The organism is Methanobrevibacter woesei, from assembly GCF_003111605.1.
GTDB classification, from domain to species: Archaea; Methanobacteriota; Methanobacteria; order Methanobacteriales; family Methanobacteriaceae; genus Methanocatella; species Methanocatella woesei.
Genome location: NZ_MZGU01000004.1, coordinates 1 through 115,343, shown reverse-complemented (window position 1 = coordinate 115,343; position 115,343 = coordinate 1). Strand labels below are relative to the sequence as shown.

Annotated in this window: 115 protein-coding genes, 13 tRNA genes and 1 other RNA gene (1 of these 129 running past the window's edge); 44 read left to right on the top strand and 85 right to left on the bottom strand. The window is 30.7% G+C overall.

Translation table 11 applies throughout. The annotated features are described in order from the left end of the window. The 11 genes from MBBWO_RS03035 to MBBWO_RS02985 all read right to left on the bottom strand — a co-directional run. Positions 1 to 157 carry the 5' portion of an EhbH gene (locus MBBWO_RS03035; protein ID WP_116669409.1) on the bottom strand. Its footprint begins 122 nt before the window's first position, so the window shows 157 of its 279 coding nt (coding positions 1-157); it begins with the start codon at positions 155 to 157; its stop codon lies off the left edge, out of view. Beyond that, complete coding sequence (locus MBBWO_RS03030; RefSeq protein ID WP_116669408.1) at positions 150 to 485, bottom strand: hydrogenase; 336 nt, start codon at positions 483 to 485, stop codon at positions 150 to 152. The genes MBBWO_RS03035 and MBBWO_RS03030 overlap by 8 nt, the downstream gene beginning before the upstream one ends. Further along, entirely contained in the window at positions 486 to 1,940 is a 1,455-nt protein-coding gene (ehbF, locus tag MBBWO_RS03025; RefSeq protein ID WP_116669407.1) for an energy conserving hydrogenase EhbF, read from the bottom strand. Beyond that, positions 1,937 to 2,320: a cation:proton antiporter subunit C gene (locus tag MBBWO_RS03020; protein ID WP_116669406.1), complete on the bottom strand. Its 384-nt coding sequence runs from the start codon at positions 2,318 to 2,320 to the stop codon at positions 1,937 to 1,939. Before MBBWO_RS03020 ends, ehbF begins: the two co-directional genes overlap by 4 nt. After that, on the bottom strand, positions 2,321 to 2,557 hold the full coding sequence (locus MBBWO_RS03015) for a DUF4040 domain-containing protein (RefSeq protein ID WP_394340360.1): 237 nt from the start codon (positions 2,555 to 2,557) through the stop codon (positions 2,321 to 2,323). It lies immediately after the preceding gene. Between the two features lies 1 nt (position 2,558). Beyond that, complete coding sequence (locus MBBWO_RS03010) at positions 2,559 to 2,996, bottom strand: cation:proton antiporter (protein ID WP_116669405.1); 438 nt, start codon at positions 2,994 to 2,996, stop codon at positions 2,559 to 2,561. Beyond that, entirely contained in the window at positions 2,996 to 3,259 is a 264-nt protein-coding gene (locus MBBWO_RS03005) for a monovalent cation/H+ antiporter complex subunit F (protein ID WP_116669404.1), read from the bottom strand. Before MBBWO_RS03005 ends, MBBWO_RS03010 begins: the two co-directional genes overlap by 1 nt. 51 nt (positions 3,260 to 3,310) lie before the next feature. Continuing rightward, a complete protein-coding gene (locus tag MBBWO_RS03000; RefSeq protein WP_116669403.1) occupies positions 3,311 to 3,625 on the bottom strand; it encodes a monovalent cation/H+ antiporter subunit E in 315 nt (104 codons plus the stop codon). Positions 3,626 to 3,785: 160 nt separating this feature from the next. Continuing rightward, a complete protein-coding gene (locus tag MBBWO_RS02995) occupies positions 3,786 to 4,103 on the bottom strand; it encodes a DMT family transporter (RefSeq protein WP_116669402.1) in 318 nt (105 codons plus the stop codon). A gap of 43 nt (positions 4,104 to 4,146) precedes the next feature. After that, on the bottom strand, positions 4,147 to 4,854 hold the full coding sequence (locus MBBWO_RS02990; protein ID WP_116669401.1) for a metal-dependent hydrolase: 708 nt from the start codon (positions 4,852 to 4,854) through the stop codon (positions 4,147 to 4,149). A 71-nt stretch (positions 4,855 to 4,925) separates the two neighbouring features. Beyond that, positions 4,926 to 5,666 (bottom strand): succinylglutamate desuccinylase/aspartoacylase domain-containing protein, encoded by a 741-nt coding sequence (locus MBBWO_RS02985; RefSeq protein WP_116669400.1) that lies wholly within the window; start codon positions 5,664 to 5,666, stop codon positions 4,926 to 4,928. A gap of 84 nt (positions 5,667 to 5,750) precedes the next feature. Between MBBWO_RS02985 and MBBWO_RS02980 the strand changes: the two genes are divergently transcribed. The 3 genes from MBBWO_RS02980 to MBBWO_RS02970 all read left to right on the top strand — a co-directional run bounded on the left by MBBWO_RS02980 (position 5,751) and on the right by MBBWO_RS02970 (position 9,967). Beyond that, positions 5,751 to 7,691, top strand: coding sequence for an IGHMBP2 family helicase (locus MBBWO_RS02980; protein WP_116669399.1), 1,941 nt, complete (start codon positions 5,751 to 5,753; stop codon positions 7,689 to 7,691). A gap of 284 nt (positions 7,692 to 7,975) precedes the next feature. Continuing rightward, on the top strand, positions 7,976 to 9,145 hold the full coding sequence (locus MBBWO_RS02975) for an argininosuccinate synthase (protein WP_116669398.1): 1,170 nt from the start codon (positions 7,976 to 7,978) through the stop codon (positions 9,143 to 9,145). A 105-nt stretch (positions 9,146 to 9,250) separates the two neighbouring features. Further along, on the top strand, positions 9,251 to 9,967 hold the full coding sequence (locus MBBWO_RS02970) for an NAD-dependent protein deacylase (RefSeq protein WP_116669397.1): 717 nt from the start codon (positions 9,251 to 9,253) through the stop codon (positions 9,965 to 9,967). On the opposite strand, the gene sfsA is transcribed toward MBBWO_RS02970, so the two are convergent. Then, complete coding sequence (gene sfsA, locus MBBWO_RS02965; protein WP_116669396.1) at positions 9,956 to 10,675, bottom strand: DNA/RNA nuclease SfsA; 720 nt, start codon at positions 10,673 to 10,675, stop codon at positions 9,956 to 9,958. The genes MBBWO_RS02970 and sfsA overlap by 12 nt on opposite strands. A gap of 1 nt (position 10,676) precedes the next feature. Further along, positions 10,677 to 12,248 (bottom strand): NAD(P)H-hydrate dehydratase, encoded by a 1,572-nt coding sequence (locus tag MBBWO_RS02960; protein ID WP_116669395.1) that lies wholly within the window; start codon positions 12,246 to 12,248, stop codon positions 10,677 to 10,679. A 77-nt stretch (positions 12,249 to 12,325) separates the two neighbouring features. Between MBBWO_RS02960 and MBBWO_RS02955 the strand changes: the two genes are divergently transcribed. After that, positions 12,326 to 13,459: an NAD-binding protein gene (locus MBBWO_RS02955; RefSeq protein WP_341476361.1), complete on the top strand. Its 1,134-nt coding sequence runs from the start codon at positions 12,326 to 12,328 to the stop codon at positions 13,457 to 13,459. A 32-nt stretch (positions 13,460 to 13,491) separates the two neighbouring features. On the opposite strand, the gene fhcD is transcribed toward MBBWO_RS02955, so the two are convergent. Continuing rightward, positions 13,492 to 14,385: a formylmethanofuran--tetrahydromethanopterin N-formyltransferase gene (gene fhcD / locus MBBWO_RS02950; RefSeq protein ID WP_116669393.1), complete on the bottom strand. Its 894-nt coding sequence runs from the start codon at positions 14,383 to 14,385 to the stop codon at positions 13,492 to 13,494. A gap of 69 nt (positions 14,386 to 14,454) precedes the next feature. Next, positions 14,455 to 15,549, bottom strand: coding sequence for a UPF0104 family protein (locus MBBWO_RS02945; protein ID WP_116669392.1), 1,095 nt, complete (start codon positions 15,547 to 15,549; stop codon positions 14,455 to 14,457). Positions 15,550 to 15,685: 136 nt separating this feature from the next. On the opposite strand from MBBWO_RS02945, the gene MBBWO_RS02940 reads away from it, so the two are divergent. Continuing rightward, positions 15,686 to 17,059, top strand: a complete 1,374-nt coding sequence (locus tag MBBWO_RS02940) for a TrkH family potassium uptake protein (RefSeq protein WP_243408459.1) — start codon at positions 15,686 to 15,688, stop codon at positions 17,057 to 17,059. Positions 17,060 to 17,131: 72 nt separating this feature from the next. After that, on the top strand, positions 17,132 to 17,785 hold the full coding sequence (locus tag MBBWO_RS02935) for a potassium channel family protein (RefSeq protein WP_116669390.1): 654 nt from the start codon (positions 17,132 to 17,134) through the stop codon (positions 17,783 to 17,785). A 6-nt stretch (positions 17,786 to 17,791) separates the two neighbouring features. Here the strand turns inward: MBBWO_RS02935 and MBBWO_RS02930 are convergent, their stop codons facing one another. The 10 genes from MBBWO_RS02930 to MBBWO_RS02890 form a co-directional block, all read right to left on the bottom strand. Then, positions 17,792 to 18,406 carry an MBL fold metallo-hydrolase gene (locus tag MBBWO_RS02930; protein WP_116669389.1) on the bottom strand — a complete coding sequence of 205 codons (615 nt, stop codon included), beginning with the start codon at positions 18,404 to 18,406 and terminating at the stop codon, positions 17,792 to 17,794. A 133-nt stretch (positions 18,407 to 18,539) separates the two neighbouring features. Beyond that, positions 18,540 to 18,686 (bottom strand) — tRNA-Trp (locus MBBWO_RS08100). Between the two features lie 18 nt (positions 18,687 to 18,704). Continuing rightward, positions 18,705 to 18,776 (bottom strand) — tRNA-Cys (locus MBBWO_RS02925). A gap of 55 nt (positions 18,777 to 18,831) precedes the next feature. Beyond that, positions 18,832 to 19,239, bottom strand: coding sequence for a Holliday junction resolvase Hjc (gene hjc / locus MBBWO_RS02920; RefSeq protein ID WP_116669388.1), 408 nt, complete (start codon positions 19,237 to 19,239; stop codon positions 18,832 to 18,834). 103 nt (positions 19,240 to 19,342) lie between these two features. Beyond that, positions 19,343 to 19,417: transfer RNA gene (locus MBBWO_RS02915), tRNA-Glu, on the bottom strand. Between the two features lie 33 nt (positions 19,418 to 19,450). Continuing rightward, positions 19,451 to 19,526 (bottom strand) — tRNA-His (locus MBBWO_RS02910). Positions 19,527 to 19,552: 26 nt separating this feature from the next. Next, positions 19,553 to 19,635 (bottom strand) — tRNA-Leu (locus MBBWO_RS02905). Between the two features lie 56 nt (positions 19,636 to 19,691). Then, positions 19,692 to 19,766: transfer RNA gene (locus MBBWO_RS02900), tRNA-Glu, on the bottom strand. 24 nt (positions 19,767 to 19,790) lie between these two features. Next, a tRNA-Ile gene (locus MBBWO_RS02895) sits at positions 19,791 to 19,864 on the bottom strand. A 5-nt stretch (positions 19,865 to 19,869) separates the two neighbouring features. Continuing rightward, a tRNA-Asn gene (locus MBBWO_RS02890) sits at positions 19,870 to 19,942 on the bottom strand. A gap of 231 nt (positions 19,943 to 20,173) precedes the next feature. Between MBBWO_RS02890 and MBBWO_RS02885 the strand changes: the two genes are divergently transcribed. Beyond that, positions 20,174 to 21,163, top strand: coding sequence for a radical SAM protein (locus tag MBBWO_RS02885; RefSeq protein ID WP_116669387.1), 990 nt, complete (start codon positions 20,174 to 20,176; stop codon positions 21,161 to 21,163). 4 nt (positions 21,164 to 21,167) lie between these two features. On the opposite strand, the gene MBBWO_RS02880 is transcribed toward MBBWO_RS02885, so the two are convergent. Beyond that, positions 21,168 to 21,512 (bottom strand): hypothetical protein, encoded by a 345-nt coding sequence (locus tag MBBWO_RS02880; RefSeq protein WP_116669386.1) that lies wholly within the window; start codon positions 21,510 to 21,512, stop codon positions 21,168 to 21,170. Positions 21,513 to 21,628: 116 nt separating this feature from the next. On the opposite strand from MBBWO_RS02880, the gene gatB reads away from it, so the two are divergent. Genes gatB through hisE form a run of 3 tightly spaced genes read left to right on the top strand, consistent with a single transcriptional unit; the run spans position 21,629 to position 24,101 of the window. Then, entirely contained in the window at positions 21,629 to 22,981 is a 1,353-nt protein-coding gene (gene gatB / locus MBBWO_RS02875; RefSeq protein ID WP_116669385.1) for an Asp-tRNA(Asn)/Glu-tRNA(Gln) amidotransferase subunit GatB, read from the top strand. Positions 22,982 to 22,996: 15 nt separating this feature from the next. Then, positions 22,997 to 23,809: a CBS domain-containing ParB/RepB/Spo0J family partition protein gene (locus MBBWO_RS02870; protein ID WP_116669384.1), complete on the top strand. Its 813-nt coding sequence runs from the start codon at positions 22,997 to 22,999 to the stop codon at positions 23,807 to 23,809. A 1-nt stretch (position 23,810) separates the two neighbouring features. Then, the gene (hisE, locus tag MBBWO_RS02865) at positions 23,811 to 24,101 is read left to right on the top strand and encodes a phosphoribosyl-ATP diphosphatase (RefSeq protein ID WP_116669383.1); all 291 of its coding nucleotides are present in this window, start codon (positions 23,811 to 23,813) and stop codon (positions 24,099 to 24,101) included. Here hisE and MBBWO_RS02860 read toward each other — a convergent pair whose 3' ends face one another. Next, a complete protein-coding gene (locus tag MBBWO_RS02860; protein ID WP_116669382.1) occupies positions 24,102 to 24,674 on the bottom strand; it encodes a GNAT family N-acetyltransferase in 573 nt (190 codons plus the stop codon). Then, complete coding sequence (larB, locus tag MBBWO_RS02855; protein WP_116669381.1) at positions 24,671 to 25,462, bottom strand: nickel pincer cofactor biosynthesis protein LarB; 792 nt, start codon at positions 25,460 to 25,462, stop codon at positions 24,671 to 24,673. Before larB ends, MBBWO_RS02860 begins: the two co-directional genes overlap by 4 nt. Positions 25,463 to 25,521: 59 nt before the next feature. Here larB and hypF point away from each other — a divergent pair, with 59 nt between their 5' ends. Further along, the gene (gene hypF, locus MBBWO_RS02850) at positions 25,522 to 27,810 is read left to right on the top strand and encodes a carbamoyltransferase HypF (protein WP_116669380.1); all 2,289 of its coding nucleotides are present in this window, start codon (positions 25,522 to 25,524) and stop codon (positions 27,808 to 27,810) included. A gap of 10 nt (positions 27,811 to 27,820) precedes the next feature. Here hypF and MBBWO_RS02845 read toward each other — a convergent pair whose 3' ends face one another. Next, entirely contained in the window at positions 27,821 to 28,408 is a 588-nt protein-coding gene (locus MBBWO_RS02845) for an ArsR/SmtB family transcription factor (RefSeq protein ID WP_116669379.1), read from the bottom strand. Between the two features lie 520 nt (positions 28,409 to 28,928). Here MBBWO_RS02845 and grpE point away from each other — a divergent pair. The 3 genes from grpE (at position 28,929) to dnaJ (ending at position 32,708) form a co-directional block, all read left to right on the top strand. After that, positions 28,929 to 29,477, top strand: a complete 549-nt coding sequence (grpE, locus tag MBBWO_RS02840) for a nucleotide exchange factor GrpE (RefSeq protein WP_116669378.1) — start codon at positions 28,929 to 28,931, stop codon at positions 29,475 to 29,477. A 45-nt stretch (positions 29,478 to 29,522) separates the two neighbouring features. Continuing rightward, positions 29,523 to 31,409 carry a molecular chaperone DnaK gene (gene dnaK / locus MBBWO_RS02835; protein WP_116669377.1) on the top strand — a complete coding sequence of 629 codons (1,887 nt, stop codon included), beginning with the start codon at positions 29,523 to 29,525 and terminating at the stop codon, positions 31,407 to 31,409. 147 nt (positions 31,410 to 31,556) lie between these two features. Further along, entirely contained in the window at positions 31,557 to 32,708 is a 1,152-nt protein-coding gene (dnaJ, locus tag MBBWO_RS02830) for a molecular chaperone DnaJ (protein ID WP_116669376.1), read from the top strand. Positions 32,709 to 32,938: 230 nt separating this feature from the next. Here dnaJ and rnpB read toward each other — a convergent pair. From rnpB to MBBWO_RS02810, 4 genes are all read right to left on the bottom strand, one after another. Beyond that, positions 32,939 to 33,224, bottom strand: an RNA gene (gene rnpB / locus MBBWO_RS02825) — RNase P RNA component. 16 nt (positions 33,225 to 33,240) lie between these two features. Then, positions 33,241 to 33,315 (bottom strand) — tRNA-Met (locus tag MBBWO_RS02820). Positions 33,316 to 33,454: 139 nt separating this feature from the next. Further along, on the bottom strand, positions 33,455 to 33,979 hold the full coding sequence (locus tag MBBWO_RS02815) for a hypothetical protein (RefSeq protein ID WP_116669375.1): 525 nt from the start codon (positions 33,977 to 33,979) through the stop codon (positions 33,455 to 33,457). A gap of 9 nt (positions 33,980 to 33,988) precedes the next feature. Next, entirely contained in the window at positions 33,989 to 34,402 is a 414-nt protein-coding gene (locus tag MBBWO_RS02810; protein WP_116669374.1) for a hypothetical protein, read from the bottom strand. 108 nt (positions 34,403 to 34,510) lie between these two features. Between MBBWO_RS02810 and map the strand changes: the two genes are divergently transcribed. Next, positions 34,511 to 35,431: a type II methionyl aminopeptidase gene (gene map / locus MBBWO_RS02805; protein WP_116669373.1), complete on the top strand. Its 921-nt coding sequence runs from the start codon at positions 34,511 to 34,513 to the stop codon at positions 35,429 to 35,431. 40 nt (positions 35,432 to 35,471) lie between these two features. On the opposite strand, the gene frhB is transcribed toward map, so the two are convergent. Genes frhB through frhA form a run of 4 tightly spaced genes read right to left on the bottom strand, consistent with a single transcriptional unit; the run spans position 35,472 to position 38,878 of the window. Next, complete coding sequence (frhB, locus tag MBBWO_RS02800) at positions 35,472 to 36,323, bottom strand: coenzyme F420 hydrogenase subunit beta (RefSeq protein WP_116669372.1); 852 nt, start codon at positions 36,321 to 36,323, stop codon at positions 35,472 to 35,474. A gap of 11 nt (positions 36,324 to 36,334) precedes the next feature. Continuing rightward, the gene (frhG, locus tag MBBWO_RS02795) at positions 36,335 to 37,168 is read right to left on the bottom strand and encodes a coenzyme F420 hydrogenase subunit gamma (protein ID WP_116669371.1); all 834 of its coding nucleotides are present in this window, start codon (positions 37,166 to 37,168) and stop codon (positions 36,335 to 36,337) included. Next, positions 37,168 to 37,641 carry a coenzyme F420-reducing hydrogenase, FrhD protein gene (gene frhD, locus MBBWO_RS02790; protein ID WP_116669370.1) on the bottom strand — a complete coding sequence of 158 codons (474 nt, stop codon included), beginning with the start codon at positions 37,639 to 37,641 and terminating at the stop codon, positions 37,168 to 37,170. The genes frhG and frhD overlap by 1 nt, the downstream gene beginning before the upstream one ends. Positions 37,642 to 37,660: 19 nt before the next feature. Then, positions 37,661 to 38,878 (bottom strand): coenzyme F420 hydrogenase subunit alpha, encoded by a 1,218-nt coding sequence (gene frhA, locus MBBWO_RS02785; RefSeq protein WP_116669369.1) that lies wholly within the window; start codon positions 38,876 to 38,878, stop codon positions 37,661 to 37,663. Positions 38,879 to 39,092: 214 nt separating this feature from the next. Between frhA and MBBWO_RS02780 the strand changes: the two genes are divergently transcribed. The 5 genes from MBBWO_RS02780 (at position 39,093) to MBBWO_RS02760 (ending at position 42,354) form a co-directional block, all read left to right on the top strand. Further along, entirely contained in the window at positions 39,093 to 39,653 is a 561-nt protein-coding gene (locus MBBWO_RS02780) for an endoglucanase (protein ID WP_116669368.1), read from the top strand. A gap of 103 nt (positions 39,654 to 39,756) precedes the next feature. Further along, positions 39,757 to 39,830: transfer RNA gene (locus MBBWO_RS02775), tRNA-Arg, on the top strand. 59 nt (positions 39,831 to 39,889) lie between these two features. Beyond that, a tRNA-Arg gene (locus tag MBBWO_RS02770) sits at positions 39,890 to 39,963 on the top strand. Positions 39,964 to 40,058: 95 nt separating this feature from the next. Beyond that, entirely contained in the window at positions 40,059 to 40,409 is a 351-nt protein-coding gene (locus MBBWO_RS02765) for an ArsR/SmtB family transcription factor (RefSeq protein WP_116669367.1), read from the top strand. After that, complete coding sequence (locus tag MBBWO_RS02760) at positions 40,399 to 42,354, top strand: heavy metal translocating P-type ATPase (protein WP_116669366.1); 1,956 nt, start codon at positions 40,399 to 40,401, stop codon at positions 42,352 to 42,354. Before MBBWO_RS02765 ends, MBBWO_RS02760 begins: the two co-directional genes overlap by 11 nt. A gap of 17 nt (positions 42,355 to 42,371) precedes the next feature. Here MBBWO_RS02760 and MBBWO_RS02755 read toward each other — a convergent pair whose 3' ends face one another. The 10 genes from MBBWO_RS02755 to MBBWO_RS02710 form a co-directional block, all read right to left on the bottom strand. Then, positions 42,372 to 43,559 (bottom strand): TIGR00375 family protein, encoded by a 1,188-nt coding sequence (locus tag MBBWO_RS02755; protein WP_116669365.1) that lies wholly within the window; start codon positions 43,557 to 43,559, stop codon positions 42,372 to 42,374. Between the two features lie 66 nt (positions 43,560 to 43,625). Then, the gene (locus MBBWO_RS02750) at positions 43,626 to 44,399 is read right to left on the bottom strand and encodes a proteasome assembly chaperone family protein (protein WP_116669364.1); all 774 of its coding nucleotides are present in this window, start codon (positions 44,397 to 44,399) and stop codon (positions 43,626 to 43,628) included. Between the two features lie 16 nt (positions 44,400 to 44,415). Beyond that, the gene (locus MBBWO_RS02745; protein WP_116669363.1) at positions 44,416 to 44,583 is read right to left on the bottom strand and encodes an RNA-protein complex protein Nop10; all 168 of its coding nucleotides are present in this window, start codon (positions 44,581 to 44,583) and stop codon (positions 44,416 to 44,418) included. Positions 44,584 to 44,608: 25 nt separating this feature from the next. Beyond that, on the bottom strand, positions 44,609 to 45,403 hold the full coding sequence (locus MBBWO_RS02740) for a translation initiation factor IF-2 subunit alpha (RefSeq protein WP_116669362.1): 795 nt from the start codon (positions 45,401 to 45,403) through the stop codon (positions 44,609 to 44,611). A gap of 63 nt (positions 45,404 to 45,466) precedes the next feature. After that, positions 45,467 to 45,646, bottom strand: a complete 180-nt coding sequence (locus MBBWO_RS02735) for a 30S ribosomal protein S27e (protein ID WP_116669361.1) — start codon at positions 45,644 to 45,646, stop codon at positions 45,467 to 45,469. Between the two features lie 10 nt (positions 45,647 to 45,656). Next, the gene (locus MBBWO_RS02730) at positions 45,657 to 45,935 is read right to left on the bottom strand and encodes a 50S ribosomal protein L44e (RefSeq protein ID WP_116669360.1); all 279 of its coding nucleotides are present in this window, start codon (positions 45,933 to 45,935) and stop codon (positions 45,657 to 45,659) included. A gap of 250 nt (positions 45,936 to 46,185) precedes the next feature. Further along, entirely contained in the window at positions 46,186 to 47,067 is an 882-nt protein-coding gene (locus MBBWO_RS02725; protein WP_116669359.1) for a DNA replication complex subunit Gins51, read from the bottom strand. A gap of 57 nt (positions 47,068 to 47,124) precedes the next feature. Then, positions 47,125 to 47,859, bottom strand: coding sequence for a proliferating cell nuclear antigen (pcna) (pcn, locus tag MBBWO_RS02720; protein WP_116669358.1), 735 nt, complete (start codon positions 47,857 to 47,859; stop codon positions 47,125 to 47,127). A 118-nt stretch (positions 47,860 to 47,977) separates the two neighbouring features. After that, positions 47,978 to 48,403, bottom strand: coding sequence for a DUF2178 domain-containing protein (locus tag MBBWO_RS02715; protein WP_165807918.1), 426 nt, complete (start codon positions 48,401 to 48,403; stop codon positions 47,978 to 47,980). Next, positions 48,396 to 48,602 carry a helix-turn-helix transcriptional regulator gene (locus MBBWO_RS02710; RefSeq protein ID WP_116669356.1) on the bottom strand — a complete coding sequence of 69 codons (207 nt, stop codon included), beginning with the start codon at positions 48,600 to 48,602 and terminating at the stop codon, positions 48,396 to 48,398. The genes MBBWO_RS02715 and MBBWO_RS02710 overlap by 8 nt, the downstream gene beginning before the upstream one ends. A 143-nt stretch (positions 48,603 to 48,745) precedes the next feature. Here MBBWO_RS02710 and MBBWO_RS02705 point away from each other — a divergent pair, with 143 nt between their 5' ends. Together MBBWO_RS02705 and MBBWO_RS02700 are read left to right on the top strand one after the other, a co-directional pair. Next, on the top strand, positions 48,746 to 49,189 hold the full coding sequence (locus tag MBBWO_RS02705; RefSeq protein WP_116669355.1) for a hypothetical protein: 444 nt from the start codon (positions 48,746 to 48,748) through the stop codon (positions 49,187 to 49,189). Further along, positions 49,176 to 49,664, top strand: a complete 489-nt coding sequence (locus tag MBBWO_RS02700) for an HD domain-containing protein (RefSeq protein WP_165807917.1) — start codon at positions 49,176 to 49,178, stop codon at positions 49,662 to 49,664. Before MBBWO_RS02705 ends, MBBWO_RS02700 begins: the two co-directional genes overlap by 14 nt. Positions 49,665 to 49,676: 12 nt before the next feature. Here MBBWO_RS02700 and MBBWO_RS02695 read toward each other — a convergent pair whose 3' ends face one another. The 3 genes from MBBWO_RS02695 to MBBWO_RS02685 all read right to left on the bottom strand — a co-directional run bounded on the left by MBBWO_RS02695 (position 49,677) and on the right by MBBWO_RS02685 (position 52,900). Then, the gene (locus MBBWO_RS02695) at positions 49,677 to 51,731 is read right to left on the bottom strand and encodes a Coenzyme F420 hydrogenase/dehydrogenase, beta subunit C-terminal domain (protein WP_116669354.1); all 2,055 of its coding nucleotides are present in this window, start codon (positions 51,729 to 51,731) and stop codon (positions 49,677 to 49,679) included. Positions 51,732 to 51,970: 239 nt separating this feature from the next. Next, positions 51,971 to 52,696: a DUF4013 domain-containing protein gene (locus tag MBBWO_RS02690; protein ID WP_116669353.1), complete on the bottom strand. Its 726-nt coding sequence runs from the start codon at positions 52,694 to 52,696 to the stop codon at positions 51,971 to 51,973. After that, positions 52,697 to 52,900, bottom strand: coding sequence for a helix-turn-helix transcriptional regulator (locus tag MBBWO_RS02685; protein ID WP_116669352.1), 204 nt, complete (start codon positions 52,898 to 52,900; stop codon positions 52,697 to 52,699). It lies immediately after the preceding gene. A gap of 178 nt (positions 52,901 to 53,078) precedes the next feature. Between MBBWO_RS02685 and purB the strand changes: the two genes are divergently transcribed. Together purB and MBBWO_RS02675 are read left to right on the top strand one after the other, a co-directional pair. Continuing rightward, on the top strand, positions 53,079 to 54,434 hold the full coding sequence (purB, locus tag MBBWO_RS02680; RefSeq protein ID WP_116669351.1) for an adenylosuccinate lyase: 1,356 nt from the start codon (positions 53,079 to 53,081) through the stop codon (positions 54,432 to 54,434). A gap of 12 nt (positions 54,435 to 54,446) precedes the next feature. Next, positions 54,447 to 55,298, top strand: coding sequence for a hypothetical protein (locus tag MBBWO_RS02675; protein ID WP_116669350.1), 852 nt, complete (start codon positions 54,447 to 54,449; stop codon positions 55,296 to 55,298). 13 nt (positions 55,299 to 55,311) lie between these two features. Here MBBWO_RS02675 and MBBWO_RS02670 read toward each other — a convergent pair whose 3' ends face one another. The 10 genes from MBBWO_RS02670 to MBBWO_RS02625 form a co-directional block, all read right to left on the bottom strand. After that, a complete protein-coding gene (locus MBBWO_RS02670) occupies positions 55,312 to 57,765 on the bottom strand; it encodes a heavy metal translocating P-type ATPase (RefSeq protein ID WP_116669349.1) in 2,454 nt (817 codons plus the stop codon). A gap of 162 nt (positions 57,766 to 57,927) precedes the next feature. Continuing rightward, entirely contained in the window at positions 57,928 to 59,148 is a 1,221-nt protein-coding gene (locus MBBWO_RS02665) for a metal-dependent hydrolase family protein (protein WP_116669348.1), read from the bottom strand. A gap of 9 nt (positions 59,149 to 59,157) precedes the next feature. Then, the gene (locus MBBWO_RS02660; RefSeq protein ID WP_116669347.1) at positions 59,158 to 59,547 is read right to left on the bottom strand and encodes a DUF126 domain-containing protein; all 390 of its coding nucleotides are present in this window, start codon (positions 59,545 to 59,547) and stop codon (positions 59,158 to 59,160) included. Beyond that, positions 59,548 to 60,810 (bottom strand): tRNA pseudouridine(13) synthase TruD, encoded by a 1,263-nt coding sequence (gene truD / locus MBBWO_RS02655; RefSeq protein ID WP_116669346.1) that lies wholly within the window; start codon positions 60,808 to 60,810, stop codon positions 59,548 to 59,550. 34 nt (positions 60,811 to 60,844) lie between these two features. Next, positions 60,845 to 60,918, bottom strand: a tRNA-Arg gene (locus tag MBBWO_RS02650). Positions 60,919 to 61,009: 91 nt separating this feature from the next. After that, entirely contained in the window at positions 61,010 to 61,450 is a 441-nt protein-coding gene (locus tag MBBWO_RS02645) for a hypothetical protein (RefSeq protein ID WP_116669345.1), read from the bottom strand. A 51-nt stretch (positions 61,451 to 61,501) separates the two neighbouring features. Beyond that, positions 61,502 to 62,866, bottom strand: a complete 1,365-nt coding sequence (locus tag MBBWO_RS02640; RefSeq protein ID WP_116669344.1) for an AIR synthase-related protein — start codon at positions 62,864 to 62,866, stop codon at positions 61,502 to 61,504. Beyond that, positions 62,866 to 63,468, bottom strand: coding sequence for an imidazole glycerol phosphate synthase subunit HisH (gene hisH / locus MBBWO_RS02635; RefSeq protein WP_116669343.1), 603 nt, complete (start codon positions 63,466 to 63,468; stop codon positions 62,866 to 62,868). The genes MBBWO_RS02640 and hisH overlap by 1 nt, the downstream gene beginning before the upstream one ends. A 9-nt stretch (positions 63,469 to 63,477) precedes the next feature. Next, positions 63,478 to 64,557, bottom strand: coding sequence for a Ni-sirohydrochlorin a,c-diamide reductive cyclase catalytic subunit (gene cfbD, locus MBBWO_RS02630; RefSeq protein ID WP_116669342.1), 1,080 nt, complete (start codon positions 64,555 to 64,557; stop codon positions 63,478 to 63,480). A 4-nt stretch (positions 64,558 to 64,561) separates the two neighbouring features. Then, positions 64,562 to 65,749 carry a redox-regulated ATPase YchF gene (locus MBBWO_RS02625; RefSeq protein WP_116669341.1) on the bottom strand — a complete coding sequence of 396 codons (1,188 nt, stop codon included), beginning with the start codon at positions 65,747 to 65,749 and terminating at the stop codon, positions 64,562 to 64,564. A gap of 365 nt (positions 65,750 to 66,114) precedes the next feature. On the opposite strand from MBBWO_RS02625, the gene MBBWO_RS02620 reads away from it, so the two are divergent. The 6 genes from MBBWO_RS02620 (at position 66,115) to MBBWO_RS02595 (ending at position 73,903) form a co-directional block, all read left to right on the top strand. Further along, a complete protein-coding gene (locus MBBWO_RS02620; protein WP_116670016.1) occupies positions 66,115 to 66,921 on the top strand; it encodes a metallophosphoesterase in 807 nt (268 codons plus the stop codon). 6 nt (positions 66,922 to 66,927) lie between these two features. Then, positions 66,928 to 69,099, top strand: coding sequence for a phage holin family protein (locus tag MBBWO_RS02615; RefSeq protein ID WP_116669340.1), 2,172 nt, complete (start codon positions 66,928 to 66,930; stop codon positions 69,097 to 69,099). Next, entirely contained in the window at positions 69,092 to 69,727 is a 636-nt protein-coding gene (locus MBBWO_RS02610; protein WP_116669339.1) for a cobalt-precorrin-7 (C(5))-methyltransferase, read from the top strand. Before MBBWO_RS02615 ends, MBBWO_RS02610 begins: the two co-directional genes overlap by 8 nt. Before the next feature lie 187 nt (positions 69,728 to 69,914). Then, complete coding sequence (locus MBBWO_RS02605) at positions 69,915 to 73,346, top strand: MSCRAMM family protein (protein WP_116669338.1); 3,432 nt, start codon at positions 69,915 to 69,917, stop codon at positions 73,344 to 73,346. 45 nt (positions 73,347 to 73,391) lie between these two features. After that, on the top strand, positions 73,392 to 73,640 hold the full coding sequence (locus MBBWO_RS02600) for a hypothetical protein (protein ID WP_116669337.1): 249 nt from the start codon (positions 73,392 to 73,394) through the stop codon (positions 73,638 to 73,640). A 5-nt stretch (positions 73,641 to 73,645) separates the two neighbouring features. Beyond that, positions 73,646 to 73,903 (top strand): hypothetical protein, encoded by a 258-nt coding sequence (locus tag MBBWO_RS02595; protein ID WP_116669336.1) that lies wholly within the window; start codon positions 73,646 to 73,648, stop codon positions 73,901 to 73,903. A gap of 25 nt (positions 73,904 to 73,928) precedes the next feature. Here the strand turns inward: MBBWO_RS02595 and MBBWO_RS02590 are convergent, their stop codons facing one another. Next, positions 73,929 to 74,939 carry an ArsA family ATPase gene (locus tag MBBWO_RS02590; RefSeq protein WP_394340359.1) on the bottom strand — a complete coding sequence of 337 codons (1,011 nt, stop codon included), beginning with the start codon at positions 74,937 to 74,939 and terminating at the stop codon, positions 73,929 to 73,931. Between the two features lie 162 nt (positions 74,940 to 75,101). On the opposite strand from MBBWO_RS02590, the gene MBBWO_RS02585 reads away from it, so the two are divergent. Together MBBWO_RS02585 and leuS are read left to right on the top strand one after the other, a co-directional pair. Continuing rightward, positions 75,102 to 75,896, top strand: a complete 795-nt coding sequence (locus MBBWO_RS02585; protein WP_116669334.1) for an NAD+ synthase — start codon at positions 75,102 to 75,104, stop codon at positions 75,894 to 75,896. Between the two features lie 17 nt (positions 75,897 to 75,913). Beyond that, entirely contained in the window at positions 75,914 to 78,769 is a 2,856-nt protein-coding gene (gene leuS / locus MBBWO_RS02580; RefSeq protein WP_116669333.1) for a leucine--tRNA ligase, read from the top strand. Between the two features lie 64 nt (positions 78,770 to 78,833). Here the strand turns inward: leuS and MBBWO_RS02575 are convergent, their stop codons facing one another. Both MBBWO_RS02575 and MBBWO_RS02570 read right to left on the bottom strand, forming a co-directional pair. Continuing rightward, the gene (locus MBBWO_RS02575) at positions 78,834 to 79,559 is read right to left on the bottom strand and encodes a tRNA (adenine-N1)-methyltransferase (protein ID WP_116669332.1); all 726 of its coding nucleotides are present in this window, start codon (positions 79,557 to 79,559) and stop codon (positions 78,834 to 78,836) included. A 15-nt stretch (positions 79,560 to 79,574) separates the two neighbouring features. Beyond that, positions 79,575 to 80,540 (bottom strand): zinc metalloprotease HtpX, encoded by a 966-nt coding sequence (locus MBBWO_RS02570; protein WP_116669331.1) that lies wholly within the window; start codon positions 80,538 to 80,540, stop codon positions 79,575 to 79,577. Between the two features lie 134 nt (positions 80,541 to 80,674). Between MBBWO_RS02570 and MBBWO_RS02565 the strand changes: the two genes are divergently transcribed. Continuing rightward, positions 80,675 to 81,622 carry a replication factor C small subunit gene (locus tag MBBWO_RS02565; protein WP_116669330.1) on the top strand — a complete coding sequence of 316 codons (948 nt, stop codon included), beginning with the start codon at positions 80,675 to 80,677 and terminating at the stop codon, positions 81,620 to 81,622. A 9-nt stretch (positions 81,623 to 81,631) separates the two neighbouring features. Continuing rightward, complete coding sequence (locus tag MBBWO_RS02560; RefSeq protein WP_116669329.1) at positions 81,632 to 83,131, top strand: replication factor C large subunit; 1,500 nt, start codon at positions 81,632 to 81,634, stop codon at positions 83,129 to 83,131. On the opposite strand, the gene MBBWO_RS02555 is transcribed toward MBBWO_RS02560, so the two are convergent. Beyond that, positions 83,114 to 83,818: an ATPase gene (locus MBBWO_RS02555; protein WP_116669328.1), complete on the bottom strand. Its 705-nt coding sequence runs from the start codon at positions 83,816 to 83,818 to the stop codon at positions 83,114 to 83,116. The two genes, MBBWO_RS02560 and MBBWO_RS02555, sit on opposite strands and share 18 nt — an antisense overlap. Beyond that, the gene (locus MBBWO_RS02550) at positions 83,819 to 84,667 is read right to left on the bottom strand and encodes a shikimate dehydrogenase (protein ID WP_116670015.1); all 849 of its coding nucleotides are present in this window, start codon (positions 84,665 to 84,667) and stop codon (positions 83,819 to 83,821) included. Positions 84,668 to 84,776: 109 nt separating this feature from the next. On the opposite strand from MBBWO_RS02550, the gene hisS reads away from it, so the two are divergent. From hisS to MBBWO_RS02530, 4 genes are read left to right on the top strand one after another with little or no spacing between them, the layout of a single operon-like run. Then, a complete protein-coding gene (gene hisS, locus MBBWO_RS02545) occupies positions 84,777 to 86,075 on the top strand; it encodes a histidine--tRNA ligase (RefSeq protein ID WP_116669327.1) in 1,299 nt (432 codons plus the stop codon). Continuing rightward, entirely contained in the window at positions 86,076 to 86,483 is a 408-nt protein-coding gene (gene hisI, locus MBBWO_RS02540; protein WP_116669326.1) for a phosphoribosyl-AMP cyclohydrolase, read from the top strand. A gap of 12 nt (positions 86,484 to 86,495) precedes the next feature. Next, complete coding sequence (locus MBBWO_RS02535) at positions 86,496 to 88,355, top strand: PINc/VapC family ATPase (RefSeq protein WP_116669325.1); 1,860 nt, start codon at positions 86,496 to 86,498, stop codon at positions 88,353 to 88,355. 9 nt (positions 88,356 to 88,364) lie between these two features. Next, the gene (locus MBBWO_RS02530; protein WP_116669324.1) at positions 88,365 to 89,114 is read left to right on the top strand and encodes a sugar phosphate isomerase/epimerase family protein; all 750 of its coding nucleotides are present in this window, start codon (positions 88,365 to 88,367) and stop codon (positions 89,112 to 89,114) included. A gap of 17 nt (positions 89,115 to 89,131) precedes the next feature. On the opposite strand, the gene MBBWO_RS02525 is transcribed toward MBBWO_RS02530, so the two are convergent. The 8 genes from MBBWO_RS02525 to MBBWO_RS02490 all read right to left on the bottom strand — a co-directional run bounded on the left by MBBWO_RS02525 (position 89,132) and on the right by MBBWO_RS02490 (position 99,727). Further along, the gene (locus MBBWO_RS02525) at positions 89,132 to 91,453 is read right to left on the bottom strand and encodes a DEAD/DEAH box helicase (protein ID WP_116669323.1); all 2,322 of its coding nucleotides are present in this window, start codon (positions 91,451 to 91,453) and stop codon (positions 89,132 to 89,134) included. Between the two features lie 54 nt (positions 91,454 to 91,507). Next, the gene (locus MBBWO_RS02520) at positions 91,508 to 93,043 is read right to left on the bottom strand and encodes a Mur ligase family protein (RefSeq protein WP_116669322.1); all 1,536 of its coding nucleotides are present in this window, start codon (positions 93,041 to 93,043) and stop codon (positions 91,508 to 91,510) included. Further along, on the bottom strand, positions 93,036 to 94,424 hold the full coding sequence (locus tag MBBWO_RS02515) for a Mur ligase family protein (protein ID WP_116669321.1): 1,389 nt from the start codon (positions 94,422 to 94,424) through the stop codon (positions 93,036 to 93,038). Before MBBWO_RS02515 ends, MBBWO_RS02520 begins: the two co-directional genes overlap by 8 nt. Before the next feature lie 133 nt (positions 94,425 to 94,557). Next, on the bottom strand, positions 94,558 to 95,745 hold the full coding sequence (locus tag MBBWO_RS02510) for an aconitase X catalytic domain-containing protein (protein WP_279303187.1): 1,188 nt from the start codon (positions 95,743 to 95,745) through the stop codon (positions 94,558 to 94,560). A 9-nt stretch (positions 95,746 to 95,754) separates the two neighbouring features. Further along, positions 95,755 to 97,092, bottom strand: coding sequence for a single-stranded-DNA-specific exonuclease RecJ (locus MBBWO_RS02505; protein WP_116669319.1), 1,338 nt, complete (start codon positions 97,090 to 97,092; stop codon positions 95,755 to 95,757). Next, on the bottom strand, positions 97,082 to 97,480 hold the full coding sequence (locus MBBWO_RS02500; RefSeq protein WP_116669318.1) for a 30S ribosomal protein S15: 399 nt from the start codon (positions 97,478 to 97,480) through the stop codon (positions 97,082 to 97,084). The genes MBBWO_RS02505 and MBBWO_RS02500 overlap by 11 nt, the downstream gene beginning before the upstream one ends. A gap of 43 nt (positions 97,481 to 97,523) precedes the next feature. Continuing rightward, entirely contained in the window at positions 97,524 to 98,081 is a 558-nt protein-coding gene (locus MBBWO_RS02495; protein ID WP_116669317.1) for an XTP/dITP diphosphatase, read from the bottom strand. Between the two features lie 17 nt (positions 98,082 to 98,098). Then, positions 98,099 to 99,727 (bottom strand): bifunctional N(6)-L-threonylcarbamoyladenine synthase/serine/threonine protein kinase, encoded by a 1,629-nt coding sequence (locus MBBWO_RS02490; RefSeq protein WP_116669316.1) that lies wholly within the window; start codon positions 99,725 to 99,727, stop codon positions 98,099 to 98,101. A gap of 182 nt (positions 99,728 to 99,909) precedes the next feature. Here MBBWO_RS02490 and MBBWO_RS02485 point away from each other — a divergent pair, with 182 nt between their 5' ends. Further along, positions 99,910 to 100,395 carry an acyltransferase gene (locus MBBWO_RS02485; protein WP_116669315.1) on the top strand — a complete coding sequence of 162 codons (486 nt, stop codon included), beginning with the start codon at positions 99,910 to 99,912 and terminating at the stop codon, positions 100,393 to 100,395. Between the two features lie 441 nt (positions 100,396 to 100,836). On the opposite strand, the gene MBBWO_RS08245 is transcribed toward MBBWO_RS02485, so the two are convergent. Together MBBWO_RS08245 and MBBWO_RS02480 are read right to left on the bottom strand one after the other, a co-directional pair. Further along, a complete protein-coding gene (locus MBBWO_RS08245) occupies positions 100,837 to 100,962 on the bottom strand; it encodes a hypothetical protein (protein WP_279303186.1) in 126 nt (41 codons plus the stop codon). 82 nt (positions 100,963 to 101,044) lie between these two features. Then, positions 101,045 to 101,623, bottom strand: a complete 579-nt coding sequence (locus MBBWO_RS02480; protein WP_116669314.1) for a zinc ribbon domain-containing protein — start codon at positions 101,621 to 101,623, stop codon at positions 101,045 to 101,047. Positions 101,624 to 101,763: 140 nt separating this feature from the next. Here MBBWO_RS02480 and MBBWO_RS02475 point away from each other — a divergent pair, with 140 nt between their 5' ends. Continuing rightward, a complete protein-coding gene (locus MBBWO_RS02475; protein ID WP_116669313.1) occupies positions 101,764 to 102,264 on the top strand; it encodes a hypothetical protein in 501 nt (166 codons plus the stop codon). Further along, positions 102,265 to 103,326, top strand: a complete 1,062-nt coding sequence (gene cobT / locus MBBWO_RS02470) for a nicotinate mononucleotide-dependent phosphoribosyltransferase CobT (protein WP_116669312.1) — start codon at positions 102,265 to 102,267, stop codon at positions 103,324 to 103,326. It begins immediately after the preceding gene. A gap of 59 nt (positions 103,327 to 103,385) precedes the next feature. Here cobT and MBBWO_RS02465 read toward each other — a convergent pair whose 3' ends face one another. Continuing rightward, on the bottom strand, positions 103,386 to 104,219 hold the full coding sequence (locus MBBWO_RS02465; RefSeq protein ID WP_116669311.1) for an undecaprenyl-diphosphate phosphatase: 834 nt from the start codon (positions 104,217 to 104,219) through the stop codon (positions 103,386 to 103,388). 11 nt (positions 104,220 to 104,230) lie between these two features. Beyond that, positions 104,231 to 105,154, bottom strand: coding sequence for a branched-chain-amino-acid transaminase (gene ilvE / locus MBBWO_RS02460; RefSeq protein WP_116669310.1), 924 nt, complete (start codon positions 105,152 to 105,154; stop codon positions 104,231 to 104,233). A 284-nt stretch (positions 105,155 to 105,438) separates the two neighbouring features. Between ilvE and MBBWO_RS02455 the strand changes: the two genes are divergently transcribed. Next, positions 105,439 to 105,510 (top strand) — tRNA-Val (locus tag MBBWO_RS02455). A gap of 304 nt (positions 105,511 to 105,814) precedes the next feature. Beyond that, on the top strand, positions 105,815 to 106,642 hold the full coding sequence (locus tag MBBWO_RS02450; RefSeq protein WP_116669309.1) for a F420-dependent methylenetetrahydromethanopterin dehydrogenase: 828 nt from the start codon (positions 105,815 to 105,817) through the stop codon (positions 106,640 to 106,642). Positions 106,643 to 106,706: 64 nt separating this feature from the next. On the opposite strand, the gene hisB is transcribed toward MBBWO_RS02450, so the two are convergent. From hisB to MBBWO_RS02425, 5 genes are all read right to left on the bottom strand, one after another. Further along, positions 106,707 to 107,285 carry an imidazoleglycerol-phosphate dehydratase HisB gene (hisB, locus tag MBBWO_RS02445; RefSeq protein ID WP_116669308.1) on the bottom strand — a complete coding sequence of 193 codons (579 nt, stop codon included), beginning with the start codon at positions 107,283 to 107,285 and terminating at the stop codon, positions 106,707 to 106,709. A gap of 20 nt (positions 107,286 to 107,305) precedes the next feature. Continuing rightward, the gene (locus MBBWO_RS02440) at positions 107,306 to 107,515 is read right to left on the bottom strand and encodes a 4Fe-4S binding protein (RefSeq protein ID WP_243408457.1); all 210 of its coding nucleotides are present in this window, start codon (positions 107,513 to 107,515) and stop codon (positions 107,306 to 107,308) included. 15 nt (positions 107,516 to 107,530) lie between these two features. Further along, a complete protein-coding gene (locus MBBWO_RS02435; RefSeq protein WP_116669306.1) occupies positions 107,531 to 108,223 on the bottom strand; it encodes a winged helix-turn-helix domain-containing protein in 693 nt (230 codons plus the stop codon). 73 nt (positions 108,224 to 108,296) lie between these two features. Further along, entirely contained in the window at positions 108,297 to 109,856 is a 1,560-nt protein-coding gene (locus tag MBBWO_RS02430; protein WP_116669305.1) for a flippase, read from the bottom strand. Positions 109,857 to 109,964: 108 nt separating this feature from the next. After that, positions 109,965 to 110,549, bottom strand: coding sequence for a flavodoxin family protein (locus MBBWO_RS02425; RefSeq protein ID WP_116669304.1), 585 nt, complete (start codon positions 110,547 to 110,549; stop codon positions 109,965 to 109,967). 117 nt (positions 110,550 to 110,666) lie between these two features. Between MBBWO_RS02425 and MBBWO_RS02420 the strand changes: the two genes are divergently transcribed. Continuing rightward, positions 110,667 to 111,404: a hypothetical protein gene (locus tag MBBWO_RS02420; RefSeq protein ID WP_116669303.1), complete on the top strand. Its 738-nt coding sequence runs from the start codon at positions 110,667 to 110,669 to the stop codon at positions 111,402 to 111,404. On the opposite strand, the gene MBBWO_RS02415 is transcribed toward MBBWO_RS02420, so the two are convergent. The 3 genes from MBBWO_RS02415 to MBBWO_RS02405 form a co-directional block, all read right to left on the bottom strand. After that, positions 111,401 to 111,679 (bottom strand): zinc ribbon domain-containing protein, encoded by a 279-nt coding sequence (locus tag MBBWO_RS02415; RefSeq protein ID WP_116669302.1) that lies wholly within the window; start codon positions 111,677 to 111,679, stop codon positions 111,401 to 111,403. The two genes, MBBWO_RS02420 and MBBWO_RS02415, sit on opposite strands and share 4 nt — an antisense overlap. Before the next feature lie 41 nt (positions 111,680 to 111,720). Then, entirely contained in the window at positions 111,721 to 112,947 is a 1,227-nt protein-coding gene (locus MBBWO_RS02410) for a bifunctional 5,6,7,8-tetrahydromethanopterin hydro-lyase/3-hexulose-6-phosphate synthase (RefSeq protein ID WP_116669301.1), read from the bottom strand. 268 nt (positions 112,948 to 113,215) lie between these two features. After that, on the bottom strand, positions 113,216 to 115,042 hold the full coding sequence (locus MBBWO_RS02405; RefSeq protein ID WP_116669300.1) for a threonine--tRNA ligase: 1,827 nt from the start codon (positions 115,040 to 115,042) through the stop codon (positions 113,216 to 113,218). Between the last annotated feature and the right edge of the window lie 301 nt (positions 115,043 to 115,343).

The following is a 115,343-nucleotide window of genomic DNA, read 5'->3' as shown; positions in this document are numbered from 1 at the left end:
TAATTAGGTTTGGAGCAATGCTTGTTCCTAAAGCATTATAAATATTACTTACACCAGGAACTATTATATTACTTAAATGGAAAAGTGCATCACATAAAGTTGCTGCGAAAACAGCTATTGCAGCAACTGAAATTATATTTCTAATACTTTTAGACAAGATTTCCACCCCAGTAAATGAATGTGATTAAAATTCCCAAGGTAAGAACTGCATAAAACAACATTTTATCTAAGGAATCTTCTTGTTCCACCTTAAATTTAGGAATAAGTGGCATATTAGCAACTAATAAAACACCACCCAATATAACAACAATACCTGCTAATAAAGGACTCATGTGCCTTATTAACAAGCACACTAATAAAAATGAAACAATTATTAATATTTCTGCAGTAATACTACCTGAAACATCAGAATTTCTAGCAGGGCCTCCAGAGAACAATTGTCTGAATTTTTTAACTACATTAAAGAATTGATCATAAAGTTTCATCTAAAACAGACCCCCTACATATTGGAAAATACCATCTGTAATTAATCCTGGAACAAATCCAACAACAATAATTATAATAAATAAGATTACCATTGTGAAAAGAACAGTTCTTGGAATATGAGTATTAGCAATTTCCAAATCATTTGGCTTTGGACTTAAGAATATTTTGTAGAATGCTCTTACAAATACAACAAATGTTGCAATACTTACAATAATAGCTAATAATGATAGCTCTGGGAATCCGCAACTTAATGAAGCTTGAACAAGCATTAATTTACTTTGGAAACCAGCTAATGGTGGAACACCAGCCATGGATAAACCTGCAATAAGAATGATTATAGCTGTTTTTGGATAATATCCAATTAATCCACCAATTTTACGAGTATCACTTTCACCAGTAGCATAAGCAACAACACCAAATCCAATGAAGAGCAATGCTGTTGTAATCATTTCATTAAATGCTTGGAAAAGACCCGCAGATAAAGCAAATTCTGTTCCAAGACCTATAGCTAAACCAATGAAACCTAGCTCACCAACAGCTAAAAACCCAATCATTCTTCTGAAATCTGTCTGTGTTAAAGCCAATGAAATACCTAAAATCATAGCTATTGCTGAAAATACAACAAGCAACATTTCAAAGAATGGTAATGGTGAAAATATTCTAAACATTATCAATACAATTGAAACCATTGACCCAACAGTAAATGCCTGAAGCAAAGCAGCAGTATGAGGTTCAGTTTTACTGTAAATACCAGATTTTATAGTATGGAACGGTGGTAAACCTGATGCATATAACCAACCAAAGAATATCAATCCACAAGCCATTAATAGAACTGGAGAAGCAACACTAACTGCACCAGTATGAATAGCTGTAACAATGTCTGTAATATTTAAGTTTCCAAAGACACCCAATATTAATGCAATTCCTAAAAGCATCATTGGACTTCCAATAGAACCTAACACCATATATTTAAGAGCCATTTCATAGCTATTCTCTAGAGAAGAAGCTGCAACAATACCTACTTGTGCTAATGCCAAAATCTCAAAGAATACAAACATGTTGAATATGTCATCAGTTAATAATAATGCAGTTACAGATGCAGTACCCATAAATACAAGGAATAAGTATGGTCCAGAAGCTTTTTTGTATTTGGTTATGAATATAAATACAGTTATGAAAGTTAAAAGACCTAAAGCACAGATAAATATCTGTTGAAGTATATCAAAGGAATATGTAATAGCTGGATGATATAAGACACCAGTTACATTATCAACTATAGGTGAATAACCTCCAAAGTAATGTAAACCATAATTAGCGATTAAAGGAATTATAGGTAATGCAATACCAACAATTAAAGCAATTATTTTAACAACCCTATTAAAGTTAGAGAATGTACTTACAAGAAGAGCACATAACATAGGAATGATAACCATTAAAGGAATAAACTCATTCATAACTCACCCTCCTCATTAGAATTATCTGCTAACATCACTGCAGTACTTAAAGTACCATATTTTTTATAAAGAACCATTACAATTGCCAGCATTACTGCTAAAGTACTTGCCCCAATTACAATACTAGTTAATACTAAACCAAAAGGCAATGGATAAGCTGCATTAGCTGCATACCATGAAGGATCCATACCTGGCATTAAAATAGGAACAACACCACCAGATTTATAACCTAATCCAATGATTAATAGATTTGCTCCTTCTTCAATGAAGCTAATACCAACAACTTTTTTGATTATATTATCAATGAAAATAGCTGCAAAAAGACCTACAATAATCAGAGCAGCAGATGTGAAAAAAATTGCAAGTTGTGTATAATCCATTTAGCTATCCTCCCTTTGTGTTTTTTTAATAGCTAATGCAATGAATACAGGAACAATAGCTGCACCCACAATAGCTTGAGTTAAAGCAACATCTGGAGCTAATAATAATTGGAAAAGAACTGCTAATGCCCCTCCAGAAAATCCAGTTAAAATTGCTGCTTTCATTAAATCTTTTTGAATAAGAGCAAGAATCGCACTTAATACTGTAATAATCATCAAAGCATACATTACTACCATACTAATCATCCTCACTTATTTCCAATGTTGAAACAGAAAACCTTTCATCAGCTTTTTTATCTGCAGGAAATTCCTCTCTTTCCAAATCCTGCACTTCTTCTTTTGAATGTAAGAAAGGATTTTCTTTAATTTCTTCATCAGTAATTTCTTTTTTAATATTAGAATTATTTAAATCATCTTCAGTCTTGAAATAAGCATAACTCATAGCATGAGCAGCAAATGGAGCTATAATAAAGTAAAGTCCAGCTAATATGTAATGGCCTAAAGCAATCATTGCCAAAATACAGGCCATATCAAAAATACCTACAATATGAATTCTTGCATAAACAACATTTTTCTGGTTTTTATTTACCCTTAATAGCCCAACAGCAGCTATTATAATTAAGATTGCTGAAATAATTAACAAGAGAGATTGAATCCATTCAATTAAGAAATACATTATTCATCTCCCCCCATAGCTATAGCAAAAGCAACAGTACCTACAAATCCAAATATTAATAAAGCTAATGAAATATCTCTAAAGAATTCTGCATTCCATATTTCACCAGCGATAAGAAGAGCTACAGCAAAAGCTACAACAACAACTGAGCTTCCTATTAACCCCATTGAAGTGGATTTATATGCACCTATCCTTAATGCAGCAAACATCATAATTATAAGTGCTATAAGCACAAAATATTTTGAAAAAAATAATATATCCATTATTAATCCCACTCAATAAATTAAATACAAGAAAGAGCACCATTCACAAATTTATTCCATCATTTTTTTAATATAAGGTTCAAAAGGAATAATATCCTCTTTCTCTCTTGGAGAAATAGTCGCTACTTTAATAATTCTATTTTCAGAATCCAAATCAACAGATAAAGTTCCCGGTGTTAAAGAAATACTATTAGCAAGTATAGTTTGAGAAACAGGCCTTTCTAAAACAGTTTCAATATCCATAACAACAGGGTCAATATCGCCTTTAATAACCCCACCCCAAGCAACAGCAATTGTTGATTTAATTATTTCATAGATGAGATCAAAAAAATATATGATTCCATAACCAAGTCTAGTTAAAAACATTAAATAAGCTCCCTCTCACTAATTAATTAGCCAAATATAAATGAAAATAATATTGACCATACAATAAATATAATTATATTTAACATGATTATTTATTATAAACTTTTACATTTAACCTAGAATTTACTGATTTTTAATAAAAAAAGAAAAAATGAAAAATTCAGGAAGTTAACTTTAATCCCATAACTCCTGCAATGATCAGACCAATACAAAAAATCCTAAATAAATTCGCAGATTCTTCCAAAAATAGAATACCGAAAACAATTACTCCAACTGCACCAATAGCTGTCCAGCAGGCATATGCAGTCCCCATAGGTATTGTTTTAAAAGATAAAGATAAGAAAATTAAGCTTAAAATCATGAATATAGCAGTTAAAAATACAAATAAATAATTAGTGAAGTTATCAGAGAAATTTAAAGCTAAAACCCAAGCCATCTCAAATAAACCTGCAACAATTAGATAAATCCATGAATTCATGAAAATGAGGTTTATATAAAGAAGTATATAAATTTTGATTAAATCAAATCATTGACTGGAGAAAACCTAAAATTAAGTCAATAAAGAAATTACCATAATAAATATAATATACAATAGCTAAAATTGCTAAAATAGCTATTATAACCATTCCAAATTTTTTATGCACTTTTTTAGAAGAAATTGGTGCAAATAACTTAATACCTGCTGGAGAAAATGAATCCAATACAATGTGGCTTAAAATACCTAAAAACAGTCCAAATGCCACTTCAATATAGTTAATTGATATTGGGCCAAAGAATAAAATGCTTAAGACAAAACAGGCAATGAATATCGCTAATAAATGGTTATTTAAAAATAAAAACCCAATTAAAATTATTAAAATAAACATTAATATATATGCATTTGAAAATGGAATTAATTCAGCTGCAAAAATCAAAATTAAGCTAACAGTTGCAGTTAATACAAATAAACCAAATATAGAGTGGGTGAAACTTCTATGCTGTGAAAAATAAAAGGTTAAACCTAAAAATAAAACGATTAATCCCAAAAGATAAGGTAATTTAAGCATATAAAGAACAATGAATAAGACCAAACCTAAAATGATTATTTTATAAACAGTGTCTCTTTTAAATTTATGGTCAAAATCAGGAATATTCGCCCCGATAACTGTTAAAGCAACAATAAGAGGATTATGAAAGAATAACAGAGATAATATCAAAGCAAATAATGTATGTCCTTTATAAGATGACATTAAACCACCTATACTAGTTAATTAATAAAAATACTATATTTAAATTTATTTAAAGAGCATATGAAAAGTAATTAATCACCAAAATATTCTAAAAAGCTATTCATCTGAAGAAAAGAACGTCTTATACTTCCTTTAGCAACTTCACCAAAAGGTGATAAAACTTCCCCTGTAATAGATGGAATACCATTTAGATTGCAGACATCCTCAATTGCACCAGTGTAAGTTTCGCCTGCAAAATCATAAGGAATCAATTCGCAACATACAGAGTTTGAAATATAACTAGCTATTAAATAACTTTCTAAAGAAGGCTGTTTACTGCAAAAAACAGCCTCAATTCCAGGATTACTATTTAAAGCAGTTGTATGAAAATCACCAACATAATCTATTTTTAATTCTTTAATTACATCTAAAAGACAGCAACTTAGTGAACCTTTAATATGAGCAGATCTATTTAAATCCATTTCATCATAATGTCTTAGATTATCCATAGTTGATTTTGGTGCTAAAAAAGGAATAACATAAATAGTGTTGTTTAAGTCCTTTGTTAATAATTTATTGATTAAATCTAAGGCTGCAACTTGAGACGATAATTCATTTCCATGAGTTCCAGCTAAAATTAATAAATTTTTATTACCTTCACCTAATTTAAAAATAGGAGTTCCAAAAACTGCCATATTAAGTATGAATTGATTAAGAGAATTCAATATAATATTTTCAAAAATATTATGATTCCTTGATATATAGCCTCCAGAATTTTTACAAATATAAGAAAACTCAAGATTATCAAATTGATTAATTTTTTCAAAATGCATGATAAAATAATCCATAAAATTGTATTAATTAATATATTATTATATGTTCAATATAAGTATATTTTCCATTAAGAGATGGTCAAATTGAAACAAAATATTAGAAATTTTATAAAACTTATAAATTACGAACGAAAAGCAGAAATAGCTGTAATGCAAAATGAAATAAAAAAATTATCTGGCCATGAACGAGAAGACAAAGGAAGGGCAATTAATAATTTAAAAGGAAAACATATTGGAAAAGAACTTGGATTTCAAATAGTAAAATATGGGCGTAAAAAAGAGATTAATACTGAAATAAACGTTGGAGACATAGTTTTAATAAGTGCTGGAAATCCCTTAAAAAGCGATTTGACAGGCACTGTAACTGAAAAAGGCAGCAGATTTATTAAAGTTGCTTTTGAAAGCGTTCCTAAATGGGCATTGAAAAAGCATGTACGCCTTGACTTATATGTTAATGATATAACTTTCAGAAGAATGGAAGACAATTTAAATAGCTTAACTTTATATGGAGAAAATGCTTTAAATCTGCTTTTAAGTAAAATAAACTCAAATCCAATTGAAGACTATAATGAAAAAGTAGATTTTAATGATAAAGGATTAAATAAATCTCAAAAAATAGCTATTGAAAAAAGTCTTAAAAGTAAAGATTTTTACTTAATTCATGGTCCCTTTGGAACTGGAAAAACAAGAACTCTCATTGAGCTTATTTACCAAGAGTATCTAAGAGGAAATAAAATTTTAGCAACTTCTGAAAGCAACACAAGTGCTGACAACATTCTTGAAAGATTATCTAAATTTGATATTGAAATAACCAGATTAGGCCATCCACAGAGAGTACTGAAAGATAATATCAAATATACTCTAGCCTATAAGTTTGAAAACCATCCGCTTAATCAAAAAATTGAATCAATACATAAAAAGATTAGCAAAATCTGTGAAGAAAGGGATAAACATACAAAACCAAGTCCACAGTATAGAAGAGGTTATAATGATAGTGAAATCTACAGATTAGGAGTTCAAAGAAGAGGAGGGCGTGGAGTAAGTTCAGAAAAGATGAATTCAATGGCAAAATGGCTAGAACAAAACAGCAAAGTGAATAAATTATATTTAGAAATTGACAGATATGAAAATAGCATAATAAAAGACATTATTAAAAACAGTGATGTAATTATATCAACAAATTCCTCAGCAGCACTTGAAGAAATTTCAAATATTAGATTTGATGTTGCAATTATCGATGAAGCTACACAAGCAACAATTCCCAGCGTATTAATTCCCATCAATAAATCAAAGAAATTCATACTTGCCGGAGATCATAAACAGCTCCCCCCAACAATAATTAGTGAAAAAGCATCTGAACTTTCAGAAACACTATTTGAAAAGTTAATTGAGAAATATGAGGAAAAATCAAGTCTTTTAAAAGTGCAATATCGTATGAATGACAAATTGATAAAATTTCCAAATGAAGAATTTTACAATGGAGAGCTAACAAGTGACAATAGTGTTAAAAACATAAGTCTAAGTGATATTCTTAATTTAGAAGATGTTAAAAACTTAAATAAAAAAGAAAAGAAATTGTTATCCTCTAAACACCCTTTAATTTTTATTGATACATCAGAAATGAAAAATAACTTTGAAAAACACCTTAAAGATTCCAAATCTATCGTGAATAAATTAGAATCAAAAATTGTTCTTAAAATTAGTGAGTTTTATGAAAGTTTAGGCATTAATTACAAAGATATGGGAATCATAACCCCTTATTTAGATCAAGCAAATTTAATTTCTAATAAAACAGATGTTGAAGTTAAAACAGTAGATGGATTCCAAGGAAGAGAAAAGGAAATAATTATAATATCCACTGTTAGAAGCAATAAAAAAGGAAAAATAGGATTTTTAAAAGATTTACGTCGTTTAAATGTTTCGTTAACACGGGCAAAACGTAAATTAATCATTGTTGGTAATAAAAAGACATTATCACACAATAAACATTATGCAAAATTAATAAATGAATCAGTAGAAATTTAGGTATACCTAAACTTTATATAGTAGAAAAGTCTAAGTATTATACAAGAGGTAACTTAATCTCTAACTCTTGATTGGGGACTCTTAAATCTTAAAACATGAATCTCAAAAAAATACCTGTTATATATATTTCAACCTCAACTAAATCCCAATTAAGAGTTTTTCTTCTGTCTTTCTTTTTTTATTTTTTATTTTTTTAAACTTGAAATTTCAAAATATTATAAATAGTATTAATAATAAAGATATTTCTTGATATATCATTTTAATTAAAATTTATTGGTGATTACATGGATAAAGTAGTTCTTGCATTCAGTGGTGGATTAGACACCTCTGTTTGTGTAAAATTATTAGAAGAAAAATATAATGTAGAAGTTATCACTGCATGTGTAGATGTTGGTCAAGGAGACGAAGAAATTAAAAAAGCTGAAACAATGGCTAAAAAAATCGTCAATGGAAAACATTACACAATCGATGCTAAAGAAGAATTTGCAAATGATTACATTGCAAGAGGAATAAAAGCAAACGCGGAATACGAAGGTTATCCATTAAGTACAGCTCTTGCAAGACCTTTAATAGCTAAAAAGATTATTGAAGTAGCTGAAAAAGAAGGCGCAACAGCTATTGCTCATGGATGTACTGGAAAAGGAAACGACCAATTTAGATTTGAAGCAGTAATTTTAGCTATGTCTGATTTAGATATCATTGCACCAATCAGAGAAATGAACTTAACAAGAACTGAAGAAAAAGCTTATGCTGCTGAAAAAGGAATTAAATTAAACTACGATAAAATTTACAGTATTGATGAAAACCTTTGGGGTAGAGCAATTGAAGGAGATGTCTTAGAAGACCCTGCAAATGAACCACCTGAAGATATTTATGAATGGACTGCTTCCTGGAAAGATGCAAAAGACGAACCTGAAAAAGTATCTATTGAATTTGAAGAAGGAATTCCAGTTGCTATAAACGGCAAAATTATGCCTTTACTTGATATCATTAAAGAAGCTAACAAAATAGCTGGAGAAAATGGTATTGGTAGAGTAGATATTATCGAAAACAGAATGATTGGTCTTAAAAGTAGGGAAATCTACGAAGTGCCTGGAGCTAAATTATTAATTGCTGCTCATAAAGCATTAGAAGAATTAGTTCTCACTACTGATGAAATCAGATTCAAAGAGTACATGAGTACACTTTATTCTGACTTAGTTTACAGAGCTCTCTGGCAAGAACCTTTAAGAGAAGATTTAGATCAAGCTATTGACCAAATGCAAAGAAGAGTAAGCGGAGAAGTTGAATTAAAACTTTATAAATCATCAATCACTCCAATTACAAGAAAATCTCCATTTAGTTTACATAGTGTTGAACAAATCTCATTTGAAGATAAAGAAACTGACCAAAGAGAAGTTGAAGGTATGATTAAATACCACGGTTTGCAAGCTGCAAACTACCAAAAATTATAACTTCTTCTTTTTTTTATTTTTTAATTACACTCCAAATTAAACACTATTTTTATTAATAAACAATAAAAAACCGCTTTTTTAGAAATTTAAATAAATGGCGATACCATGAAAACATTGCAAGAAATTATTGACTGCTCAGATAGAATCGTCTTTTTTGGAGGAGCAGGAGTATCTACTGAAAGTGGAATTCCTGATTTTAGGTCTGAAAATGGTGTGTTCAACAGTATGCAAAAATATGGAGAAACCCCAGAAAAATTAGTCTCACATAGCTATTTTATAAATCATACAGAAGAATTTTACCAATATTACAAAGAAAATTTGATTTTTAACGATGCAAAACCAAACAAAGCTCATATTGCACTAGCTAGATTAGAAGAAATTGGAAAATTAAAAGCAGTTATTACACAAAATATCGATGGACTCCACCAAAAAGCAGGAAGTAAAAATGTTTTAGAGCTTCATGGAAATGCTAATCGTAATTACTGCCAAATTTGTAACAAAAAGTATGATGCTAATTATATCCTTGAAAGTGACAATATTCCAAGATGTGAATGTGGCGGAATTATTAAACCTGATGTTGTCTTATATGAAGAACCATTAAATACAGGGCTTTTAAATTTTGCAACTAGCTATATTGAAAGTGCAGATACTTTAATTGTTGGAGGAACTTCTTTAGTTGTATATCCTGCTGCAGGATTAATAACACATTTTAAAGGAGAGAATCTTGTTTTAATTAACAAATCACCCACTGATTATGATAGCTTTGCAGATTTAGTTATAAATGAACCTATTGGTGAAACTTTAGGTAAGTTAAGGCTTTGATAAATTAAATTCAATTGGCCTAGACTCAAAATAAATGCCCTCCAAAGTATTTATTGTTTTATAGACCAATATTTCAACTCCATTTTCATGTGCTTCCTTTAAAGTTTGACTAAACTCAGGATCATTATCCCAATTTGGTCTAAAAGAGTCACCTAAAGGATGTTGAATCAAAAAGAACACAACTGCTCTAAAACCTTCTTTTTTAAGTTTAATTAATTCTCTAAGATGTTTTGAACCTCTTTTTGTAGGAGCATCAGGAAATCTTGCTTCAGTACCAACAACCAATGTCACACCTTTAACTTCAACATAACATTCGTTTTTTGGTGTTACCATTCCACAGCAACCTTCTTCAAAGTTAGCCAAGTATATATCAATTCTAGAATCATGAATTGTTTTTTCTCTTTGAATATGAGAATAACCAGCAAGTTCTTTTATTTTACCATTTCCAATAGCATCAAATACAATCTGATTAGCTTCCTGTGAGTATAGTGAAACTAAATGCCCACGATTCTCTACAAAATGAAGAGTGAATTTAGTTTTACGTTTTGAATCATTAGAAGGAAGAAGATAAACTACTGTTCCAGGCACCAATAGCTCTTTACATCTACCAGTGTTAGGAACATAAGCTATTTCTTCACGTCCATCAATATTTACTTCAGCTATAAAACGATTAGGTCTTTTTTTGAAAGTAGCTTTAATATATTCCATATTACCATCTATTGACCATTATTGCACCAATATATCCTATTAAATCAGTAGCAGAAAATCCATAGCCTTGTTTATTCATAGCTACATCTCCAGCACGACCATTAATATAAATAGCTAGTGCAGCAGCATTAAAAGTATCTAATCCTTGAGATAATAAACTTGTAGCAAGTCCAGATAATGCATCACCAGTTCCACCAACAGTCATTCCAGGATTTCCAGTTTTATTTATTTTAAATTTGTTTCCACTTAAAATAAGATCATATTCCCCTTTAATAATGACAGTTCCTTTAATAGCCTTTGTAATTTGTTGAAACATTGAAATATTTTCATCAATACTTGAGAATTCAGTTCCAGCTAATGATAACTTTAACTTACTCTCATCAATAGCTAGTTCTTTGATTTTATCAGCAAAAAAGGTTTTAAACTCAAATAAATGAGGTGTTAAAATCACATTTTCATTATTCTTAATTAAATTAATATCAACTAATTTTAAAGCATCTGCATCAATAACCAATGGTTTTTTAATTTTAGTTGCTAAAATATTAAATAATTTAGCAGTTTCATCGTTTAAACTGGCACCAGGACCTAAAAGTACGGCATCAACTTCTTCTACTAATTCTAAAATTTCTTCAGCATGTTGAGAGGTTAGATAATCACCCTCAAGACTTCTTACAATTAAATCTGGAGAAGTGGATTTAATAGCTAAACTGGCTGATTCAGGAGCTGCAACATAAACTAAATCAGCACCAGAAGAAATAGCTGAAAGACCTGCAATAGTAGGAGCACCGGAATAATCTTTACTTCCACCTACAATCAATACCTTACCATTATTACCTTTATGGGATTTTGAAGGCCTATTTTTAAGTCTTAACAGATCTCCATAGCCCATAAAGTATTCTGCCTCAATAGGAATTCCAATATCACAAGTAACAATTCCACCAACTTTATCTTCACCAGCTAGATGAATTCCTGTTTTTACTCTATGGAAACTTATAGTGTAATGAGGTTCCACAGCAACATCAGAAACTTCCCCTGTTAAGGGATCCATACCAGAAGGAACATCAACAGAAACTGTAAGTCCATTAGATTTATTAATAACTTCAACAGCCCTTTTTACTTTAGGTCTTAACTCTCCTTTAATACCAGTACCAAGAATTGCATCAACAATTATAAATTCACTGAAACTTTCACTTTGAGCAATATCACAATTATTAACATCTTCAATTGTGTCTAAATAATGAACAGTCAAATGAGAAAGTCTTGGTTCCATATTTGTTATAATTTCAAAGTTGGTTTTAGCATTATCTGAATGAATATTATCCTTATCAGTTAACATGTAAATATCAACATCATAACCCCTATTTAAAAGATAACGGGCAGCAACAAAACCATCCCCACCATTTCCACCGGAACCTGTGAAAATAGCTATTTTAACAGGCTTAGAGAAAGTGTAAACTGCAATCTTACCAACTTCTTCAGCAAGGGATTTACCTGCAGATTCCATAAGACAAAGCCTTGAAAGACCTAAACATTCACAATTAATATCAGTAATCATCATATCTATAGGATCCATAATCTCACCTTAAATTAATATAATATTGATTTCAATAGTATAAATTAATTAACATGTTGAACTAAGGGGGTTTTGTACTGCTAAAAAAAATCACCCAAAATTTATTTACAGGAATACCAATTAAGTTATTAAAAAATGGCGGAATTCTAATTATAGGATTTATAATTTATGGAGTGGTTGGGTCTTACTTCATAATGGGATTGAATTTAATTGATTCAATTTATTATACTATAATAACAATGGCTACAGTAGGATTTGGAGATATTGTGCCAACAACTGCCCTACAAAAGATTTTTTCAATGACTGTTGCTTTAAGTGGTGTGGGAACTATTGCATATGTTTTTAGTGGTGTAATCCAAAATTTCACAGAAAAACTAACTGAATATTCAAAAGGTGCAAAGATGTATAAAAAAATCGGTAAAATGAATAATTATTATATTTTATGTGGGTTTGGACGCGTGGGAAATGTAGTTTATGATGAACTTAAAAAAAGAAATCAGAATGTAGTTATAATTGAAAAAGACCCTCAAATTGCAGAATCCATTGAACGTGATGAAAAAACTGTGGTAATAAATGAAGATGCAACAGAAAGTGAAACATTAATTGAGTTAACAAATGAAAAATGCAGCAGCATAATTATTACAACCACCAGTGATGTTACAAATTTATTTGTTGTTTTAACAGTGCGTGAACATAACCCTGACACATGGATTGTCTCCAGATGCAGTAAAACAGAGAATATTCCAAGATTATACAATGCTGGAGCAAGCAAAGTAATATCTCCAGAAACAATAGGTGGAGGAAACATCTATTTTGAAGCTGTAAAACCACATATACTTAGAGTTACAGTTCAACATGAAATGGAAGACATTAAAAATGAGATGTACACCATAATTGAACATAACTGCATTATTGAAAATATAGATTATCATTTTCCAGGAATTAAATCACCTTTAACACGTAAAATAGGAGTTATATCTAAAGAAGAAGTTGATTTATTTTTAGAACAACTAGAAAATGACCCTCAATCAAAAGTTTATTTAGAAAACTTATACAAAACCGCCCATTACATCCATTCGCATTGGATTTCAGGTTCAGATGCTGAATGTTTAAATAGATTATTAAAAGATATTGAAAAAGAGTCTAAAGTTTTAGGAATTAATCTATCTAATGAAGAAATAGCTGAAATAACAAAAAAATATGTTGAATAATAAAATAAAAGAAAAAAGAGGGTTTAAAACCCTTAGAATAAATCTTGTAAGTTGATTTTGTGAGCTCCTAAGTTTCCACCGAAGTTACCAGCATCGATTTCTAATACACCAGGAACAGTACAAGCAGCTTCAATACCTGCTTTCATTGCTGCAGAAACTGCATCTGCGTCAACACCATCAATTACAATTTCAAATACACCATGTGCATCTTCTCTAATGTCAGATTCAATTCCTTGTTCTTTTAAGGAAATACACATTTTTTCGTTGGTAGATGCATCTAAGAAATCGTAACTGTTACAACCTACTTTAGAACCAGAAGCAACCATACCTCCAGGGAATGGAGTGATTACACCAGGAACACTAGCAATTGCATCAACTGCTACTTCAGCAGCTACTAAACCATTCATTTTACTATCTGCAATAATGAAGAAGTTTCCTCCTGCAACACCTTCTTTGTAACCGAAAGTAGATTCTACAAGGAAGTCTCCAGACATAATTGGAATAACGTGCATTTTTCTTCCATCAATTTCGGTTTCATCTTCATATCCGTCACCGAAGAATTTTAATTTGAAACCAGTTTTAAGTTCCTCATCAGCATCATCAAGAACATTGAATACTGCAGTAGTTGGTGCAGTTAAAATACACATACCAATTCTTTCAAGAAGTTCGTGATCTAATTTCTTTTTAGATCCATTACAAATCATAATTACATAACCAGGCCTTCCATCTGGAGTTTCACTAGGTGGTACATAGCAGTCTACACCTGCTTCTGCAGGACAACCAATAACGGAAGTTCCGTAACCTGTTGCTTCAGTAGCTGCAACAAGTGCTAATTTTTTTGTAGCTGCGGTTACAAGTAATCTAGTAACTTTAATTCCAAATGCTTCTGCATAAGTATCTTTAATTTCTACGCCGTTAATTTCCATATTTTCACCATAAAAATATCAAATTTTGATATATAAAAATTATTATATTTATTAATAAAATAAAGTTTTCTATTTAATCTCATCATTAGATGAGTTTTTAATTTCCTGATCTATCTTTTTCATTTCTGCATCTAACTCTTTATCTGAGCTGCTATTGAGAGATAATTTATCAAGAACTGAAGAACCATAATAAGGAAGCAATAACATTCCTAAAATAGTAGCTAACCAATAAGAAATTAATCTTTCAATTACAGTTGCAGCTGCACTTACTGAAGCTGAAATTCCTGCAGATGCATAGAACAAAATCATTACTCCATCTACAGCACCTAATCCTCCAGGTAGTAGTGGAATCATACCAATTAAAGAAGCCAAAATAAATACTTCACCAATAATAACTGGACTTATATCTGCTCCAAATGCTAAAAATACCAAATAAACTCTTAAAATCTCAAAACCCCATATTATAAAAGATAAAGGAAGTGCATAGTAGAGTATGTTCCTATTTGAGATTAAATTACTCATGGTATCCTGAAATCCATTAACTACAGAAACGATTTTTTCTTCAAGTTCAGAGGAGTTTTTCTTATAAAATCTCCTAACAATTCCAATACACCAATTAGAAAGTTTTTCACCAAATTTCTCATTAATGGATAAATAAATCAAGATTATAAGAAATGCAATAATTAAAATCATTGCAACAGCCATTAAAATAACAAGCCACAAATCCATGTTAAATGTAAATGTAGCTCCTATAATTGTAAGTAAAGCTAGAAAAACAAATGGGAAAGTATCTAATGCCTTATCTGCAACAACAGTAGCAAAAGATTCCTCCATAGTAACTCCAATATCTCTAGATAAGATATACGCCCTAACAGGCTCTCCACCACCTCTTCCCATAGGAGTGATGTTATTAGCTGCTAGACCTACAAGAGTAATTGGAAGTAATTTTTTAATACTCAAGTTCATATCAGCCATATTGGCAATAATACGCCATCTTAAAGTATACAAATAAAAAACAAAGAACTGAACAAGAACAGCAACTAAAATTAATCTTAAATCAGCGAATTTTAAAGCAGCAATAATCTCCTCAATACCTACAAACCATAGGATTACTACTAAAATAGCTAAACTAAATAATAATAAGAGTACTGTTTTTTTATTCATTTTGAAACCTACTTAAAATTTCATGATTAAAATAACTATGTTTAAACTTTATATATAACTTTATGCTAGAAATAAATTAATGAGATATATACACAAAAATGACATTTACACAGTATTACACTATAGTGGCCAAATCATGGAAGCCGTTGGTTTTATGTGTTTAGTCCCAGTTATAGTGGATTTGATTTATGGTGAGGCAAATGCTCATTGGTATATTCTCGTAGGACTTTTTTCTATAGTAATTGGTTACTTAATAAATCAAAATATAGCCTCTGAAACAAAAAACATTCGTCTTAAACATGGAATGGCAATTTCTTCATTTGCATGGCTGTGGGCTGCATTAATGGGGGGAATTACCTTTGAACTAGTTACCAACATCGGAATACTCAATGGAATTTTTGAATCAATGTCTGCATTAACTGGAACTGGAGTAACCATGTATAATGATGTTGAAATACTTCCACAATCAGTATTATTTTTTAGAGCATTTCAACAATGGATTGGTGGTTTAGGAGTAGTGCTTATGATTATTGGTGTAATCACCAGACCGGGAGCAGCTACTATGAAACTATACAAATCAGAGGCACATGAAGATCGTTTAAAACCAAGTGTTAAAAACACACTAAGAAAAACTTTAAAGATTTATTTTATTTACACAATCATAGGAATTATTTTATATGTTATTGCAGGAATGCCCCTATTTGATTCCATTTGTAATACATTCTCCACTATTTCAACAGCAGGAATGTCCATTAAAAATGATCAAATGGGATTCTACAACAGTGACCTAATTTATATAATTTCAATGGTTCTAATGATATTAGGTGCAACAAGCTTCCTTACCCATTATAAAATGGTTAAAACAAAAGGAAGAGCTATTTTCAAAGATGTGCAGTTTAAAACAATGATTGCAATAATAGCAGTTAGTTTCATTATAATTTATGCTACAAGCAATATTATTCCAATGCACAGTTTATTTGCTATTGTATCAGCAGTAACAAGTACAGGTGCATCTATTGACACTTCACAAGTAATGGGAACCTGGCCAATATTTCCTTGTTTAATACTAGCTATTGCAATGATAATTGGAGGTTCCAGTGGGTCTACATCTGGTGGAGTAAAATTAATTAGAGCTATTCTATTCATTAAAGGAATAATTAGACGTGTTAAGGAAAGTTTATCTCCAGAAGGTAGAATCATACCAATCAAAATATCAGGAGTTACAATTAGTGATAAAGAAGTGTATGAAAGTGGAAATTACATTGCATTATACCTTATATTCATTATAATAACCTGGTCTATTTTTTGTTTATTAGGTTATGATCCATTTAAAAGCTTATTTGGAGTTATTTCCCTTCAAGGAAATGTAGGGCTTGATTTAGGAATTATAACTAATAGTTTAGACCCTATACTTAAAGTAGCAGCTATTGGAAATATGTGGGTTGGAAGATTAGAAATATTCCCAATATTAGTAACTCTTGCAGGAATATACAAATTTATTAAAAAATAATAACTGCTTGAAAATATTTATATATCTAAAAAATAACCTTAATATTATAAAAATTTTTAAAGAGATGGAAAAATGTATGCAATAATTATGGGTGCTGGAAGAGTAGGTTTTTCATTAGCTGGATTATTGATTGAAGATGGATATGACGTTACTTTAATTGAAAATGATAGAAAACTAGCTACTGATGCTGCTTCTGAATTAGATGCATTAGTTATATGTGGAAACGGTACTAACTCAACACTTTTAGAAGAAGCTAATATCCAAGATGCAGACTATTTTGTAGCAACTACTGGTAATGATGAAGCAAACCTTTTATCATGTATTCTAGTTAAAAAATATGAAGTACCAAACATTATTGCAAGAGTAAGTAACCCGGACCATGAAGAAGCATTTATGGAAGTGGGAATTGACAATGTAATCAACCCTGAAAGAGCAGCTTCAGGAGTTTTAGAAAGATTAATTACAAGACCTAATGTTGCAGATTTATTAACTCTTGGAGAAGGAGATGGAGAAATCTTAGAAATGACTGTGACAAATGATAAGATAGTAGGTAAACAAATAAAAGAGATTTCACCAACTAAAGATTACATTATCATAGCTACTTACAATAAAGATGGATCTTTAATTATTCCTCAACCAGAAAATATTCTAACTAGAGGAGAAAAAATATCTATTTTAGTAAAAAGAGGATGCTTTAAAAAAGTAGCTAAAAAAATTGAAAGATAAAATAATTTAAAGAAAAGAGTAGGAAACCTCAATATGTTTCTTACCATTACCCAAAACTATCGGTCCATGACCTGGAAGAATATTTTTAACATTCAACTCTTTTAATCTTTTAACTGATTCTTTTAACTGATTATAATCCCCACCAATATCAGTTCTGCCAACTCCACCATTAGCAAAAACAGTATCACCACAGATTAATGTTTCACCATCCCAAAGACATATTCCACCTTTAGAATGACCGGGAGTATGTAAAACTTCAAAATCTAAAATTTTTGAACCTTCTTTAAGTAATGAATCTACATCATGACGTTTAAGAGAACCATTAAATAAAAAAGAAACATTATCCTCATCTTCATCATTTTTTAAAGCATTTGCATCAAGTTCATGAATGTTAACCTTTGCATTAGGGAATAAATAATTACCTCCAACATGATCATAATGACAATGAGTGTTAACAATATCAGTAATATCTTCTGGATTTACACCCTGTTCCTTAAGTTTTGAATAAAGATAATCCTTATTTTGACCAGTTCCAGTATCAACTAAAATTTGTTTATTTAGCAAATAGCAGTTAGAATCAACACCTAAACCTTCAATGAAAATAATATCCTCAAAATTCATGAAAATAAATTTAAAATTAATAATATTTATGATTAACCAAGAATTAGTTTTGATTGATACGAACTAGATAAAACATTAGAACAAATATTTAATTAAGTGAAAAGTAATCAGAAAAAATAGTTTTTAATAGAAATGGGGTCACAGGGATTTGAACCCCGATCCTGGGATTTCTCTTGTCTCAGTACTCCAATTGATCATCACAACGGATACTGTTCAGTTACGCGTATTTTCTTCAAAGACAACTGGAGTCCCAGATGATGCCAGGTTACACTATAACCCCAACAGATAATAAATAAAGAGCCAAGAGAGAGATTTGAACTCCCGTGTAATGGATCTGCAGTCCACCGCTTCGCCGCTAAGCTATCTTGGCACACATTAAATACAGATATTTATAATTTGTATAATGCAATATATAAAGTTTACGATTAAAATTTCATTTGCCTATCAATACCTGTAATTTCATCAATTTCAAGACCCTTTTCCAGGGCAAAATTTTTTTCTATTTTATAATTATTACTTTTAGTTCTCTCAGTATTTTCTGGAGATAAAAACAACCATTTAGTGTACTTAAATTTAACTCCAATATACGGAATAGCTCCAAAAATATTTGCAAACTCACATAATGCATCAATTTGTGGAAAATCAATATAAATTTTATCTTTTGTAGTGGTTTTAACTTCAATAGCCAAATATATTTTTCCATTACCTGCAATAACATCTGGTAAGGGAACTTTAGTAGCTCCTCCAGAAGCTGGAGCTCTCATAGCTGCAAAATTTCTATCCCAAAGTTTATGAACTAAATCTCTTTCTTCTGCAGAACCTTTTTTAGCCAAATTAACACCCAATATCAAAATAATTTATTAAATAAATATTATTGATTCAGTAATAAAACTAGTTAATGATAGCATTTGAAAAGTAATATAATAATTAGTTAAATGCTCCGGCCGGGATTCGAACCCGAGTCTTCGGCTCGAAAGGCCGAAATGATTGGCCGGACTACACCACCGGAGCAAACTATCTAAAAAAAAGTCGCCTTTATCATCATGGGGCCGGGGCCGAGATTCGAACCCGAGTCACAGGATCCACAGTCCCGTAGGATGACCGCCTACCCTACCCCGGCAAAGGATAATAAAAAATAATGTTAGATGCGGGAGCAGGGATTCGAACCCTGGTAGACCTGCGTCAACAGGTCCTAAGCCTGTCCCCTTTGGCCTCTCGGGCACCCCCGCTTATAAAAAAGAAAGGATACAAGAAACCATTAAAAATCTTAACAAAATTTTTTAAATGCTCCGGCCGGGATTCGAACCCGAGTCTTCGGCTCGAAAGGCCGAAATGATTGGCCGGACTACACCACCGGAGCAAAAACAACTAGAAATTTTAAATATGGGCCCAATGGGGTTCGAACCCATGACCTTCCGGTTATGAGCCGGACGCTCTACCTGGCTAAGCTATGGGCCCAAAAGCGCCATCGACAGGGCTCGAACCTGTGACCAATCGGTTAACAGCCGAACGCTCTACCTACTGAGCTACGATGGCATAAAATAACCCAATTCTTAACCAAATATTGCACCCATGTTTAAAATTCAAAAGACTTTAAACAGTACAAAATAGTTTGAATTACATCATATATAAATCTTTTGATTAAAAATTACAATGAATTTTCAAAATCAGATGCGTAATCATACAACAATACAACATCTATTATTAATTTAGAATAAACTAATATATAACTTTAACTATATCATATAGAAATAATAAAAAATATACATGATTGCTATGAGTTCTAACATATTTGATTTAATGAAAAAAGCCAATAAAATAACTTTGGATAATCATGGAGACTTAGTTACCCTTGAAAGAGCAGTATTCTTATCATGGTGGTGTGATAAAGGAGATTGTGCCTTTTGTTATATGAGCACTCAGAAAAATAAAATAAAAGATCCATCTAAAGCTAAAAGAAAAATACCAAATATTTATGCAGAAGCTGAGATGTGTAAACGACTTAATTGGAATATAGAATTTTTATCTGGAGGTTATGAGTCATTTACTACACTTGAAATAAAGAAAATAGCTACTAACATCAAAAATATAATGGGAGATGGAGTTTGGTTAAATACAGGAATTACTGATGAACTTGAAGAATTTGGAAGTGAAATTAAAGGAATTACAGGTGCAGTTGAAATAGCTAATCCAAAACTACATAAAAAAATTTGTCCAAGTAAAGAATTAGATCAGATAAGCAACATGTTAGAAAAAGCAGGTGATTTAGGATTTAAAAAAGCAATCACCATTATTTTAGGGCTTGGAGAAACATTAGAAGATATAGATTATTTAATTGATTATATTAAAACTTATAAAATTGACAGAGTCATATTTTATTCATTAAATCCACATAAAGAAACAATATATGCAAATAGCTCACAGCCAGCATCTCTTTATTATGCAGAAGTTGTTTCAAGAATTAGAATTGAATTCCCAAAAATAGAAATTATTTGTGGAACATGGATTGATAATTTAGCAAATATAGGCATCTTAATTTTAAGTGGTGCTAATGGAATTACCAAATTCCCTCTTTTTAAAATGTTTGGAACAAAATATGGGAAAAGAGTCGAGGAAGAAGTTAAATTTGCTGGAAGAAAATTAAAAGGAACCTTTACAGATAAAAATCAGTTAGGCAATCCGCAAAGTGAAATTGATCCTAGTTTAGATAAGTTTATTAAAAGATACATCAAGGAATCATTAAAAAATAAATATTAAAAAATTAATAAGGAATTTCCAATGAATTTGAGAAAACCTCATAATTTTCATTATTTTTAGTATATTTAAGATTAACATTTCCCAATCTTAAAGTATCAGGCAATGAAGCATATTCTCCAAAATCTTTTCTTAAATCATCAATAGAAGGTATTTTAATAGAAAAAGAAACACTTTTAGAATTGAATGCATCAATAGAACCAAAATCATGAGTAAATGATTGAGAAGTAGCTATTACATTTTCAATGAGACTATCAGAGTCATTTTCAACTTCCCAGATTATATTAATCTCATTTTCATTATCATTTGATTCATCTTCTCTTTGAAATATAAAAATTTTTTCTTCAGACATGAAAAAACCTCCTAAATATTTATTAATTATATTAATTATAAAGATATATAATATAAAATTATTTATTTTAACTAAAATTTCCAAATTAATTGGAGGTAATTATTATTAGTGTCAATATGAAATGTGGACTTGAAATCCACGTACAATTAGAAACTGAATCTAAGCTATTTTGTGATTGTCCAACAAATTATCAAGAAGCTCCTGCAAATACAAACATTTGTCCTGTTTGTTTAAACCAACCGGGAGCAAAACCATATCCAACAAATGAAAAAGCTTTAGAAAATGCTTTAATGATTTCTTTAATGCTTAATTGTAAAATAGATACTGGATTTACCTATTTTATGAGAAAACACTATGATTACCCAGATTTACCATCTGGATATCAAAGAACATCAGTTCCTATTGGATATGAAGGAGAGTTAAATGGAGTTAGAATTAGAGAAATTCACATGGAAGAAGATCCTGGACAATACAAACCAGACAGAGGTATTGTAGATTTTAACCGTTCTGGAATCCCATTAATTGAGATTGTTACAGAACCAGATATAAAATCTCCAGAAGAGGCAAGAAACTTCTTAAAAGAACTCATTCGTGTTTTACAATACAGTGGAGGAGCACGTGGAGAAGGTACTATGAGAGCTGATGTTAACATTTCTATTGAAGGAGGAAACCGTGTAGAAATGAAAAACATCAACTCAATTAAAGGAGCTTACAAGGCTTTAAAATTTGAGTTAGTAAGACAAAAGAACCTCATGAAAAGAGGTGTGGAAATCAAACAAGAAACACGTGCTTACTTAGAATCTCAAATGATTACTGTTGGAATGAGATTAAAAGAAGATGCTGATGATTACAGATTTATTCCAGATCCAGATTTACCACCAATGGAAATTAGCGAAGAACAAATTAATAATGTATTAGAAACAATGCCAGAGGCACCACATAATAAAGTAAAAAGATTTGTGGAAGAATATAATATTGATGAAGAATCAGCAAAAGTATTAACCTCTGAACTTGATTTAGCTATTGCATATGAAGAAGTAGCTAAAGAAGTAGATTCCAAATTTGCTGCACAATGGATGAGAGATGAACTTAAAAGAGTTTTATCTTACAATAAATTAGACTTTGCTGAAAGTGGAATCACTGCTAAACATTTAGTTGAATTCTTAAACATGCTTATAAATAAAGAGATTACCACCAAAGCAGGTCAAAGAATCATTGAAAACATGCCAAATAATGAAAAATCACCTAAAGCTATTGCAGAAGAATTAGGATTACTTGGTGTTGTAAAAGATGATGAAATAATAGCTGCAGTAAAACAAGCTATTGAAGAAAATCCAAAAGCAGTAAACGATTATTTAGAAGGTCAAAAAGCTTCTCTTAACTTCCTTGTAGGGCAAGTAATGAGATTAACACGTGGAAAAGCAGACCCTGGCGAAACTGTAAAATTATTAAAAGACAACATAGAATAAAGAAGGAGGAATATAATGCCTAATAAAAAATCTTTAGTTAAAGATTATATGACAAAAAATGTTATTAGTGTAAATCCTTCCACTCCAACTGAAGATGTTATTAGAATTATGAAAGAAAGTGACCACAACAGTTATCCAGTTGTAGATGAAAACAACAAGCTAGTTGGAATGGTTACTTCCTTTGATATTCTCCTTAAAGATTGGGCTGATGAAGTTAAAGATTTAATGAGTACTGATTTGGTTGTAGCAAATGAAAATTTATCTATTAACGATGCATCAAGAGTAATGTTTAGAAGAGGTATTTCTAGACTTCCTGTTATAAATAAAAATGAAGAACTTGTAGGAATTATCACTAACACAGATATGGTTCGCTCACATATTGAAAGATCCACACCAACTAAAGTAGAATATTTCAAAAGCACTATGGAACAATTATATGGAATTAAGACTACTTTAAAACGTATGGATGTTGACACTGATAAATTAAGACCAACACAAGATAGAATTTATGCTGATGAACTTGAAGGTAGAACTTACGAGTTAAAAAGAGGACTAGCTGAACCTGCCATTGTTGTTAAAACAGGAAACAGATGGATTTTAGTTGATGGACATCACAGATCAGTAGCAGCTAAAAAATTAGGCTGTGAAAAAATTGATTGCTATGTAATCGAGCTAGAAAAAGACATTGTTTTAGGTATGGAAAAAACAGCAGATAAAGCAGGAATCCATACTTTTGATGATATTGAAATTATCGATGATGACCAACATCCATTAATAGCAATTACTGAAAGTATAAAAGATAATATGAATAAGAATAAGAGGGATTAATTTGGCTGATGAAAAAATTCTTAGAGCAGTTTATGAAACTTTAGAATCAAGAAGAGATAATCCTAGTGATTCATACACCTCAAAACTAATGCAAGATAGTGATAAAAAAGCAGAAGATAAAATTCTTGAAAAAATAGCTGAAGAAGCAGGAGAAGTTATTTTAGCTGCTAAAAATAATGAAAATCTGGTTTATGAATCTGTTGATTTAATGTTTTTCACATTATTAAACTGTGTTTACAAAGGAATATCTATTGATGAACTTTTTGAAGAATTTGAAAGAAGACACAAATAATTATAATGTGTATTCCATATTACTCATTCCTCTTTCAAAACTTCCTATTTTAACTCTTTTTTTATTAAATGTTTTAAATCCAATTCTTTCATATAATGATTTTGCACCAGTGTTTCTAAAATCAGCATCTAGAGTAACTCTATTGAATCCTCTTTTTTTAGACTCTTCAATGACTAAATTTAAAACTTCCCTTCCAAGTCCTTTACCTCTTTGTGAACTTGAAATAGCTAATTCTGCAACATGAACATCTCCCTGTAAAACATCACATAATACAAAATGATCTAAAATATCAACAATAAATAATTTTAAACCACCAAAAGATGTTAATTGTTTAAAGGAATGCCAAAAAGATGGTTTTTTATTAACCCAAAAGATAACCATCCCTATAATTTCTCCTAAATCATCTAAAATGACCCAGATACTTTCATCTTTATCTAAATACTTTTCAATAGCTAGAACTGCTTTATTTTTATCACTGAAAAGCATATCAAATGTTCTAAAATCAACATCATAAATTAAAGTAGCTACTTCATGGACATCATGAATTTCCGGATTAAAATTTTCAAATTTCATACTTTACTCTTAATAATTGTAATTGCAAAAACAGCAGCACCAAAACCATTGTCAATATTGACAACAGCTATTCCTGGAGCGCATGACTGAAGCATTGCATTTAATGCAACAACCCCTCCTTCACCTACACCATATCCTACAGAAGTTGGAACCGCAATAACTGGAATATCAACTAAACCTGCAACAACAGAAGGCAAAGCCCCCTCCATTCCAGCACAAACAATAAGAACTGAAACCCCTTGTTCAAGCATATTTGCTATTTGCGGGAATAATCTATGAATACCTGCAACTCCTACATCATAAGAAGTGATAGCTTCACATCCACTTTCTTCAATGATTACCTTAGCTTCTTCTGCAATATTAATATCAGAAGTTCCAGCAGTGATAATTCCTATTTTACCTAATGGTTCAGACTCTTTATTAAAAGATGTTTTTATAACCAATATTTCTGCTCTTTTATTATAATCAAAGATAAATCCCTCATCTTTAAGATATCCCACATCACTAACTAATTTTTCATATCTTTTATTTGACAATTTTGTAATGATTAAATTTTCAACATCATCAAAGGGTTTTTTATCTTTAAAATAGTTCTGAATAATTAACACCAAATCTTCATAATCTTTACTTGGAGCAAAAACAGCCTCTGGAAAACCAGTTCTTGAGGATCTGTTTTCATCAAATTTAGCTATTTCATCAAATTCCAATATATTATTAGCTTTAATAAGATTTTCACATTCCTCGATAGTGATTTTTCCATCTTTAAAATCTTTTAAAACATCTTTCATAATATCATAAATTATTTATTACAATATCATATTTAAATATAATAGTGCATGGGATTTCTATGATAGTTAAAAAAATATTAGTTCAAGGAATAGTTCAAGGAGTAGGTTTTAGACCTTTTGTTTATAGATTAGCAACAAATCTTAATCTCTCAGGAACTGTAAAAAATCTAGGAAATGTTGTTGAAATAAAATTAAAAGGAATCAATGATGTTATTGAAGAATTTATTCATCGTTTACAAAATGAATTACCTCCAATAGCTAAAATTGATTCTCTTGAAATTAGTGAAGTATATAACGAGAATTTTGATAACTTTAAAATATTGGAAAGCGATGATTCCTATAGTGGAGAATCTGTAATTCCACCAGACGTGGCAATCTGTGATAAATGTTTAGCTGAAATTAGAAATCCCAATGATAGAAGATATAAGTACCCCTTTAATGCATGTACTGATTGTGGACCTAGATTTACTGTAATTGAAACTGTCCCATATGATAGAATTAGAACAAGTATGGAAGATTTCCCCTTATGCGACAAATGTGAAGTAGAATATAGAAATCCATTAGATAGAAGATACCATGGAGAGGCTATTTGCTGTGAAGATTGCGGACCTTCAATGGAAATATACAAAGGCCATGAAAAAGTGGATAGTGAAAATCCAATTAAATATGCAGCTGACAGACTAGCTGAAGGTAGAATAATTGCAATAAAAGGTATTGGTGGAACACACCTTGTTGTTGATGCAAAAAATAATGGTGCCATTAAAGAATTAAGAAAAAGACTGGGCCGTGAAATGCAAGCTTTTGCTGTGATGAGTAAAGATTTAGAAACAGTGAAAAGTTATGCAGTGCTCTCAAAAAAAGAAATTAAAACAATAACTTCCAATAAAAGACCAATTGTCATATTGAAGAAAAATAAATATTATGATTTTCCTGAAAGCCTAAGTCCAGGACTTCATAATATTGGTGTAATGCTTCCTTACTCCCCAATGCACTATCTATTATTTGATGAAAGTGAAGATATTTCCACTTATGTAATGACATCTGCAAATATTCCTGGAAATCCTATGATGATTACAAATGAAGAAATTTTATCTTTGGATAATGTTGCAGATTATTTCTTACTACATAACCGTAGAATTTTAAATAGATGTGATGATTCAGTTATTAGATTTAGAAATGATGAATTATCATTTATACGCAGATCAAGAGGTTATACTCCAGAACCTTATAAAATAAGTGAAAAATATTCAATTAATAAGGATACTGTCCTTGCTTTAGGGCCTGAATTAGATGTTACATTTTCAATAGCTAAAAAAGATATTGTATATCCATCACAACATATTGGGAACACTAATAAATACAAAACATTTAATTTCCTTAAAGAAGCTATTGAGCATTTGAAAAGAATTACAAAAATTAATGAATTTGACACCATTGCCTGTGATTTACATCCACAGTTTTTCACAACAAAATTAGCAAATGAACTTTCAGATGTCTATGATGCTCAAGTGTTACCAGTACAACACCACCATGCCCATGCAGCGGCATTAGCCAATGATAACAATATTGATGAAATGATTGTAATAGCTGCAGATGGAGTCGGTTATGGGAGTGATAAAACCAGTTGGGGTGGAGAAATTCTTTATACCGATATCAGTGATTTTAAAAGAATGGCATCACTTGAAGTTCAAAAGATGCCCGGGGGAGATCAAGCAACCAAATATCCTGCAAGAATGCTCGCTTCAATATTATCAAATGAATATTCAAATGATGAATTAGAAGATATTTTAAAATCAAATTACAGTCACTTTTTCAAATATGGAAATATCGAAATTGACAATGTCATTAAACAATTAAATTCTAACCTAAATGTTGGTTTAAGTACAAGTACTGGCCGTGTTCTTGACTCTGTTTCTGTTGCACTTAACATATGCGGTGAGAGAACTTATGAAGGAGAATGTTCCATGAAACTTGAATCTGTAGCATATGGTGCAAGGGGAGATATTGAAATTCCTTTTGAAATTAAAAATAACAAATTGAACACAAGTAAAATATTAAGAGAAGTTATTGAATTAAAAGAAAAAGGAGAGAATGTTAAAGAAATAGCTAATGCTGCACAAAATGCAATAAGTAATGGTTTAAGTGAACTTGCTATAAGAAATGCTGATAAAAAAGGAGTAAATCAAATTGGAGCTACTGGTGGAGTATTCTACAATGAAGCTATTACATTAGCATGTAAAAATTATATAACCAGTAGAGGATTTGAATTTATACAACATAAAAATACTTGTGCAGGAGATGGATCAGTATCCCTTGGACAAGCAATAGTGGCTAAATTAAAAAAATAAAAAAAGATATTTATCTATTTTTTAGAGTTCTTTCAAGAATATACTCGGCCCTATTCTTAAGATTATCATATAATCTAATTTGATTTTTAAGCTCTTCAACAGCTTCTAATTGACCATTATCTATTCTTTTTTCAATATCTAAAAGTTTAGACCATTCATCACCAGATGGAAGTTGTAATGTTGATAACATATCATCTGAAACATTTACTTTGAAAGAATTTCTGTTAATTGTAATATGAACATTCACTTCATTTGGCAAATCATAATATTTACGCGGTCTACCCCTAACGATTTTTTTAAAAGAAGAATTCAAAATTCCAATTTCTTCCATAGCCCTTAAATGTTCAATAATAGCTTTCTGACCAATGTTTAATGCATTAGAAATTTCACTTACAAACATTGGTTCTTCTCTAAGAAGATTAATAATATCCCTTCTTGTTTTACATCCCATAACATCAAGTATAGCTTCCATATCCACATCACTTAATGCGTTGTCATAATCCCCATGAATTTCTATACTGCTATGAGCACTAGGAAAGTTATTAACATTTTTACGGTATGGTCTTTTTTCATCAGTAGTGTTGTTAATATCTTTCATAATAATAAATTATACAAAAGGGTTTATATAACTTTTTGTTACTATAATGGAAAAAGCGATTTTATTTATAAATAAAATTGAATCAAATAAAGAACTGAAACTTATCCAATATATAAACAAATAACAAATTTCCATTAAAAATTAAAAATATTAATTTATATATTATTTTTATAGATTTAATTAATTTTAAATAATTAATTTACTCAAATTAAGTATTTAACATGAATTTTACAAATATTATAAAAATTTTAAAATAACCAAAAGTTTCTTTAAACATGCAAAATAGCGAAAGGTTTATATAACCTTTTGTAACTATAATAATACAAGAGAAAAGATAACTTTTTGTTACTTTAATATTTGGTTTGAAAAAACTCAAAATATAGTCGTTGTTAGTAAAACCATTTTCCTATATATCCATAAATTTCCAAAAAACCAAATACCATATATAAAAAGTTAAATTCTCAGAACAACGACTTTATTGAGTTTTTTAGAAATTTAAAAAACAGTGAAAGGTAATTTTATGGCTAATGATAAAAAAGATGAAAAAAAGAACGATCTTCAAGAAGAAACCCAAGAAGAACTTCTTGAAAAGCTAGAATCTAAAAATGAAGAAATAGCTAAACTTCAGGAAGAACTTGAAAAACAAGAAGATCAAACCAACGAATATATATCATACAGCCAAAGACTTCAAGCAGATTTTGAAAATTACAAAAGGCATAGTGAAAAGCAAAATGCAGAAATTATAAAATATGCCAATGAACAATTAATTTCAAACATATTAGATAGCTATGAAGACTTAGAAAGAGCTTTAAATCAATCTAACAATGAAAAAGAATTAAGAGAAGGTGTTGAATTAATTTATTCAAAACTTAAAGATATTTTAGAAAAAGAAGGGTTAAAAGAAATCCCTACTGAAGGTGAAAAATTTGACCCATTTAAACATGAAGCTCTAATGGCTGAAAATAATGATGACTTTGAAAATGGATATATTATTGAAGAATTAATGAAAGGATATACACTTAAAGATAAAGTCCTCAAATATTCAAAAGTAAAAGTCTGTAAAAAATAATGTTTATAAATCAATTACTTATTCAAAAAATCAAAGGTGATAATTATGGCTGATAATACTAAAAAAGAAAAAATAATTGGTATTGACCTTGGTACCAGTAATTCTGCAGCATCCGTTCTTGTAGGAGGAAAACCAACTGTAATCCCTTCTGCAGAAGGAGCAAGTCAATATGGTAAAGCATTTCCAAGTTATGTTGCTTTTACCGATGATGGACAAATGTTAGTTGGAGAACCAGCAAGAAGACAAGCTGTAACCAATCCAGAAAATACCATCAGTGCAATTAAAAGAAGTATGGGTACTGATCACAAAGTTACAGTAAATGGAAAACAATATTCTCCACAAGAAATCTCTGCATTCATCTTACAAAAAATTAAAAAAGATGCAGAATCCTTCTTAGGCGAACCTGTAGAAAAAGCTGTTATTACTGTACCAGCTTACTTTGATGACAACCAAAGGACTGCAACTAAAGATGCAGGTACAATTGCAGGATTAGATGTTGTAAGACTTGTAAACGAACCAACAGCAGCTAGCTTAGCATACGGTATTGATAAACAAGAAGATGATGATGTCAACATCATGGTATACGATTTAGGTGGAGGTACCTTAGACGTAACCATCATGGAATTCGGTGGAGGAGTATTTGAAGTAAAAGCTACCAGTGGGGACACTCAACTTGGTGGTACAGACATGGATAATGTCTTATTAAAATACTTAGCTGATGAATTCGAAAAAGAAAATGGAATTAACCTTATGGATGATGATCAAGCAGTACAAAGGTTAAGAGAAGCAGCTGAAAAAGCAAAAATCGAATTATCCACCACTATCACAACTGAAGTAAACTTACCATTTATTACAATGGGTGCAGATGGAACTCCTAAAAACTTAATTATCACCCTTACTAGAGCAAAATTAGAAGAATTAGTAGATTCCATTGTCCAAAAATCTGGAAAACCAATGCAACAAGCATTAGATGATGCAAAAATGAGTAAAAGCGACATTGATAAAATCATCCTTGTTGGTGGACCTACCAGAATGCCTATTGTACAACAATATGTTGAAAAATTCATAGGAAAACCAATTGAACGTGGTATTGACCCAATGGAATGTGTATCTATGGGAGCAGCTATTCAAGGAGGAGTACTTGCAGGAGAAATCAAAGACTTAGTTCTTTTAGATGTAACTCCATTATCTTTAGGTATTGAAACCCTTGGAGGAGTATCAACAACTCTTATTGAAAGAAACACTACCATTCCTACCAAAAAAAGTCAAATATTCTCAACTGCAGCAGATAACCAACCATCTGTAGATATCCATGTATTACAAGGTGAAAGACCAATGGCTGCAGATAACACTACCCTTGGAAGATTCCAATTAGTAGGTATCCCACCTGCACCAAGAGGAGTACCTCAAATTGAAGTAACCTTCGATATTGATGCAAATGGTATCATAAATGTATCTGCAAAAGATAAAGGTACTGGAAAAGAACAAGCTATCACAATTACTTCTTCAACTAAATTATCTGAGGAAGAAATCCAACAAAAAGTTAAAGAAGCAGAAATGAATGCTGAAGCAGATAAGAAAAAACAAGAAGAAATTGAAGTTAGAAACAATGCAGATTCAATGATTTACACCGCTGAAAAAACTGTAGAAGAATTAAAAGATCAAATTTCAGATGATGAAAAATCAAACATTGAAAAACTTGTAGAAGAATTAAGAGAACTTATAACTGGCGATGATATTGCTGCCATTAAAGAAAAAACTGAAGAGTTAACAAAAGTTGTACAAGAAATTGGTGCAAAAATATATCAACAAGCTGAAGCTGCACAACAAGCTCAACAAGCTGGCCAAAATCCTAATGCAGGAGCTGGAGAAGCACCAAACAACGACGATGATGACACAATTGATGCAGATTATAAAGTAAAAGACGATTAAATAGTAAAAATAATTAAAAAAAGGTTGTTTATTAATCTATTAATATAAGTACAGAATCAAGAATCAAATAATAAACTAACATAATAGATTAAAAAATAAACACCTATTTACTATTTTTTTAATTCTAATTATTACTAAGGTGACCACATGGCAGAAAAGCGAGATTATTATGAAGTCCTTGGAGTAGACAAAAATGCTGATGAAAAGGAAATCAAAAAAGCATATCGTAAACTAGCTATGAAATACCACCCTGACGTTAGCGATGATGAAGACTCTACAGAGAAATTCAAAGAAATCAGTGAAGCTTATGCTGTCTTATCAGATGAAGATAAACGTCAAAAATATGATCAATTTGGTCATGCAGGTATGGAAGGATTTACTGCAGAAGACTTCTATCAAAATGTAAACTTTGAAGATATTTTCCAAGGATTTGACATAGGAAATATCTTTGATATGTTCGGTTTTGGTGGAGGTTCAAGACGTGGCCCAAGAGGTGCACAAGGTCCGCAAAGAGGTTCTGATATCTACACAGAAATTACAATTTCTTTAGAAGAAGCATACTCTGGATGTGAAAAAGAAATTAAAATAAGACGTGATGCATTATGTCCAACATGTAATGGAAGTAAATCAAAACCCGGTAGCGAACCGCAAGTTTGTCAAACATGTGGCGGTACAGGACAAGTGAAACAAGTAAGTAACACCATTCTTGGACAAATGATGAATATTAGACCATGTAGAGAATGTGGTGGTACTGGTAAAATAATTACTGACCCTTGTGATACTTGTAATGGAAAAGGAAAAATCCGTGAAAGTAAAGAGATTAGTATAGACATACCTGCAGGAGTTAGTGAAGGAGACCGTTTAAGAGTAAGTGGTGAAGGTAACTGTGGAGAAACCACAGGTCTTGAAGGAAACCTCATAGCTACAATACATATCAAAAATAATAGAAACTTTGAAAGAGATGGAACTCATCTTTACTATACAAAAGAAATCAGTTTCCCAGAAGCTAGTTTAGGTTCAGAAGTTACCATCCCAACAATTGATGGAAAAGAAATTGAACTTACAATACCTGCTGGAACACAAAGCGGATCTGTTTTCAGAGTTAAAAACCAAGGAATGCCTTCTTTAAAATATAATGATAGAGGAAACATGTATGTTACTGTAAATGTAGTGGTTCCTCAAAAATTAAATAAACATCAAAAAGAATTATTAGAAAAATTCGCAAAAATCAGTGGTGACGAAATAAAACACACTGAAAAAGGTTTCTTTGACAAATTTAAAGAAGCCATCAACAAGTAAGTTAGCTATTAAATAGCTAATTTACATTTTTTACTAACTATTTCTATCAATTAAATTGAATATAGACTCAAATAAAAACTATTTTTATAAATTTTAAATAAAATTACAATAGCTATTTTTTATTATATGACTATGATTTTAAAAAAATATATAAAAAATAAACAAGATGTACATGAAATAATCTAAATAAATGATATATCACAAAAATAGAAAAGTTATTAATAATTATAGCCTGTTAAGAGTAACCCACCTTCTGTTTAACAGCATTCATCTTAGCGAACTACCTTGCCTAGAACAGTTCATTATTGGCAACTTTGTTCTTGCATCCTATGGAATGGCCGTTTCACCGATTCTTTTAATGTCCTCAAAAAATATCATTGTCAATCATTAAAAGCCGTGTCGTTTCTGCTCCAGAGTCATACCTCTCAGTATACGTTTTTCAACGCCATAGTCTGTAACGATGGGCGGAGTTTCCTTAGTTTAAATACAAAAAACCAGTAGCTGTCTTTAACTTGCTATAATTATTAAAAAGTAGCAGGGCCTAGATTTGAACTAGGGATCTCGGGGTTATGAGCCCCGCGGGATCACCAGACTACCCCACCCTGCTATGAATACAAAAGTAAATAGTTTATATAACTACACTATAAAATATTAGCTATTATAATATATAAATATTTCTATTTTAAACATTAAATATAATAAAAAAATATATTTTGAAAAAAATAAAATAAAAGATAGAAAGGAATCTATTTTTCAAGTGATTTAATCCTTTCATCAATTTCATCTAATTTAGATCTTGTCTCATCTTGGAATTTTTTAGAATCTTTTTTGAATTTTTTAAATTTGCTGTCTAATTCATCAACAGACTTAGCAGTATTTTCAAATTTCTTTTCAAGGCTTTCCAAATCATTCAAAGTAGCTAAAGACCAATCTTGAATTAATTGATCACTTTTTTCATCAAGAAAAGCATCAATCTTTTTAGAAAATGCATCAGTGTTAAAACCGGACATATCAATATCACTTAATCTAACTTTAATTTTTTTACCCATTCCTTCTTTTTCTTTTTCAATTTCATCTTCAACAGTAGAAAGTTCTTTATAATCAGAAGTTCCATCCCTATGTAGTATTTGATCCATATGAGGATCAGCAGTAGCTGGAACATATGATTTAATTTTGCTTGAAATATTAGGATTATTTATTAAAAAGTAATAAATAAGAATTAATACAGCAATTATTAAGATAATAACTGCAATTGCTTCACCTGCTTGCATATAATCACCTTATTTACTTCTTCTGAGTTTTTCCTCTTTAGCTTCAATTTCTTTAAGCATTTTTTCCAATTTTCTTTGCTCAGTTTGAGCTTCTAAACGAGCTAATCTCTCATTTATTTCACTATGTAAAAATCCAACTTCACTTCTAACTTGAGTAGTTGATTTCCTAATAGCAGAAAGACTTTCCTGTTGTTCTTTTGGAAGAGGGATTGGAGTATCCATTAATCTTTTGGACTCTAAATCTTTTTCAACCATTGCCATTTTTTTAAGTTCAATTTCCTTTTCAAGCATTAAAATATCATTTTTAGACTGTGCAACTTTCCTCCATTGAACAACCACAATAATTATAACAATACATACAATAAGTACAAGTATTAATATAAATATTTGATTAGGGATAGTTGGAATGTTAAAGTTTGGCATATTCTGCCTCCCATATTACTTATCATAAGATAATATTTAAAACAAAGTATATAAAAATTATGAAAAGATAAATAATATATTAAGTATAGATGTGAGAAGGTAATATTTATGATAGATTCATATATAAAAGCAGGAAAAATTGTTTCTAAAATAAGAAAAGACGCTTCTAAAATGATTAAAGAAGGATTACCTGTTATAGATCTCGTTGAATTTGTAGAAGGCGAAATAATTAAAAGTGGAGCTGGAATTGCATTCCCATGTAATGTATCCATTAACGAAGTAGCTGCACATTATACTTCACCTTTAAACGATGAAACACTAATATATGGAGGAGACTTAGTAAAACTTGATTTAGGAGCTGAAGTTGATGGATATATAGCTGATTCTGCAATTACAGTATTAGCACCTGGAAAAAATTTAGATGAACGCTTTGATGACGACACATTAAATTTAAATCAAGAAATAATTGAAGCATCTGCAGCAGGTCTAGAAGCAGCTATTAGCACAGTAAGAGCAGGTGTAGAAATTGGAAAAATAGGAGCTGCCGTTGAAGAAGCAATAAATGAATATGAATTAAATCCAATAGCTAATTTAACAGGCCACAGTTTAGAATATAATAATTTACATGCAGGATTATCAATTCCAAATATAAACAATCATGACACTACTATATTAGAAGAAGAACAAGCAATAGCTATTGAACCTTTTGCAACTAATGGAGTAGGATGGGTTAATGATAGCCCTGGAACATATATCTATTCCTATTTAGCAGACAAACCCTTTAGAATGAAAAATACACAAAAAACTTTAAATTATATCAAGAAAAATTATAGATTCCTTCCATTCTCAGGCAGATGGTTAACAGAAGAATTTAATGAACATAGACTTCACACTTCTTTAAAACAGTTATCTGAAGCTATGGCTATTTATCCATATCATCCATTAAAAGAAAAAACTGGATGCTGGGTTTCACAAAAAGAACATACAGTAATCGTAGAAAAAGAAGGTTGTACCATTACAACTCTTTAAATAACTAATTTTTTAAAAAAAATAAAAAAAAGAAGAAGAATTAGTAGTAAGTTACAGTCGGAAGACCTAACTTAGTTCTTCTTTCAATTTCTTTTTTAGCGTTGTTTTTCTTACCTTTAGCTAATTTTTCAAGTAAAGGTAATCCTGGTTTTACTTCATCCATTGGTTTTGTTTCAATTAAACCAGCGGAAACAGCAGCGGAAAATATACTAGAACCATCATCAGTTCTTGTTAAAACAGTGGACCAACCATCAGGAGAACCTACTGATCCAGTTGAAACATCTGCATATTCACAAACATAGTCTTGACATATGTTACAAGCAGCTTGTTCATATCCATGAGTTTCTTTAAGACCAATACCTTGTTCTTCACCGTTTTCATGAATCCAGAATTTTCCTTTTCCAATATCCATTTTATCAATATCTGATAATGAAGAATTCATTTTAGCTTCTACAAAAGTGTCTAATGAAGCCATTGGGAAGTTTTCCATACAGAAAATACCAATTAATAATTTAATTTTATCAGCAATGAATCTTGTAGCAAATGGATATGCTTGAGCTTTTCTAATACCTTGCATTTGACAAGGAGTAACAACAGTTCCTATTTTTTCAAGCCCAGCTTGACGAGCAGCTTCTTTAATACCAAATACATTTGGAGACATTGAATATTTAGTTCCTGCAGCAGCAAGTACTTCATCAGCAGTAGTTGCTATTTGTGGAACAGGTTTCCAATCATCTCCAGGATCTCCAGCTACTACAGCTCCTTCAATAATACCTTCTTCAATAGCATAAATAAGTAATGCTGAAGCAATACCTCCATCTTGTGCTACTTTTTGAATTCTTTTATCAGTGGATCTAGCTGAAAGTGCTTCTTTGTAAGTACCTAATACCATCAATAATCCCCCTAAAGTCCTGTTTCTTTCTTAATTTGTTTTTCAGGTAACCAAGACCTTGGACACATTGTGTAACAAGATCCACATTTAATACATCTATCAGTGTTAATATTTGGTCTACCTTCAACCATTTGAATAGCTCTAGTTTGACATGCAAGACCACATGTTCCACAACCACAACATAATGCATTACGGATTACATTGTTTAATAAATCACAACCACATGCAGTTGAACAAGCAGCTAAGTCTAATGCAGGTTGTAAATATTCCATATCGCCTTCAATTAAAGCAACAACAGATTTTGCAATCATTTCAGGAGATACTGGACAACCAGGGAGAACTAAATCTACTTTTACTAAACTGCTAATTGGTAAGAAAGATTCATGTTTAGGTTGTGCTTGTTGTCCACCACGTGCATAGGTTGTGAAACAACCATTAGCTGCACAAGAACCAAATGCACAGATTAAAGTGGATTTTTCTCTTGCTTCTAATAATTCATGAACACTGTGTTCATCTTGTAAACATACTGAACCTTCAACTAAACATAAGTCCATTTCAGGCATTTCCCATAAATCTACTAAGGTTTGACCATAAACAATGTCAACCATATCAGTAAGAAGAACATCTAAAATGTCATAATTTTCAGTTAAAGACATTCCATCACCAGTACATCCACTTAAGTGAATGTAACCTATACGTGGTTTAGCAGCTGCTTTGGTTTCAGCAGGTTTAGCAGCAGGTTCTGGTGCTTTTTCTTCAACTTTAGGAGTAGATTGAACTTGTGGTTTTTCTTCTTTGACCGGTTCTTCAGATCCGCCAAAAACTTTTTTTAATTTTGAAAACATTATAATACCCCAATTTCCTTTAAAATGATATCTATAGCTTTAGGAATCGCCGCTTCAACAGAGTCAGATAATCCCATTACAACATCTGGTGAAGAGATTTCTTCTGGTTTACAACCAACAATAACAACTTCACAAGATTTTGCCAACTCATGAAGTGGCTCTTCAACAGGCCAAGTGTGTGCATTTTCATATTTACCTTTTGGCATGTCATAAGGGGAGAATATTTTTACAGTTCCAGGTTCAGCATCAAACTCCACAACATCAACTACTATCACTTTTTTCCAATATTCATCAGGAAGAGAAAATATAAAATGTGTTGCTCCGGTTCCAGCATCAATAAACATGGTTTCGTCAGGCATTTCTTTATCTTCGAAATATTCTTCTAATTTATGAATGACCATAGGTCCAAATCCATCATCTTTGAATAGAATATTTCCACATCCAACTACTATTGTCTCTGCATGATACGGCATATTATTTCATCTCCTTGACTTAGATTCTCACCATTTCGTTTTTAATTACACTTTTATCTTCGTCATTTACAACCATTACGTGAGTAGCACAAGATAAACATGGATCGTAAGCTCTAATAACATGTGGAGCTAATTCATGTGAAAATCCTTCAGTTGCAGGACCCATAGTTGGTATATTCCAGGTAGTTGGAACAATAGCTGAATAAAATTGAGTTTTACCATTTTCAATTTTAGACATGTGTACATTAGTTCCCCTTGGACCTTCAATTACACCAATACCTAATTTACCAGTACCTCTTGGGTCATAATCTGCTCTAGCAGAAGCAGAAGTATCTAATTCATCAAGAGCATCAAGACATAATTGATAATTAACTAACATTTCATCTGCTCTAGCAACGTGTTGAGCAATTACACCTTTGCCTTTAAATCCATGGAATTTTTCCATTCTAGCTCTAGGACCAGTTTCAACATTTTTACCATCCCATAATGGTATGGTAGTACATGCTTTTTTACCAATGTCTGAGTCATCATACCATGCTTCAGGTAAAACTTCAGAGAATTTATCTAAGTCAAACCAGTCGTTGTCCCCATATGCACCACTACTTGCTAAAACAGGTGCATCAACAACACCTAAATCTTTAGGAAGTCCAGCTTCAAGAACAAAGTTTTTAATTAATTCAACATGAGCTTCAAGTGTTTCTTTAAGATCAGTCATTCTTGTGACTAATTTATCTTTAGCAAGTGGAGAAATGTTCCTTGCCATTCCACCAACTCTAATATCTGCAGGGTGAATACCTTCACCAGCAATCATATCTACAACATATTGTACTGTTTTTCTTATTGTAGATACACTTTTTACTGCAGTTGCAAATTGATCATCTGGAACAATATCTGGTGCAACTAAAAAGTGGTGAATTGCAGCACTGTTAATATTATGAGCAGCTAAAGTAGCTTCTCTTAAAAGTCTAGCTGCTTTAGGAATTTCAATACCTAAAGAACTGTCAACAGCTTCAACAGAAGCTAATGTATGTGGTATTGGGCAGACACCACAAATCCTTTGGCACAAAACAGGTGCAGTTTCAGGACTTTTGTTAAGAACCATCTTTTCTAAACCCCTAACAGGAGTAATACTCAAATACCTTCCTTTTGTAACTATCCCCTCATCGTCAACATCCATGACTAATTCGGCATGACCTTCTTGACGAGAAGTAGGAGATATAACTATTCTGTCTTTCAAATGTGTCACCTCAATTCTAAATTAGAAACTAACATTTAATATATTAATATAAAGTTAATTATTAAAAGTAGGTTTTAGAATAAATCGAAAGATTTATATAGTAATGCAAAAATAACATATATGATTTTCAGATTGTAAAAATTTAAGTAGTTCAATATACATAAATATAGACATACTTTAATTCATTATTTAATCTCATATTGGAGGTGAGAAATTGGAAAAATCAAACATGATCATATCTATAATTATAGTATTATGTGTTGCAGCAGCAGTTGCAGCTTACGGTCTTATAAATGGAAACGATGCAACATTTTCCAATCTCGCTGGAGTAGACTCTGGTGGTGACTCAGGAAGTGGAACCGGACATGGAAATAACACAACTAATTTAACATTAAACAGTCTTTTAAGAGGAAGTGGAACTAGTGCAAGTTCAGGATCCGGAAGTGGAAGTGGAAGCGGATCAGGCACTAGCTCTGGTTCAGGCTCAGGAAGCGGAAGTGGAAGCGGATCAGGCACTAGCTCTGGTTCAGGCTCAGGAAGCGGAAGTTCAGACAACCCTCCTTATAATCCAAATCCAAGTCCAGGACCTATCATCACTCCAGAAGAAGCAAAAGAAATCGTAAATGGAGTAATAAAAGTAATTGGATGGTATGCAGGAGAACCTACATACGATAATGCAACTAATTTTTATTATGTGCCAGTTTATAATGCAGCCGGCGACCCTGTTGATACAGTAGCTGTTAATGCTTCATCTGGATGGACAGATAGAGGATAATTAAGAGAATATCTTAATTTATTCTCAAATTCTTATTTTTTTATAAGAAAAATAGTTAAATATAAATACTACAAAATATAAAGTTAAATAGTACTGAACTGTAGGGCCCGTAGCCTAGCTGGATAGGGCGTCGGACTTCTAATCCGAAGACCCCGGGTTCAAATCCCGGCGGGTCCGCTATATTTTTACAAACTCTTTTTTTAGAACATTATTTTTATAAAACTTAATAATTTAATGGGCTTGTAGCCTAGTCTGGAAGGGCGTAAGACTCCTAATCTTAAGATCGAGGGTTCAAATCCCTCCAAGTCCGCTTTAACTATTTTTATTAAATAATTTTTCAATCAATAGCTAATTTTATAAAAAAAATAGAAACATTTAAATATGTTCATATGAATATATGTTCATATGAGTTCAAAAGATATTTGTGAAATTAAAAGTGTGAGAACTGATCTGGTTAATGAAATATCTAAAAACATGCTTAGTGAGGAAACACTTCAAAAGACATGCGAATTATTTAAAATTTTAGGAGATGTTAACAGGATAAGAATTCTTTTAGCACTTCAACATTCAGAATTGTGTGTTTGTGAACTATCACTGCTATTAGATATGAGTCAATCAAGTGTATCACACCAATTAAGACACTTAAGAAATAAAAATCTCGTAAAATTCAGGAAAGAAAATAAACAAATATTTTACTCATTAGTTGATGAAGAAATCACCAAATTAATTAAAAAAGGCGAAAAAAATGCAAATTAGCGAAAAAGAATCACACCATCACCACCACGATGATACATGTAATCATGACCATCATGAACATGGTCCAGGATGTGCCTGTGAAGCAGATTTATTAGAAAACATCGATGAGGATGTTGAACAATCCAAAAAACCACTAGCTATTTTTGCAATTGGTATTGCAGTACTAGCTATTGGACATGTTATAGAATTACTAAGTCTTGCCCCTATGATTGTTAGCCAGCTAATATTCTTAGTTGGTGCAGTTTATGTGGGTCATGACATAATGAAACATGGGATAATAGAATTAACTCATAAAAAAGTAAAAATTGAACTTTTAATTACAATAGCTACCATTGGTGCATTTTTATTAGGATCTGGAGGAGAAGGTGCACTATTAATGGTTTTATTCTATCTTGGAGAATACCTTGAACATTACTCATTAAATAAGTCAAAAAGTTCTCTTGTAAAACTTGTAAAAATGACACCTGACACAGCTCTTGTAAAACATGACGATCACGAACATGAAAAAGCAGTAAAAGATGTTAAAATAGGAGATATTGTAATTGTAAAACCTGGAGATAAAATTCCAGTTGATGGAATAATATCTAAAGGAATAACCTCTGTAAACCAGGCTTCAATTACTGGTGAAAGTTTAGCCGTTAGTAAAACTGTTGGAGATGAAGTTTATGCTTCCACTATTAATGAAGAAGGTTATATCGAAATAGAAGTGAATAAAAACCCTGATGACACCATATTTGCAAAAATTATTGATTTGATTAAAAATTCAGAAGAAAATAAAGCTAAAATAGATGTATTCATAGATAGATTTGCTGAAATCTACACCCCAATTGTTGTGGTCCTAGCTCTACTTGTAGCAATTCTACCACCATTCTTTATTGAAGGATCTATTGCAGACTGGACATATAGAGCATTAACACTTTTAGTAATTGCATGCCCATGTGCCCTAGTAATTTCAACTCCTGTTTCCATTGTTTCAGCTATTACAAAAGGAACTAAAAATGGAATAATTATTAAAGGAGGAGAATATGTTGAAGAATTATCTAGAATCAAAGAAATTCTTTTTGATAAAACTGGAACTTTAACTGAAGGTAAACTTGAAATAGCTGAAGTTAAAACTTTAAAAGACAACGTAGATATAATGCAAATTGCATGTTCTATTGAATCAAAATCAAAACACCCAATTGCAAATTCATTTAACAGATATCAAAAAGATAATAATTTACCTTTATTAGATGTAGATAACTTTGCATCAATAGCTGGAAAAGGTCTTAAAGGAGAAATAAACAATATTACTTACTTTGTAGGTAAAGAAACTCTTTTCCCTAATCAAGAAATCAAAATAGATAATAAAAAAATGAACACCACTGTAATTATTGGAACTGAAGAAGAAATTCTTGGGATAATTACCCTTAAAGATAAAATCAGACAAGAAAGTAAATCAACAATAGCTAAAATTAACTCTCTTGGAATTGAAACAACCATGATTACAGGAGATAATGAGGAAACCGCTAAATCAGTAGCAGAAGAACTTGGTTTAACCAATTACCATGCCAATTTGCTTCCTGAAGACAAAGTAAATATTGTAAATCAGTCCGTAGAACATTACAAAGATGTTGCAATGGTTGGTGATGGTGTAAATGACACTCCATCACTTGCAAGAGCCAATGTTGGAATAGCAATGGGTCTTGATGGTGCAGATGTTGCAATTGAAACTGGAGATATTGTTCTTCTTGAAGATAAATTATCTAAACTTACTTTACTTCTTGATTTAGCAAAAAGAACAATGAGTAAAATTAAATTCAATGTAGCTTTCTGTTTAACAATAAAAGTAATCCTTATGATTTTAGGAGTAGCTGGATACATTAACTTATGGGAAGCAACATTAATTGGAGATATGGGAATTACTTTAATTGTAGTTGGAAATTCTCTTCTTCTTGCAAAATAAAGAATTATTTAAACAAATTAAAAATTGTCCAAGGTAGTTCTTTTAGCTACCTTTCTCTCCTTAATTTTTTTATCAAAAGAGATTTCACCATATTTACCTCCACCACCAGGAGTAATATTAAGAGTTTTATTTCTAAATCCTTCAATTCCACTAGCTATTAAAGAATCTATTTTTTTAATATCATCAATATCTACATTGATTAAGATATCAATTTCAGTACCTAATGTATCAATTAAATTTTGCCATTTTCCCTGTACTGTTTTAGTTGTGACTCCTTTATCATAAACTGTGGATATTAATTCGGCTAAAGGCATTAAATGAATATAATCTGGCCTGAAACTTGGATGATGAGGTTCGTTATAATCTGCTATCTCAGAGATTCTAAAATCAACCCCTTTTTTAATTGTTCCTCCACAGCTACATTTCATATTATTTTCTTTAGCTATGTTAGGATCAATTAATTTATAGCATTTAGTACATGCAGTCATATGATATTTTCCCAAATTTGGAACAAGCCCATAATTCTTTACAATATCCTTGTTTTTAATTGCCTTTTTAATTGATGAAAATGAAATATCTTCAAGCTCTATTTGATTAAACTCCCTACCTAATCTATGAGGCCATGGAGAATGAGCATCAGAATTAGACAAAAATGGAAAATCCTTAAGTTCAGCTACAGTATCTGCCATAAATGTATCTGCAGATAAGCCTAACTCAACAAAATCAGGAGCAGTTCCATAACAGTCATAAATACTATTATAAGATTTATACATTCCAGTCCATGGAGTAAAAGCATGTGCAGGGCCAATCAAACAGTCATATTCTTTAACTAATTCTAATAATTCAGCACCAGAATATTTAGTTCTTGGTCTACCATCAGATGTCTTATTTTTAGAAACAAGTCTATCTGAAAGTTCACGAGCAATATCCATATCTGGAATAATAATTAAATGATGAATTCTACTTTTACCTTCAACTTCAGTAGTTAAAACAAAATCCATATTATCATAAGAATAAATCCCATCTCCAGAATAAGTAGTTGACTCCTCAATAATATCCAACCAACCTGGATGAAATGCATCCCCAGTACCTAAAAGTTGTAGTCCTTTTAATTTTGATTTAGGAGCCATATTTTTTATTAACATGTCCTTAGAGGAAGCCATTGAAAAACAGCTATGAACATGAAAATCTGCATTAACTAACATGACTAAATGTTAGATTAATTTAATATATTAAATTTTACAAAAAAAAGTTAAAAAAAATATTGGAAATTATCCAATATATCTTAAATCATCTCTATCATTACCAGCAGCTTTATTAAGAATATCTTGTTCCATTTGTTGAGCTTTAATTAACATTTCTCTTGTTTCTTCAGCTCTTTCTTCTAATTTATCAGTGTTAACTTCAATATTTAAAAGAATAGCTAATTTCTCAAGAATAGCTCTAGCTGCTTCAGCATCAATAAAGAAACCAGGAGTTTCACCCATTAAACAGGACCCATGAATTCCCTGACGCATACCTAAGCCTAAAAATAAACCAGAAGCTCCAACAATACCTCCATCATTGGATCTGATTTCAATTTCCGCTTCTTTAAGTGATTCAATATTTTCTTCACAAGTAGCTGCACCATAAACTTTAGGATTTTCACTAGTTTGCTGACCAGTTGCCATTCCACCTAAAGTAAAAATTTTAGAAACTCCATAACCTTTTACAAATTCAAGAGTTTCAGAGCATAATTCAAATTGTCCTTCAGGAGATAACCCTTGTGTATTTCCAACAAGAATAATAAGGTCAATATTATCTTCACCAATATCTTTAAGATAATATAATTCATTAATCATGTTTTTGATAATTCCATCCTCACCAATGAAAACTTGAGGAGGATAATAATATGAATATATTTCAGCAAATTTTGTAGCTTCTAACTCATCAATCATGTGGTCAGCAGCTAATTTACCTACATGTCCAATACCTGGAAGCGCCTCAATAAATATAGGATTATCTAATTCAACTTCTTCTAAAATATTAATCTCTGTAGGATTCATATCAATACTCCAATAATTATTTGTTCATGGCTTCTTTTTTTAGAATACGGCGATACTTACCATATTTATCATCAATTGAAAACTTAGGAGGGTAAATTACATTAACTGAAGCCCCACAATTTGGACATTCATCTTTTAATGTATATATCATGCAGTCATTACATCTCTTCATTTTCATTTTCATAAAGAACACCATAAACATTAAAGAATTATTCTAATTCTCTTAAAAATGAACCATTACCTTCAGATTGCTCAACAATAGCGATACATCTTTCAGCAGCATTCTTTAAAGCTTTTTCTGCTAAACGATAATCAGTAGATTTAACAGTGATTCTATATCTAGGAGCACCAACACATTGTACTTTGATTTCCTCTTCATCATCACCATTGTCTTCAGCAGCTTTAAGAGCTTCAATAATAACTTCCACTCCATTAGGAACAAAAGTCTCAATATCCACATATCCACTAATATGAACTTCTGGAGGAGTAATATTCTTTTTAGCTACTTTAGTAATAGCTTCAGCCCATTCTTCATTAATATCCTCATTTAAAAGAGAATCTACACCTTCTTCAGCAGCAATTTCAAAAGCACCATAAATATCTCCAAATTTATCCATGAGCTCGTAACCAACTTCATCGTAAGCTGCATCAAGAGTCTTATCTAAGGATTTGGCGACTAATTCTAAGAATTTTTCAGCTTTTTGTTCAATTTTCCATTGCTGGATTTTTTTGGTTCTTTGATCCTCTCTGATTCTTTTCAATGAAGCATCAACATGACCTTTCTTTGGGTTAACTCTTAGAACACGACAGACAATCTTTTGATTTTCTCTTACGTGATCCCTAATATTTTTAACCCAACCAGAAGATACTTCTGAAATATGAATAAAAGCTTCTTTTCCATGGTATTCTTCTAGTTTAGCGAAAGCCCCATAATTAAGAACTTTATAAACAGTACCTACAATAAGTTCTCCTTCATCAGGCCATTCTTGACTTTTTCTTACCATCTAATCACCAAAATAAATAAAATAAAAAAAATTAGAAAAAATATAAGCAGAAAGCTTATAGATTTAGTTTAAAACTTTATCGATGTGTGCCATAATTTTAGCTTTAGCACCACGAGATTTGACAATGGTTTTACCACAAATGATACATTTTACATCAGAAGCAGCACGGTCAAAGATGACTTGTTCATTGTCACAATCTAAACATTTTACTTTTAAGAAATTTCCTCTACCTTTACTAACCATGTTAAATCACCTATTTTGCTACAAATTCTGGTTTTCCAGTTCTGAATGAATTTTTAATGTGAGATTTTCCACATTCTTTACATTTTAACCTTAAGTCTAATTTTTTAACTGGTTTGTTTCCAGCAGGTAAAGGCCTTGGGTAACCTCTGTATCCAGCAGTTACACGTCTGAATTGTCTTTGTCCCCATTTTAATTCACTAGCTTTTCTTTTTTTAGCAGTGTGAACTTCATGCATAGTGTGTTTTCTACAATGTGGACAGTAAGTTCTTTTTTCTTTTGGTATTTTCATATTTCCACCATTATTTTATTAATACGCAAAAATGCGTTCCATTAATTAAGTTATAATAAATCTACTGTGAATTTATCTAAATATTTATAAAAATCTTACAGAATAGAGATAAAAACTTTACAGTAACTGGTCAAGTTTACTAAAAGCAAGAATCCAAATTATAAAAAGATATAATTTTTTAATATCACAAATAGATACATTCAATTATATGTATTTAATATATATTTAAAGTTATTGGAAAAAAAATAGTTTAAGCTTTTACAATGCGACCTTTCTTATTTTTAACAAAGATGTTTGCATTAATTTTAGGCATAATAACAATATCTTGAGGATAAAATGGCCCGTAAATCTTTTCATCTACACCAATAATGGAATCAATATTATCAAAAACAAGTAAAGTAACTAATGCACTTTCTTTAGCTGTTTTTATAGATTCCAAATCAACAAATTCCTCTTCCTGATTTATTAAATCATAAACATCTCCATCAGTTCTTGGAGCCTTTTCTTTTGGTTTGGAGATAGGATTTGAAAACTGATTTTTCAACTGCTGATTTTTAGCTTCCTGTACCTGCTTTTCAATAGGTTCAACTTTTTCATCTTTAATAATTTCAGCATTAGAAATCTCTTCTAAATGAGTTAAAACATCATCTTTAGGTTTTTCAACTTCACTAACAACCTTTACAGAATCAGAAGGTACTTTCACAGTATTTTCAGCAACGTCCTCAGATTTATCTTCAGTTAATTTATCAAGAGAAATATTGCTCCTATGCTCTTTTAACTTGTCAATTAAAGAAAAGTAAAATTTTTCTTCTTCAGGAGTTAAATTAAGAGGAGTAGTATCCACTAAATCAAATTTAGGTTTACCAGTGAATAAATGATAAGAACGGTGAATATTAATAACAGCAGCATCAGTAATTTTATGCTCTCTCCTTTCACAAATTTCAGTAGCTACTCTTTGAGTATCCTTAATAAGATTATACTCTTTAGAAAAAGGATCAGCACCTGCAGATTTTTTTAAGTTATTCAAATATTTATGAATATCTTGGTAAAAAGTGTCTTCAACACGCGCTAAAGTACCATTATTACGTTCTTTTTTCTGGATTTTACGTAAAGTTTGAAAAAATTGATCCACTTAACAACCCTCTTAAGAAAGCTTAACTAAAAAATAAAAAAGTAATTTTTGATGAAATTAATCATCAGATTCTAATCTTGGAGCTAATAAGAAACTAAGTTTACCATCACCAGTAACCATTTCAAGAGATAAAGTTAAAGGTAAATCATTTCCAAGCCTAATTTCTGCAATATCAGAGAATTTATCTGCTTTTAACATTTCTCTAATTTTTTCAAGTGAAAATGAGGATCTAACTTCAGTATCTATTTTTTCTCCATGAATATATTCAATACTTGCATCTCCAAACTCACCATCAGCTGAAGCTACAAAGTTATCTGAATCTACACTTAAAGCGATTTTATCAGAGAAGATATCAATATCGTTGATAGAATCTTTTAAAAGTGCAAATGGAACTTCAATTTTAACTGGATGTTCAAGTTGTGGAGGAACAGGACTATCATACTCCATATCGATTAATCTGATTTTGAAAGTTCTGGTAGCTTCTCCTTCAAAAGTAACAATGAGATTACCTTCATCTAAAGTTAATAAAACACGATCATTAGATTTAGCACGTTTTAAAACTTTCATGAACTCATCAGTATCGATATTGATTTTTTCAGGCTCATCACATATGAATTCATCAAATAGACTTGCCTTAAGTTCTAAATGTACAAATGTTATGTGACTACGGTCTAAGGCATCTAATCTCATACCTTCACTATCAGTTTGAATCTGTACTTCATCAACAATGGATGAAATAGCATCAAAACTGGTTTTTAATATATTAGAATTATTTAATTCCGCTTTGAACATACATAATCCTCTATTCAACAATTTTCTAAAAGTAATATGATAATAATAATATTTTTATTTTCATTACTTATAAAATTAATTAAATTGAAAATAATAAAAAAAAAGTTAAATAGTAACATTATAATTTTTTACTATAATACCAAACTAAAATTGAAAATAAAGCATATTGGATAAGTAAAAGTATTAATGTTACTAATGCAGGAATAGTTAAGTCCATAGAAACAAATATTACACTACAAATAGCTAAAGCTATAATAGAAAAAACAAATGTTACATAACCTGCTTTTCCACGTAGTAATTCATTTCTTTCATCAGTTTCAGCAATTTTATAGAATTTTAATACTGATTTATTTCTATATAGCAAAAAGCGAGCAATACCCATTACAATAAACACTGCTCCCCATGTAGTTAACATTATTGGCCAAAAGTCACCAATATCCACATTTAAGAAAGACAAACCAAAATTAGCAGCTATTAATATAACTCCAAAAATTATGTAGGCTTTCACATATTTCATTTTTTTATTTAAGAAGTTGTCACTCATTTTCATCTTCCTCGTAAATAAATATCTCTTCAATTGTTTTATCAAAATATTTAGCTAGTTTAAAAGCTAAAACAATAGACGGATTATATCTTCCATTTTCCAATGAGCTAATAGTCTGTCTTGAAACTTCCATTGCATCAGCAAGTTCAACTTGACTTATAGATTTTTCAGCTCTAAGTTGTTCTAAATTATTTTTCAATAAGATCACAACCTATGTAAAGTTAACTTTACTGTAAAGTGTACTTTACACTTGATAGTTAATAAACTTTTCTATGATAAATTAGCATAATATATAAACAATAAAAATAAATCTTAATTAGAATAATTGAAGGATGAAATAAGATGCAGTTAAAAGATATAGATTTCAAACTTGTTGGTGGAATCCTGTTAATGATAGCGATTATTACATATGTTGTTGCAGGAGATAATGAAACTTTAACATTTGTAGTTTCCATCATTGTAATGTTAGGATTAGTATTATGTATTGTTGGAATTGTTGAAACCATGATTAAATCAAAAAAAGAAAATGAACTCTTAGAAAAAGATATAGACAGAGTAATTCAGCCATTAGTTACAAAATATTCCAATTATAATAAAGAATTAATCAAAAATTTAACTGAAGAAAATTATCCAGAATATGTTGAAGAAAGGAAAAAAATCAACAAAGAAATGGAAAAAGAATTAACAGAACAAATACCTTACTTAACAAGCAAAGAAATTAAACTTATTGTTATTGAATTTAATAGAAATCAGGATGAATTATTAAAAAACAATGATAATCAATAAATTACTTTTAAAAATGATAAACTACAATGCTGGAGATATAAAAAGAATCACTCACAGTATAAAAGTCCACCAATATGCTAAACTTATTGGAGAATGTGAGAATTTAAATGATGAAACACAGTTTATTTTAGAATCTTCAGCTATTTTACATGATATTGGAATAAAAAACTGCGAAATCAAATACAATAGTACTTCAGGAAAATTACAAGAAAAAGAAGGGCCAATTGTCGCTAGTGAAATATTAACTAGCTTAAATTATTCAAAAAAATACATTGAAAAAATAAACCACCATATATCCAATCATCATAGTTATAACAATATTGATTCTCTTTCTCTTCAAATATTAATTGAAGCTGATTTCTTAGTTAATTTAGAAGAGGAATCATCTTCAAAAGAAGTACAAAATAATGTATACAATAAAATATTCAAAACAAAAACAGGTAAAGAACTAATGAAAAAAATATATGGAATATAGGAGTTTAAACTCCTATAATTTATATACTTCTTCCATAAATCTGGCTTGACCAACTCTTTTCATTGTAGAAGCTAATCTTTCTTTTTGAGGTTTAATAGCTAACCTATTGTAAACAGTAATTACTTTTTCAATTAACTCTGCAATTTCATCAGCTGAATCTGCACATAATTTAATTCCTTCAACAACTTCCCTACCAGATTTTCCACCAACGAAGAGATCATATCCTTCAAATTTAACTTCTTTTGCATCATGTGGACAAGCATTGAAACATTTTCCACAACCTATACAATGAGTGTAATTTGTATAAGACATTTCTCCCCTGATATCAATAGCTTCTACTTTGCAGACATCTAAACAACGACCACAACCATTACACTTATCTGGATTTGTAGTTGGGAATTTTACACCATTTATACCAAAATCATGCAATTGTGGCCTTGAACATTTATTTGGACATCCATTAATAGCTATTTTAAATTTATAATTTGATGGGAATTCAGTAAATTTCTCTTCAAGTTCATAACAGAGAGGAGTAGTCTCAATAAGACCCAATGCACAATTATGAGCACCCGGACAAGCTAAAGTTGCACGAACTAAAGGCCCTTCAGAACCTGTTGTAAGATTATTAGCTTCAAGTTTTGAAATAATCTCTTCAACATCAATAGGCTTTATATCATGAATTTCATAGCCTCCCCTGTTGGTTAATTTAAGTTTTCCATTATATTCTCTAACTAATTCGTTGATAACCTCAGCATCCTCAACATCATAAAATCCACTAGGTTTTGCCCTTACCCTAATAAAGTAATTTCCATCAGCTCTTAAACCCATTCCACCTGAACGATCATTCCAGTAGTAGGAAATAAACTCATTATTTTCATATCTTTCATTAATAACTTTTTTAAACCTATTTAATTTAAAGTTTCTAAGTTTATCAATAGCTTCCAAGTCTACGCCTTCTTTAAGGTCAATAGCTTTTTTAATTTCATTACCTTTTTCTGTTCTAATAATGACAGTAGAATAACCATCATCACTTCCAACAGAACCTACTGAAATATCTGCAAAGTCCGCATCAAAATTACGGCAGAATTTACATCCAGAAGCCATTTCAATATCTTTAACAGGTGTTTTAACAGTTTTATCAGCTGTTTCGATAATGAATTTACCATTAGTTACATCAAATTTCACAACATCTTGAATTAAAATTTCATTTTCACCTAAAATTTTTTCGATAGTTTCAAAATTAAATTTTTCAGTACAGAATAATCCAATTAAATATTCAATTTCTGGCAAATTAACAGCTTTTCCATCATATCCAAGTTCAGCACCATGTTTTGCCAAATATGGGTGATATTGAACTTTTCTTAAACCTTCGATTTGACATGGAAGCCCTACAACAGCTACTTTTTCAAGCCCCATATCCCCAGCAGTTTTTAAAGCAGATAACTGTGAAATCGCATATTTTGATTTTGAAGTGTCTTTTAATGCTTCTTTATCTTTGATAACAAATGATACTGGTTTCCAGTCATTATCACCAACAACGATTGCACCATCAATTTTTCCATTTTCAATTAGATAAGATAAGAAGGAAGTGACTACACCACCATCTTGACCTTTAATAGATCCTTTCCCATAGTAATATTCTTCAAAGAATTGTTCTCTTATACTAATTTGATGTCCACCAGAAGTAACACGAGGACAGACCTCATAACACATTCCATGACCATCACGCTTACATTGTCCAATTAAATGTGGTTTTTCATCAAATTCAATTAAGTCATTAGGACAGACAATTTCACAAGAACCACATTTTGCACAGAATTCATTATCAACAATTGAGTCCAGCTTCCACTTACAGTCTACAGGAGAAGTAAATTTTTGCAAATAACCTCCAGTAGCTATCATTCTACGAGACACTTCATCAATAATTGCATCAGATAACTCAGAACCCCTTTCAGAAGCCAATTTTTTAGCCTCAACTAATATTGTGTCTTTAATTTCTTTTGATATTTCTTTACGACTCTTAGAATCATAATCTTTATCAAAAAGATTGAAAATATTTTCTAACATAAAAATCCCTTTATTAATAGATTATATGACGTTTATTCCATATATAATTTAAATAAAAAGCTAAATTTTGGAAAATAAATTCAATTAAATTGAAAAATTATAAAAAAATTCTATTTTTTTAAAAAAATATTAAACAAATAATTAATAAGAATACTCAAATAAAAAAAAGAAGAAAAGATTAGTTACAATAAACCTTATTTAAATTACTATTTTAATTGCAACAATCTTTTAGCCCGCAGTTATTCTCTTAAATTGTAAATCAAACCATAGGAACGGCATGAAAATATGTTTAAATACGGCCATACAACAAGTGCTACAAATAAGTCCACTATAATAGACAAAGCCCATATGAAAGCAGGAACAATATCTACATAGACATAAGAAACAGCAAATCCTAAAATACCCACAACCGCAAATACAAATACATATACAACAAAAGATATTACTGCACTAATTAAAAATATTCCAAAGTATGAACCAACTAACTTTAAAACACCAATAGATTGCATTATATCTTTTAATTCACGAATATGAAATGCTGCATTTATAGATCCATTGTTAGCAGCCATATGAGTAACAGCCAAAGCTGAAAATATTAATGAAATAATATTTAATATAATCAATGCAATGAAAGCAAGAACTATTATTGACTCCATATTAGTTGTAAGACCTATAAAGAATAATAACAAGAATATTACAACAGATATTAAGATATAAATAATTGACACTGCTAAAACTTTTAGTCCATCTTTAAACATAGTAGTGTAATTATTAAATTCTGGTAAAGTTTCATTCCCATTAATCATTCCTTCAGTTGCAGTTTTAATTATCCTATATTCATAACCCAATAAAAAGATGAATGGAATGATTAAAAAGCTAAATAATGAAAGTACACCTAATTTTAAAAGAGTAGATCCATCTTTCAATGCATAGCCAAAAGCATCTTTATATATTTCTAAAATCATTTAGTCATCCTCACTTATAATAAAAACATCTTCTATGTGTTCTCCACCCAATATTTTTGTGATATTATATGCCAAAAGAAGAGAAGGATTATATCTTGCATTTTCAAGAGCATTTATAGTTTGTCTAGTAACACCAACCAATTTTGCAAGCTCTTGTTGACTTAATCCTTTTTCTTGACGCAATTGTTTAATATTGGTTTTCAAAAAAATCACCATATATCATTAATTATACAAATATAGCAATCTATGTAAAATATATATTACATAATATTTAAAGATAACTAAATTGTGAGAATAATTAAATTAGTTATATATTATAATAGAATTAATATTAATATAAAGTTAATTACAAACTTAATTGAAAAAAAATAGAGGAGATAATATGGCAATACATCCTATTGAATTTAGGTATGGTACTCCTGAAATGAAAAATATTTGGGAATCCGAAAATAAATTACAAAGAATGTTAGATGTAGAGTCTGCATTAGCTCAAGCTGAAGGAGAACTTGGGATTATCCCCCAAGAAGTTGCAGACGAAATTGCATCAAAAGCAAATACTAATTATGTAAAATTAGAAAGAGTAAATGAAATTGAAGCTCAAACAAAACATGATATTGGAGCTCTTGTTAAAGGGCTTGGTGAAGTTTGTGAAAATGATGCAGGAGAATATGTTCATTTTGGTGCAACTTCCAACGATGTTGTTGACAGTTCAAACTCATTACTTATTAGAGACTCAATTGAAGTCTTAAAAGAAAAAATAATAAGATTAACCAAATTATTACTTAAATTAGCTGAAGAAAATAAAGCAAAAGTAGCTATTGGACGTACACATGGCCAACATGCACTTCCAACAACTTACGGTATGAAATTTGGTATTTGGGCTGATGAACTCCACAGACAATATGACAGATTATTACATGCTGAGAAAAATGTTTGTGTAGCAATGATGGATGGTGCTGTTGGAACCACAGCTGCTCTTGGTGAAGATGGATGGAAAATACATAAAAAAGTAGCTGAAATTTTAGGTCTTCCAGCTGCAACCATCACAAATCAAGTTGTACAAAGAGACAATCATGTTGAATTTATCATGGTATTAGCAAATATCGCAAGTACATTAGATAAAATAGGTTTAGAAATCAGAAGTTTACAAAGAACTGAAATTATGGAAGTTGGAGAATACTTCGACCCAGAAAAACAAATGGGTAGTAGTACCATGCCACATAAAATGAATCCTATCACAGCAGAACGTATTTGTGGTGTTGCAAGAATTATCAAATCTTATGTAAATGCAGCATTAGATAACAATCCACTTTGGCATGAAAGAGATTTAACTAACTCTTCCTGTGAAAGAATAATGTTCCCTGAAAGCTGTATTTTAACTGATTATATTCTTAATTTAACCATTAAATTAATGAGCAATCTTGTATTCTATGATGAAAACATTGAAAGAAACCTTAATTTAACTAATGGTTTAATAATGGCTGAAAGATTAATGGCTGAACTTACAAGAAAAGGTATGGGAAAACAAACTGCATATGGAATTGTAAGAAAAAATGCTATTAAAGCAAATAAAGAAAAATTATTACTTTCAGATCTAATTCTTCAAGATGAGGAAGTTTCCAAATTCTTAACAGAAGCAGATGTAGAAGAAATTATGGATCCTCACACATACATTGGTTCATCACAAATCATCATAGATGAATTAATTGAAAAATCAAAAGAATGGTTCAATGAATAGAGATGAAATAATATGAGTAATTTAAAAACATTAAAATCAATAGATGTTGCTTCTGCTACAATTATTGGAACTGGAGTTCAAGTACTCTTTTCAATAATTTTAGCTATTATCCTCTTAATAATAGTAGGAATTGTTAGTTCATCATCTTTTGTTGCATTTTTATCAATTGCATCAACAATTATCTTTGGAACAATTGCTTTTTGCATTTTTAGTTATTTTACCCAATCTTCTATTTATAACTGGCTTGCAAAAAGAATCAATCCAATCTCTTTTTCAATAGAAGATGATGGAACCATAAGTAAAATTGCAACAACACCTACTGCAATAAATTTAGCTATTATATGCACTATCTTCTCAATAATCATTTATTTAATGACTGTCTTTGTTGTACCATTAATTTTAAGTACAATAGTTCAAGTAATGATGCTTGCAGGTCAAATACAGGTTGCAACCGCACTTTATAGTGTAGCAATGCTTTATACCAGCCCAGCAATGGTAATCGGTTATATTTTAGGCATATTTATTATGACCTGCATTTATACTTTAATTAGCGCATCTATCTACAATTTACTTGCAGCAAAAGGATATGGAGCAAAAGTAAAATTAAATGAAGAAGATAAAATAACTTCCTTAGAATCAATTGATGTTAAAAGTACTGCATTAATATATGGAGTAATCTCCCTTATTATAGGTCTTGTAACTGGAATTATAACTGCTGTCATATCTGGAAGTTATCTTAATATTGTAGCATATACAGTAAGTGGACTTATTGGTGGAATAATAGTAATGGCCCTTATAGCTATATTCTATAATTTCTTATCAGAAAAACTTGGAAAATTAAAAATAGAATTAGTCAATGAATAAATTGACTAATTATTTATACTTTTTTTGGAACTGACTTTTTAATTGGTGGAACATATCCTTTTAGTGCTAGGGATAATGATATAACAGTTACTGAACTTAATGCCATAGCTAGACCAGATAATTCAGGCCTAAACATTATGCCAAATGCTGCAAATAAAGCACCTGCGGCAACTGGAATCAGTACAGAATTATATGCAAATGCCCAGAAGATATTCTGTTTAATTCTAGTCATTACTTTTTTAGAAAATTGAATAGCTGCAACTACATTTTCTAAATCGCCTTCCATTACAACAACATCCCCACTTTCCATAGCTATATCAGTACCATTTCCCATAGCTACACCAATATCTGCCTGTGTTAATGCAGGAGCATCATTAATCCCATCTCCAACAAAGACAACTTTATTTTCATCTTTTTGAAGATCTTTAACAATATTTAATTTATCCTCTGGAAGAACATTAGCACTAATATCATCTATGCCCACTGCATTTGCAACTGTTTTTGCAGTATTTTCATTATCTCCAGTTAACATATAAGTTTTAATTCCCATTTTATGAAGTTCTTCAATGGTTCTTTTAGAAGTATCTTTTATTTTATCAGATAAACTTAAAATACCTTTAATTTCACCGGCAATAGCTAAAAATATAACTGTTTTACTTTCATTTAACAGAGAATCATATTGAGAGAGAATTTCATCTGAAATTTCGATATCATTGTACTCTAAAAGATTTTTGTTACCTGCTAAAATAATTTCATTATCAATTTCAGCTTTTAGACCTTTACCAGTTATATTTTCGAAATTAGAAACTTGTGTTAACTCAATATTCTCTTCTTTTGATTTTTTTATAATTGATTTAGCAATTGGATGAGTAGAATTCTTTTCAACACTAGCTATATAATATAAAACCTCTTCATGAGAAATCCCGTAAGGTATAATATCATCAACTTCAGGTTTTCCTTCAGTAATAGTTCCAGTTTTATCAAAAGCTGCAACATTGATTTTATCTGCAATTTCCAATACATCCCCATTTTTAATAAGAATGCCATACTCTGCAGCCCTTCCAATACCAACAGTTACAGCAGTTGGAGTAGCTAATCCTAAAGAACATGGGCATGCAACAACTAAAATTGAAATTAAAGTAGTTAAAGCAAATAATAATGTTGAATCAAATATAAAGTACCATATACAGAAAACTGCAATAGCTATTACTAAAACAACAGGAATAAAGTAACTGACAGCAGTATCAGCAATTTTTTGAACTGGTGGTCTTGAACTTTGAGCCTTTTCAACTAACCTAATGATATTTGAAAGAACGGTTTCCTGTCCAATTTTTAAAGCTTTGATGTATAAAACATTATCTTGATTAATAGTTCCTGCAAATACTTCATCATCTATTGATTTAGAATTAGGTATTGGCTCACCATTAATCATAGATTCATCTACATATGAATGCCCCATGACAACTTCACCATCTGCAGGAATCTGATCACCGGGCCTAACTAAAAGAACATCCCCAATTTTAATTTCAGATATTGAAATATCTTTTTCTGTGATAACCTCACCATTTTCATCAAATTCAACCAATGTCGCAGTAGTAGGTTGAAGTCCAATTAATTCTTTAATAGAGTCAGTTGTGCTTTTTTTAGCTCTGGCTTCAAGATATCTTCCAATCATTAAAAAGGAAGGAAGCATCAAAGCTGTTTCATAAAACATGAAAGAATGATTTAATACAATGTTAAATGTTCCTAAAACACTTGAAACAAAGGCAACTAAAACACCCATTGAATACATTACATCCATATTTAAATTTTTATGGAGCAATCCACTAATTCCTGCTTTTAAAATTGGATAAGACACATAAATAAATGGCAAAATACTTATAATCAAAGATATTTGGCCTGTTGTTAATCCAAATGGTTGCCATTTAACATACATTATAGCCATTAAAATAACTGAAAAAATTAAACCAACAACAATACGTCTAAGCTTACTTTTTAAATCTTTTTGATATAATGCTTCTTCATCAACTTCAAGCTGACCTTCAACTCCTAAAACTTCAAAACCTAATGAATTTATGACTTTTTCAAAATCATCCACTGAAACTTTGGATTTATCATAATTAATTCGGGCAGTTTGTGTTGTTAAATCTGCCCTAACTTCAAAAACACCATCTAATCTTTTCAAAAAGTTTTCAACATTCATTACACAGGAAGCACAATGCATTCCTTGAAGTTTTAAGGTGATTTCATCTGTATGAATTTCAAAACCAATATTTTTAACTTCATTTTCAATTTGATTAAGGGAAACTTTTTTAGGATTTACAGTTAAATGCACTTTATTACTAGCTAAATCAGCTTCTACATTTTCAATTCCATCTACTTTACTTAAAGTTTTATTTGTAAGTAAAACACAAGAAGCACAATGCATTCCTTCTATAGGTAAATCCATATCTTTAAGCTTTGCCAATAATATCACCTCTCAAATATTATTTTGAGAATTAATTATTGATTGAAAAACCATACCCCACATATAACCATTAAAATTAATTTAATAAATTAAAGTAGATAAAATTTTTGAAAATATGCTAATAAATACAAACGGTTAAAATTATTACGAATAAAATGGAATTTAATTTTTGACAATTATTCCATCTTGAAAAACAGTTAAAATATTATCCCTATTTGCAAGAGATTTAATATCATCTAAAGGATTTTGAGAAGTTATAATTAAATCAGCTACTTTTCCAGTTTCTACAGACCCTATTTTATCATTTTGATTTATGAATTTTGCAGCTTCAATTGTACCACTAGCTATTGCTTCAGATGGAGACATTCCAATATCAACTAAATTAGATAATTCTTCTAAATTATATCCATGAGGAATTACACCTGAATCAGTTCCAAATAATATTTTTACACCTTCTTCATAGGCAATAGCTATATTTTCCTTATGTACTTTAACAATTTCTTTTAATTTAGCAGTTTTTTCACTTGCAAAATTATCCCATTTTGGAAAACCATTTCTATATAAAAAGTCATGGACAAGAATTGTTGGAACCAGAATAGTTCCATTTTCAGCCATCTTACGTGAAGTATTCCTATCTATAAAAGTTCCATGCTCAATTGAATCAAATCCTGCATCAACGCAATTTTTAATACCCTGTAAACTATGACAGTGAGCAGATACTTTTTTACCATGAATTCCTGCTTCATTAGCTATTGTTCTAAGTTCTTCAATATTAAATTGAGGATAATCCGGTGATGAATTTGTTGTTAAAACCCCACCACTAGCCATAACTTTAATAAAGTCAGCACCAGCTCTTTTAACTTCACGTGTCTTTTTTAATACTTCATCAACACCATCACAACGTCCTTTAGGAAATCCAGGATAAATTATCTCCATGTCAAATCCTGATGGCATGAATAAATCAAAATGGCCCCCAGTACACATTAAAGGAGTGATAGAAATAGTCATTTTTGGAGCTAAAAATAAACCTCTCTCTTGAGCCATTTTAACTCCCAAATCAGCAGATCCACAATCTCTAATAGAAGTTACACCTGCAAAAATAGTTTCTTTAGAATGAGGAACTGCATTGTAAAAATGAATTGATAAAGGATTTGACATATTTTCCTCTTTATGAAATCCTTTAGCTAAAATATGAGTATGACAGTCAATAAAACCAGGAAGTAAAAAATTATCTTGACCATCAATAACTTTAACATTATCTTTAGTTTTAATTTTAGAATTTGAAATCTCAGCTATAATGTCATCTTTAATTAAAATAGAACAATTATATTCAACCTCTTTATAAGGATTAATAATGTTTATATTTTTAATTAAAGTTTCCATATAACCAACTCAAAGAACCTTAATTATTCCTTCATCTCCATCAACTTCAACCATAGTTCCAGTAGTCAATGGTTCAGTATCTTCAGGAGAATCCACCATTGGAATATTTGACATTATTGCTCCAGTAACAATAATTGGTTCAGCTTTAATACAAATTATTGCTTTTGGAGCAGTATTGTTTTTCTTCATTTGGAAAATAACATAAGAACCAACAGTTGAACCCTTTCCACCAGGAATAAATAAAATTTTATCTTTAATTATTTCTCCTTTTAATTCATGATTAGGATCAATAACTTCACCAGTTTCAGGATCTACACCACCTAAAAAACTAATAGGTTCAGAACTGACAATTAGTTCACCTTGAGCTTTTCCTTTAGCAATATTTTTACATTTAATCATTTAAACAACATCCTTTTTCATAACTTCTCTTAAAACAGCTGTTGCATAAGAACCTTTATTTATTGAAAATTCTGTTAAAACTCCCTCATCAGTTGCAATAGCTGATGTATCCCAAACTTGGAACCTCATTGAACGCCTTAAACCATGACTTCCTAAACGAGGCATTTTAGGAACTTCAAAATCTTCTTTAGATAAACCATAATTATCTAAAATACTTTTTTCCATTTCTCCAACTTTACCTCCTGCAAATGGGACTTTAGTACCATATAATGGAGAAGTAGGATTTACTTGGAAAGTATCAATTAATTCTTGATATTCTTCAGGAGTTTTATCACGAACAATTCTTTCTTCATTGTTAATAATAATATCCCCTTCAATGTATTTATTAATACCCATCTCAACTCTTTTGCTAACAGCAGCATTAAATAAAAAAGATTGATATGCATGTACGAACATCCTTTGAAGAGGTTTAGGAAGTGCATGTAATGCGTTCTTATAGGATTTATCTGTTAATTCACCTTTTTTAGAATCTTTAATTAACTCCCTAATCATCATTTTTTCATAACGCATTCCTTTACCCATAAGTTCTAAAGATTTCTCTAAATCTCCATCATCATAGGCTTTACGTGCTTTCTGATTTTCTTCATGCTCTTCTTCAGTTGGATTTCCAATATATCTTCCAACAGCCTTTTTTAAATCATTTTCAACTAAAGCTTCACCAACTAAATGAGTATTTGTTCTTGGCTTACCAAACCTTTGCCAGCCAAAGTAATTAGGAACACCAGTAACTTCCAATTGCTTTAAAATATCACTAGCTATCTCTGCACTTTTTTCTACATCCTCAATATCACGAATAAGGATTCTGAATTTATTTCCTTTAAGTTGGCCCATTCTAAGTTTTTTTCTACCACGAATAACTTTTAAAAAATCAGTTTTATAAATTTGACCACTTAAAGCTTTAACTTGCTCAAATTGTTCATCAGAATCCATATTAGATATACAAATCCATTGACGAGTACGAGCTTTTTTATCTTTCATCCCTGCAAAGCCCATTCTTTTCCTATCAATGTGTAAATCCCTGGCTATATCTAAAACAACATCCAAGGTAGTTCTACCTATCTTTTCAATCCAAATCCAAACATTTGGACCTTCACCAGTTGGAATTAAATCAGGAATTTCTTCAACATAAAAATCTTCATATTGATTTCTAATAGTTCCCCCAATTCCTTCTTCTTTAGTAACGTAGGTATTAGCATTTAACATAATATCACGTGAAAAAAATAAAAATTAAGACAAATGCCCCGACCGGGATTTGAACCCGGGGAATAGGATCCGCAGTCCTACGTGTTATCCAAACTACACCATCGGGGCTTACAAAAAAATAGTTATCAATAAATTATATAATTTTTTTAGTATTTAATATTAATGTATTTATTGTAAATATCAACTTATTTTTCAAAAGTTACCAAACATATAACCTGTAACAATAATCTCCATAATTCCTACTAGCTATTGAAATATTTTCTGCTGAATCATAATTGCCCGAATCAAGTAAAGTTGCTCCATTAAATTCATTAACTTCAACAAATTTATAGTTGTCTTTTAATCCCAGTTCTTCAAATTTTGATTTAGTTAGCTCAGAAACTTCTTCAATAGCTTTATTTTTATCCCACCTATCTGATAAGATATTAGAAATTTCAGATAAAAATGTTTCATCAGTAAAATTAACTTTTCCAGATAAAGATTCCATTATATCCTGAGCTTTATTAAAATTATCAGCTTTTTGAGATAAACTTGGATTTGGTGTTACAACAACTGAATTTAAAAATAAAACACAAGTTAAAACAAGAAAAATAACTATCAATGCTTCAAATATTGCAACATAACCTCTTTCATTTTTCATGAATAAAAATAGCTAATAATCATAAATAAAAATTAAAGAAGTGTGAAAAAATTAATTTCCACGAATATGATTAATCACTTTTTCTTTTTTGCAAATAGCATTGTCTGAAGCTTTCTGAACTTTTTCTTTCATAATTTCAAAGTCTTCAGGAGTTGTTTCACCAACTAACTTCTTAATTTTTGTATATGCTGCTTCTCTAAATAATGGGACTAATTTGTCACTACTTCCATCTTCCTTAATTAAAATCGGCTCACCAGAAGTATTAACAACACCAATTTCAGATATATCTACACCTGCACTAGAAACAGCATTTTTAACATCATCTACAATTTCTGGAGGCACAATCAACATTAAAGAATCAGTAGACACACCTAATGGGTCAATATCCAATTTCTCCAACATATTTAATACATTTGGAGCAACCATTTTTCTAATTTTTTCTTCATAAAATTCTAATCCAACACCAGTTGTATTTGATATTTCATGAGCATCTCCACGAAGACCTCCATTAGTCACATCAGTTATTGCATGAATATCTTTAATTAAATCAGCTTCAAAGAGAGCATGTGAAGCTTGAACAAAATTAACATTTAAAGTGTCCCATATAACATCAAAAAATCCATTATATAATGCAGTTGTAGTAATAGTTCCTCCACCAGAGCCTTCTGTTAATAAGATAATATCTCCATCAGTAGCTCCTTTTCTTGCAGTTGGAGGATAATTGGATACACCTACACTGCCTACAGCAGAAACAAACCTATCACCTAAAACCATGTCTCCACCAACACGTAAGGTACTTCCTGCAACAATAGGAACATCTACAAGCTCAGAAACAGCTGCTACACCAGCAGTAAAATCAAATATTTTTCCAACATCCCCATCATCTGCTAAATGAACATCACTTAAAATAGAAACAGGGTCTGCACCCATTACGCAAATATCTCTTAAAGTGGCTCTTGTTACATGAAAACCACCTAAAAATGGATATTCGCTTAAACGAGAATGAATTCCATCAACTGCTGTTGTTATATATAACTCATCATTAGGGCTGTTAGCTTTAACTACACCACCATCATCTTGTTCAGATGGATTTACAAGAGAAGAAGTATTTGTACTTGAAACAATTTCTGCTATTTTTCTGTGGACAAAAAAATCACCAGCTCCACGGGATCCTACTCCCATTTCTCCCATTGCAATATCTGCTTTTGGAACTTCAGTTATTTCTTTTAAAAATGAATCATCAGCATTTTTCAAATTTAAAGTGGTTTTAACCTCATCAATAACACTTTCCGCCATTAATAGAGATTTATCCTGAGAAATATTTTTATATTCTCTAATTCTTTGAGACAAAAGGTCTTTTAAATCATTTTCATTATAACTATCTAACCTTTGTCTAACATAACCTTCCATATCCATTATTTCACTTCTAAATTAATAAAATTCTTTAATATTTTTAATCCAGGCTTACCACTTTTTTCTGGGTGGAATTGTGTTGAAAAAAGATTATTTCTACTTAATGCCGCAACTACATCAAAGCCATAATCACAAGTTGCAGCTATTATTTCTTCATCATCTGGAACTACATGATAAGAGTGTACAAAATAGAAAAATTCACCATCAATACCCTTTAAAATAGGATTGTCTTGATTTATAACATGCAACTTATTCCAACCCATATGAGGTATTTTACGACCAGGAGGCAATAATTTTACATCACCCTTAAATAAATCAAGCCCTTTAACATTCTCTGTTTCTTCACTAGAACTCATTAATACCTGTTGACCAAGACAAATTCCTAAAAAAGGTTTATCCTCCTCAACATGTTCATAGATTACATCTTTAAAGGGTTCAATATTTTTCATAGCTGTTCCAAAAGCTCCAACACCTGGAAGAACTAAATGTTTAGCATTAGCTATTTTTTCAACATCATCAGTGATTTCTACATCACAGTTTAACTTTTTAAAACCATTTGAAATACTTCTAAGATTACCACTTTTATAATCAATAATAGTTATCATAAAAATCACTTATTTATTCCAATCAATAACAGAGCGAATCATAGAACCAAAATCAGAATATACAATTTCATTTGTACCTAATGTTTTAGAATGTGCATCTAATTCTGCAACAACATTATCATAACCTAATTTCCTTAAAGGTTCCACTAAACGAGGCCCATCAGTAATAGCTATTGTTTCAGCATCAAAATCTTCTACAGGAAATGCATGAGGTACTCCAAATACAACAATCATGTCTAAATCTTTATCTTTAAGATACTCTGCTGCAATTTTACCTGTTTCTGGATATTCATCCAATCCACCAGTAATACAGTCCACATTAACATTTGTGCTCTCTAATTGATTTTTAATATTTTTTGCATGATTTCTAATTCTTGTAAGACCAATATTTTCATCTAGATTAGCTACAACAATAGGCTCATTATCCCCATTAACATCTGCATAATCAAAGTTTACAATATCTGCAAACAAGTAAGAAGTTTCCTTTTTAGCATTTAATACAAAAGCAACTTTTTTACCTTCTTTAATAGCTGAAACCAATTTTTTAGCTACTTCTTCTTTATTATCTCCAAAATTAGGTTTAATATATTCACCTTGAGCCATTCCACGAGTTTTTTCTATTTCAGTTGCTTTTTTAAGCATTTTAATTTGTCTTTCAGCTTCATCAGAAGGAATAACACCACATTCAACAGCAGAATCAAGAACCATAATAGCTCCCTCAGTGTTATCACCTTCACCAAAACCACCATGAGACTCAACAGGAATAACAGTACAATCTAAATCAGCATTGGATATTGCTTCTTTCAAATCTTCACCAATAATCATACTTGCACAAGTTCCAACAACACCCATGAGTTTTGGATTGAACATATCATAAGCTTTAATTAGTGTATTCTCAAGTTTTTCTCCAGCACCTAAAATAAAATCATTTTCAGCCATTGATGTAGTTAATACACGAACACCATCACTTTCAAGAAGTCTTCCAGTTCTAAAACAGCAGCCATGAGGCCCATGCATGATAATAACATCTACATCCATGTCTCTCAATGTATAAAGTGATGCAGCTATTGGACTTGGTCTTGGATGCATTTAATCACCTTGTAATTATACTGATAATATCATTATTTGAAAGTTCATAATCACTAGCTACCCTCATGTTTTTACGGGCATCAACAGCATGCATAAAATTATCCCCAATATCAGAATGAACCATGTAAGCCAATTCACGAGGAACTGAACCTTTTGGAATTAATATTGCATCAGGCAAAACATTTCCTTTTTGATCAGTGTATTTATGTTCATCTTCTACTGGATAAACAACAATCATGTTAAGTAAATTAAAAATAGCTTCATTTAATGCCTGTTGAACACCAGTACTTCCATATTTCTCTAAAATATTGGTTCTGATATACTCTAAAGCTTTAAGTTGATTTGGTGATAATTCATCTTCTTTAAGAATTTCAAAATCAGAATCCCCAGAAGTATATTTAATTAATCCTGATTCAGCAGCTTTTACAAGCGCAATTTCAGATTCTGCTGAGGTTGGAATTACATTTGGATATTTTTCTTTTATTCTTTTAATATTTTCTTCAGAAGTTGGTAAATCAGCTTTATTAGCGATAATTAGCATTGGTTTAGCTATTCTTAAAATATTGCGTGTTAATTTAATAAATTCTTCTTCATCCCATTTAGTGTAATCTGGATTAACAGTTCTTTTTGCTTCAATAATATCTTCAAGAGATATACCAGTTCCAGATAGCTGATCAAATATTACTTTAGCTATATCTAACTTTTCAGCCTCAATTTTACGAACAAGTCTGCTCCAATTTCTGTTTAAGATTCCATACATCCACATTACAATTTCATGTTCCATAAATTCCAAATCATCTAAAGGATCATGACTTCCTGCCTCTACAGGTTGACCTTCAGCATTAGTAGATCCAGATGCATCAATAACATGAATTAATACTTTAGCTTGCATTAAATCATCTAAAAACTTATTACCTAAACCTTTACCTTCATGTGCCCCTGGAACTAAACCTGCAACATCTATAAGTTCAACAGGAATTAATCTTTTTCCATCAATACAAATAGAATTTCTCGGATTACAAGTAACATCTAATTCTTTACAAGGACAATCACTAACAACATGTGCAACAGCTTTGTTTGCATCAATTGTTGTAAAAGGATAATTAGCCATTTCAACACTTGAAGAAGTGGCAGAATTAAAAAAAGATGATTTTCCAACATTTGGTTTTCCAGTAACAGCAATTTGTAGCATAATAATCACAAAATAATTAATCTATTAAATATTAGTTCATTAAGTTATATATAAGTTAAATTATATGATTAAATATTAACTTAATTATTTCGGAGGATTAAATGGCCACTAAAAAACCTACTGCAGAGAGAGTCATGGAAGGAATTCAAGATATAATCTTTGATGGTGAAGAAAATAAACAGAAAGCAGAAAAGATTGTACAAGGAATTCAAGAAATAAAACCTAAAGCAGAAAAGGTCGTTAAAGGAATCCAAGAAAATAAACAGAAAGCTGAAAAAGTCGTACAAGGAATTCAGGACAAAATAACAAGCGATAGTGAAGATAAACCCAGAGCACTTAAAGTTAGACAAGGAATCCAAGAAATAATGACTGGATCTAGAGAAATGATGTTTAATGTGGATTTTGATGAATCCAAATTTGAATTAGTGAAAGTTAATGTTAAAATAAAAAAATTAGACCCTGTTTTTGACGGATATACAATTGTTAACATAACTGATATTCATTTAGGGCAATGGTTAAGTCCTAAAATATTTGAAGGAGTTGTAGACTACATAAATGCTTTAAACCCAGATATGATAACTTTAACAGGAGATTATGTTTCATATATTTTAGATAAATATGAAAAACCCCTAGAACATGGATTTAAAAGACTTGAAGCGAAAGATGTAAAGTTAGCAGTTTTAGGAAATCACGACCATTGGTTAGGTGAGAAAAAAATAAGAGAAATACTAAAAAATTCAGATATTATCGATGTTAGTAATGACGTTTATACATTAAAAAGAAATAGTGAAAATGGAGAAAAAATACTGAATATAGCTGGTGTTGATAGCTATATGCTTGGAAAAGATAATCTAAATCAAGTAATGGAAAGATTACCTAAAGAAGGACCAGCCATAATATTAGTTCATGAACCCGACTTTGCAAGCAAATCATCAAAAACTAATAGGTTTGCTCTTCAAATATCTGGACATTCACATGGAGGGCAATTTATAATTCCTGGAACTGGAACAACCATATTTAGAGGATCTTACTCTACAAAATACCCTGTTGGAAAATATAAAGTTGGAAATATGCTCCAATATACAAGTAAAGGCCTTGGAACTAATGTATTTTGGATGAGAATTAATTGTAAACCTGAAATAACACTTTTTACACTTAAATCAGAACACTGAAAAATTATGACCTCAAAACAAACAATAAAAAGTTGGATAATAACTATTCTAGACACAATAATAATCGGAATAGGAAATATTGCTGCTGTAATAGCTATGTCTTACATTTGTACTGATTTCATATTAGGACCAATGTATAATGCTATATTAATTGTTGCAGCAGTTTCTATAATCAATTTTTTAATTTGGCCACTAATTAGAAAATTTGTAATGCCCTTTTTGATTTATACATTTGGAATTGGAATGATAATAATAACCTGCCTTATCTTTTATGGTGTTTGTCATTTCATCCCAGGAGTTAGTGGAGGTCTTGCAGCAGTTATTCAGGTCCCATTGGTTATGGCTCTTGTAACTGGAATTATTTCAAGCTTAATTAACTTAGATTTAGATAAAAGCCATATTATTGGGCTTAAAAAGCAAGCTATAAAAAAGAAACGAAAGTCCAAAAAATACCCTGGATTAATAATGCTTGAAATTGATGGACTTTCAGCAAGCACACTAAAAAAAGCAATTGAAAAAGGATATATGCCAACAGTTAAGCAATGGCTAGATGATAAAAGCCATAAGCTAACCCCATGGGAAACAGATTTATCAAGTCAAACAAGTTCAAGTCAAGCAGGAATATTACATGGCAATAATAAAGATATTGTTGCATTTAGATGGGTTGAAAAGGAAAATAATAACAAAATAATGGTTTCTTCTAAATTTTCACATGCAAAAGCTATTGAAGAAAGAATATCTGATGGAAATGGATTGTTAGCTGATAACGGTGCAAGCAGAATCAATATGTTTTCTGGAGATACTGACAATGTTATTTTTACTTCAAGTAAGCTAAGAGACATTAGAAAGCTATACAATTTTTCATGGTATGCAGTATTCTCAAGTTTTTATACATTCCAACGTATTTTAATCTTGTTTATATATGATATGCTTGTTGAAATTAAATCTCAAATTATGCACAAAATAAGAAATATTCAACCAAGATTAAAAAGAGGATTGATTTATATTGGTGCTCGTGGAGGAGCTAATGTATTTTTAAGAGAAGTAGCTACTGAAACATTAATTGGAGATTTGTTAATTGGAGAAATAGATTCTGCATATGCAACTTACACAGGTTACGATGAAATAGCACATCACTCAGGAGTTGAAGATGACGATGTATGGAGTGTCTTAAGAAGTATAGATTTACAATTTTTCCGCTTACAGAAAGCAGTAGATATAGGAGATAGAGATTATGAATTTGTAATCTTATCTGATCATGGACAGGGAAAAGGAGCTACATTTAAACAAAGATATGGAATTTCTTTTCCTAACTTTGTTAGGAGTTTAATACCTGAAGATATGACCATATTCAGTGCAATGGACTCTAATTTAGACCATTTAAAAGAAATTTACAGCACAGAAGGACGACTTGAAAATATTAAAGACAAAATGGATAAACTCAAAAATGAACAGATAACTGAAAGTAAGACTTATAATACTTTAAAAGACAAATATGATGAAAGTAAAACCATTAACAACATTAAAACAAGGTATGGTGAAAGTTTAGACTTTATATTAAATCAAAAAGACAATATAATAAAAAACAAATACGAAGATGTTCTACAGTATATAAAATCTCATGAATCATTAAGATATACAGTTAAAAAGCCAGAAGAATCTGAATTAATTGTATTAGGTTCTGGAAACTTGGCATTAATCTATTTCACCCAATGGAATCATAGATTAACTTACGAAGAAATAATTACTCTTTTCCCAAATATTATTCCAGAACTTGTTAAACATCCAGGAATTGGTTTTATATTAGTAGATTCCAAAAGACATGGGCCAATGGTACTTGGAGACGAAGGAGTTTATTATTTAGATTCTGATGAAATAGTTGGAAAAAATCCAATTGAAAACTTTGGAAAAAATGTTGTCAAACATCTTAAAAGACATAATTCATTTAAACATGTCCCAGATATTTTAGTAAATAGTTTTTACGACCCTGAAACTGATGAAATATGTGCTTTTGAAGAACTTATTGGAAGCCATGGAGGACTTGGTGGAAATCAAACAAAACCATTCTTAATCTATCCATCCCAATGGGAGATTCCAAAGGAGATTGTTGGTGGAGAATCCATTTACAAGATACTTAAAAAAGAAATTAACAAATTAAAAGAGGATAAAAATGAATAAAATATATATTGTTGGAATTGGACCTGGATCTAGTGACTATTTAACAAAAAAAGCAATAGAAACTGTTAAAAATTCAGATATTACAGTTGGAAGTGAAAGAGCAATAAAATTATTTGATGAAATTCAGGAAAAGATTTCATTTAATGTAAAAGACCTTGTTGAAAAGTTAGAAGAAGCTGTTGAACTAGCTATTAATGGATCAACTGTATCAATATTGTCTACAGGAGATCCTGGATTTTCAGGAGTGTTAAAAACCGTGCTTAGAATAGCTGATGAAAAAGGATTCAATAAAGAAAATATTGAAGTCATACCTGGAATAAGTTCATTGCAATTAGCTGCTGCAAAAAACCATATACAATGGGACATGGCAAATGTTATGACTTTTCATGGTCGTGAAAACATTGAAGACATATTACCAGTTATAAATAATGGAAAAACCACCATTGCATTACCTTCACGTAAAGTAAAAGATATGGCACAATTTTTATTAGATAATAATGTCAATCCAAATCGTAAAGTTACAGTTTGTGAAAGATTAAGTTATGATAATGAGAAAATTGTACATTCCACACTTAAAGAAATAGCAAATAGCGAATTTACATATATGTGCATAATGATTATTTACTAAAATAATTCATCCAAATCTAATTTTTTTAATTTAAACTAACTTATTATTTTTTAATCAATAAATAAATAGCTATTTTTCAATATTATTAAAAATTACTCTTTTAAAATACTATTAATTAATAAATAAGAGCCACTACCAAAAAATGAATGTTAATTTTTTAAAAAAATTAACAGGTTTGGTAGATAAAATGATTGAAAAAAGGCATGTAGTAATTTTTGTTTTCCTATTATTTTTATTAATAGGAACCGTATCTGCAAGTGATGTAGACAATACAACAGAAACAACAAATACAGCTATTTTAAATGAAGATAAAGGAGTGATAAATGAAATAGAAGGTACTCTAGAGACAAAAGACTTAGATATGTATTATAAAGATGGTGCACATAAAGTAAATGTTTATGATAATGATAAAAATCCATTACCTGACATTCCAGTGAATATAACAGTTAATGGCATAACATATTATCGGATAACTGATGATAATGGATTTGCTAAACTAAATATCAATCTTGATCCTGGAAAATATGAAATAACAACTGATTGTATACTTGGAACAAAACATATCTCCAAACTAAATAATATAAACGTGAAACCTATGAACGCCACACTTGTTGGCAGCACATATATGGACGTAGGTTATAAAAGCGATAAATACACAGTTCAATTAGTTGGAGGCAATAATAAACCACTGGCTAATCAGCAATTAACATTCACAATAAATCAAGTTTCTTATGATAGGATAACAGATGAAAATGGAGAAGCAAGCCTAAACATCAATTTAAATCCAGATAAAGTTTATACAATTAAAACAGAACATCATGGAATTGGACATTACAAAAGTGCCAAAGATTTAGATGGATATATAGCAGTTAATACTTATAAGACATCCATAATTGGAAATAACTTAAATATAGAATTTAGAAAAGGAAAATATACTGTTCAATTAGTTACAGAAAAAAATAAACCTTTAATTCAACACCCAGTCATTTTCACAGTGAATGGAGTTAGTTATGAGAGACTTACAAATTTAACAGGACATGCAAGTTTAAATATAAACTTAGATCCCGGTACTTATCAGATATCCTACAAATTTGAAGAAACATTGGGATATAAAGGAAGTTCAGGAGATAAACTCATTACTGTTAAAACAAATGAAGTTAATCTCAGTGGAGAAGATATGGAAATAGGATATGGAGGTTATGAAACTTATTTTGTAACTTTAATGGACGATAATAAACCTTTAGAAGGACTTAACATTAAAAATGAAATTTATAAAAATGGACAACTCATTGATACACAATATAAACAGACAGAAGAAGATGGAATAGCTAGAGTAATAATTAATCTAGAACCTGGAGAATATAAAATAAAAAGTAGTGTAATAGATTTTGGTTACTCTGCTGAAACCATTTCAAACACCTTAACTATAATTCGTCAGAACTTAACTGCAGAAAGTAAAGACATAATATTAAATAGAAAAGGGTCCTATTTCGTTGTAAATTTAAAAAATGAAGCAACAAATCAAAGTGTAATCAATGAAACAGTTAACATTACCGTTAATGGAATAACTTATGCTCGAGTTACTGACAATAACGGAGATGCAAAATTAAGAATAAATCTCGATCCTGGAAAATATGAAGTTACATGGATATACAGTGGAAGTAATGGATATAAACCTGTTTCTGGAAGTAACATCATACTGAGAGATGATAATTACAAATTAGAAACAACAATCACTGTTCCTTCAACAAATATATCTAAAAAAGGAAGTTATTTAGAATCCATTCTAAAAGATTCCAATGGATTACCAATTGAAGGAGAAATTATATCCTATTTCGTTTCTGGAATTGAATATAAAAAAGTAACCGATGCAAATGGAATTGCAAGGCTTAAAATAAATTTAAGTGATGGAAATTATTCTGTTAAATTAAAACATGCTCCAACAGGAAAATTTGGACAATCAGAAACAACAATATTATTAAATGTCAATAAAGTTCCAAATTTTAATTACACAATTGAATTAATAAACGGAATAACAAAAAATGACAAATCTATTGATTTTATACGAGATATTAAAATCCATATCAATGGTAATAGCTATTTATTCACTACAAATTCTCCGTACACACAAAATACCGTTATAAAAGATAATGAAAACTATTTTATTTCTTATCTTGGAGAAAAGATGAATAATGACTTTAAAACACAGGGGATCAATTTAAAACTTGAGAATCAGAAGTTAAAAATAACTTATAGTGGAAAAACTAACGATGTTGTAAGTCAATTTAGTGCCATCTATAGACCTACAACTGTAAATAACTATAAAGGAGAAGCCGTTGATATAATTCTAGAAAATGAAAAAATAGCAACAATTGAATTTACAGAAAGATTATTCACTACTAATTCCGTTTATGATTTAATTGGAGTTGGTTATCAATTCTTTAGCTTTGAACAAATTAATACTAGCTTAAAAATGGATAATCAAAGTATGCATAAAAGCACTTATCTTGCTTATGGAAGTGGAGAACTCTACGAATGGAATGAATATGACAAGTATGAACTTTTAGAAACTTATATTCTTGGTAAATCAAAAGTAAATGACACTATTTTAAACAATGCACTTTCTCAACGTTATAACCTAGACAACAGTTATTTGTCAGATGCTTATGATTTTTATATAGCTGGATTATACTGTCTTTGGAGTTCAACTTATATTAATGATCAACTAGCTGAGAACAATAATGTAAGTTGGGATAGGGAAACATTAGTATTAGTTTATTCTGATTGGCTTGGAATAAAGTTAGACACACTTGGAAAAATGGATGTAACAGGAGAAAATGAAAGCAATATTAAAAACTTCAGAATAAATTCCGGAATTGTATATTCCTTATGTGAAAAAGCAGGCTTACAGTTATTAGGAATTGAAGGTGAATCTGCAGCTAGTGAAATATATGAAGGAATAAATGAAGGAAAATCTCTTGTTATTGACAAAATTGATGACCAGGTAATAATAAAAATTGCAAATTCCACTAACAGGTTTGTTATTAACCTCACCAGTGGTTCTTTAGGAGCTTATGTCAATATAGATAGCGAATTAATATCTGATAAAATTCAATTAAAAGGAGTTCATGGAATTTATGGAATTAGATATCTAAAACCAATTAATCTTCAAAAACAAGTTAATTATCAGATGACAGTTATGAAAAATTATCTAGAATTCCTAAATCCCTTTAATGGACATATTAAAATGGATATGGGAATTGCTCTTGAGTTTGGAGGTAAATTACTCCCAACAGCAGTTGGTGGTATAAAAACAGGTACAGCCGGAGGAGTTGTAGCTGGTCTTTATGTAGTATATGCATCTAATGAACTTATTGTTGAATATAGAGATAAATATATTGAAGACAAATACTGGCAATATTTCCCAAATAGGAATACAGTAAATGCTAAAACAATCTTCACAATCAACCAAGAAACAGGATACACTGACTTTGTTGAAATTCCTTATGATAAAAATGGAAATCTAGATATGGATAATGCAAATTACGTAGATTCTATAACTGGAAGAAGAGATTTAACAGACTATGAAAAAGTAATCTTTAAAAATTGGGACTATTAATACATATAAAATAACTATGTAAAACAGTTCATAGGTTGATGAACAATGAAAACAGCAAATATAATTGAAACTAGCATAACTGTTATCTTAGTATTGGCATTTATTTATTTTTTAGCCAATATTAGATTATTAAATGGTTTTCTAGAACCTTACTTTAAAATAAGCATATTAATAGCTGGGATTTTAATATTGATATCTCCACGTTGGATAAACAGTGAACAAAAACATTTGCTTAAATACTGTCAGATATTCATAATATTTGCATTTGTTATAACATTACTTGTTAAAGGGTAGAAACAATGATAGAACATATATTAAACTCAAAAAAAGTAGAAAGAGCAATTTTTTTAATTGTTATTTTAGTATCCCTACTTTTCAATGATCCTATTGAAATAAGAATAATTTTACCCTTTTTAATATTAATATGTTATAAACGGTGTCTTTTTGGGGAAACTAATGAGAATTCACTTGAATATATGCTTAAAAATAGTAAAATAGACTTTATATTAACTTTAGTCTTAATTGTTGAATTCTTTGGATTTATTGTATTGATGTAGACGAACTTTAAAAAAAGAGATGGAGTTATAACTGAATTATATCAGCTTCAACTTCATCATTATTTTTTCCTTCATATAAGATTTCAGCTAATTTTAATAATTTTTCTTGACCTTTAACTTCATCTTTGAATAAAGGAACTTCAGTAATAATTTGATCTGGGAATTTTTGTTCAATTAATGCAAGACGTTTTTGTTGTAATTTGTGTCTAGAATGACAGAAATCACAATCAGTTATGTCCGGCATTACTTGATTTACAATAACACTATCTACAGTAATATCATATTTTTCTAAAGCTTCTAAAGCTCTTTCAGACTCGTAAATGGACATTTCCTCTGGAATAACAACCATTTTAAAGGTAGTCCTTTCAGGATCAGATAATACTGCTTTAGCTTGGTCAATTTTTTCTTTTGTTTCTTCAAGTTCTTTTGTAGATTGAATATCTTCATCTGCATCCATAAATGGAATAATATTTTTTAATGAGTTAGCTGCAGCACCTAATTTAGATTTGATTTTCATTAATTTTCCAACCCAAGAGTCCATAACTTCAGGGAATGATAATAATCTTAATGTATGGCCAGTTGGTGCTGTATCAAATACTACAACATCATATTCATTTGAAGTCATAACAGACATAAACACTTCAAATGCTGCTGCTTCATCAGCTCCTGGAGAAGCAGATGCAATATCTAATTGGTCAGACAACATATCAAGACCCATCAAACTGTTTTTATCACTAGAATTTGCTTTCTGTGCTTCAATTACAGCTTGTTTTTGTGCCATAGCTTCATCTGGGTCAATTTCCACTGCATACAAATTAGTTTTTATTTCACGAGGATAAGAACCAATTGGTACTTCTAAAGAATCAGATAAAGAATGAGCAGGATCAGTAGATACGATTAAAGTTTTATTACCTTGATTAGCCAACCATAAAGCAGTAGCTGATGAAATTGAAGTTTTTCCAACTCCACCTTTACCACCAACAAATAAAAATGTAGTTTGATCTTTGTTAAATTTGAAATAATCTTTAAATGCCAAAAAATTACCTCCAATAAAAGTTTTAGTAACTTAATGTTATTTTATATTAATTATTTTTTTAAAGTATATAAATATTAAGTTAAATTAAGGGCTTTTACTTATTAATATATTAATAAAAAAAATCATATTTATTACTATTGAAAATTATTAACTGTGATAAAAATGAGCGAACTTCCACAATTGGACTGCAAGAAAACAAAAGAAAAGATTATAGAGTTTATAAAAACTAAAATGTCTGAAGCTAATGCTGAAGGTTTAGTAGTTGGATTAAGTGGAGGAATAGATTCAACATTATCAGCATTTCTAGCTACAGAAGCTGTTGGAAAAGAAAATGTATTTGGAGTCAGTATGCCTTCAACAACAACACCAACAGAAGATAAAGTTCATGGTACTGATTTAGCCAATATTTTAGGCATTGAATATAGAGAAATTGGTATTGACAGTATTTTAAATGAATATTTGACACTTACTAATTATATTACATACAATGACCCGCTAGCTATTGGAAATCTCAAAGCAAGGATTAGAATGAGTATTATCTACTACTATGCAAATGCTAAAAATTACATGGTAATAGGAACTGGAAATAGAAGTGAGTTGTTAATAGGTTACTTCACCAAATACGGTGATGGAGCCTGTGATATTGAACCAATTGGAGATTTATACAAGCTTCAAGTTAGAGAACTTGCAAAATACATGAATGTTCCATCTGAAATTATAGAAAAACCTCCTCGTGCAGGATTATGGGACAATCAAACTGATGAAGATGAAATTGGAATGAAATATGAAGTACTTGATAATCTCCTCTATCTTTATGTTGATAAAAAAGAAGATATTTCAAAAATAGCTGAAAATCTTAATATTTCAGTTGAGGAAGTTGAAAGAATTATTAAAAAAGTTAAAATAAATGCTCATAAAACTAGAATTCCTGAATCTCCTAAGAGATGTGATTTATAAAAAATTATGGTGATTAAATGACAGAAAACATTGAAACAAAATGGCAGAAAAAATGGGATGATGAACACCTATTTGAATCAGACCCTAATGATAAAGAAAAATTATTCATTACAGTAGCTTTTCCATATCCTAGTGGAGCTATGCACATTGGACATGGTCGTACTTACACAGTTCCAGATGTTTATGCAAGATTTAAAAGAATGAACGGATACAACGTTTTATTCCCAATGGCATGGCACGTTACTGGAGCACCAGTTATTGGAATAGCTAGTAGGATTCAAAGAAAAGTCCAATGGACCTTAGATTTATATGAAAATGTCCATAAAGTACCTAAAGAAACACTTCCTAAAATGGAAGACCCTGAATTTATTGTAAAATACTTCAGTAATGAATATCATGAAGTAATGCATGATATGGGATATTCAATAGACTGGAGAAGAGAATTTAGAACCATTGACCCTACTTACAAAAAATTTGTAGAATGGCAAATAAGAAAATTAAAAGATGCAAATTTAATTAAAAAAGGAGAACATCCTGTAAAATACTGTCCAAGATGTGAAAACCCTGTTGGAGATCATGATTTACTCGAAGGAGAAGGCGTAGGTGTTAATGAATTAACCTTACTTAAATTTAAATATGGGGACAAAATCCTTGTAACCGCTACTTTAAGACCAGAAACCATCATCGGTGCTACAAACATTTGGATGAACCCAGATATTGAATATATTGAAGTAGATGCTGAAGGCGAAAGATGGATTATTACAAAAGAAGCTCACCATAATTTATCCAATCAAATAAAGAATTTAGAAATTATAGAAGAAGTTAACCCTAATGATTTAATTGGAAACTTTGTTGAAAATCCATTTACTGGTGAAAAATTACCAATTTTACCAGCTAGTTTCGTAAGTGGAGATTATGGAAGCGGAGTAGTATTTTCAGAACCTGCTGATGCACCAGCAGACTTTATTGCTCTTAAAGATTTAAAAAATAACACAGAATTACTTGAAAAATACGGTCTTGAAGAAATCATCAAAGATGTCAATCCTATTAATGTAGTTACTGTAAAAGGTTATGGAGAAATTCCTGCAGCTGAAATAATTGAAAGACTAGGAATTACAGACCAAAATGACCCTAAAGTTCAAGATGCAACAAATGAGCTTTATAAAGTAGAACACAGTAAAGGAATCATGAGTGAACACATTCCTGAATATGGTGGAGAAAAGGTCTCAATAGCTAGAGACAAATTTAAACAAGACATGATTGATAAAAATATGGCTACAATCATGTATGATTTTGCAGAAAGACCAGTTATCTGCAGATGTGGAGAAAACTGTGTTGTAAAAATCATGGACAACCAATGGTTCCTCAAATACTCAGATCCAGAATGGAAAGTGAAAACCCATGAAGTTCTTGATGGAGAAACTATTATCCCACCAGAAATTAAAAACAATTTTGAATATTATATTGACTGGTTAGAAGATTGGGCTTGTTCTAGAAACATTGGACTTGGAACAAAACTCCCATGGGACAATCAATGGTTAATTGAACCTTTAACTGACTCCACAATCTACATGTCCTATTATACAATAGCTAAATTCCTTAGAAACATTGATGCAGAGTTATTAAATGATGCATTCTTCGATAAAGTCTTATTGAACATTGATTCTGATGATGTTAAAGTAGATGAAGAAACTACCAAAGAAATTCAGGAAGAATTTAATTACTGGTATCCATTAGACTGGAGATTATCTGCAAAAGATTTAGTTGGTAACCATTTAAGTTTCTTAATGTTCCACCACAGTGCAATCTATCCAAAAGACAAATGGCCAAGAGGAACTGTTGTATTTGGAATGGGATTACTTGAAGGAAACAAAATGTCATCCTCAAAAGGTAATGTAATCCTTTTAAAAGATGCAATTGAACAATACAGTGCAGATGTAGTAAGATTATTCTTAATGGCTTCTGCTGAACCATGGCAAGACTTTGATTGGAGAGAAAAAGAAGTATTAGGAACTAAAAGAAGATTAGAATGGTTTACTGAATTTGCAGCTAAAGTTGAAGAAATCAAAGGAAGTCCACTTGAATTAAACAATATTGAAGAAGTGGAACTTTCAAGAACCATTGATATCTGGATGATAAATCAGCTTAATTCACATATCAAAGAAGCAACTGAAGCTTTAGAAGTATTCCAAACAAGAAAAGCACTTCAAGAAGCATTATTCTTACTTAAGAAAGATGTAGACCATTACATGTACAGAGTAAAACATTTACTTGATTCAAAAGATCCTGCAATAATCTATGTACTTAGTACTGTTCTTGAATCCTGGATTAGATTACTTTCACCATTTACACCACATACCTGTGAAGAATTATGGGAAACCTATGGTGGAGAAGGATTTGTCTCCGAAGCAAGCTGGCCTGAATATAATGAAGAATTAGTAAGTGAAACAGTTGAAAGGTCTGAAGAACTTGTTCAAAACATCATCAAAGATATAAATCAAATTAAAAAGATGGTTGGAGACAAAGTTGAAAAAGTACATGTCTACCTTGCACCAGAATGGAAATGGGACTTATACAAAATAGCTGATGAAGTAGGAAAACCAGATATTGGTCAAATAATGGGTAGAGCTATTGGAGCTAACATATACGATGATAAAAAAGAAATAGCTAATGTAGCTAAAAAAGTTGGTCGTGAAATGACTAAAACAAGATATGTTGGTAAAATAGATGAAGAAAAAATCTTATCTGATGCTCTCGACTACATTAACCAAGAATGTGACAGCAATGTCATAATCCATACAGATGATTCCTACGATCCTGAAAATAAGGCTAAAAATGCAATGCCTTACAAACCAGCTATCTTTATGGAATAATCTTTAAAAATAAATAAAAATAGGAGAATAGCTATTTAGCTATCTCTTAAACTCTTTTTTTTAACTATAATTTACGAGCAAATAGAAGATATCCACTGTGACCAACCATACGTGTTTTTGGCCTTACCCCTTGTTGTCTAACTTCAAGTCCACGCTCTAAAATCTCAATAATGTCAATATTATAAAATCCTAATTTTTTAGCAATCCTATATGAGACTTCTGCCTGATCAATATATGGAGCGTAAACTGTAAGCCATCCCCCAACCTTTAAGGAGTCGTAAACATCTTCAAAAATTTCAAAAGGCTTAGGAAGGTCTAAAAAGATCAAATCTAAGTTATCTTCATCAATACCTTCTTTAATATCCTTATTTTTAACTTCAATATTTGTAATTCCAAAGTTTTCAATATTTTTCCTTGCAACTTCAGCAAAGTCTTCTCTAATTTCATAGGTGTAGACTTTACCTTCACTGCCTACAACATTTCCAAAATTTAATGCAATAGCTCCAGCACCAGTTCCTGCATCAACGACCCTATCACCAGCACCTAAACCTGTATGAGCTAAAACAGAACCAATATCTTTTTGAATTAAGATAGAACATCTTCTATCCATTAAATCTATAAAATCATTTACATTAGGTTTAACAATCTTGAAAGTATGATCTAAATGACTTTTAAGTTCATCTCCAATTTCTGAATTAGCAATTTGCTCAGCTGAAACAATACCTAAATCACTTTGGAATTCTTTATCTTCTTTTAAAAGATATTTTTTACCTCTTTCATCTAAAATCATCTTCAAAATTATCACCTATTGATTTTCAAGTTCTGATAATCTTTTTACTCTTTTTAACATGTCTGGGTGAGTGGACAATATTTCCATGAATTTTGCAGATGATTTAACTTTAATATTACTTTCAGATATCCTTCTTAATTCTTCATCTGAAATAGATCCATCACCATCAAAGTCAATTTGTCTAAATGAAGTTATATCACGAGCACCATTGTTAATATCGTTTACAAAGAATGCACGAGTAGTGTTAATATCTTTAAGTTCTTCATTGTTGGCTTTTGCTGCACCATAAGACAATTTATAAAGTGCTGATGCTAAAGCAGCAGGCTTATTACCAAATTCCACACTAGCTGCATCTGCATAGTACTCTCTGATTCTTGAAACACATAATACTAATAATTGACCTATGAAGTAGAAAACATAACCAATAATTCCAATTATGAATCCAGAATTGTTTTCATTATTATTTGAAAACATGAAAGATAATGCAATATAATAACAAATCATAGGTATTACACTTACCATAGATGTTACAATCATATCATTATGCTTAATATGTCCCATTTCATGTCCAATAACTGCTTTAAGTTCATCCCTAGTGAGTAAACCTATAATTGGTCTTGTAAGTGCAATATGACCACTTCTTGAAGATCTACCATAAGCAAAAGCATTAGGAATATTTACTTCAGATAAACCAATTTTAGGTTTTTTTATTCCTGCTTCAGCAGCTAATTCTTCAACCATCTGATGAATATGAGGTGCTTCAGTTTCAGATAATGGTCTTACTTTCATAGACATTTTAACAATAGATGGTCCAAACCAATATTGTGCAAAAATAATTATCAAACTAATAATTAAGTAAAAGCTTAAAGATCCGCCAAAACCTAAATAATAACCTGCTATTGAAGCAAGAGTATATACAATTAGGAATAAGACCGCCATAACAACTATTAATCTTAATTGAAGTTTCCATGTGCCTTTCATTATTTACACCATTAATTTATAAATTTTAGATTAATTTTAGTTTAATAATATTTATACTTTATATATTTAAATCCTTAACCAAAAGTTAAATAATTATAAAAAAACATATTTATTTCTGATTAATAGGTGATTTAATGAGCGGACCTTGGGTAGAAAAATATAGACCACAAGAATTAAAAGACATTGTAGGCCAAAAACAGATTATTAACAGACTTGAAAAGTATGTTGGTGAAGAAAGCATGCCTAATTTAATGTTTACAGGACCTGCAGGGGTTGGAAAAACAACTACTGCACTTGCACTTGTAAAAGCTATTTTAGGAGATTATTGGAGACAAAACTTTCTTGAATTAAATGCATCTGATGCAAGAGGAATTGAAACTGTAAGAAACAATATTAAACAGTTCTGTAGACTTAAACCAGTGGGTGCACCTTTCAGAATAATCTTTTTGGATGAAGTAGATAACATGACAAAAGATGCACAGCATGCTCTCCGTCGTGAAATGGAGATGTATACAAAAACTGCATCATTTATTCTTTCCTGTAACTACTCATCTAAGATAATTGATCCTATCCAATCAAGATGTGCAATTTTCAGATTCGCTCCAATCAAAGGAGAAGATATTGTTGAAAGATTAAAATACATCTGTGAAGAAGAAGGATTTGCATATGAAGAATCTGGACTTGAAACAATAGTCTACTATGCAGAAGGAGATATGCGTAAAGCTATTAACATTTTACAAGCAACTGCATCTGAAGGTGAAGACATTAATGAATCTTCTGTTTACGATGTAGTGTCTAAAGCTAAACCTCAGGACATTAGTAAAATTGTTACTAGTGCTTTAACTGGGGACTTTATGGGTGCTAGAGACTTACTTAGAGACAGTATGGTTTTACAGGGTACCAGTGGAGAAGACATGGTTGCTCAAATATACCAAGATGTTTCCAGAAGAGTTGTTGACGGTAAAATGGAAGCAGACATATACATAGATTTGATTGAAGCAATAGCTGACTGTGATTTTAGAATAAGAGAAGGAGCAAACCCAAGAATTCAATTAGAAGCTCTTTTAACTAAATTCTTATAAGGTATTGTCATGTTATGGACAAAAAAATACCAGCCACAGACAATAGATGAAGTAGCTGGTAACGGTAAAGAAAAAAAGAAAATTCAAGAGTGGATAGACCAATGGAAAGCTGGAAATCCACAAAAACCACTTTTACTTGTAGGACCTCCAGGAATTGGTAAAACTACTCTAGCTCATGCAATAGCTAAAGAGTTCTCTGAGTTTATAGAACTAAATGCCAGTGACAAACGTTCACAGGACATTATTATGAGCACTGTTGGAGAATCCTCTGAAACATCTTCTTTATTTGGAGATGAGTATAAATTAATCATTTTAGATGAAGTAGATGGAATTCATGGAACTAATGATCGTGGAGGAGTTAAAGCTATTAATCAGATTATTAAAACTGCTAAACATCCACTTATCTTAATAGCTAATGATTTCTACAGTAAACGTCTCACAACTATCAAAACAAAATGTGATGTCCTTAAAATGGCAAGAGTTAGAAGCCCGACCATAAATAAACTCTTAAGAGAAATAGCTAAAAAAGAAGGAATCACAGCTAATCCCGATGCTTTAAAAGAGATAGCCAGAAGAGCTAATGGAGATATGAGATCTGCTTTAAACACCTTCCAAGCAATAGCTAATGAAAGTGATGTTTTAGAACTTGAAGATGTTGAAAGTGTTAATAACAAGGATACACGCTCAACAATATTTGATGGAATAACCCGTGTTCTTAAAAGTAAAAATCCCCGCCATGTCAAGGAATCATTAAGAGAAGTTGAAGAAGATCCAACTCTTGTAATGGAATATATTGCAGAAAATGTTCCAAGAGAGTACAGTGATAAAAAAGAAATTAAAAAAGCTTATGAAAACTTGGCTAAAGCTGATTTATACTTTGGTAGAGCCAATCACAGCAGAAATTATGGTTATTGGAAGTATGCAAGTGACTTTATGGGTATTGGAGTAGCAGATTCAAAAAAAGAAACCTATAAAAAGTTTTCAAGAATTGTAACACCAACAATATTTACAAAAATGAGTAAAAATAGAGGAAAAAGAAATCTCAGAGATAGAATTGCTGAAAAAATGAGTGAAAAATTACATATCTCTCATTCAGTAGCTATTTCAATGTTTCCTTATTTAGAAATCATGTTTGAGAATAATGAACTTGCATGGGAAATATCTGATTATCTAGAGCTTGAAGAAGATGAAATAAAAAGATTTAGAAAAAGAAAAATTCCTAAAAAAGTTATAACCAAAATGGAAAAGCTCAAAAACGAAAGAAGAGAAGCAGAAAAAGAAAAACGTAATGAAGAGCTTAAAAAACAGATGTTGGATGCTATTCCTGAAGTTGAAGAAATAGCTGAAGAAGAACCTGTTGTTGAAGAGGAAATAATTCCTGAAATAGAAGAAACTCCAGAACCTATTGAAGAAGAAAAAGGAGAGCCAGTTAAAGAGGAAGTAGGTGAAACTAAAAAAGAAGAACCAAAGAAAAGCAAAGATAAACAAGTTTCACTCTTTGACTTTTAAATTTTCTTCTATATAATCAGATGCTCTTAAAACATTATCTCTGAATTGTGGTGCAACATCAGCTAAAAATTCCATAAATGAATTAGCTAATTGCACATATTCATCTTTTTCATTTTTATTTTTTAATGTTTCAAATCTCTCATTTTCTAAAAAGTTATTAATCCACTTTTTTTCAATGTTTCTTAAAGGATAAAGTTCATTATCTTTTTTATTGAAGTTAATGCCTTCACCTTTAAATAAAGAAGCAAATATCTCATTTACTTCATCATCCTGAATTAAAGGATTAACAACATAATCATAACCCCCACTATAAACTAACTTAACACCATATTTTCTTGTATAAGGCTCCAATATTATTTCAACTAGCTTATTTAAAGAAGTATCTTCATCGGAAATTAATATTTTTGAGTTTGGTTTTATATTAGCCAATATTTTAGAGGATTTAGAACATATCTTTTGAAATAAGCTGGAACGTACAACTTCAATCTGAGGATATTGATGGTAGAATGTTTTTTCTCTTTTTCTTGAAAATTTAGAAAACCTTAAATTATTAACATATAATTTTGAAGGAGTATAACTAACAAATCTAGAATCTACACCTATTATTTTAAGAAATTTCAATACATCTTTCTTTGAATCAGTAAAAGACTCTTCTTCATTATTAGCTACCATGTCAAATAAATCCATTTAAATCACATTTAAAGTTTCTTTTAATTTAGCTTCCATTACATCAATAGGCGCTTCCCTACCAGTCCAGATTTTAAAACTTTCAGCACCCTGATACAATAACATTTTAATTCCATAAACTACTTTTGCATTGGCTTTTATAGCTTCTTTAAGAAGTACTGTTTCATTAGGATTGTAAACAATATCATTTACAACCAGTTCTTCATGGATATCTGCTGCCTTAACAATAGGCTCATCAGAAACATTTGGATGCATTCCAATAGGAGTTGTATCAATTAAAATATCTGCATCTGATATGAATTTTGATATTTCTGAAATATCTGATGAATTGACATTTGATATTAAATTAGATGCAAGTAAATCACTAGCCAAATTTTCAGCTTTTTTAAGGTTTCTATTTAAAATATTAACCTCTTCTGCACCATATTTAGCCAAATAAAATACAATAGCTCTTGCTGCACCACCTGCACCTGCAACAACAATATTTTTATCTTTAATTTTAGTTACTTCTTCAATAGCCCTAATACAACCAATTCCATCAGTGTTATACCCTTTAAGATTTTTGAAATCAATTGTATTTACTGCACCAATCAGTTCAGCTATTGGATCCAATTCCTTTAGATATTTAATAACATTGATTTTATGAGGAATAGTAACATTTAATCCTTGAATATTTAAGCTATTTGCACCTTCAATAGCTGACTTTAGGTTATCTGGACTTACATTAAAAGGCACATAAACATAGTCTAAACCTAGTGTTTTAAATGCCTCATTATGCATAGGTGGAGAGAAACTATGTTCAACAGGCTCACCAATCAATCCAACAACTTTTGTACTTCCTTTAATCACCATAAGAAATCACTTATAATTTTATATCTAACAAAGGTTATATAAACATTGATTTATAAAATTTTAATATTAATACTTAATTTTTATCAATTTAATAAGGAGAACAAAAATGGAATTTACAAGACCAAGAGGAACTAGAGACTTTCTATTTACTGAAATGAGAGAAAGAAAAGAAGCAGAAAGTACTCTAAGAAACGTTTTTGAAAATTATGGTTTTCAAGAAATTAAAACACCTTTATTTGAAGAGTTAAAATTATTCACAACAAAATCTGGAGAAGAAATTGTAGATCAGTTATACAACTTTAAAGATAAATCTGATAGAGAATTGGCTTTAAGACCAGAACTTACTGCTCCAGTAGCTAGATTATACTTAAATGAACTTCAAAAAACAACTGCAAAACCTATTAAACTTTATTACTATGGAAGTTGTTTTAGATATGAAAGACCTCAAAAAGGAAGATTTAGACAATTTTGGCAATTTGGTTGTGAATTAATCGGTGCAAAATCCCCAGAAGGTGAAGCAGAAGTTATTTCAATGTGTAATGAATCTTTAGAAAGTTTAGGAATTACACCTGCTGATATTAACATTAACCATTTAGGAATTATAAGAGGATTATTTGCACACTTCAACATTGACACTAAAACACAAAGAGAGATTATGGTTATCATCGATAAAGGAGATAAAGAGCTTTTAAGAGAATCCTTAGTTGGTGACAATCCAGTTATTGACAATGAAGAGTTAAACAATGTACTTCTTAATTTAATCGATATGGTAGGAGGTAAAGAAATATTACCTGACATTGAAAAGTTAGTTAAACCATATGATGAACCGCAAGAGTCATTAGCTGAATTAGAAGAATTAGTTAAAACATTAGATAGCTTTGGTGTGGATAATTACACATTAAATCTTGGAGTAGCTAGAGGACTTGATTATTATACTGGAATTGTATTTGAAGTCTACATTCCAGAACTTGGAGCTCAGAAACAGGTTTGTGGTGGAGGAACCTACAGCCTTATTAAAGTCTTTGGAGGAGAAGAAATTGAATCCACAGGATTTGCATTTGGTTTTGACAGATTAATGAATGCAATTGAAGAATTAAATGGTGAAAAAGAATTAAAACCATACCTTGATGTATTTGTTGCACCAATTAATGATGAAACTAGACAAAAATCCTTTGAAATAACCCAAACACTTAGAAAAAATGGAATTGCTACTGATGTTGACTTAAATAGAAAAAAATTCAAAAAATTAATGAATCATGCAAATAATATCAATGTTGGAAAAGTTGTTATTGTTGGTAAAAAAGACCTAGATGAAGGAAAAGTTACTGTAAAAGACATGAATTCTGGTGATCAGGAATTAGTTAGTCTTGATAGCTTAGTAGATTATATAAAAGGAGAATTATAAATGGAAATTAATTTTAGACATGAAGTCAATGGAGAAAAATTAATTACCGCAATAGCTCAAGACTACAAGACTGGCCAAATATTAATGGTAGCTAATATGAACAAGGAAGCTCTTAAAAAAACCATTAAAACTGGAAAAGCACATTACTGGAGTACTTCTAGAAATGAACAATGGTTAAAAGGAGAAAGCTCAGGACATGTACAAACAGTGAAAGAAATTCTTGTTGACTGTGATATGGATGCAGTTATTTTAAAAATTGAGCAAAAAGGAGCTGCATGTCACGAAGGTTATTATTCTTGCTTTTTTAGAAAATTAAATCTTGAAAATAACCCAGATATTAGTGAACTAACTGATGATGATGTTGAATTAATCGCAGAAAGATTATTTAACCCAGAAGATATTTATTAAGGAAAGATAAAATTGACAAATTACGAATTAAACACAATTGTTCCAGATACTAGTGCCGTAGTTGAAGGATTAATAAGTAAAATCATTTCAGAAAATAACCTGGATTATCCTGAAGTTATTATTCCAGAAGCAGTTGTATGTGAACTAGAACATCAGGCAAATGCAAATAGACAAGAAGGAATAAATGGCCTTAAAGAACTTCAGAAGTTACAAGAAGCTCAAAATGATGGTGAACTTGCAATAAGCTTCAAAGGAAAACGTCCTACCAATTACGACATCAGATATGCTAAAAGTGGAGAAATTGATGCAATAATAAGAGATGTTGCTAAAAGTGAATTTGGAACATTAATTACAAATGATAAAGTTCAATGCGAAACAGCAAAAGCACAGGGCATTCCAGTATACTATGTAAAACAGGAATACAAAGAAGAAGAACTTTCAATAGCTAGTCTATTTGATGATGAAACAATGTCAATTCACCTAAAAGAAGACACAATCCCAATGGCTAAGAAAGGAAAACCTGGAAATGTAAAACTTGTGAAAATTGGAACCAAACCTTCTACATTTAGTGAAATTAATGAAATAGCTAAAGAGATTAGAAATAAAGCTAGAAGAAATCCAAAAATATTTTTAGAGTCCGATAAGATTGGATCTACTGTAGTTCAGGCAGGAGAATATAGAATTTCAATAGCTGAACCTCCATTTTCAGAAGCTAGTGAAATTACTGCAGTGAAACCTGTAGCCAACATCGATTTAGAGGAATACAATGTTTCTGATAAATTAATGAATAGAATAAGAGAAAGTGCTGAAGGTATTCTTGTTTCTGGTTCTCCAGGAGCAGGTAAAAGTACTTTTGTTCAGGCATTGGCCAGATATTACAGTGAAGATCTCAACAAAGTTGTAAAAACTATGGAATCACCAAGAGATTTGCAATTACCTAATGAAATAACCCAGTATGCCCCATTAGAAGGAAGTATGGAAAATACTGCAGATGTTCTTCTTTTAGTAAGACCTGACTACACTGTTTATGATGAACTTAGAAAAAACAGCGATTTTAACATATTTGCAGACATGAGACTTGCTGGAGTAGGTATGATTGGAGTTGTTCATGCTACAAGACCAATCGATGCAATTCAAAGAATCAGCTCAAGAGTGGACTTAGGAGTAATCACTTCCATTGTTGATACAAGCATCTATATTGAAGATGGTGAAATTAAAGATGTATTAGAAACTAAAATGACTGTTAAAGTACCTAGTGGAATGCAAGAAGCAGATTTAGCTAGACCAGTTATAGAAATTAAAGACTTTGAAACTGGACAGCTAAAATATGAAATTTACACCTATGGTGAGCAGACAATAGTTATGAATGTTAATCTAGCAACATCTTCAAATGGTGCCCGGGAAAAATCTTCAGTTGATGAAATAGCTGAAAAAGAAATTCTTAAAAGAGTAAAACGTCTAATACCAAAATCTAAAATAAAAGTAGAGATTGTTTCACCTGAAAGAGCCAACATTTACATTAATGAAAAGTACATTCCTAAAATCATAGGTAAAAATGGTAAAAGAATAGCTGAAATTGAGAAAAAAGTTGGAATCGGACTTGGTGTTGAACCTATTGAAGATAGTGTTGAAGAACTTAAAAGAGGAGATTCCACTTATGTTGAAGTTATTGAAACAAGAAAACAGGTTATTCTTGATTTAGGAAAAGCAAATGAAGGAGAAAACTTTGATGTTTATATTGGAGGAGAATATCTTCTAACAGCAACAACAAGTAAAAAAGGAGAAATTAAAATTAAAAAAGGAATAGAACTAGCTGACATAATCCTAGATTCCTTAGATTTAGGATATGAACTTACAGCTATTAGAAAGTAGGTGTTTAATATGAAAATCGGTGCATCAACATTATCAGGATTTAAAGGAAAACTTGAAAAAAGCTTAGAATTTATAGAAAATAACGGAATTGAATATGCAGAAATATTACACCAATATCCTAATGAAACCATAAATACAGAAGTTACTGATTCCTTTAATTTGAAGTACACCATCCATTCTCCTATTATTAACATAAACATTGCTTCTTTAAGTACAGCTATTAGAAAAGCTTCAATTGAAGAAATTAAAAAATCTATTGATACTGCAAATGAGATTGGTGCTGAAACTGTTGTTGTCCATCCAGGATCAATTCCATTTTTAGGCAGAGACTTTGAAAAAGAAATATATGGATTAGCTAATGATGCAATAAAAGAAATTGGAGATTATGGTAAAGATTTAGGGGTTACTGCTGCTATTGAAAACATGCCTGCAATTGAAGGCCACATGTATCAGAATATCTATGACTTAAATGAATTGCTTACTAGCTTAGATATGTTTATGACTTTAGATATTGGTCATGCTCATCATGTAGGATATGCTCCAGATGAAATGTATTTTGAATCAATTAAACACATACATGCACATGATAATAATGGAGATGAAGATGCTCACTATGCATTAGGTGAAGGGAATATTGATTTAAAAAGCATCATAAACAAATTTGAAAAAGAAAAGTATGATGGCATATACATCATCGAAGTAAATGATGAAGATTCTGTTAAAAAAAGTTTAAAATATTTAAAAAATATGAAAAAATAAATTTTATTTTCTATTTTTTAAATTAATTTTTTATCTTTAATCTCATTTTGGAAATGCAAATATTTAGAATCAACAACTTTTCTAATATTTTTAGCAGTTTTTTTACCAATACCTTCCACTTCCATTAACTCATTTTCACTGGCATTAATTACCTTAGAAACAGTTCCAAAATGTTCTAATAATTTTTTAGCATTAACTGGACCAATATTTGGTAAAGATTCAACAATAAATAGCTGCTGTTCCCACATATTAACTGGTTTTTTATCTGTTCTTGTTTGAATATGTGGTTTTTCACCAGTTTGTTCACGAATAGCTATTCTTTTAATCATAGCCGCAGTATCCTGAGCATTTCTTGTAGGAATAATACTAATACCAAAATCAAGAGCTATTGAAGCAATTGAACCACGAACAGCATTTGGATTAATAAATCCATTGTAGAAATCATCACCTTCAAGAATAATCAAAGGCTTTTTAAACTCTTCTCTAAGCTCAGTTGCCTGTTTAAATAGTCTTTTATCCATAATTGAATCAACAAAGTCCTTAGCTGTTTTTCTCTCAATAGCTACATCATCACTAACTTGATAGTCAGCAACTGCCATTGGCCTAACTTTTACATCCATTTCCATTTCTGTTAAGTGCCTGATTACTTTAGAATTACCTTCTCTTGAATCAGCATATACTACTGGTTTATTTGAAGTTTCCACTTTTCTGTCAAGAACACGAACTTTCTTTTCATTTTCCATTCTCTCAACAGCAGTTTTGTTAAGTTCTTCAATAACCTTAGGGTCAATTAATTGGTGTCTCATACGATCTTCTTTTCTAATTGATGACCAGTAATAACCTTCATCTCTTGTTCCTTCAGTGATTAAAACTTTAACCCTTCCAGTTCTTTTACGACCAGTTCTTCCTCTTCTTTGAATCATACGAACTTCAGAAGGCACAGGTTCATAAAGAATAACTAAATCCACAGCAGGAATATCAATACCCTCTTCAGCAACACTGGTGGATATTAATACATCAAACTCCCCTTTTTTAAATGATTTAATAATATTTTTTTGCTCTTTTTGAGTTAATCCCTTTTCACCATCTTTAGCTGCCTGACCAAAGAATTTAGCAGATTTTATACCCTCTTTTTCAAGTTTATTATGAATCATTTCAAGGGTATCCCTATACTGTGTAAAAACAATGATTTTAGAGGAATTCTCATCGATGTTTTTAACATATCTTGTTGATTGCAGTTTAGTTTGTTTAGAATCAACAGAGAGTTCTTTTTTAAGAATGTTAGTTAGTTTTCTAAGTTTTGGATGCTCCCAACCATTTCTCTCAGCATCAAAAGCAAGCCTAACTGCCCTTCCAAAGTTATCATCAAGCAGTAAAGACTTTGCAGCTTTGGTTTTTTTCTTACGTAACCTTGAAATATATTTATTGAAAGTTGAAACTCCCTGTGTTTCAATAAGCTCAAGGGAATGTTGAATATTAATAACTGCACTTAAAACAGAGATTGCCTGGAAACACTCCTTTGGAGGATTTGCAGAACGCCCAATCCTATTTTGAACTCTTCCCCTTGCCTTTAAAATATCAACTTTACTTACAGAAACTGTTTTAATAATACCCATATTTTTAAGGCCTTTAAGCCTTATTTTAAGAGCTTTATTAACAGATTCTTTAATCTTTTCAAGCTCTTCACTCATTTTAACTTTAACCCAATCGATTTTAACTGGATTAAAATAAGGTCTTACGTCATCATCATCTTCACTTTTAACAACAATGTTTTGAATAAATAGATTCTCACAAACCTCTTTTATTTTAGATTTATCAGACCCCGGAGATGCAGTAAGACCTAAAACAAGATTAAATTTAGATTCCTTAACATATCTTGATGCCAAATATACATAAGAATAAGAACCAACAGCATGATGGCATTCATCAAAAACTATTAGAGAAACATCTTTAAGAGAATATCTGCCATTTAATAAGTCAGATTCAACAGTTTGAGGAGTTGCAGATATTACCTGGGATTCTTCCCATCGTTTTACTCTCTCATCTGTCTTAACAGCACCAGTTATGGAAGTGCAGGGAACAGTTAAAAACTCTTTAAAGCTGCTTTCATGCTGAATAGCTAGTGGCTTACTTGGAGATAAAATAAGAATTTTGGAGTTTTTAACTTTTTCAAGCCTGTCTGAAGCAACCAATACTGCAACAATAGTCTTACCTAATGCAGTTGGTGCTACAATCATAGTATTTCCTTTTTTTAAAACATCCCCAGCCAATAATTGCTGATACAATCTAGCTTCAATACTGTCTTTTCTAATAAAAGGATGTTCTATATAAGTTACCATGTAAATACCATATTAATTTAATATTTAAAAAGAATTATGAGAGCATATGAAAAGTTATCTAAGCTCATCAACACAGGATTTAAATTTGGTTGCAGCTTCACCAACAGCAATGATTTTATCACAGTCAATAGTTAAAGCTGTTTTAATACCATCCCTAACTTCTTCATAAGTAGCTCCTAAAGTGCCTTTTTTAACAAATGAATCAACATGATCTAAAAGTATTTTTTCCTTAAGTTCAGGATTTTCATTAATTAAATCACTAGCTATTTTTTGAGAAGATGCAGATGCTGGAACAACATATTTTGAAAGCTCCAAAACACTATTAAATATTTGTAAATCTCCTTCTTTTCCAGATTCTGAAGATACAGTAATTACAGTAGTGAAATCTCCGAAAATCTTTTTAAATTCTCCCAAAACAGTTTTAACACCTGCAGGATTATGTGCAAAATCAACTATCACATCTTTTCCATCAATGGTTGTAACTTTCTCCATTCTACCTTCAACACCAGAAAAAGTAGCTACTGATTCAAGAATCTGATTAAAAGGCAATTTAAAGAATTCATGTGCAGCAATAATAACTCCAGTTACATTGAAAACATTATGCAAACCATTTAACATCATTTTAACTTCAAGTTTACCTTCAGGAGTATGTAAATCAAAAGTCTTATTTTTTAAATCAATATTAGTTGCCACATAATCAGTCTGAGGATTAGTTAAACCGCATTTGCAGAAATAATAACCTGAACCAGAAATAATCTCTTTAAGGTCAATCATTTCTCCACAAACACATTCTTTTTTAGAAACACTAGCTGGAGTTTCATCTACACTAAAAGTTATAACTTCACCATTAAAGTCCAAATCTCTTATAAAACCCATAATTGTAGGATCATTTGCATTAACAATTATTTGTTTGCCATTTAAAGACTGGATAAATTCAGACTTTACCTTTGCATAGCCCATAAATCCTCCCAATTCATCCAAATGGTCAGGAGTGATGTTTGTAATTAAACCAGATGATAAATGTGCAGCATCCACCATTCTTTTAATAGTTCCTGGAACACCAAATGTCCCAACTTCCAAAATAGCTACATCGCCATTTAAACGAGCCTGTAGAGGAGGAATAAAACCTGCATTTCCTTGCATATTAACCAAATTATGTTCAACAGGTTTAATACCAGAATCTTTAATTATTTTCTTAAGCAAGGTTGTCGAAGTTGTTTTACCATTAGTACCTGTAATTCCAAATGCAGGTTTATTTGGTAAAAATATATCTAAAATATCATAAATCTCCAAAATAGGAATATCCTCTTCTTTTATGATATCAAAAACTTTTGCAGATTTTGGTAAACTTGGAGGTGGAATAATATAATCAGATTTTTTAAAAAATTCAATAGGATGTTCACCATGGAATACTTCAATATCATATCCTTCTAAAGATTTTAAAAACATGCAATCCTCTTCAGAAGACATATCAGTTCCTATAACATTAAATCCCCTGTCTTTAAGAATTCTAGCTATTAAATTTCCATTAGCTCCACAAATACCTATTACACCAAAAGTAGTGTTTTTATCAAAATCTGACTCATTCATACTTTTTACTTCCCTTTTTAAGTCCTTCCATTATCTTTGCAACAGTGGTTTTCCTATCATAAGCTATTAAAGGCCCCATGTGTAAAATAATATCTCCAGGTTTAGAATATTTGAAAGTAAGCTCTGCTGCATCTGTAATATTTTCACAAGCTATTTTAGTTGCATCTGGATTCTCAATAGCATCTAAAACTTCATAGGCTGCATCCATTTCAACTTCCTGTGTTACCTCATTAAATCCACTGGCTATAATAACATCTACATATTGTCCTACAAGTTCCCCTACTTCTTTTTTATCCCTTTTAGATAACGTATCAAAGTGATCAAGGAATAAAACAACATTTTCATCTTTAAAGTATTCCAAAGTGATTTTCATTCCATCATATAAAAATGCAGAGTCTAGGATAACTTTTCTTCCATTGTACTCCCCGACATCTTCCATATGTGCAGGAAGTCCCCTAAATTCAGATAATGCATCAATAATATCCTTTTCAGCTATTCCATAAGTTAAAGCAACTGCACTGGCTGCAACTGAATTTTCAAAGAAATAACTCATCATGTGGAAGGGAGTAGTAAATGAATTATCTTTATAATTTATAGTTAAAGATTTATCACCAGCTACGCCTGAAAAATCACAACTAGAATTTTTATTTAATTCATAATAAATAGCATTATCTCTAACTTTGGAAATTATATCTCTACAGGAGTTATTTGAAATGAAAATTTCACTCATTTTCTCAAGGATTAATTTACGTTCCTGATATTTTTCAAGAGAACCTCCAAATTCAGACAAATGATCTTCAGCAATATTTGTTAATAAACCTATTTTCACAGATAAATCATTTAAAAGACCAATAGTTCCATGTGGAAGTTCAAAAATAGCTATATCACAATCCTGAGCTTTTCCTTTAACAATACCATCAATAATAGCTTCACTTACAAGGTTATTAACTAAAGAAGAACAAGCCCATACTTTATAACCTGCCTGTTTAAATAAAGAAGTTGTAATGAAAGTAGTGGTTGTTTTACCCATAGTTCCAGTAATTCCAATAATATCCACAGGTATTAAATCATTAACCATCTTAGAGAATTCTTCATTAGATATTACTTTTATATTTGCTTCTTTAACTTTTTTAGCTATTGGTGCTGAATCCGGCAAAGTTGGAGCCTTATAAACACAGTCAATACCCTCAATTGAAGGATCATCATTTCCCAAATCTAGAATAACTCCTTCTTTTTCCATTTGTTTCAATATAGATTGAACATCAGTTTTAAAATCAGACAACTTTTTCGGATCAGTTATAACAACATCATAATCTTGATTGTTAAGTAATCTTGCAACAGGTCTTCCTGCATTACCTGCACCTATGACTAAACACTTCATATACTATTCCCCATAATTAGATTAATATAGTATATGGCCTTTATTTAATTTAAAGTTTTAAAAAATAAGAAAAAAAGAATAGAAAAAAAGTTTCTATTTCATAAATTGTTTAAAGATATTATAAATTAATTATCTACTGAAATTGAATTAAATTTTCAACATCATCATATCTAACTTCAAGACCACACATTGATGGAATATAATTAGCTGCTTTAGCAGAATTAACACCAATAACCTTGAAACCCATATCTTCAATTGGAGCTACAACCATACAAGTATCACAAACAATATTTCCACCAGCATTTTCAATAGTGGTTGTATATCCCATTCTATCAGCAGATGCCTTTACTGCAACAGAGGTACAAATCCATAATTTATTTTGAATCTTTTTACCTTCAACAATATTTGCAACCTTCTTAATTTCCTCTAAAGAAGCATGAGGACATCCTAAACAAATTAAATCAGGAGTTACATCAGTAGTTGTTAAATTAGTTCTTGTTTCATCAATATCTTCACGAGTAATAGCTATTTTATCCTCTGCATTTTCTTTTTCAGCCACTTTATACTCAGGAGTGACATTTTCCATATGATACAATGCTACAGAACCAGAAGATGCCAAAGCTGCACCTAAAGTTTTTAAATCATTGTTGTCTGGAGTGTTTTGTAATATGAAGTAAGGTATTCCTCCACCAACTTTCTGACCAATAATATAACCTAATGCACCGAAATCAGCACCACTAAGTTCACATTCAACATTAACAACTAAATTTGCTTTCCTATTTTCTTCAAAATGGAATCCATACATAGGAGTTTTACCAACAATTGAAGCAGCTAGTGCTCCAGGACCACCTTCACGATTAGTACGGGCTCCAATAACAGAATTTACATAAGCAACTGCAGAAGATTCAGCCCATGCAATATGATCTCCAAATCTAGGAACATTACCAACAAGATATGGAGTACAGGTACATGTTTTACTTACTCCAAGCTTTGCATATGCATCTACAATCCTATTTTGTTTAATAGAGAAATCTTCTGGAAAACCAAATTTTTTCCAGTTATCTAAATCAGTTCCAGGAGGGTTTAAAGTAGAAATAGTATTAGCATCCCCAATATCACCTTTAGCTAAATCTTCTAGATATTCAAGACCTGCTTCACCAATTGTTTTGTAAGAAACACCTGAAACTTGTGCAGAAGTAATTTTTACTAATTCACTAGCTCCATAAATATCTCCAAGTGCAACTAAAAGATCCATACTTTTTCTAATAGTTTCCCCATATTCTCCATTACACATTGCCTCTTCTTCTCTAGTTAAATACATGTAAAACACCTAAGAATTATTGTTTAATTGATATTCAACCATTTCATCAACTAACTTTAAGAAAAAATCCTTTGATTCATAAGGAATCATAGCACCAGCAGCGATATCATGACCTCCACCTTGGCCACCAAAATTCTTAGAGCTGTCATTAAGAGCTTTACCTAAGTTTACTCCCTTATCAACCATTTCTCTTGTAGTTCTTCCTGAAATTTTAATATCATTATGTAATCTTGATAATCCTAAAACAGGTTTTGAATTATCTAAAAGTTCAACAGACAATCCAATACTAGCAATTGTTCCCATTACAGATTTTAAAACCTTATCTTCAGTGTAAAGATATTGAATACTATTTAAACCAACAGCTCCTTCTCTTTTAATCCAACTTAAACCTTTAAGTATTTGATTACGATATTTACGTTGTAAATCAAGAGCAACTTCAAGTATTCTTTCACGTTCTCCAATAGCTATGCTTAAACCTAATCCTGCTTTTTTATTTTTACCGCAAGCATCTAAAATATAAGCATATTCTTCTAAATCACGTAATAAAGGAATTTCCTTAGGAATGGTAAAACAATCACCAAAAATATCAGGGTTAATTTTAATTAATTCATCTTTTAAAACATCTTTTTCTTCATCAGCCAAATCTGAGAATTTAATACCATAAGATAAGCCAATTTTTTCTAAAAATTCAGTAGCTCCCTCTAAGTCCCCACTAATTCCAGGTAAAGCTGGAGAAAAAGTATAAGCAAGTGATTTGTTTAAAGGTTCTGAAGCTTTTGAGACTGTTTTAAGGCCTTCATGAATTTCTAGTGTTCCACTTTCTTTTGCATCATTTACAATAAAACTGTTAACACCAGTGAAACCATCTTGACCTTGCATATCTCCAAAAGCACCAGTCAAAGCAAAGTAAGCAAGATGTTTCTTATTTAAATCCCTAACAGTTAAATAAGCTGATCCTGCACCACTTAAGTCTTTACTTCCATCAATTTCAAATAAATGAGGATTGACATGCACTAAGTTACTATCTGCTTCAACATCACTTACTTGATGATGATCAGCAACTATAACATCACTTTTAAAGGAATTAAGCTCTCTTATATATGCACTACCCATATCTGAAAAAATAAATAAGTTATATTGTTCATGTCTTAATTGATTAACAACATCATCTTTAAGACGAGGAACAATAGTAGTGTGAAATTGAGCTCCTTCTTCTTTCAAAGCATTAGCTATAACTGCTGCTGCTGAAATTCCATCAGCATCGTTATGAGAAATTAATCTTATAACATCATTATTTTCAATATGCTCTTTGAGCATATTAGTAGCTTCACTAGCCCTATTTAACAAGGAGTGCTGCTTGTTGTGGATTGTATCTCCAACCTTCTGGTAATTCACCTTCACTTACATAATAAGAACCTAACCTTCTGATTCTAGATTCAATGATGGTTAAACCTCTTTTAGAATGTAAGTCTTTAGGGTTTTCTTCTAAATGGTCTCTGATGTTTACTGCTCTTCTGATTAAGTTCATTAAATCTTCAGGATATTCACTTGCTTGACCATTTCTTTTTAAAATTTCGTTAATCCTTTCACCAGTTACTTCTTTAACACTAGGAATACCATAAGTATCTCTTAAGATGATACCGATTTCACTGGTACTTTTACCTTCTCTGGTGAATTTTAAAATCATTTCTTCAATTTCTTCGTTACTGTAAGTTACCCAATCTGGTTTTGCCATAATAAATACCTCATTTTATATTATTATAAAAATTATAGAATAATTATTCAGTATTCTCTTTAGAATACCATTCAATAAATTTTTTTAATGAATTTTTTCTATGTGAAAACTGGTTTTTTTCCTCGGTTGTTAATTCTCCAAAAGTTTTACCTTCTTCAGGAACATAAAAAATTGGATCAAAAGCAAAGCCTAAGTCACCTTTTTCTTCAACTGCGATTTCACCTGCGACCTTACCTAAAAAGACCAAGGGCTCAGAATTGGGGGTGCAGTACCCAATAACTGACCTGAATTCGGCATAACGGTCGTCAGTATTGGTTAAAAGCTTTAATATTCCAGAATTTCCTAATGTATCTTGAACATATGATGAATAAGTTCCTGGAAATCCTTTAAGAGCTTTTATGAATAAACCAGCATCTTCAACAATCACAGGTCTATTTAATTTACGACTAGCATATTTTGCACCTGATTTGGCTACCTCTTCAAGAGTTCCTTGAGGTTCACAGTAACCTAAATCAATATGCTCTAATTTAATGTCATAATCTTTAAAAATATTCTCTGCTTCTATTACTTTATGTTTATTCCCAGTTATAAATGTTATCATAAAACCACTTCCAAAAGTTAATGAGTATATCTTCCTCTTGACTCAATTTCATTAATTTTTTTAATTATTTGTTCTCTATTTAAAGAATCATCATTATATTCATCTGCATAACCTTCAAGAACCTTATCAAAAATTTTGATAGCAGTATTATAATCAATACTTTGAAGAGATTTTTTAAGAACAAGCAAATCAACAGCCTTATCTTCAAATAAATCAGAATATCTTCCTAAACCAAAATCAATGAAAACTAGCTGATTTTTATCATTGACCATCATATTAGAAGAAGTTATATCCCCATGAATGATGTTTAAATTATGGAATTTAGCAATGTTTTCACCAATTTCATAAGCTAAGTCCTCATTTATAATATCTTTAACTAAATCCCCTTTAATTTCTTCCATAAGAATTGTTTTATCATGCAAATTAACATCATATAAAATAGGAGTTACAACACCAGCCTTTTTAACATCAGATAATAATTTTGCCTCCAATTTTGTTCTTGCTTTTCTTATTTTATTGTCAATTTCAGGAATACGATAATTCTTAGAAACTCTATTTTTTAAAACTGCATCTCTACCCAAATAGCTGCTTTTAACTATATTAGATTCAGCACCCTTAGCTATTAAATCATCAGGAAGTTTTAAGTATGATTTTTCATTTTTAATCCATGGAATATCAACTTCATCAGTTCTAAAACGTTGAATAATTCCAGTGTCTTTAATATCCATTGGACCAAACTGCTTATGCATTAAAAGACCTAACCATGCAATCATAACCCCATTATCACCACATAACTTCATTTGAGGCATGTAAAATTTAGCTCCATGCTCCACAGCCATTGTATTAAGCATTTCACGAAGGCGAGTATTCGCTGAAACTCCACCACATAACATGACTTCATCTTTCTGAGTATGAGACAATGCCCTCTCTGTAACCTCAACAAGCATTGCAAAGGCAGTTTCTTGAAGAGAATAACAAATATCTTCAATTGCAGTCCCTTTCTCATGTTCTCTAAGTGCTGCAGAAAGCAAGCCAGAAAATGAAAAGTCCATACCTTTTACAACATAAGGCAAATCAATATATGAACCTGATTTGGCCAATTTTTCAATAACAGGACCTCCAGGATGTCCAAGTCCAGTTTCCCGCCCAAAATGATCAAGACAGTTCCCGATAGCTATATCTAAAGTTTCACCAAAAATTCTATACCTTCCACTTTCAAAAGCTATTACCTGACTATTACCCCCACTAACATAAAGAGAAACAGGATTAACAGCACCAGTATCTAGTTTTCCAATTTCAACATGTCCAATACAATGATTTACACCAATTATTGGTTTATTTAAAGACAATGCTAAAGTACGGGCAGAAGTGGCAACTATTCTAAGTGCAGGCCCAAGCCCCGGCCCTTGAGAAAAAGAAATCAAATCAATATCATCATAAGAAATTCCAGCCTCTTCAACAGCCTGTGGAATTAGCTGTGGAATCCAATTAGCATGATGTTCAGCAGCTATTCTTGGATGAATTCCTCCTTTTTCAGGAAATAGCTGTTTACCAGCCATACCTAATATATTTCCTTCATCATCAACTATTCCAACACCTGTTTTTTCAGCAGTTCCTTCAATACCTAAACTTATCAAAATAATCAACTAGTACACTTTATTAAAATATATATAACTTTTAGGAAGTATAAAAAAATTACACTTTAAAAAAAATATCACATCAACATCTTAAATCCTATTGATAAACCTAATTATAGTGAAAACTCTTAAAAACATTACTTAAGTAAATGTAAAAAAATTAAAATATATCAAATACAAATGAATAAACAATGTATTTTTCTAAAAGAATCGAATATCTAGATTACCTAAAGGTACTTGCTATTTTATCAATTATAGCTATGCACATAACTGCATTTTTTAGTGATGTAGAAGTAATGAATCTAACAATGCATAACCTATCACAAATTGGTCGTTTTGCAGTACCTATCTTTCTAATGGTAACAGGCATTCTTCTTTTAAATAGAAATTATCCTAATTATTTAGATTTTTTTAAAAAAAGAAGTTTAAGGATAACATTGCCCTTTTTATTTTGGATTTTTATTGCATTACTTGTAACATATAATATAAATTCAAATCTATTTAACTCATCCTCATTTTTAGTTACAGTAGCAGATACACTTAACACTGGCATCCTCTGGTATTTTTGGATGTTAATAGGAGTTTATCTAGCAATACCTATTATCAATGAATATGTTGTTGCCAAAGGCATGGAAGGCATTAAATATTTCCTAATAATAGCAATATTGGATCTATAATTTTTCAACTTTGCACTATATTTAAAATACATACTTATTTAGATTTGAGATTTTTTATTAACCCCGTATTATATCTTTTATTAGGATATTATTTACATAATTACAAATTCAATATTACAGACAATAGGATAATTTTAATTTCACTTATCTTGTTCTTATTCTCATCTGTTTTAAAAATATTGTTCGCTGGCGATTATACAATATTTTATGGCGTGAACAATCATCATTGGGAAAGCGAATATAATATATTCTTAGATACATTTTTAGATGTTGGAATAATCGAAATTATTCAAGCAAGCTCTTTACTTCTATTAATAAAATATTTAAATAGCTCTAAACTAACAGGAATACTTTCCAATATAAAAAAATCATATTTAACAAATATTTTGTTAAATTATTTGAATCCATTTCAAAAACAACATGGGGTATCTATTTAGGCCATTACATATTTCTATTAATATTACCTCCATATGTGGCAAACTTAACACTAACTGGAACTGAAACAGTACTTGCAATACTAATAATCTCATTAGGAATATTAATTATCCTATATTGTGTGATTTCCATTTTAAGAAGAATACCAATAATAGATAAAATAATTGGTTATAATTCCTAACAATTAACATGCTTTATAATGAAAAAAGAAAAATTATTCAAGTTCTTGACCACATTCATCACAGAAGTTTGAATCCTCAACTACATAAGCTCCACAGTTTGAGCAGTATCTTCCTCCATCTGGAACAACATCACTATTTTCTGTTTTTGGTGTTTCAATATACATCATAAAGCAACATATCAAATTCAACAATGGATAAAATATTACCAGGAGATAATGCTCAAGACCCTGTTCAAATATCATTTCATATAAAGCATTTTCATCGAATCCTAAAATGAAAAAACGTAATGCATCAAAAGCGGCTTCGCCTCTAGAAAATTCTTCAAGAGTTAAAAGTCCATAAAAACCACTACCAATAAAAGCGAGCATCACTAATCCTAAAAGAATAGCCAGCACTTTACTATTTTTAATGCTTTCATTAGGAATGATTAATAAAATTGATGGAATAGCCATGATAAAAATAATCACCGGACTTATCTCCCAGCGTTCACCAAAATTAGTGACAGAATAACCCCAAACCAAAAAGCCAACAATAAGAATAAAAATACCAAAAATTAGTTTATTTTCATAGGTTATTTTTGATTCTATTAGGCCAATAATACCTTCATTCATCCATATTTCTCCAACAGTTATATCATTATTTTTATACACAACTAATATTTAATATCTACACAAATATTAAGAACTGGTTTATCCATGAAAAACTAATATAATATTTATAGATAAAACCATAATTAAATACAGTGATTGATATGGGATTTTATAGTAATAAAACTCCTGAAGAGAAAAGAGTTAATGAATTAACAGGAGATATCCACCTTTGCGAAGAATTTAAAAATGAACTTGAAGCAAGGAAAATACCTCTTTACAAAGGTTACAATATTCAGAAACGTTTAAGGTTAGAAGTGGAACAGGAAAAACTTCATGGAAAAGAAGTTGATACAAGATTAATGGAGCTATTAGAAGAAAATAGTAAAATTAAAACTGATTCTAATTATGCAGAAACCATTAAAAATGTTGAAGGAGCTACAAAAGTTCCATCAAGACCAAAAGAATACAATGCACCAAGTGGTTTTTTAACTAAAGAATTTTCAAAAATGAATATTAAAATACCTCCAAAAGGAAAACCTAAAAAACCACAGGAAGAATTAACTGATAGAGAATTACTAAATAAAATCATATTGCAAAATGAGAAAATTATCAATCAAAATAAAATAATTATTGAAGAATTAAAAAAATTAGGTGAAAACTAAATGATAGATGGAATAACCACTTATGGTTCAGAAGACTTATTAAATGAAATCAAAAACAAAGAACCAGTATTCATATGTACTATTGGAACAACTGAAACTTCAAGAATTCCAGGAATATCCGGTGCAGGAGCTACACCAGAATTAACTGAATACACACCTGCAGCAGATGTTGAATTAATGGTTTTAGGAGAAGTTCGTTGTATGGATGGAATTGCACAAACTGTAGTTGATGGTGTAACCACACCAACACCCGCAGTCCTTACAAAAGCAGCTATTGAAGTAGCAGATATCCCATTTGTGATTGTAAATGCAGGATCTAAAATAAAACCTGAAATCCAATGCATGAACTTAACTGATGACTATGGAAGAGATGTAAGAACTGGCCAAGCTATTAAAAATCCATTGGAAATATTTGAAAATGCAAGAGAACTTGGATTAAAATTAACTAGAATGCATGATTACTTAGTAATCGGTGAAAGTATAGCTGCAGGAACAACAACAGCATTAGGTGTCTTAAAAGCTCTAGGATATGATGCAGATGGAAAAGTAAGTGGATGTATGCCAACAAATCCTCATGATTTAAAAACAGCAGCTGTTGATGAAGGACTTGAAAAAGCAGGAATTAAACCTGGAAAAGATGTTGATGCATTTCAAGCAATAGCTGCAGTTGGAGACCCAATTATAGCTGCGGTTGCAGGTTTAGTTTTAAGTACAGATATTCCAATTATTTTAGCAGGTGGAACTCAAATGGTGGCTGTTTGTGCAGCTATCAAATCAATAGACCCTAATTTTGATTTTTCAAGAATAAATATAGCTACAACTGTCTATGTAGTTGAAGATGAAACAGCAGATTTACTTGCCCTAGCAAAAGCAGTTGATGAAAATATTACTGTCCATTCAGTTGATCCAAGATTTGAAGATGCAGAATATGCAGGTCTTAAAAATTATGTTGAAGGACATGTAAAAGAAGGTGCAGGAGCTGGAGGAATGATGTTTACAGCATTAATTCGTGGTAGCTCTGTTGAAAACTTAAGAAAACATATAGAAAAAGCATGTGAATAGGAAAATAATTATTTTTCCTATTTAAAAATTTTATAAAAAAAGTTAAAAAAAGGATATTTTTAGAATAAATTAGTAATTGAACCCATAAATATGATAATACCTATAGCCCAACAGTAATATGCAAAAATATCCAAACTCTTATTTTGAATAAGGTCAAGTACCCATTTAATAGCTATATAACCTGAAACAGCTGCAGCAATAAATCCAAATGCAACAGGCCAGAGATTTGCATCTAAAGCTGATCCAATGTCACCTAATTGAACAACAGTTGCTCCTAAAATAGCTGGAATAGATAATATGAAACTGAATTTAGCAGCAAATTCTTTATTTAAACCGATTGTAAGACCAGCAGCTATTGTAGTACCTGAACGTGATAAACCTGGCATGATAGCACATGCTTGACCTAATCCCATAAATAAAGATTCTTTAGCACCCATATTATTGAAATCAACTTTACCACTGTTCATTCTTTGAGATAAGTAAAGAATTGTACCAGTTACAAATAAGAAAAATGCTGGAACATAAAGTGCACCTGCAAATAATGCTTCAACTTGACTTTCAAATAAGATTCCAACAATACCAACAGGAATTGTACCTAAAATAACATACCAAGCTAATCTCTTATATGGATCTTTCTTAAATCCTTCTACAAATCTTCCTTGAGCAATGTCTCCAACACTTAAAATCCATGCCCTTATCATTTCATAAACATCTTTACGGAAGAAGAACAAAACTGCAATCAAAGAACCCATATGAAGGAATGTATCAAAAGCAAGAGAACTTCCAACGCCCAAAATATTATGAATAAAAATTAAGTGTGCAGAACTACTAATTGGTAGAAATTCAGTTAAACCCTGAACAACACCAATTATTATCCCTTGTAAAATATCCATAAATTACCACCTTAAATATAAGTTAACCAATTAAATTTATCTTCTTTTCTAGCTTCTGCAATATCAAAGAAAGTTTTTTGTAATTCTTCAGCAACAGGACCTCTTTTTCCTGCGCCTATAACTTTACCATCAACAGAACGAATTGGAGTGACTTCAGCAGCAGTTCCAGTGAAAAATACTTCATCAGCGAAATATAATCTTTCCCTAGTTAAAGATTCTTCAACTACTTCATAACCTAGATCTTTAGCTAAGGTTATAATAGAATCCCTAGTAATTCCTCTAAGAATAGATGAAGATAAAACAGGAGTGCGTAAAACACCATCTTCTACTATGAATATATTTTCACCACTACCTTCAGCAACATAACCTAAATAATCTAACATAATTGCTTCATCATATCCATGTTCAATAGCTTCCATTTTAGCTAATTGAGAGTTCATATAATTAGCTCCACATTTAGCCATGGTTGGTAATGTATCAGGAGCAGGTTTTCTCCAGGATGAAACACCTACATTTACACCTTTTTCCATTCCTTCTTCACCTAAGTAAGCTCCCCAATCCCAAGCAGCTATTACAGTGTTAACAGGACAACCAAAAGGACTTACACCTAATTCCCCGTAACCTCTGAAAACAACTGGGCGAATGTAACATGAATCTAACTCATTAACTCTTACTGTTTCTAAAATTGCTTCAGATATTTCTTCTTGAGTATACGGCATGTCAATTTTGTACATTTTTGCAGAATCAAATAAACGTTGTACATGTTCCTCAAGACGGAAAACACAAGTACCATTATCATTATGATATGCACGAATACCTTCAAAAACACTTGTTCCATAATGGACTACGTGTGAAAGAGAATGGATTTTAGCATCTTCCCAGTTTACCAATTCACCGTCCATCCATATTTTACTAGCTGAATCATCCCAAGCCATTAATATCACTTCGTCAAAATTTATTTCAATATAATAATTAACTTTTGATTTATTTATATATTTCAGTTCAAGGTAGATAAATGCTTTTAAAATAAAAATGCAAAATTCTAAGAAAATAAAGAATAAATTAAACGATGTTTAATAAAATCTTGACCAACTATTAATTTTAATATAAAAAGCAAATAATAAATATAAAAAATCATCTTTAATAATATTTACTTAAAAAAGATATCAAAAAGCGAAAGATTTATATATTACATCAATCTTAAATAATGTTGTCTGTTGGTTCCGTGGTCTAGGGGTATGATACCTCGCTTACAACGAGGGGATCACGAGTTCAAATCTCGTCGGAACCACTACTTATTACTTTTTTTAATTATTTCTTAATTCAATACTACTATTTTTAACAAACTTATTTAATTTCAAAAGAACTTATTTTACAAATATTTCTTAAAATTTTCAACAAATAAACAAATATTTTATATTAAATTTAAACAGTAGTTCATTTATTATCTTTAAATCCTATAAAATTTATAATATTTGCTTTTTTGACAAAAATACCAATTTTCCATTAGAATTAAATCAAAAGATTAATAAGCCCTATGAACTAGAATTAATAATATCAATAAATTTTTAAAATATATTGAGAAGTGATTAAAAATGGTAGTAAAAATAGGAATTATAAAGAGTGGAAATATTGGTACCTCACCAGTATTAGATTTACTTTTAGATGAAAGAGCAGACAGACCTAATATTGATGTAAGAATAGTAGGTTCTGGTGCTAAAATGAACCCTGAACAAACAGAAGAAGTTGTTCCTAAAATTAAAGACTTTGATCCTGACTTTTGTATATTCATAAGCCCAAACCCAGGTGCTCCAGGTCCAGCAAAAGCAAGAGAACTTTTATCTGAAATGGATGTTCCAGCTATCATCATTGGTGATGCTCCAGGTGCAGGTAAAAAAGATGAAATGGATGAACAAGGTTTAGGTTACATCATTGTTAAAGCAGACCCAATGATTGGTGCTAGAAGAGAATTATTAGACCCAACTGAAATGGCATGCTTCAACTCTGACATTATCAAAGTATTAGCAGCTACCGGTGCTTACAGATTAGTACAAAACACTATTGACGAAGTAATTGCATCCTGTGAAGCTGGTGACATTGAATTACCAAAACTCATTATTACCGCAGAAAAAGCAGTAGACGCAGCAAACTTCGCAAACCCATATGCAAAAGCAAAAGCAATTGCAGCATACGAAATGGCAGCAGCTGTTGCAGATTTAGACTTAAAAGGATGTTTCATGTTAAAAGACCACAATCAATACATTCCTATTGTCGCAGCAGCACACGAAATGGCAGCTGCAGCTGCAAAATTAGCTGTTGAAGCAAGAGATATTGAAAAATCTAATGATACTGTAACCAGAACTCCACACATGGGTGACGGTAGTACTGGAAGCAAATCTGTATTATTAGAAAAACCACAATAAGTAGCTAACTGCTACTTTATTTTTCTTTTTTTAAAATAAAATTAATAAATAAAAAAAAGTAGATTTATAAGACTCCTTTTGTACTAAGAATCTGATTATGTTCTATTTTACAAGCTTCTTTTAATGCTTTAGCAAATGCTTTGAATAATGCTTCAGCTTTATGATGATCATTAAATCCTTCTACAGTTCCATAAATATTTATTTTTGCAGAGCTTGCAAAGGATTCGAAAAAGTGAATGACAATATCTGAAGTCATATCGCCTATTTTATCATTTTTAAATTCCAAATCCATATTACAATAGCTGCGTCCACTAATATCAATAGCTACAGTTGCAACAGATTCATCCATAGGTATAATTGCATGTGCCATTCTTTTTATACCTTTTTTATCTCCAATAGCTTCATTAAATGCTTCACCAAGAACTATGCCAATATCTTCAATAGTATGATGATCATCTATCTCAATATCCCCTTTAGCATCAATATCTAAGTCAATGAAGCTATGTTTTGAAAAGGATTCCAACATATGATTAAAAAAATTAACTCCAGTTGAAATATTGTACTTTCCACTACCATCTAAATTCATTTTAATATTAATCTCTGTTTCTGATGTGTTTCTTGAAATATTTGAAACCCTTTCCATCATATCACCATTACTTTTCTTTAATATTTAGGAGGTTCACGAATAATTTTAATGCAATCTACAGGACATTCCATTGCACATAATGTACAAACATGACAATAACGTAAATCTAATATTTTTGCAACTTTCCCAATTTTCCATATTTTTGCAGCTTTTGGACAGATATCATAACAATTTCCACAAGCTATACACTTATCTTCATCAATTTCAATTTGTAAAATGAAAATCACCCCAATATAACAAATCTACAACTTTAATGTTGCAACGGACATAGCTTTAAAACCAATGTAAACAGTTTTACCAATAGTAAGATTTAAATCTTTTTCAGCAGACAAAGTGATGAAAGAATATAATTCTACTCCACCTACATCAATTCTAACTTTAATAACTTCCCCATCCAGTTTCATTTCAACAATTTTTCCATCAATAATATTTCTAATACTGGATGTACTAGGTTCAAGCATTATAAAGATATTATCATAGCTGATTAAAGCCAATATATTATCTCCAAGAGCGTAACTTCTATCTAAAGGAATTTTAATTGATAAATCATTTTTAGTTAATTCCATTACTCCCTTATCTTCATCAATGTCTGAAACAACAGTTTCAATTTCATTAACATCCCGATGTAACTGCATAATGGCATTAATTTTCTTACATTCTTTTAATATAGAACGACCTTCAGGAGTTAAAATGGCTCCCCCACCACCACCTTTACCTCCTTTAGATGTGCTAACAATACTAACATTAAGAGCTGTTTCAATTTTATTAATATAATTCAAAGCAGTCCTATATGAAACATCAATAAGTTTTGATGCATCTGTAATTGAACCAGTATTAAGTATACCTTCTAATAATTTGAATTTTTTATGATCTAATAAAAAAGCATTATCATTAAAATTAATTTTATATTCAACATCTGCCTTTACATCAGTCATTAAACTTCCCCCTCATTGCCAAAAGACAATAATAAAAAATATGTTTTTATTATTTAAATAGTCTTTTAATCAATTATTTTCTAAATTCAATTCTTTCAATTACATTTAAAAGTTTATTGAAAAGAGAAGACAATGGACCGAATTTAGCAGAATATCCTCTGAAATGGTCAATATCATCTTTTGAAAAGAATTTTAAAAGAGATAAGAAGAATAAATAAACAATCGGACAAACAATAATTCCTAAAACTAAACCTAATGGATTTTGAGGAATGAAAAAGGTAACAACAGCCATGATAAATGAAGCTACAAATATCTTTAAAATAGAACCCATAGGAGCTTTAGTTTCTGTTAATTTAAATACTAAAATCATAATTGGAATCATCATTGCAAAACAAGCAACAGTTGTAGCCAATGCCCCACCTTCAATTCCCATTATAGGCACGAAATACCAGTTAAGGAATAAGTTAAGAATAGTACCCGCAACTAGAATATACATCGGAATTCTAGGATTACCAATTCCCTGAACGATACTTGTTGAAATTGAGAATAATGAATAAAAAGTCATTCCAATAGCTAAAATAGATAAAGCAATAGCTCCTGCGCTGTAAGCTGGATTAGTGAAATATAATATCTCCAAAACAGTTCCTGAGAAAAATGCAATAAATACACACATTGGAACAACAAAAAGCAAAGAGAACCTATAAGACAGTAACACATATTTTGAAAGTGTAGTTCTGCTGTGCATTGCAAAAGCCTCTGAAGCAGCAGGCAAGATAGTAGTCGCAATAGAGGTAGAAATAATTAAAGGCAATCTAGCTATTGGATCAGCTGCTGCAAATATACCAACATCAGATGTTGTTAAAAATCTACCCATAACTAAAGTACAGACATTATAAATAAGCATTTCTGCAACAGCAGTTATAATAACAGGTACAGCAAATTTTAAAAGAATAGCTGCAAGTTTTAATTCACTTTTCAAGGAAAATTCAAATCCTTCACTAGCTGGAGGCAATAATTTACCCATATGATTTTTAAAGAGATAAACAGCCATTACAACAGATGTTGCAAATCCTAAAACAGTACCCCAAAGTGCACCAATAGCCTGGAATCCCATTAAGACAAATGCAGTTGCAAATAGAATCATACCTAACTGTTCTATAGCACGAGTATACAGAATATACTCCATTTTATATACTCCCTGAAAAGCACCTCTAAATGCACCTACAATTACACTGAATGGAGTAATAAGCCCTACAATTTGAAGAGGAACTGTAGCTATCGGTTTTTGAAGATATACTTCTGCTAACCATGGAGCTGCAAAGAAAACCATGATAAAACCAAAAAATAGCCCTAAGAAAATCATTATTTTTAAAGCTGTATAAATGGTCTGTCTGGCCATATCTGACTGGTTAGTGGCATTATACTCAGCAACATATTTTGCAATAGCTGGTGGAAGACCCCCTGCAGATAAAGTTTGAAAGATTCCCTGAAATGGCAAAGTCAATCCTAGAACACCATACATTGATGGTCCAAGTAAGGATGCCATTAAGAAACGGTACACATACCCTCCTAAACGAAAGATAATATTACCCAAAAATATTATAAAACTACCACGAACTAATTTATTTGCCATGAACAACCAGCCATAAAATTTTAAATTAATATATTATAACTAAAAATTACTATATAAATTTTTTATCAACTGTTAAAATTTTATTACATATAGTAAATCAAATGTAAATTACCTATATTTTTTTAAAAAATTGCAAAATTCATTAACTGTTCTTGTTAAAGATTGATAGCCATATTCATCTTTTTCGATTTCTTCAATAGAATCATTTGACCAAAAGGAAGCCCCCAAATTTGAGCCAAATGGGCCTCCACTCACTGGAATAATTCCATGTATCATGAAGTAAATGATATTCTTAAGATGGACAACATCTTGTCCCCCTGTTCTATCTCCACCAACAGCTATACTCATACCAATCTTGCCTCTTAAAATATTATAATCAACTGCTTCAAGAGCTCTTGTACGATCCATAATAGCTGCTAGATTACTGCTGATACCACCACTTTGAACAGAACTTGCAAGAATAATTCCATCAGCATCAAGCAAATCATCATAAACAGAAGTCATATCATCTTGAATAACACATTTCTTATTTTCCATACAATAATCACAATGCATGCAAGGAGTTATTTGCTTTCCACTAGCTGAAAATAATTTTGTTTCAAAACCTTCATCATTTAATAAATCCAAAGCCTTATTAAGAGCATATTCAGTGGTTAAATGTCTTGGACTTGCAGAAATCCCATAAATTTTCATTAAATCCCTCCAAAAAAGATAAAATACTTAATATAAATTTATAATCCCTTTAAAATAATAAATGTTATTGGAAAGAATTTTATATTAAATAAAATAAACTTCTATTAGAGGCTAACTATGAAATTTGGAAAAGGAACAGTAAAAAAATATTCAAGAGAATATACACGAACTCTTAAAAGTGGTGAAAAACGGAAATATAAAACCGAACAAATCCAAATTACCATTCCAAAACAAGAAGATATTTATGAAAATGGTGAAGAAGTTCTTATAATTCCTCAAAGTGAAAAATCAGAACTTGAAGATATTGAAGAAATCATATCCTCTCTTGAATTTGGAAATTACTTACTTAAGGAAGAATTATCCGCACTTAAGGAAAAAGATACCAATTTAGAGGATAATGAAACTTACATTACTTTAACAAATAATTATAATGAACTTAAAAACAGCTATGAAGAGCTCATTAATGAAAAAGAAATAGTTAGCAGCCAATTAAAAAACCAGGAATCTATTTTTAATGAAAGGTTAAGTAAAGTAACCGAAATTAAAGATAAATATGGAATGGAAAATGAAAATTTAATTAATGAAAATCAAGACCTCATTGATTCCAATAACAAATTAAAAGAAAGTAATGATTCTCTTAAATCAGACATTGAAGAATTGAAAGAGAGTTACAACATATTAGAAGAAGAAAAAGAAAAAACCTCCAAAGAGTACTTAAAACTAAAAGAGGAATATAACAACCTAATTGATAAATACAATGATATGGTTGATGAATTAGTTAAAATCAACTCATATAAAAAACGTAATAATTTAATAAATAGAAAATTCAAAGAATATTTATTGAAATCAGATTAATCAAACTTAGAATAATCTTCTTCAACATGCCACCTTTTTAAACCAGGTAAAAACATAGTTGTAATCCCTGTAGCTTCTGTTTCAGCTAGTCTAGGATTTTTAGCCATCATTTCTTTTGATTTTCTTATTATCATTTCATTAAGAGTAATATCTGGTTCTGTAAATTCTCCATCCTGAAAACAGTCAATACAATAATCAGGATTAGGACTTCCATCTTCATTTGTTCCATAATCTTTTTTTACAATTGGTCTACCGCAAGAATTACAAAATCCCATATTATAATCTCCTATAAAAAAAAGAAAAAAGAAGGATGAACTTAGTTTACTTGTTCATCTTCATCAAGTGCAAGTCTCATACTGTCAGGATCTTGAGGGAAGTGAGCTAAGAAGTCTTCTGCAGCCCTTCTTACATCTCTAGAACCGATAATGTATCTACCTGCAATAATAATATCTGCACCTTTTTCAGTAGCTTCTTCAACTTTGTCAGGAGTGATTCCTCCAGCTACTGCAACTAAACCACCATCAATGAGTTTTTTGATTTCTTTAATATTACCCCATTCAGTCATGTTGCTTGTATCTTCACCTTTTTCTGCTTTGTAGGTTTCTAAGTCAACATTTCTGTGTAATAATACTATATCTGGTTTTAAATCTTCAGGAAGTTCAGATAATTTTTCAGCAAAGTCATCTACATTCATCATATCAAGGATAGAGTAGATACCTTGTTTTTGGGTTTCATGAATAGCTTTTTTAATTGACTCAATAGTTCCAAGTCCAGAAATAGCAACAGCATCAGCAGTTTCATCAGCAGCCATTTTTATTTCTACCCTACCAACATCTAAAGTTTTTAAGTCTGCAATGATAAATGCACTTGGACGTAATTCTCTGATTTTAGAGACAACTCCAACACCGAATTTTTTAACAAGAGGAGTTCCTGCTTCAATAAGGACTCTTTCTTTATCTGGAAGATCATTAATGATTTTTTCCATAGCATCTAAATTATCTAAGTCAAGTGCAACTTGTAAGTAAGGTGGAGACCAAAGTTTTTGTACTCTGAAGCCCATGATTGGGTGGGTTCCACGATCTTTTTCTGCAAGTACTTTATCAATAGATGGATAACCAGACATTGCTCTTCTAATAGCTAATTTAGTTGCTCCATAGTTGTATTGGTAAATTTTCCTATAATTTTTTGCAGCAGGATGAATAAATACGCTTACATTAATTACAATGTCTTCAACAATGTCTTTTGGAATGTATCCTTCTTCTACTGCATCTGCAACAGCTCTACCAACAGCAGTTTGTGCAGGTCCAAATATTTTATTTGCATCATCTAAATCTCCAACAGTTACTTTAGGAATGATTAAAGTAGCTGGTTTGGTCATTAAGTTAGGTCTAATTACAGTGGTTAAAGGAGTGTGACCAACAGATAAATTGGATAACCCATTTGCAAAAGCTTGTCCAGCAGGTCCTTCTTTATCACCAATAATTAAATCAACATGTGCTAATTCATCTCCATCTCCAATGAGAGCTTCACCTATATTGTACATTAAAGTTCCTCCATTTTAAAAAAGTATTTAATAAATTATCTAACTAGCCATATTTAGAACAATATGCCAATACTTTTAATCCACTAATTTAATTTTAAAGAAGTGGTTAATAGATAATATACTTAATTATACATTATTAGTTTATGAATTTAATATAATATATATTTTAATACTTAAAATCAGTATAAGAAAATAGAAAAATTATTTCTTAAAAAATATGTTTTAATATAAATTTCTAAAAAAATAAAAAAAAAGAAAAGGAATTTTCCTATTGGAAATTAATCCTTTTTGAAATGTCTTTAGGTAATGGTAATCTTCTAAATGGCATACCTTGAGTTTTAGCTTTAATAGCGTCAATTAACTCATCAACAGTCATATCAACTTTTTCGCCAGTTTCACGAATAGTGACATTTAAATTACCAGATTCTACTTCATTATCTCCAACAACAAAAGTGTATGGAATCCATTCTTTAGCTGCACTTCTGATTTTCTTACCTACACTTTCATCCCTGTCATCTACATCAACACGAATATCCGCAGCAGCTATTTTATCAGCAAGTTCAAAAGCATACTCTTTATGAGGTTCACCAACGGTGATAACTCTTGCTTCAATAGGACTTAACCAAACAGGCAACATTGGAGCTTTTTCATTTAATTCAATAGCAGTTTTTTCAAGTAAACTGCAGATAACCCTTTCAATACTTCCAGTAGGACTACAGTGGAGAATAACAGGATTATGTTCCTCACCATCTTCACCTAAATAAGTGATACCAAATCTTTCACCACTTTCAACATCAATTTGAACAGTTGGGTTTTCAATTGGTCTTCCTAAGTAATCAATTGCAGCAAAATCAATTTTACAATCCCAGTAATGTTTTCTTTCTGGTAAAATTTCAAGTAATACTGGTTTTCCTATTTTTTCACCAATAGAATACATCCATTCACTGTATTTATCATAGAATTCTTGAGTTGCTCTAAAGATTACTTCATAATTTACTCCTAAATCTACACCAGTTTGGATACACATATCAGTTTGTTTTGAGAACTCCTCTAAAGATGCATCTAAATCTGCACAGAAACTATGGAAATCCGGCATTGTAAATGCCCTTAACCTTTTAAGACCAACAACTTCACCTTTTTGTTCAAAACGGAAACTGTAAGTTGAAAGTTCATAAAGTTTAGCAGGTAAGTTTTTCCAAGTACAGAAAGTATCTGCCATTACTCTGAATGCACCGAAACAACATGCAAATCTAAGCATTAAATTCTTTTTAGTGGCAGTTCTGTATTGTCTTTCACCAAATTTAGCAGCATGAACATTAATTGCATCATTATCTAAATCATAGAAAATTGGTGTTTCAATAGGCATTGCTCCTTGATCAACTACTAAATTATAAACATAATCAGCGAGTAAATCACGAACTAAACGTCCTTTAGGATACCATTTAAGGTTTCCAACATCAGATGCAATTTCGTAATCACATAACTCTTTTTCTCTCATTAATTTGACATGAGGCGGTTCCCCTTCATCAGAAGCTCCTTCACCAAGTTCATATTTAACAAGTTTCTCAAATTGATCATTATCAAAATTAAATTCATCAATATCAATAAGTGTGTCCCCATCAAGAACAGACCATGATGATGGTTTTTTCTCTCCTTCCTCTTCATCCTCTTCATCAGCAGTAATGGTTCTTGAAAGCTCACTTAATGGATGTCCTTTACAAGAGATTTCAAATGCTTTATACCAACCAAATGGGACTCTGTAAACATCTAAACCTTCACTTTTAATAATTTCTTCAGCATCTTTTAAAATTTGAACAGCAACTTTAGGAGAACTTAAAGAAGAAGACAAATGAGCATAAGGATATAAAACAATATTTTCTGCTTTAACTTGATCATTAACTTTTTTAATTTCTTTAATTAAATTTTTAACAATAGCAGATGGATTTTTTTCATCTTCTTTTTCAACAGCAGTAAATACTACTAAAGATTCATCAAAAGCTCCTTGTTTTTTAGCTTCTTCAATTTCTTCAGCTACTGGAGTTTTATTTTTTACATTATAATTTAAATAATCAGAATGAATAATTAAAATTCTCATTTATAATCACCAGTACTTAAAAAATAAATATTAAATTAATTTATGTGGATTATATTATATAAAATTTTAACTTAAAAAGAACAAGTGGAAAAATTCAGTGCTGATTAACAGACAAAAAAAGAAAAAGAAAAATTCCCTTATTTGATAAGGGAATTAATAAATTTTTATTTTATTTTTATGGTTGTTTTACTGTGATTTTGTTGGATGCTGTTGCATTTCCATAAACTGAAGTGATAATATACTCACCAGGAATCAAATTAATATTCAAATGAGCAACACCATTCTCATCAGTAACCCTGTT

What these genes read in the sequence shown, in the direction of transcription:
- MBBWO_RS03030 (WP_116669408.1), bottom strand. Translation starts at nt 485, where the DNA reads ATGAAACTTTATGATCAATTCTTTAATGTAGTTAAAAAATTCAGACAA.
- ehbF (WP_116669407.1), bottom strand. Translation starts at nt 1,940, where the DNA reads ATGAATGAGTTTATTCCTTTAATGGTTATCATTCCTATGTTATGTGCT.
- MBBWO_RS03020 (WP_116669406.1), bottom strand. Translation starts at nt 2,320, where the DNA reads ATGGATTATACACAACTTGCAATTTTTTTCACATCTGCTGCTCTGATT.
- MBBWO_RS03015 (WP_394340360.1), bottom strand. Translation starts at nt 2,557, where the DNA reads ATGGTAGTAATGTATGCTTTGATGATTATTACAGTATTAAGTGCGATT.
- MBBWO_RS03010 (WP_116669405.1), bottom strand. Translation starts at nt 2,996, where the DNA reads ATGTATTTCTTAATTGAATGGATTCAATCTCTCTTGTTAATTATTTCA.
- MBBWO_RS03005 (WP_116669404.1), bottom strand. Translation starts at nt 3,259, where the DNA reads ATGGATATATTATTTTTTTCAAAATATTTTGTGCTTATAGCACTTATA.
- MBBWO_RS03000 (WP_116669403.1), bottom strand. Translation starts at nt 3,625, where the DNA reads ATGTTTTTAACTAGACTTGGTTATGGAATCATATATTTTTTTGATCTC.
- MBBWO_RS02995 (WP_116669402.1), bottom strand. Translation starts at nt 4,103, where the DNA reads ATGAATTCATGGATTTATCTAATTGTTGCAGGTTTATTTGAGATGGCT.
- MBBWO_RS02990 (WP_116669401.1), bottom strand. Translation starts at nt 4,854, where the DNA reads ATGTCATCTTATAAAGGACATACATTATTTGCTTTGATATTATCTCTG.
- MBBWO_RS02985 (WP_116669400.1), bottom strand. Translation starts at nt 5,666, where the DNA reads ATGCATTTTGAAAAAATTAATCAATTTGATAATCTTGAGTTTTCTTAT.
- MBBWO_RS02975 (WP_116669398.1), top strand. Translation starts at nt 7,976, where the DNA reads ATGGATAAAGTAGTTCTTGCATTCAGTGGTGGATTAGACACCTCTGTT.
- MBBWO_RS02970 (WP_116669397.1), top strand. Translation starts at nt 9,251, where the DNA reads ATGAAAACATTGCAAGAAATTATTGACTGCTCAGATAGAATCGTCTTT.
- sfsA (WP_116669396.1), bottom strand. Translation starts at nt 10,675, where the DNA reads ATGGAATATATTAAAGCTACTTTCAAAAAAAGACCTAATCGTTTTATA.
- MBBWO_RS02960 (WP_116669395.1), bottom strand. Translation starts at nt 12,248, where the DNA reads ATGGATCCTATAGATATGATGATTACTGATATTAATTGTGAATGTTTA.
- fhcD (WP_116669393.1), bottom strand. Translation starts at nt 14,385, where the DNA reads ATGGAAATTAACGGCGTAGAAATTAAAGATACTTATGCAGAAGCATTT.
- MBBWO_RS02945 (WP_116669392.1), bottom strand. Translation starts at nt 15,549, where the DNA reads ATGAATAAAAAAACAGTACTCTTATTATTATTTAGTTTAGCTATTTTA.
- MBBWO_RS02940 (WP_243408459.1), top strand. Translation starts at nt 15,686, where the DNA reads ATGGAAGCCGTTGGTTTTATGTGTTTAGTCCCAGTTATAGTGGATTTG.
- MBBWO_RS02935 (WP_116669390.1), top strand. Translation starts at nt 17,132, where the DNA reads ATGTATGCAATAATTATGGGTGCTGGAAGAGTAGGTTTTTCATTAGCT.
- MBBWO_RS02930 (WP_116669389.1), bottom strand. Translation starts at nt 18,406, where the DNA reads ATGAATTTTGAGGATATTATTTTCATTGAAGGTTTAGGTGTTGATTCT.
- MBBWO_RS02885 (WP_116669387.1), top strand. Translation starts at nt 20,174, where the DNA reads ATGATTGCTATGAGTTCTAACATATTTGATTTAATGAAAAAAGCCAAT.
- MBBWO_RS02880 (WP_116669386.1), bottom strand. Translation starts at nt 21,512, where the DNA reads ATGTCTGAAGAAAAAATTTTTATATTTCAAAGAGAAGATGAATCAAAT.
- gatB (WP_116669385.1), top strand. Translation starts at nt 21,629, where the DNA reads ATGAAATGTGGACTTGAAATCCACGTACAATTAGAAACTGAATCTAAG.
- MBBWO_RS02870 (WP_116669384.1), top strand. Translation starts at nt 22,997, where the DNA reads ATGCCTAATAAAAAATCTTTAGTTAAAGATTATATGACAAAAAATGTT.
- MBBWO_RS02860 (WP_116669382.1), bottom strand. Translation starts at nt 24,674, where the DNA reads ATGAAATTTGAAAATTTTAATCCGGAAATTCATGATGTCCATGAAGTA.
- larB (WP_116669381.1), bottom strand. Translation starts at nt 25,462, where the DNA reads ATGAAAGATGTTTTAAAAGATTTTAAAGATGGAAAAATCACTATCGAG.
- hypF (WP_116669380.1), top strand. Translation starts at nt 25,522, where the DNA reads ATGATAGTTAAAAAAATATTAGTTCAAGGAATAGTTCAAGGAGTAGGT.
- MBBWO_RS02845 (WP_116669379.1), bottom strand. Translation starts at nt 28,408, where the DNA reads ATGAAAGATATTAACAACACTACTGATGAAAAAAGACCATACCGTAAA.
- grpE (WP_116669378.1), top strand. Translation starts at nt 28,929, where the DNA reads ATGGCTAATGATAAAAAAGATGAAAAAAAGAACGATCTTCAAGAAGAA.
- dnaK (WP_116669377.1), top strand. Translation starts at nt 29,523, where the DNA reads ATGGCTGATAATACTAAAAAAGAAAAAATAATTGGTATTGACCTTGGT.
- dnaJ (WP_116669376.1), top strand. Translation starts at nt 31,557, where the DNA reads ATGGCAGAAAAGCGAGATTATTATGAAGTCCTTGGAGTAGACAAAAAT.
- MBBWO_RS02815 (WP_116669375.1), bottom strand. Translation starts at nt 33,979, where the DNA reads ATGCAAGCAGGTGAAGCAATTGCAGTTATTATCTTAATAATTGCTGTA.
- MBBWO_RS02810 (WP_116669374.1), bottom strand. Translation starts at nt 34,402, where the DNA reads ATGCCAAACTTTAACATTCCAACTATCCCTAATCAAATATTTATATTA.
- map (WP_116669373.1), top strand. Translation starts at nt 34,511, where the DNA reads ATGATAGATTCATATATAAAAGCAGGAAAAATTGTTTCTAAAATAAGA.
- frhB (WP_116669372.1), bottom strand. Translation starts at nt 36,323, where the DNA reads ATGGTATTAGGTACTTACAAAGAAGCACTTTCAGCTAGATCCACTGAT.
- frhG (WP_116669371.1), bottom strand. Translation starts at nt 37,168, where the DNA reads ATGTTTTCAAAATTAAAAAAAGTTTTTGGCGGATCTGAAGAACCGGTC.
- frhD (WP_116669370.1), bottom strand. Translation starts at nt 37,641, where the DNA reads ATGCCGTATCATGCAGAGACAATAGTAGTTGGATGTGGAAATATTCTA.
- MBBWO_RS02765 (WP_116669367.1), top strand. Translation starts at nt 40,059, where the DNA reads ATGAGTTCAAAAGATATTTGTGAAATTAAAAGTGTGAGAACTGATCTG.
- MBBWO_RS02760 (WP_116669366.1), top strand. Translation starts at nt 40,399, where the DNA reads ATGCAAATTAGCGAAAAAGAATCACACCATCACCACCACGATGATACA.
- MBBWO_RS02755 (WP_116669365.1), bottom strand. Translation starts at nt 43,559, where the DNA reads ATGTTAGTTAATGCAGATTTTCATGTTCATAGCTGTTTTTCAATGGCT.
- MBBWO_RS02750 (WP_116669364.1), bottom strand. Translation starts at nt 44,399, where the DNA reads ATGAATCCTACAGAGATTAATATTTTAGAAGAAGTTGAATTAGATAAT.
- MBBWO_RS02745 (WP_116669363.1), bottom strand. Translation starts at nt 44,583, where the DNA reads ATGAAAATGAAAATGAAGAGATGTAATGACTGCATGATATATACATTA.
- MBBWO_RS02740 (WP_116669362.1), bottom strand. Translation starts at nt 45,403, where the DNA reads ATGGTAAGAAAAAGTCAAGAATGGCCTGATGAAGGAGAACTTATTGTA.
- MBBWO_RS02735 (WP_116669361.1), bottom strand. Translation starts at nt 45,646, where the DNA reads ATGGTTAGTAAAGGTAGAGGAAATTTCTTAAAAGTAAAATGTTTAGAT.
- MBBWO_RS02730 (WP_116669360.1), bottom strand. Translation starts at nt 45,935, where the DNA reads ATGAAAATACCAAAAGAAAAAAGAACTTACTGTCCACATTGTAGAAAA.
- pcn (WP_116669358.1), bottom strand. Translation starts at nt 47,859, where the DNA reads ATGTTCAAAGCGGAATTAAATAATTCTAATATATTAAAAACCAGTTTT.
- MBBWO_RS02715 (WP_165807918.1), bottom strand. Translation starts at nt 48,403, where the DNA reads ATGAGTGACAACTTCTTAAATAAAAAAATGAAATATGTGAAAGCCTAC.
- MBBWO_RS02705 (WP_116669355.1), top strand. Translation starts at nt 48,746, where the DNA reads ATGCAGTTAAAAGATATAGATTTCAAACTTGTTGGTGGAATCCTGTTA.
- MBBWO_RS02700 (WP_165807917.1), top strand. Translation starts at nt 49,176, where the DNA reads ATGATAATCAATAAATTACTTTTAAAAATGATAAACTACAATGCTGGA.
- MBBWO_RS02695 (WP_116669354.1), bottom strand. Translation starts at nt 51,731, where the DNA reads ATGTTAGAAAATATTTTCAATCTTTTTGATAAAGATTATGATTCTAAG.
- MBBWO_RS02690 (WP_116669353.1), bottom strand. Translation starts at nt 52,696, where the DNA reads ATGATTTTAGAAATATATAAAGATGCTTTTGGCTATGCATTGAAAGAT.
- purB (WP_116669351.1), top strand. Translation starts at nt 53,079, where the DNA reads ATGGCAATACATCCTATTGAATTTAGGTATGGTACTCCTGAAATGAAA.
- MBBWO_RS02675 (WP_116669350.1), top strand. Translation starts at nt 54,447, where the DNA reads ATGAGTAATTTAAAAACATTAAAATCAATAGATGTTGCTTCTGCTACA.
- MBBWO_RS02665 (WP_116669348.1), bottom strand. Translation starts at nt 59,148, where the DNA reads ATGGAAACTTTAATTAAAAATATAAACATTATTAATCCTTATAAAGAG.
- MBBWO_RS02660 (WP_116669347.1), bottom strand. Translation starts at nt 59,547, where the DNA reads ATGATTAAATGTAAAAATATTGCTAAAGGAAAAGCTCAAGGTGAACTA.
- truD (WP_116669346.1), bottom strand. Translation starts at nt 60,810, where the DNA reads ATGTTAAATGCTAATACCTACGTTACTAAAGAAGAAGGAATTGGGGGA.
- MBBWO_RS02645 (WP_116669345.1), bottom strand. Translation starts at nt 61,450, where the DNA reads ATGAAAAATGAAAGAGGTTATGTTGCAATATTTGAAGCATTGATAGTT.
- MBBWO_RS02640 (WP_116669344.1), bottom strand. Translation starts at nt 62,866, where the DNA reads ATGGATATGGAAGGTTATGTTAGACAAAGGTTAGATAGTTATAATGAA.
- hisH (WP_116669343.1), bottom strand. Translation starts at nt 63,468, where the DNA reads ATGATAACTATTATTGATTATAAAAGTGGTAATCTTAGAAGTATTTCA.
- cfbD (WP_116669342.1), bottom strand. Translation starts at nt 64,557, where the DNA reads ATGCATCCAAGACCAAGTCCAATAGCTGCATCACTTTATACATTGAGA.
- MBBWO_RS02625 (WP_116669341.1), bottom strand. Translation starts at nt 65,749, where the DNA reads ATGCTACAAATTGCTGTTACTGGAAAACCAAATGTTGGAAAATCATCT.
- MBBWO_RS02620 (WP_116670016.1), top strand. Translation starts at nt 66,115, where the DNA reads ATGACTGGATCTAGAGAAATGATGTTTAATGTGGATTTTGATGAATCC.
- MBBWO_RS02615 (WP_116669340.1), top strand. Translation starts at nt 66,928, where the DNA reads ATGACCTCAAAACAAACAATAAAAAGTTGGATAATAACTATTCTAGAC.
- MBBWO_RS02610 (WP_116669339.1), top strand. Translation starts at nt 69,092, where the DNA reads ATGAATAAAATATATATTGTTGGAATTGGACCTGGATCTAGTGACTAT.
- MBBWO_RS02605 (WP_116669338.1), top strand. Translation starts at nt 69,915, where the DNA reads ATGATTGAAAAAAGGCATGTAGTAATTTTTGTTTTCCTATTATTTTTA.
- MBBWO_RS02600 (WP_116669337.1), top strand. Translation starts at nt 73,392, where the DNA reads ATGAAAACAGCAAATATAATTGAAACTAGCATAACTGTTATCTTAGTA.
- MBBWO_RS02595 (WP_116669336.1), top strand. Translation starts at nt 73,646, where the DNA reads ATGATAGAACATATATTAAACTCAAAAAAAGTAGAAAGAGCAATTTTT.
- MBBWO_RS02585 (WP_116669334.1), top strand. Translation starts at nt 75,102, where the DNA reads ATGAGCGAACTTCCACAATTGGACTGCAAGAAAACAAAAGAAAAGATT.
- leuS (WP_116669333.1), top strand. Translation starts at nt 75,914, where the DNA reads ATGACAGAAAACATTGAAACAAAATGGCAGAAAAAATGGGATGATGAA.
- MBBWO_RS02575 (WP_116669332.1), bottom strand. Translation starts at nt 79,559, where the DNA reads ATGATTTTAGATGAAAGAGGTAAAAAATATCTTTTAAAAGAAGATAAA.
- MBBWO_RS02570 (WP_116669331.1), bottom strand. Translation starts at nt 80,540, where the DNA reads ATGAAAGGCACATGGAAACTTCAATTAAGATTAATAGTTGTTATGGCG.
- MBBWO_RS02565 (WP_116669330.1), top strand. Translation starts at nt 80,675, where the DNA reads ATGAGCGGACCTTGGGTAGAAAAATATAGACCACAAGAATTAAAAGAC.
- MBBWO_RS02560 (WP_116669329.1), top strand. Translation starts at nt 81,632, where the DNA reads ATGTTATGGACAAAAAAATACCAGCCACAGACAATAGATGAAGTAGCT.
- MBBWO_RS02555 (WP_116669328.1), bottom strand. Translation starts at nt 83,818, where the DNA reads ATGGATTTATTTGACATGGTAGCTAATAATGAAGAAGAGTCTTTTACT.
- hisS (WP_116669327.1), top strand. Translation starts at nt 84,777, where the DNA reads ATGGAATTTACAAGACCAAGAGGAACTAGAGACTTTCTATTTACTGAA.
- hisI (WP_116669326.1), top strand. Translation starts at nt 86,076, where the DNA reads ATGGAAATTAATTTTAGACATGAAGTCAATGGAGAAAAATTAATTACC.
- MBBWO_RS02530 (WP_116669324.1), top strand. Translation starts at nt 88,365, where the DNA reads ATGAAAATCGGTGCATCAACATTATCAGGATTTAAAGGAAAACTTGAA.
- MBBWO_RS02525 (WP_116669323.1), bottom strand. Translation starts at nt 91,453, where the DNA reads ATGGTAACTTATATAGAACATCCTTTTATTAGAAAAGACAGTATTGAA.
- MBBWO_RS02520 (WP_116669322.1), bottom strand. Translation starts at nt 93,043, where the DNA reads ATGAATGAGTCAGATTTTGATAAAAACACTACTTTTGGTGTAATAGGT.
- MBBWO_RS02515 (WP_116669321.1), bottom strand. Translation starts at nt 94,424, where the DNA reads ATGAAGTGTTTAGTCATAGGTGCAGGTAATGCAGGAAGACCTGTTGCA.
- MBBWO_RS02510 (WP_279303187.1), bottom strand. Translation starts at nt 95,745, where the DNA reads ATGTATTTAACTAGAGAAGAAGAGGCAATGTGTAATGGAGAATATGGG.
- MBBWO_RS02500 (WP_116669318.1), bottom strand. Translation starts at nt 97,480, where the DNA reads ATGGCAAAACCAGATTGGGTAACTTACAGTAACGAAGAAATTGAAGAA.
- MBBWO_RS02495 (WP_116669317.1), bottom strand. Translation starts at nt 98,081, where the DNA reads ATGATAACATTTATAACTGGGAATAAACATAAAGTAATAGAAGCAGAG.
- MBBWO_RS02485 (WP_116669315.1), top strand. Translation starts at nt 99,910, where the DNA reads ATGTATTTTTCTAAAAGAATCGAATATCTAGATTACCTAAAGGTACTT.
- MBBWO_RS08245 (WP_279303186.1), bottom strand. Translation starts at nt 100,962, where the DNA reads ATGGAAATCACACAATATAGGATAATTAATATTCCTAATGAGATTATT.
- MBBWO_RS02480 (WP_116669314.1), bottom strand. Translation starts at nt 101,623, where the DNA reads ATGAATGAAGGTATTATTGGCCTAATAGAATCAAAAATAACCTATGAA.
- MBBWO_RS02475 (WP_116669313.1), top strand. Translation starts at nt 101,764, where the DNA reads ATGGGATTTTATAGTAATAAAACTCCTGAAGAGAAAAGAGTTAATGAA.
- cobT (WP_116669312.1), top strand. Translation starts at nt 102,265, where the DNA reads ATGATAGATGGAATAACCACTTATGGTTCAGAAGACTTATTAAATGAA.
- MBBWO_RS02465 (WP_116669311.1), bottom strand. Translation starts at nt 104,219, where the DNA reads ATGGATATTTTACAAGGGATAATAATTGGTGTTGTTCAGGGTTTAACT.
- ilvE (WP_116669310.1), bottom strand. Translation starts at nt 105,154, where the DNA reads ATGGCTTGGGATGATTCAGCTAGTAAAATATGGATGGACGGTGAATTG.
- MBBWO_RS02450 (WP_116669309.1), top strand. Translation starts at nt 105,815, where the DNA reads ATGGTAGTAAAAATAGGAATTATAAAGAGTGGAAATATTGGTACCTCA.
- hisB (WP_116669308.1), bottom strand. Translation starts at nt 107,285, where the DNA reads ATGGAAAGGGTTTCAAATATTTCAAGAAACACATCAGAAACAGAGATT.
- MBBWO_RS02435 (WP_116669306.1), bottom strand. Translation starts at nt 108,223, where the DNA reads ATGACTGATGTAAAGGCAGATGTTGAATATAAAATTAATTTTAATGAT.
- MBBWO_RS02430 (WP_116669305.1), bottom strand. Translation starts at nt 109,856, where the DNA reads ATGGCAAATAAATTAGTTCGTGGTAGTTTTATAATATTTTTGGGTAAT.
- MBBWO_RS02425 (WP_116669304.1), bottom strand. Translation starts at nt 110,549, where the DNA reads ATGAAAATTTATGGGATTTCTGCAAGTCCAAGACATTTAACCACTGAA.
- MBBWO_RS02420 (WP_116669303.1), top strand. Translation starts at nt 110,667, where the DNA reads ATGAAATTTGGAAAAGGAACAGTAAAAAAATATTCAAGAGAATATACA.
- MBBWO_RS02415 (WP_116669302.1), bottom strand. Translation starts at nt 111,679, where the DNA reads ATGGGATTTTGTAATTCTTGCGGTAGACCAATTGTAAAAAAAGATTAT.
- MBBWO_RS02410 (WP_116669301.1), bottom strand. Translation starts at nt 112,947, where the DNA reads ATGTACAATATAGGTGAAGCTCTCATTGGAGATGGAGATGAATTAGCA.
- MBBWO_RS02405 (WP_116669300.1), bottom strand. Translation starts at nt 115,042, where the DNA reads ATGAGAATTTTAATTATTCATTCTGATTATTTAAATTATAATGTAAAA.